Origin of the sequence: Brucella pseudogrignonensis (assembly GCF_002252525.1) — a bacterium.
In the GTDB taxonomy this organism is placed as follows: domain Bacteria; phylum Pseudomonadota; class Alphaproteobacteria; order Rhizobiales; family Rhizobiaceae; genus Brucella; species Brucella pseudogrignonensis.
In genome coordinates, this window is record NZ_NNRM01000016.1 from 1 (window position 1) to 115343 (window position 115343).

Below are 115343 nucleotides of genomic sequence, written 5' to 3' on the forward strand. Positions count from 1 at the left end.
CGGTGAGCGCCATATAGACCCCACTCAACAAATCTGTCAACGGGCTTTTGCGTCTAATTTGAATTTTTTTTGACAGACTTCCACAGCTACCAAGTTTTCCACGGTATACGCTTATATACAGAACTCTGACGCCGCTCCTTATAGATAGGGGCGAGCCACAAACCGGCCTCATTATTGGAATAGCGTCCCGCGAACTGAAAATTGGCCTGCAAACCGCTGTGAATAACGAAAGACGATCCGCTTATCGTTGACTTACGTTGTCGTGGCAGGCAAAACTCAGTTACCCGCTTGAGGGACTTCCATAATAAGGGAAGACACCATACGTCGGACGGCAGCTTTGCTGCTCTCTGAAAAATGATGTTCACGCACCTTTTATAGAGGCAGCCAGATTTGCAGAAGGGCCTACAAGAGCAGCATGAAAGAAATGGGGCCGAATAATCTCGATCCGGGTGACGAGCCCCCGCTCACAGTAGGCGGCAGGCGGCGACCACCGGATAGGCGTGAAGTTTCTGCCCGCTGGCTTGCTGGTACGTTTCTTACCGGCGTTACATCTTGTATGCTTATCGGTGTCGCGCTGTTCGCGGCACTTGATGGTCGCGAACAATTGGCGACCCCACCCGAAATTCTCGCACGCAATGACATGCCTGGTATCGCCAATGATACGAGCGTCACAAAGGGCGCTCGACTTGTAAGCACGATATCAAAGCAGAAGGCCAATGATCGTCGCCGTTTCGATCTCTCGACCATGCAAAAAGTCGGTGAGCGGGAAGTCATTCGCACGCGGCCTTTCGAGCTGGTCAGTATGACGTTGGCCGTAGACCATCCGACAAGCCGAAAATACCCAGCATTTGATGCTATGGCTATCTTCTCGGAAGGCCCGGCAGCGGCGCTACCAGCCGATACCGGGCAGATATATGGAGCGAAGGTTGAAAGCGAAGTCAGCCTACGCGTAGAGGATTTCCCATTAAACAGCGTTGCATTTGATGCATCGAACGACTTGACCGTCGATGAAGTCGAAAAAGTCGTACGCGACACAGGCGTTCTGTTGACTGATGGCGATGTTCAGGTTGCCTCACTGCATTATGTGGATCCGGCCCGCTTTGGTGGCACGGATTCTTCTTTTGCACTGAGCCCTGCTCTTGGCGTGAAGATCACTCAGGAAAATGTGAGCGTCGCACAACGTGCCGACGACGAAGAAACCGGCAGCGGCTTTTCCGAAGAACTGATTCCTTTCCATCAGACGATGGAAATCGACCAGGCATTGGAAAGCGCTGGCTATTCCGGTGAAGACGCCACCAACATGGCGAGCGCACTCACAAAACTGCTCAATTCGCCTCGCCTAAAAGAAGGCAGCGTTCTGCGAATTGGAACAGAAACGCGAGATGATGAAGATCGTATCGTCCGCGCAAGTGTTTATCATCGCACCACGCATCTTGTGACCATCGCATTAAATGATCGACAGCAATATGTGCCGTCGGATCAACCGGAAGAAACCCCGCTTCTTGCATCCGCTTTTGACGGCGATGCACCGCCAGCTGCGATTCGCGGCAATCTGCCGAGTGTTTATGACGGCATAAGCCGTGCAGCGCTCGCTTATGGCATGACCGAAACCATGCGTGAGCAGCTGGTAAAAATGCTGGCAACCGATGTCGATCTGCAAGCGCGTCTTTCACAGAGCGATAAGATCGACGCCTTCTTCTCGTTGCCAGACGATCCAGAGAAGCCAGATGGTGAGTCGCAGCTTCTTTATGTGGCTGCAAACTTCAGCGGGACAACCCGCAAGTTCTATAGGTATCAGGCTCCGGACGGCGCTGTTGATTACTTTAATGAAGACGGTAAGAGCGCAAAGCAGTTCCTGCTTCGCAATCCAGTTCCTAATGGCGTGTTCCGTTCTCCGTTCGGCATGCGGCGCCATCCGATTCTCGGTTATAGCCGTATGCATACGGGCGTCGATTGGGCAGCACCGCGTGGAACCCCCATTATTGCGTCGGGTAATGGCGTTGTTGAGAAGGCCGGATGGACAAACGGCTATGGCAATCAGACTTTGATTCGTCATGCCAATGGCTATGTCAGCAGCTACAGCCACCAGAATGCCATCGCCCGCGGCGTGAGCGCCGGTCAGCGTGTTCGTCAGGGCCAGGTCATCGGTTTTGTCGGATCGACCGGACTTTCGACCGGTCCTCACCTTCACTATGAGCTGATCGTCAACGGAACCAAGGTTGACCCGCTTCGTATCCGCCTGCCCGATAATAAAGCCCTGCAAGGCAAAGAACTTGAAGCTTTCAAGCAGGAACGCGATCGCATTGATACGCTGCTGAATAATGATGATGCAGATACAAAGGTTGCATCGAGCGGATCGACGAAGAGCTAAGGCACTTTCTTCGTCTAAAAATTGAGCTACTTTTCGCAAGTCAACGGAAAAGCGCGACGCAATTTGAAACTGCGCCGCGCTTTTTTGTATCAGCAGTTTTGCCTGTTCGAAGAGTTATTCCGTGAACTCGACCGTTACGCCCGCTTTCACCAGTTTTGCCAGCTCTTCCGCATCCCAATTGGTCAGGCGCACACAGCCATGGCTGGAGGTCTTACCAATCCGCGAAGGCTCAGGCGTTCCGTGAATACCATAGGTTGGCTTTGACAGTGCGATCCAAACCGTACCAACCGGACCGTTTGGACCAGGTGGAATGGTCAGCACTTTGTCATTGCTGCCCTGCTTAAAGTTGATCTTCGGATTGTAGGTATAGTTCGGATTGATCGCGATGCGCTGAACCTGAACAATACCAGATGGTGAAGGCGTATCGGATGAACCGATCGTCGATGGATAGGCAACGACAAGTTTGCCGGTTTCATCATAGCCACGGACCTGCTTGCGGCCCTTATCGGCAATGATACGTGCAACTTTGGAGCGGACTGGCTTGCCAAGATTAGGCACCTTCACAACCGAGCCTGGCTGATTGAAGTTCACACCCGGATTGATTTCTTTGAGATAGGCTTCATCGATGTGAAACTTCTCACCGAGCATTTCGGTCACAGACGTATAGGCCATAGCGGGAAGCTGCGCTTTATGCGCGTAATCGTCTGGAATCGATGCCACATATTGGCGACCGACATCTTCGTTCGTAATCGTATATTCGGTGAAAGCAGCACCGCCGGTTGCTTCAAGCTCGGCATTGATCCCGGCTTCATCGGTTGGATTGAGGAACTTGCCCGTCATCTCACCATAAGCTGCAGCGGCCTTGTCCACATTGCTGCCCGAACGACCATCAATCACACCCGGAGATGCACCTGCCCGATCAAGTAATATCTGATAGGCTGCAATTTTCTGCTTTGCGCCCTGCCCTTTCGGCATTTCGATAGCTGGTGTCATATCGTCCGTATTTGGCACGGCATGAGGCTGCGTCGACGGCTGCTCATAACCGGGATCGCGATTGATGCTGGCAGTCGGTGATTCTGTATCGGGATATTCGGTGCCTGCCGGAGGTAGCTCCGAACGCTGCACCTGTCCGTCACGGTTATTGTCGTAGCCCGGAGCCGAAGGAGCATCCGGATAATAGTTTGGGTCTTCTGGCACATTGCCGAAACCATCATAAGGGGCGCCGCCGCCCACTGGTCCGTCAGACCAGCCGCCATCCTGCTGACCGCCACTCGCATAGCGACCGGAATCGCGAGGGTCTTCAACATGCAGGACCCGTCCACGACGATCGACTGTTATCTGTCGGCCATATTCATCCGTGTAAACGCGCACTCCCCGGTCGCGACCACGCTCATGGCCCCAATCGAATAGCTGTGCCAGTTGCATTGGCTGCGAAATACTGGTCGTCGCATCGCGCGTTTGCGCAAAGGCAGAACCGCCTGCTGCAAGAATGATTGCAGAACCAAACAATCCGAAGCGAAGCATGCGTAAGAGATGCGACATACAAGAAACCCTGAATTACCTTAGGATAAGGGATGCAACTATATGGTTAACAATTGATTACTCAATAACAGCAAATGCCAGATGAACTGGACATGAAGATGGCCATGAAAGTGGCCGCCTCTGCACAAAAAGAAAAAAAGCGCCGCAATCGGATGAGTGCGGCGCTTTTTACAACAGAGTTTAAGGCTTAGGCCTTTTCGTCTTCCTTCACCGGTTCCCCTTCACCCATTACACGGATAGGGCGAAAGTTAAGCCGGTCCGAACCGGGCAAGATCTTGACGATTGAACCGTCAAGAATATCACCAAGCAGGATGCGTTCGGCCAGCGGGTCCTGAACTTCCTTCTGGATGACGCGCTTCAACGGGCGCGCACCATAAGCCGGATCATAACCTTTGTTTGCCAGCCATTCGCGAGCATCGTCTTCAAGTTCCAGCGAGATCTTGCGATCATGCAGCAGAGCCTGCAGACGCTTCATCTGGATATCGACAATCGAACCCATGTCGTCGCGGCGCAGCCTGTGGAACAGGATGATTTCATCAACGCGGTTCAGAAACTCCGGACGGAACGCAGCCCGCACAACACCCATCACCTCATCACGAACGCTTTCGACATCGTCTTTCTCACCAAGATTGACGAGATATTCAGCACCGAGGTTCGAGGTCATGATGATGACCGTATTGCGGAAATCGACAGTGCGCCCCTGACCATCGGTCAGACGACCATCATCGAGAACCTGCAACAGCACGTTGAACACATCTGGGTGTGCCTTTTCGATCTCATCGAACAGGATTACCTGATATGGCCTGCGCCGCACGGATTCCGTCAGAACGCCGCCTTCCTCATAGCCGACATAGCCGGGAGGTGCGCCGATCAGTCGGCTTACAGAGTGTTTCTCCATAAATTCCGACATATCGATGCGAACCATTGCCGTGTCGTCCTGGAACAGGAACGAAGCCAGCGCCTTGGTAAGCTCGGTCTTGCCCACGCCTGTTGGTCCAAGGAAGATGAACGAGCCAATTGGCCTGTTCGGATCCTGAAGACCTGCGCGTGCACGACGAACGGCCTTGGAAACAGCCTGAACCGCTTCACCCTGACCCACGACCCGCTTTGCAAGTTCGTCTTCCATGCGCAGAAGCTTTTCGCGCTCGCCTTCCAGCATCCGTTCAACCGGAATACCGGTCCAGCGGGAAACAATCTGCCCAACATGGTCAGGCGTCACGGTTTCCTCAAGCAACGAGCCTTTGTTCTCATTGCTTTCAGCGTCACCAAGCTGTTTTTCGAGCTGCGGGATCGTGCCATAGGCAAGTTCGCCCGCCTTCTGGAATTCGCCACCGCGCTGTGCAATCGCCAAAGCGTTGCGTGCTTCTTCAAGCTGACGCTTCAAGTCGGCCGCAAGTCCCAGCTTCTGCTTTTCAGCCTGCCATTTCGACGTCAGCTCCGCTGATTCTTCTTCAAGATCAGTCAGTTCCTTTTCAAGACGCTGCAGCCGATCAATGGAAGCAGTGTCGGTTTCGACCTTCAGCGCTTCACGCTCGATTTTAAGCTGCATCACGCGGCGGTCGATTTCGTCAAGCTCTTCAGGCTTCGAATCCACCTGCATACGCAGACGCGATGCGGCCTCATCGACAAGATCAATCGCCTTATCCGGCAAAAAACGATCCGTGATGTAACGGTTAGACAAAGTTGCGGCTGCGACAAGTGCCGAGTCGGAAACCCGGACCTTGTGGTGCTGCTCATACTTTTCCTTCAAACCGCGAAGGATCGAAATCGTGTCTTCCACCGTTGGCTCATCGACAAATACCGGCTGGAAACGACGTGCAAGGGCAGCGTCCTTCTCAACATATTTGCGATACTCCTCAAGTGTGGTCGCACCAACGCAGTGCAGCTCACCGCGCGCCAGCGCAGGCTTGAGCAGGTTCGATGCATCCATTGCACCATCAGACTTACCTGCACCGACAAGCGTATGCATTTCGTCGATGAACAGGATGATCTGACCAGCGGCCGTCTGCACTTCAGAAAGCACAGCTTTCAGACGTTCTTCAAACTCACCGCGATATTTCGCACCGGCAATCAGCGCGCCCATATCGAGTGCCATCAGCTGCTTGTCTTTCAGCGATTCCGGCACATCGCCATTAACAATGCGCAGAGCCAAGCCTTCGGCAATTGCGGTCTTACCAACGCCCGGTTCGCCAATCAGCACCGGATTATTCTTGGTGCGACGCGACAGAACCTGAATCGTGCGACGAATTTCTTCGTCTCGACCGATGACCGGATCAAGCTTGCCAGCACGCGCATCTTCCGTCAGATCGCGCGCATATTTCTTGAGCGCATCGTAATTGCTCTCAGCGGAAGCAGAATCAGCTGTGCGGCCTTTACGCATGTCATTGATGACCTTGTTGAGCGCGGTCGGTGTCACACCGGCAGCAGCAAGAATTTCAGACGTCTTTGCAGATTTCTCGATTGCAAGTGCCGTGAGCAGGCGCTCAACCGTGACAAAGCTGTCGCCAGCCTTGCTCGCAAGCTCTTCTGCAAGGGTGAAAACCTTTGCCAATGGCTGTGCAAGATAAAGCTGATCGTTACCGCCGGTCACTTTCGGCAGTTTTTCCAAAGCTGCCTGCAAACCTATGCGTACATCGGCGATGCGGCCACCGGCACGCTCGATCAGCGACGCGACAAGCCCCTCATCATCATCGACAAGGACTTTGAGAAGGTGTTCAGGCGTAAACTGCTGATTGCTGGAAGAAAGGGCAAATGTCTGGGCCGACTGGATGAATCCCCGAACCCGTTCGGTGTATTTCTCAATATTCATGATGTCTCCTTTTCCCTCCGACCCATTCTGGCATCGGAAGACTTCTGGTGACGGAGCCCCCGTATTCGGCTGGCTCCTTATCCAAGGAAGCATATGGGAACATCGAGCGGTTTCGGCAAGACCGGAAAGTCAGCTAAAACACAAATAAAAATGGCGCGGAAAACCGCGCCATCTTTTTGAAATCAATCATATTGCTGTTTCAGCAATTATGCATCGGAATCCGCTGTTTCAGCAACTTCATCCTTCGGAACGCGGCGCGGACGACCCGGGCGGCGCGTAGCGCGGACTGGCTTCTCTTCAGGTGCAGCTTCAACCGGTGCTTCTGCTGCGGGAGCAGCTTTTTCAACAACGGGTGCTGATTCTTCTGCAACCTTTGCAGGCTTCTCAGCGCGCGCTGGCTTTTCAGCAACTGGCGCTGGAACCGGCTGTTCGTCGGCAACAGCGGCAACTGGTGCTTCTACAACTGGCTGCTCGGAAGATTCATCTGCATTGAAACGTTCGCGCTGTGGCCGGCGACCGCGACCCAGGCGACGATCACGGTTTTCGCGGCCTTCGCGTGGCTGCGAACGGTTATCCTGGCGACTGTCGGAACGATTGTCTGAACGACCCTCATTGCTTTCTTCGCCGTAAACAACTTCAGCAGGCGTGCCTTCGATTACCGGCTGTGGACCAGAACCATTGACAGGCTGATGGACCGGAGCAGCAGGCACGAAGCCGCCTTCATCCTCATCACCACCATCGCTGTCGAAGCTTTCTTCGCGCTGATACGGGATATTCTGCTGCGCCATGGCAGCCATGATGATCCGGTTGTAATGTTCTGCGTGCTGAAGATAATTTTCAGCCATGACACGATCGCCAGACGCCTGCGCGTCGCGAGCCAGTGTCGTATATTTTTCTGCAATATGTTGAGCATTGCCGCGGATCTTTACGTCCGGACCATTGCTTTCATAATTACGCGACAGAGGATTGGGGCCCTTGCGGTTATTGTTGTTATTATTGTTATTCCCCCGTCCGCGCATGCGCCTGTTCTGCTGTGCTGGCCTCATCGTCTTCTCTTTTCAGATTAAAGGGCGTCAAATTCCCGTAGCCTAAAGCCACCGGCGTCGCATTATCGAGCCATGGAGGAAGCACACCCTAAAACTTCCCACACATCGAATGGTTCTGAGTTCCGTACTGTCAGAAAGACAACACGAACCTTTCGGATTGGCATTTGCAAGACCTACCCGAAAAGACAAACTCTTCGGAATTATTTTTGAAAGTCGTGCACTTCCGTACAAACCATCCCATGAGAAAAACCCTCACGGGAGCATGACCTAAATTCGTCATGGAGCATTTCCGCCACCGCCCTCAAGCGGGCAAAACCATTCTGGCTCTATACGGTGGCTGGAAACTAAACGGCTTCGCCGCAAATTCCAAGCGCTTTTTTGAGGTCATCGAGCGTTTTTTAGCACTCAGTCCGTCAAATACCCGCAGCAGCTTTATCTATGAAAACCATGGCCCTTCTATGGCCACCGAGATCACTTGCAACATTGGTCAGATGGAAATCAGCGCTTTCAAAAATGGCGCTCACATCGTCAAATTGGCCTGCGCCAATTTCGACGGCAATCATTCCATCATTATATAGGTATGCGCGAGCCTCACTTGCAAGAGCGCGATAAAAATTAAGTCCGTCGTCGCCGCCATCAAGGGCCGCCATCGGATCATGCTCTCGCACTTCCCGCGAAAGATCTTCGATATCCCTGCTTGGAATATAGGGCGGGTTTGAGACAATGAGATGAAACTTGCCGCTCACATTTGCGAACCAGTCACTTTTGAGCGCCGCAAACCTTTGGCTCACACCATTGGCCAGCGCATTGATCCGCGCCATTGCCAGTGCGCCATCAGCGACATCAAGCCCAATACCGTTGAGTTTCTCAAACTTATGCAACAGCGAAATCGCGATCGCACCTGTTCCGGTGCCCATATCAAGCAGCAGTGCCTGACCGTGCTGCTCAATCAGCTTGTCGAGATAAGGCGAAACCAGTTCGACAAGTGCTTCCGTATCTGGACGCGGTTCAAGAGTTTCTGGTGAAAGCCGGAATGGCAGACCATAAAACTCGCGCATTCCTATAATGCGATGCACCGGCTCACCCGCTATGCGGCGCTCCAGCGCTTCGTTTATCTGAGCAACCTTATCTTCATCGATAAGTTTTTCCGGCCATGAAATCAGATCAAGCCGCGTTGCACCGGTCGCCCATTCAACAAGCAATTGCGCATCAAGATCGGGTGTGTCAACGGCCCCTTCCCGCAGCCGTGTGCGGGCTTGAGCTATCAGCTGATCGAGGCGCTCGCCACTCACGCGTTTTCGCCCAGTTCCATCAGAAGTGCGGTCTGATGATCTGAAATCAGCGCATCGACCAGCTCATCAAGCTCGCCCATCATCACCCGATCAAGCTTATAAAGCGTCAGGTTGATACGGTGGTCAGTCACGCGGCCCTGCGGAAAATTATAGGTGCGGATACGCTCTGAGCGATCACCGGAACCAACCTGGCTGCGGCGTGATTCAGAACGTTCGCTTTCAGCCTTCTGGCGTTCCATATCGTAAAGACGCGCGCGCAGGATCTGCATGGCGCGCGCACGGTTCTGGTGCTGCGATTTTTCCGCCTGCACGACCATGATACCCGTTGGAATATGCGTAATACGCACTGCCGAGTCAGTCGTGTTGACGTGCTGACCACCTGCACCCGAAGCACGCATCGTATCAATGCGGATATCTTCGTTGCGGATTTCAATATCGATGTCTTCGGCTTCGGGAAGCACGGCAACCGTTGCCGCTGACGTATGAATACGACCACCCGCTTCGGTTTCCGGTACACGCTGCACGCGATGCACGCCTGATTCGAACTTCAACTTGGAGAAAACACCCTTGCCCGAAACGGTCGCGATGATTTCCTTGTAGCCGCCGGCATCGCCCTCACTCGAAGAGACCAGCTCGACGCGCCAGCCTTTTTCCGACGCAAACCGCTCGTACATGCGGAAAAGATCGCCTGCAAAGAGAGCCGCTTCTAGCCCGCCCGTACCAGCACGGATTTCAAGGATCGCATTCTTCTCGTCAGCTGCATCTTTGGGCAGAAGCAGAATCTGGACTTCCTGCTCAAGACCTTCAATGCGCTTTTCAACTTCAGGCAATTCTTCGACAGCAAGTGCGCGCATTTCAGCATCGGTTGAAGCATCATCGCGCATCGCAGCCAGATCACGCGCTTCATTACGCGCATCGGTCAGTTCCCGGATTTTTCCGACAACGTCCTGAAGTTCGGAATATTCCGAAGCAAGCTTCACGTAGGTTTCCGAATCCGGATTGTTCGCCATCTGGCTTTCAATCATCGAGAACCGCTTCAAAAGCTGGTCCATTCGGTCCTGTGGCAATGCGATCATTGGTATATCCTGAAAACTTTAATAGCAGCGCGAATAAGCAGTATTGAGCGCCACGCACAAGGCACGGCACCCAAACATTTCATGCAATTTTCTACGCTATAGCGGAATATCGTTGTCTTCGGCAAATTCAAGCAGCAATTCGCGCAGCGAATGTGCGCCATTTGGCTTGTCGAGCTTCTCATTTAACAAGGCATTGAGCTTGCCTGCATCAAGTGCTGCCAGCATCGCCTTGACTGGACCAATGCTCGCAGCTGACATCGAAATTGAGCGGAAGCCGAGGCCGATCAGTGCCATCGCAGTCAATGGACGTCCAGCCATTTCACCGCACAACGTCACCGATTTTCCATGCCGATTGCCAGCATCCACAATGTGACGCAGCGTGCGCAGGAATGCAGGCGACAACTGATCAAAACGGCCAGAAATCAGCGAATTTCCGCGATCAACCGCCATCAGGAACTGGAACAGATCGTTTGAGCCAACTGAGACAAAATCAACAAGCGTCATCAGCTCGTCGAGCTGCCACAAAAGCGCAGGCACTTCGATCATCGCGCCGAGCTTGAGATTGAGCGGCAACGTATGCGCAAAGCGCGAAAGATGACGCACTTCGCGATCAATGATCTCACGTGCAGCTTTGACTTCGCTCACTTCCGTTACCATCGGCAGCATAAGCTTAAGCTCACGGCCACCGGCCGCTTTCAAAAGCGCGCGCAGCTGTGTACGCAGCAAACCAGGCCGATCCAACGTCAGACGGATCGCGCGCCAGCCAAGAGCCGGATTTTCTTCCTGACCCATGGTGCGGAAATAAGGAAGAACCTTGTCGCCACCAATATCGAGTGTGCGGAAGGTTACGGGCTTATTGCCAGCAGCCTCAATCACAGAGCGATAAAGACGTTCCTGCTGTTCTGCACGCGGGAAGGTCGACGCCACCATGAACTGCAATTCAGTGCGGAAGAGACCAATGCCAGCAGCACCTGATGCAGCAAGCTGCGGCAAATCAACCAGAAGCCCTGCATTCATCAGCAAGCCGATTTCAACACTATCCTTGGTCAGTGCAGGCTTATCGCGCAATTCGCGATAATGGGCCTGACGACGCGCCCGGAAACGGACTTTTTCTGCATAAGCGGTTTCCACATCCGACTGTGGACGCAGATGCACTATACCCTCATCACCATCGACGATAGCGGCATCATTGTTTTCCGCCATGGAAACGGCGCCCTTGGCCTGTCCAACCACGGGAATACCCATTGCGCGTGCAACGATAACCACATGGCTGGTGGCTGCACCATCTTCCAGAACCACACCACGCAAGCGCTCACGCGGGTAGTCGAGCAGTTCGGCAGCACCCATGGTACGGGCTACGATAATGGCGTCCTTAGCCAGTGATTCGGCGATGGTCTTGACATCGCGCCCCATCAGCTGGCGGAGCAGACGGTTAGCCAGATCATCGAAGTCAGACAGGCGTTCGCGCATGTAAGGATCGGTCAGATGCACCATGCGCGCACGCGTGTCGCTCTGCACCTTCTCAACCGCAGCTTCCGCCGTCAAACCGTTATGGATGGCTTCTTCCAGACGACGCACCCAACCACGATCATGTGCGAACATGCGATAGGCTTCGAGCACTTCGCGGTGCTCACCTTCCACAGCCACATCACGGCGCGAAAGCATGTCGTCAATGGAAATGCGCAGAGATCCGAGCGCCGTTTCCAGCCGGGTCAGTTCAGCCTGACTGTCTTCATTGAAGAGGTTGGTGACAACGATGCGCGGTTCGTGCAGCACGACATGACCAAGGCCGATGCCGTCATTGAGCGCATTGCCGGTGACACTCATCGGACGGCCGAGATCCAGTTCGATACCTGGACGTGCCAGACGCAGACCATCGCCAGTGGCGATAATCTCGGCAAGAACCATTGCTGTCGTCTCAAGTGCTTCAACCTCGTCTTCGCGATATGCCCGCTTGGTCTGATTCTGGACAACAAGAACGCCCAAAGTGCGGCCAGCGCGAAGAACAGGAACACCGAGGAATGAATTATAGGCTTCTTCACCCGTTTCAGGCAGATAGGCGAAGGCAGGATGGCTTTGCGCATCAGTCAGGTTCAAAGGGCGTGCGCTCGCGGCAATCGTACCGACGAGGCCCTGCCCCAGACGCAGCTGGGCCAGGTGAACAGACTGTGGATTAAGACCCTCGGTCGCGTAAAGTTCAAGCACGCCATCAGCACGAAGAATGTAGAAGGAGCAAACTTCCGCGACCATATTTTGCGCGATTTCACGGACGATCCGGTCAAGGCGTTCCTGCGGCTCCAGTGGTTCCGCCATCAATTCGCGCAACCGCTTCAGCAGCACGCGGGGACCGGTTGTCAGATCACGCATGATCGTCGGAGGCTCCTCATTTGGTACAGGCTCAGCCTTGTCGCAAAGCCGATTCCCTTTACCCGCCTGCGAAGCGTTACGCCAAATCCTTTTTGAGCATTTTTGACACGCGCGTCTAGTCTAATCGTCAGAAAATCTGACAACTTATATAATAAGCAAATGCCGCCCACTATTTCTAGCGGGCGGCATTGTTCCAAAATGGACCGGACAGAGCCGGCTAATAATCTGTGTATCAGCCGATTACTTATCGAGACCGTAAACGCCGTGCAGCGTGCGGACAGCGAGTTCCGCATAAGGCCCGTCAATCAGGATGGAAATCTTGATTTCCGAGGTGGTGATCGCACGAATGTTAATGCCTTTTTCAGCCAATGCCTTGAAGGCGGTGGCGGCAACACCAGCATGGCTGCGCATGCCGATGCCGATCACGGAAATTTTGGCAAGACCCGTTTCAGACTGGATATTGTCCGAGCCGATTTCACCCTTCACTTTATCGAGAACACGCAGTGCCTTGTCGATATCGCCGGTCGGGATCGTGAAGGTCATGTCGGTTTTCGACCCGTCTTCCGACACGTTCTGGACGATCATATCGACATTGATGTGCTCTTCGGCCAGAGGGCCGAAAATTGCTGCCGAGATACCTGGCCGGTCGGCCACGCGTCGGAGCGAAATCTGAGCTTCATCCTTCGCATAAGCGATACCAGTGACGACCTGCTGTTCCACGATTTCATCCTCGTCGCAAATGAGTGTTCCGGGCGGGTTGATCGGATCATCCATGCCCGGTGCATTGGGGTCCGTAAAACTTGAGCGCACGAAGGTGCGAACTTTGTGTACCATGGCAAGCTCGACCGAGCGCACCTGCAGAACCTTGGCACCAAGCGAAGCCATTTCCAGCATTTCTTCAAATGTAATGCGGGAAAGGCGCTTTGCCTTGGGTTCAATACGCGGATCGGTCGTGTAAACGCCATCGACATCGGTATAGATGTCGCAACGGTCAGCCTTAACGCCTGCTGCAATGGCAACAGCTGATGTATCCGAACCACCGCGGCCAAGTGTTGCGATGCGATTATCGGGACCGATACCCTGGAAACCGGCAACAACGGCAACCTGCCCCATTTCCATGCGGCGGATGATTTCTGATCCGTCGATTTCCTGAATGCGCGCTGCGCCATGCGCATTGTCGGTCTTGATCGGTATCTGCCAGCCCTGCCACGAACGCGCGTCAACGCCAATGGACTGCAGCGCGATGGCCAGAAGGCCGCTCGTTACCTGCTCGCCAGAAGCAACAATCGCGTCATATTCGCGTGCATCGTAAAAAGGTGACGTGCCACCGGCAACCTTGGGCATGTTCTGCACCCAGTTGACCAGTTCGTTCGTCTTGCCCGACATTGCGGAGACGACAACGGCAACCTGATTGCCCGCATCGACTTCACGTTTGACGTGGCGCGCCACATTAGAGATGCGTTCCAGATCGGCCACAGAAGTGCCGCCGAATTTCATCACGATGCGCGCCATTTAAGGATACGTCCCGTCTTTTGAAAAATTACACTAACGCCTGCCGAAACATTATTTTCTTGCGACAGACAAACCCGGGGTCACATAGCTAAAATGTCGCGCTTCCGCAAGGGTGTGATTCCCGTGAAACAATAATCAACGCTTCGGATTCTGGAATTTGATTTGATCCTTGACTTTAGAGCGCTACCTTGAGAGCAGGATTGCACGCGCTTCCGCAGGAGAATGATATGACCGAGACTGCCCGCACCACGATCGATGCTTCCGAAATCGAGCATTTTTCGCGCATCGCTGCGCAATGGTGGGACCCGCAGGGCAAGTTCCGTCCGCTCCATAAATTCAATCCGACGCGCCTTGCCTATATCAAGGAAAAGGTCTGCGAAAAACTCAACCGCGACCCGAACAGCCCGCGCCCGTTTGAAGGTCTGCGCTTTCTCGATATCGGTTGCGGTGGCGGCCTGTTGTGCGAGCCGATGTCGCGTCTGGGTGCGACGGTGATCGGCGCAGATGCATCCGAAACCAATATCGAAGTCGCAAAAATTCATGCAGCCCAAAGCGGTGTCGAAGTCGATTATCGCGCGACCACTGCTGAAGCTCTTGCCGAAGCTGGCGAGCAATTCGATGTCGTACTCAACATGGAAGTGGTTGAGCACGTCTCTGACGTCGATCTGTTCATGTCTGCGACCAGCGAAATGGTGAAGCCGGGTGGCCTGATGTTTGTCGCCACCATCAACCGCACACTCAAAGCTTATGGCCTTGCGATCATCGGAGCGGAATATGTGCTGCGTTGGCTGCCGCGCGGCACGCATCAATATGAAAAGCTGGTGCGCCCGGAAGAGCTCGAAACAGCACTTTCCAAAGCCGGTCTCAATCTCATCGACAAATTGGGCGTAACCTACAATCCGCTCGCTGATAGCTGGAGCCGTTCACGCGATACCGATGTGAACTACATGGTTCTCGCAGAACGTCCTCAATAATTAGCTAATCAGCGTTTCTGCGCTTTTGTCGTCAGCGCCACACCGATGGCGATGACGACTGCGCCGATCCATGTGAGCGGCGGATAGTTTTCACCCAAGAATAACGTGCCGGAAATCAGCCCCAGCGCTGCCGCCACATAACCGATTTGGCTAAGGTAGACCGGACCACCAACGGCCTGCAGACGGAAAAACAAGGCAAACATGCCAGCTGACGCAATGGCCTGAGCAACTGCCGTTATCGGCGCAAGCGCCAGTGTCTCAATCGGGAAGTTGCCATTAAATACAACAATCCCGATCAACAGCATCACGGCTGCAGCCAAGTGACTTCCCGCCGCAAGCTCGGTCGGATCAGCATTTTTCGGCCAGTCGAGAGTGCGATAGACATTCCCCATCGCAAGAAAAACCGGAATGAGAAGTGCAAGCCCGATCCATAGAGGATCGGCTGGCTTGCCAACCTCGCCACGCGTCATTGCAACCATAATTGCGCCGATGAAGCCTACGATAATGCCCGCGATACCCAAACCATTCGGTCGACGAAGACCAAACCCCATCGAAATGAGCAGCGTCATGACAGGCGACAGCGTGTACATTATACCAGTGAAACCCGCACCGAGCCGCGGGATCGCAGACAGGATCAGGAGATTGGGCAGCGCATAGGAAATCGCGGCAGTGCAAATATAATAACGCAGCCTGCCACCAGAAAATCCAACCCGCTTTTTGCTCACAAGCAAAACCAGAAGCAGAATAATCCCCGCACTGGCTGAAAACAGGAATGTCCACATTGCAGGCGGAACACCTGCTTCGGCAGCGATCTTCCCCAGTGGCAGAATAAGCCCCAGCAGTATGCCCGTCGCTATTAGCAGGAAAGGCGCGGAATCCATCAGTTTCATGCGCCGTGTCCCCTCACGCAATCGAAAATCGTTTATTGTCAGTTCTTGTCTTCCGGGAAAACAGGAAGCGGCATCACATCAACGCCGTCTTCGATGAGAGAATGAACATCTTCCTTGGACGCTTCACCGTAAATGCCCCGCGCTTCAGTCTCACCAAAGTGGATCTTGCGCGCTTCTTCGGCAAACTGATCGCCAACATAATCCGCGTTTTCGCGGACCTTGCGGCTGAGTTCGCGCATTTGCTCCAACACCTGCTTCTGCGCCTGATCCATGGCAATCGCCACCTGCTCTTTCGAGCGACTGGTGGAGACGGCAGGTGCCATCAGCGACTTCTGGATTTCCGGCGAGTTGCAGACAGGGCAAGAGACGAGTTTCCGCTCCGACTGCCGATCAAAATCGGCATTGTCGCGAAACCAGCCTTCAAATTCATGGCCGTGATCGCAATGAAGCGAAAAGCGGATCATAGATTATGCGTCCTGTTTCTCTTGGGTGACCTTCACCGAAAACTCACGCGCATTCTTGAGGTTCGGCACTTTCGCACGCGCAGCAGTGCTTTCGCTGACGTCAATATCCGCAACGATTACACCCGGCTCATCATGCGCCGCTTCCGCCAGAACCTTGCCCCATGGCGAAACGATCAGCGAATGACCATAAGTCTCGCGACCATCTTCATGCACACCGCCCTGAGCTGCAGAAATCAGGAATGCACCATTTTCAATCGCACGCGCACGCTGCAAAACATGCCAATGCGCTTCACCCGTCTGACGTGTGAAAGCAGCTGGTCCCGTAATCACATTGGCGCCCGCCAGCGCCTGAGCGCGAAACAGTTGCGGGAAACGAATATCGTAGCAGACCGCCATGCCAACCTTGGCAAAAGGCAATTCGGCAATCACCGTTTCCTTGCCCGGCTCATAGGTTGCCGATTCGCGCCAGCTTTCGCCATTGTCGAGATCGACATCAAACATATGAACCTTGTCATAGGTCGCAATCTTCTCACCAGAAGGCGCAAAGATACCGCCACGATTGGCAATCTTACCGTCACCGGCTGCAATAGCCGTTGAACCAATATGCAGGAATATGCCGTGCTTTTTTGCAAGTGCCGATGCGGCTTTGAAGACAAGGTCTTCATTTTCATCGCGCAGACTTGCAAAAAGCGCTGCACGATCGCGCATCAGCGCTCCGGTCATTTCAGGGGTTTGCACATATTGAGCACCCTTTGCCACAGCATCGGAAACAAGTTTTTCCATCGCTTCAACATTGCGGGCCACATCGGTGCCCGAACGCATCTGAACGGCAGCAGCGCGAAAAGTGCTCATAGGTGTCTCCCCCATCATGATGTTAGTTCAGTTCGCCGGTAGCAAGCAGGCCATCGAGCTTGCCAGCATTGTCGAGAGCAAAGAGATCGTCACAACCGCCAACATGTACAGAACCGACAAAAATCTGCGGGAAGGTATTGCGGCCTGAACGCGCCTGCATTTCTGCACGCAGTTCAGGTGTAGCGCCTGCATTGATTTCGTTGAACTCAACGCCCTTGTTCTTCAAAAGGCCAACTGCGCGCGTGCAGTAAGGGCAGCCAGGGCGGGTATAGATGGTGACGTCAGTCATATAAAACTCCATTCGTTGGCCTCTATATAAGTGGCAAAACACCGATCTGGAAGCCCCTCATGTGTTCACTAATCCGGCAGAACCCGGCTGAATGTCAGCACATCCACGCTTTTTGCACCACCGCGCAGCAGCGCTCGTGTGGCAGCCTTCACCGTTGATCCCGTCGTATAAACATCATCGATCAGCAGCACACGCCGCCCGCGCACATGAATGTCATGCTCCTTTGGCACCCGAAAAGCGCCATCGACATTCCGCTTGCGCTCTTTCAAGCCAAGCCCGATCTGCTGATTGGTACGCCGAATACGCTTAACCGCCTGTGGTGCAAAAGGCTTGCTGCTTAATTGTGCCAAAGCACGCGCCAGCTCTGCCGACTGGTTGAAGCGGCGCGACCAAAACCGCCATTTGTGCAAAGGGACAGGCAAAATAACATCGCACTCATCCAGCAACTCGCTTCCGGCGCGTTGCATCCAGCGCGCCATCCACGGCGCAAGATCGGTTCGATCATGAAACTTGAGTGCTACCGCCATGCGCTGTGCAGCGCCCCTATGCAACACAGCTGAGCGCAGGCGGCGAAATGGCGGTGGATCGGCGATTGCTTCAGCGCTCATGAAATTCTCGCCAAAATCATGATTGAACGGAATGCCAAGCACCGGACAATACGGCTTTTCGATAAAGCGCAATTGCGACCAGCAATGCGGACAAAGCGTTCCGGGTTCGGAAACCTGTATGCGACAACCGATACAGCTCGCTGGAAACAACACATCAGATGAATAGCGCACGCCGCCGCGAACGGCGCTCAGCACGCTCGTTTTCAGCTTCAACAACAAGCTTTGATGCGACCTCTCGTCATCAACCATTGCATTCGCCCCCGTTCGAATGCATCTACGCCTGTATCTATATTACCGACGCATATCCGAAAGAGAAGACGGAATCGCAATGGCCGCCCCTTCACCTGCCCAATCGTCTGAAAACGCTATTTTTGATCGCGATCTGCAGCTGGCGTTTCGTCGTCGCGCATTTAAACGCGCGATCCCGGGAGCAGACTTCATTTTGAAAAGGGCCGCAGAAGATCTTGAAGATCGGCTGGATGCAGTGACACGCCAATTTCCAGTTGCTGTTGACCTCGCGGGGCACAATGGTCTGGCGGCGGCAGCCATTGCTCGTTCTGGCAAAGCGGAGATGATTTTGCGCATCGAACGCGATGCTACCTTTCTCAATGGCCCCTTCGCGGCAGTTGTTGCCGATGACGAAGCCTTGCCGCTCAAACCTCAGAGCACCGATCTCATCGTTTCGCTGCTGTCACTGCATTCGACCAATGATACCCCGGGCGCAATGATACAGATTGCCCGTGCGCTGAAGCCTGACGGGCTGTTTCTCGCGGCGCTCAGCGGCAACGGGACTTTGGGCGAGCTGCGCGAAAGTCTTTTACAGGCTGAAATCGAGCTGACGGGTGGTGCTTCGCCGCGCATTTTCCCTTTCGCGGATGTTCGCGATGTCGGCGGTCTTCTGCAACGTGCAGGTTTTGCACTTCCGGTGACGGACGTTGATAACGTTACGGTGCGCTATGATAGCATTTTCAATTTGATGGCCGATCTGCGCGCCATGGGTATGCAGAATGTGTTGCGTGATCGTTCACGCAAGCCGGTTTCAAAGAAGCTTTTCTTACGTGCAGCGGAAATCTATGCCGAACGGTTCAGCGATCCGGATGGCCGCATCCGCGCAACCTTCTCGACAATCTGGCTGTCGGGCTGGGCACCGCATGAATCACAACAAAAGCCATTGAAGCCTGGCTCTGCCAAGGCCTCACTGGCTGACGCACTTAAAAACGTCGAATAGAGTGGTTTCAGCAAAAGTGTGATGCAGTTTTGTGTTCGGAAATACGAAACTCAAAACTTATCAGCAATCGCCCGTATGACTGCCATCTGCATCAATAACACAGATCGGGCGAACCGGCGCTTTGCGTATCACAACGGGGTCACGCTTGATCGAACCTGTCATGGTCCGATCAATGCCCTCTGGCAACACCGATTGGGCCGCAACCTTATTCGCCTGATCGTTTAAGACCGGCACAATAATAAGGGCAAGAGCAACAGCTGCCGAGCCGAAAAGAAGCACAACACGCAAGATGCCGCGACCGGCTTTCGAGAGTGGGCCCGGCGTATATTCATTATGATCTGCACTAAAATAATTATTATCGAAACTCATGGGCTTAACTCCGAGGCACTTAATTCGGAGAATGCCGCAGCGGAGTGAATCATCGATTAACGCGCGCTGTAAATCGTAAGGAATTGTCAGCTATTTTGAGTCTTTCCACAGCTCACAACAAATCAATCAGAAACGGGATCAACGGCTCATCAGCTGGCGGCATCGGATAGTCGCGCATATCCTTTGGGCGCACCCATTTCAGTGCTTGTCCTTCCAGCCCCTGCGCCACGCCTTCAAAGCGGCGACAGACATAGAGCGGCATCAAAAGATGAAAGTCATCATAGGTGTGGCTGGCAAAAGTGAGCGGGGCGAGACAGGCAACCTTTGTCGTCACGCCGATTTCTTCCTGAAGCTCTCGGATCAGCGTTTCTTCAGGCGTTTCACCAACTTCTACCTTGCCGCCGGGAAACTCCCATAGACCTGCAAGTGATTTACCCTCCGGACGCTGTGCAAGAAGCACGCGACCATCAGCATCGATCAGCGCACACGCTGCAACCAGTATTATACGGCGGGATTTAATCTCGCTCATTTCTCATTGCTCTCCCGATAGGCGTAGCGATAGGCTTCCTGAAAGCCGAAGCGTTCGTAAAGCGCCAGTCCCGCAACATTATCCGCCTCTATCTGCAGCCAGGCAGTTTTTGCGCCAAGCGACTTGGCCCATTTCAGCGTCGCACCAATCAATACACGGCCATGTCCCTTACGGCGCGCTTCAGGCAAGGTTCCAACGTCAAACAGGCCTGCCATCGCACCATCCTGCACGCAAAGCACATTGGAGACTGCGCGACCTGCTTCTTCCAGAACAAACATCCCCTTGTTAGGACGAATGCCATCCAGCAATTCCGAGAAACCTGGACGAAGTTCTGTCGGGCGACCATGAATAGCGATAGAAGCATCGACAAAACGACCAATGTCTTTCAAGGGTGTTTCATCGCGCTCAGCTGTAAGATCAAGCTCGCCAAGATTGGCGGTCATGACAATGGTTTCATCCTTGCGCTGCCAGCCGAGACCTTCGAGATAATTTTCAAGCTCGACAGGAGCCAGCGGCGAAAGCCTGAAACAAGGAACCCGGCCATAAACGCGAAACCGCTGCGCTGCCTGTTCGATACGCGCCGGAATATCGCGCGTATCGCCCGGATCAAGCGGATTGACCGAATTGAGCCGCTTCGAAGGATGTGCTGCCGTCATGCGTATCGCCCATGTTCCATCATAGTGAACAGACGTCGCGGGCCAGGCACGGAAGCCGACGGCCTCCAACTGGCGAACGATAGCAAGATTTGACATATTCAAATTCTCTCCTCCGTTTCAGAGTTCCAGTGTGCCGAAAATGTTGATCTTCGAGAACCGGAGCGGAGTGTACTTAAAGCCACATGCGCACCGGAAGCGAAGAAGAACGCAATTTGCAGGCCACTGTAACCCGAAACATTAGCTTCTGTAGTCGCCGTTAATCGCCACATATTCCTTGGTCAGATCGCAGGTCCAGACAGTTGCCTTGCCCTTTCCGATCCCCAGATCAACGCGAATGAGAATGTCCTCGCCCTGCATATAAGCAGAGGTCGCTTCTTCGGAATAAGCCGGGTCACGCTCGCCCTGATGCGCCACGCGAATATCGCCAAACCAGATAGCCAGCAGATCGCGATCAGCCGGTTCACCAGCCTTGCCGACAGCCATGACGACACGGCCCCAGTTGGCATCTTCACCGGCAACAGCGGTTTTTACCAATGGCGAATTGGCAATTGAAAGTGCAATCTTTTTGGCAGAAGCAGCCGACTTCGCGCCGGTCACTTCGACTTCGACCATTTTGCGCGCACCTTCACCATCGCGCACGACCTGAAGTGCCAGCGACTTCAACACGCGAGCCAGAGCCTTTTTGAAATCACCCAAACGCTTGTCGGAAGCGTCCGTAATTTCAGGCGCGCCGCGTTCTGCCGCCGATCCTGTTGCAAACAGCATAAGCGTATCAGAGGTGGATGTATCGCTATCAACCGTTACTGCATTAAACGTCGAACCGACGCCCTTGGAAAGCAGGCTCTGCAGAACGTCAGCCTTGATCGGAGCATCTGTAACAACAAATGAAAGCATCGTCGCCATATCAGGCGCGATCATGCCTGCACCCTTAGAGATGCCATTGATCGTTACCGGAACCTGTCCGAGCAGAACCGTTTCGGTCGCAACTTTCGGATAGGTATCGGTCGTCATGATTGCTTTGGCAGCTTCAGTCCAGAAATTGTCGCTGGCAGATTTTGCCATGTCGTCCAGAAGACCGGAAAACTTGGACGCATCAAGCGGCTCGCCGATAACGCCGGTGGACGCAAGAAACACATCGGTAGTGTTGCATCCAACAGCCTTGGCTGCGGCTCGAGCGGTTGCTTCCGTTGCCTCACGGCCTTTCAGGCCGGTGAAGGCATTGGCATTGCCCGAATTCACTACAACAGCGCGTGCCTTGCCGTGTACGAGGTTCTGACGGCAGAAATCCACAGGTGCGGAAGGGCATAGTGAGCGAGTGAAAACACCTGCTGCTTCGGCAGGCTTGTCAAACACCATCAGCATGACATCCGTGCGGCCCTTATATTTGATACCGGCTGCAGCTGTTGCGATGCGGACGCCGTGAATGACCGGCATTGATGGATAATGTTTTGGAGCAAGCGGTGATACGGACGCAGACATGATTGCCTCAAGAGATGCGATTTGATTCTGCTGCATTGGAAAGGTTTGCAGCACAAAATCAAGCGATAACTAAAGCATTTCCAGCAAAAGTGCGAAGCGGTTTTGCGAAGGACAATGCGACTAAATAAAAAGATCGAGCGGTTTCATAATTCCATCTTGCTGCAAACCGCCCGATATCCAAATAAAAAACGCCCCGGAAATCCGGGGCGTTTTCATGAACTCAAAGCTTACTGCTGCGGCTGGGCTGCATCCGGCGCATCGCCGTCGTCACCCTGTTCCTGTGCCGCTGCGGCTTCCTTCATGGCTTTATCGACAGCAGGATCCTTGTATTCGATCTTCATGCCATCACGCAGCTTCTTGACCATTTCGACATAACGCTCACGCATGATGATCGAACGGATCTGCTCGGAAACCTGATCGAATGCCGGTGGCTGCTTGGTGCGACGATCTTCAAGCTGAATGACGTGGAAGCCAAACTGCGACTGCACCGGTTCCTTGGTGTATTCACCTGGCTTCAATGCAAAGGCAGCCTTTTCAAATTCAGGGACCATCTGGCCTTCGGAGAAGTAGCCAAGATCACCGCCATTGGCAGCGGTGCCATCGGTCGAGCTTTCCTTGGCGAGATCTTCAAACTTCGCGCCGCCTTCAAGCTTCTTGATGATGGCTTCAGCTTCTTCCTTCGTCTTCACGAGAATGTGACGTGCGCGCACTTCATTCTGTGGAGGGATCGCTGCGATTTCCTTGTCATAGCGGGCGCGAACGTCGGCGTCCGAAATCTTGTCGACAACCGCATCCTTGAAATATTCGTTGTGCAGTGCGCGTTCACGCAGGAATTCCATGCGCTTCTTGAAATCGTCGCTCTGATCAAGCTTTTCTTTCGTTGCTTCGCCAGCCATCGCCTTGATGTCGATGAGTGCTGCGAGAGCTGCCAGACGGCGCTGCTCGGCAGGAAGGCGCGCGAACTGCGGATCGAGGTCGCCAGCGGCCTGATCGACTTCACCGACGGTGATATCCTTGCCATTGACGGTGGCAAGAACCTTTGCCGGATCTTCGGACGCTGCGGCAGAAGTTGCTGCTTCAGCGGGTTTAGCTGCATCCTGCGCAAAGACAGCCGAACTGCTGAAACCAGCAAGCGCAACCGAAGTTGCGAGGACAGCAAGAGCCTTGCGATAAGGGGCTTTGAGAATGGCTTTCATATGAGATTCTCTCCTTCGAGACCGTCTACCGGCCCCATGAATGCGGCGGAATTTGGCCCGAAAACACTATTATCCGCGAGAAAAGACAGGTTTTCCGGCCTGTCGAGCAACATTGACATCGCTTCAAGCCCCTCTTATCTGTCCTTCGGCTTGGCGTCCAGTAAGCCACGGGGGAATTGCGTGAAAAATGCGCCGTATTTGGCAGCTTTTACAACGTAGTTTTCTTGCATTTGTTTCAATACGCGTGAATAAAGCATTCGACATTGCCGGAAGCGCTTCCGGCCGAACGGACAGGAAAGGACCAGGAATGGTCAGCTTTGGCGGCCTCGCCCGCAAGATATTCGGTTCATCCAACGACCGCCAAGTGAAATCACTGCGGGTTCGTGCAGAACAGATTACTGCGCTTGAGAAGAATTACGAAGCACTCACCGACGAACAGCTTCAGGCGAAGACTGCGGAATTTCGCGCTGAACTCGCTCAGGGCAAGAAACTGGATGCATTGCTTCCCGACGCTTTTGCGACGGCTCGCGAAGCCGCCAAGCGCGTTCTCGGTATGCGCCCATTCGACGTGCAGTTGATCGGCGGCATGGTGCTGCATGAACGCGGCATCGCCGAAATGCGCACCGGTGAAGGCAAGACGCTGATGGCGACGCTGCCTGTTTACCTCAACGCTCTTGAAGGCAAGGGCGTGCATGTGGTGACGGTCAACGATTACCTCGCTACCCGCGATGCCGAAACCATGGGCAAGCTTTATAACTTCCTCGGTCTGACCGTGGGCGTTATCAAGCATGGTCTCGACGACAATGAGCGTCAGGCTGCTTACGGCTGCGACATCACCTACGGCACCAACAACGAGCTCGGCTTCGATTATCTACGCGATAACATGAAGTACGAACGTGCCCAGATGGTCCAGCGCGGTCACAACTACGCCATCGTCGACGAAGTGGATTCGATCCTCATCGATGAAGCGCGTACGCCGCTGATCATTTCCGGTCCACTCGAAGACCGTTCGGATTTCTACAACCTCATCGACACTTTCATTCCTGCTCTTGAGCCGGAAGATTTTGAAATCGATGAAAAACAGAAAACCGCGATCTTTACAGAAGTCGGCACCGAAAAGGTTGAACAGCTTCTTGAAGCTGCAGGACACCTCAAGGGTGAAAGCCTTTACGACATCGAAAACGTTGCTGTCGTTCACCACCTGAACAACGCGTTGCGCGCTCACAAACTGTTCCAGCGTGACAAGGACTACATCGTCCGCAACGACGAAATCGTCATCATCGACGAATTCACCGGCCGTATGATGCCGGGCCGCCGTTTCTCGGAAGGTCTGCATCAGGCACTGGAAGCCAAGGAACACGTCACAATCCAACCTGAAAATCAGACGCTGGCTTCGATCACGTTCCAGAACTATTTCCGTATGTACACCAAGCTCTCCGGCATGACCGGTACAGCTGCGACGGAAGCGGAAGAATTCGGCAACATCTACGGTCTGGAAGTTCTGGAAATTCCGACCAACCTGCCGGTCAAGCGTCTCGATGAAGACGACGAAGTTTATCGTACGGTTGAAGAAAAATACAAAGCCATTGTGCGTGACATTCAGGCTTCGCACGCAAAGGGCCAGCCGGTTCTCGTCGGCACAACGTCGATTGAAAAGTCGGAACTTCTGGCAGAGCGACTGCGCAAAGAGGGCATCAAGGGCTTCCAGGTTCTGAATGCCCGTTATCACGAGCAGGAAGCCTTTATTATCGCGCAGGCTGGTGTTCCGGGTGCAGTGACCATCGCCACCAACATGGCAGGTCGCGGTACGGATATTCAGCTCGGCGGCAATCTTGAAATGCGCATTCACGAAGAGCTTTCGGATATGCCTGAAGGCGCAGAGCGCACTGCAAAAATTGCCGAGATCAAGGCTGATATTGCGAAGCTGAAAGAAAAGGCTCTCGCTGCTGGCGGTCTTTATGTTCTTGCCACCGAGCGTCACGAAAGCCGTCGCATCGACAACCAGCTGCGCGGTCGTTCGGGTCGTCAGGGCGATCCGGGCCGTTCAAAGTTCTTCCTGTCGCTGCAGGACGATCTGATGCGCATCTTCGGCTCCGACCGTATGGACGGAATGCTGCAGAAGCTCGGCCTCAAGGAAGACGAAGCCATTGTTCACCCGTGGATCAATAAGGCGCTTGAAAAGGCGCAGACCAAGGTTGAGGCCCGTAACTTCGAAATCCGTAAGAACCTGCTCAAATACGACGACGTGATGAACGATCAGCGTAAGGTAATCTTCGAGCAGCGCCTTGAAATCATGGACGAAGAAGACCTGACCGAGACCGTGAACGAAATGCGTCACGAAGTTATTGAGGACATGGTTGCTCTTCGTATCCCCAAGGATGCTTATGCAGAAAAGTGGGATATTGCCGGTCTTAAGGACGATATTCTTACCAAACTTAACCTCGTCCTACCGGTGGAAGACTGGGCCAAGGAAGAGGGTATCGCCGAAGAAGAGTTTGAAACCCGTATCAAGGAAGCAGCTGACAAGGCCGCAGCCGAGAAGGCAGAGCGTTTCGGTGCGCAGATCATGACCTACATCGAGAAATCGGTGATCATGCAGTCGCTTGATAACCTCTGGCGTGAGCATCTGGTAAATCTTGACCACTTGCGTTCGGTCGTTGGTTTCCGTGGTTATGCTCAGCGCGATCCGCTGAACGAGTACAAGACTGAAGGCTTCGAGCTGTTCCAGGCTCTGCTTGCCAATCTGCGCGAAGTGGTCATCACGCAGCTGATGCGCGTTGAAATCGTTCGCGAAGCTCCGCCAGAGCCAGAACTTCCGCCGATGACCGGCCGTCATATCGACAGCACCACCGGCGAGAACGACTTTGATGAAAATGCATGGGCTGAACATCAGCAGGATGAACGCGTCATCCCGGCTGGCGATCGTGATCCGGCAGACCCGACAACATGGGGCAAGGTCAGCCGCAACGAAGCCTGCCCTTGTGGCTCAGGAAAGAAATACAAGCATTGTCACGGCGCGTTTGAATAAGCGCCTCGAAAGCAAGCTATCAAACAAAAAACCCGGCGCGCAATCGCCGGGTTTTTTCTTTTCGCTCCACAATTGGCCACCTAACTTGAATAAAATCCAGCGCAGCTTTCCGGAGCTCTTTCTGTTTATCGACACTATTTCAGTAGTTGCGCGAAAACTGATACGTTCAGAAAGTAATTACCATCTCTTTCAATTTGGCTTCGCTTTGACAGGAGGGGCCGTTTCTTTTTACCTTTTTAAAGAACTGCCATCTAATGTTCAGCTACTGCGGTCCGGCACAGTGCCGAATGCAGATACACGATGGTCCTTCAGAAGATCAGCAGAAATAGCGGATACCTAACAGGGGCCGCGATAAACAGGGTTGGCAAAGAGTGCGCTTTTCGGCAGCAAAAGCAGCGAGCCGGGTTCTACCTGGCAAGATCGCAGCTAGGCTTCGTCCCGTAACGGAGCGGGTCGATGCTATTCTGCTTGGCTCTGGTCCGCAGGCCGATGCGCAGCGCGCTTCACTTCTTGCCTTTTCCGTGCGTGTTGCAAGTGCAGCGATTGCGCTTATTTCTCAGGTTATTCTGGCGCGCTGGATGGGTGAATTCCAATACGGGATTTTCGTTCTGGTGTGGCTTTCAATGATCATCATCGGTGATCTCGCCTGCTTTGGTTTGCACACCACCATCATCCGTTATGTGCCTGAATATGTTCAGCGAAATCTGTTTAATCCACTTCGTGGTATTCTGTATGCTGGCCGTCTTTTTGCTCTTGGCTCAGCGACTGCAATCGCCTTGTTTGGCGCGGTACTGCTATTGCTTCTGAAAGATCGGATCGAGACCTATTATCTTATCCCGTTCATTCTCGGCTTTATCTGCCTGCCAATGATCGCACTTGGCAATATGCTTGATGGCATCGCTCGTTCGCGCACATGGATCATGATGGCGCTCACACCGAGCTATATCATCCGCCCTCTGCTCGTACTAATCTTCATGATCGCAGCTCACGCAGCCAGCTTGCCTTCCACAGCCACCACAGCTCTTGGAGTTTCTATCGCCGCTACATGGGCGACTACGGTTGGGCAATGGCTGATGCTTGATCGCTCCTTGAAGAGAGACATCCCATCAGGACAACGAGAAATATTGTTCGCGCAATGGATGAAGGTCGCCTTACCGATCTTCCTCGTTGAAGGCTTTTTCTTCCTGCTCATCAATATCGACGTGCTGATGGTCGGCCATGCTATGGACCCCCAGCATGTGGCGATCTATTTCGCGGCTACCAAAATCATGGCGCTTGCACACTTCGTCTATTTTGCAGTCAAAGCGAGCGTGGCGCAGCGCTATTCCGATCTTCTTCACAGTGGCGATCATGCTGAATTTGCAAGCTTTGCAGAAGCCTCAACACGCTGGACATTCTGGCCGACACTGTTTCTAGGCCTGTTCATTCTGGCGCTAGGCTATCCGCTGCTCATGCTGTTCGGCAGTGCCTTCACCGAAGGCTATCCGCTACTTTTCATTCTCATCATCGGCGTGATTGCGCGCGCAAGTGTTGGACCTGCCGAAAGCCTGCTGAACATGTCAGGCAAACAGAATATCTGCGCTCTGCTTTATGCGGTTACACTTGCAGTAAACGTTGGCCTCAATCTGGTTCTCATCCCGCGTTTCGGTCTGATGGGCGCGGCTTTCTCGACCGCTTTCTCGATGCTTCTTGAAGCCATTCTGCTCTCAACCGCCGTGCATAAAACGATGCATATCACTATGTTTATTCTCATTCCCCGAAATCGCGCTTCTGACGCCCGCAGCAATAGCTCGGAGGAGATTCTCTAATGGCCGCAAAACCTTTGCTTGAGGAATCCGCAGGCGGACATACGGCTCGCATCATCTCACAACTTTCCGACAGCGTCGCTGCAATGGATGCTACTAAGCGTCTGGAGGAAAGCCTGCACAGCAGTCGCGATATTCCGCGCAAGCTTGCGATCTATGGCGCATCGGCCGGTTTTGAGCTGCGCGACGAACTGGATCACTTAAGCAGCCGGACAATCGAACCCAACATCTTTTTCAATGCGCGCTTCCTCGCACCAGCGATGCCGCGTCTGGAAGATCGTGAAGTGCGATTCATGGTCATGCGCGACGAAAACGAAATCCGTAGCCGGCTGCGTTTCGTCATGCCTTACACGATTGAACGCCCCGGCCTGCCACTCTCATCTCCTGTTATTCGCGCATGGGCAACACCTTTCGGCCCACAGGGCACACCGCTAATCGATCACGACGATCCTGTCGGCGTTGTCGAAGATCTTTTCGATATTCTGGCGCGTGATCATATTAAAATGCCGGACGTGCTTGTTCTTCCTGAAATGCGCGCCGACGGTGCCGTCGCGAAGCTCATTCGATCCGTGGCAGTTGGACGTCAGCTACCAATCGTTTCCATAGAGCAAAAATCGCGTCCATTTCTTCAGAGCGAGCTTGATGGGGAAACCTATGTCAAACAAGCGATTGGTCCGCACCATCGCCGCGAATATAGCCGCCTTTGGCGCCGTCTCGCCGAACAAGGCGAACTCGCACATCGCATCGCGCGCACACCCGACGAAGTGCGTTTTGCATTCGAACATTTTTTGACGCTTGAAGCGAGCGGATGGAAAGGACGCCGCGGTACAGCCATGGCAGTCGACCGTTTCCGTGCAGCCTTTGCACGCGAAGCAGTTAACAATCTTGCAGAGCGCGATTGTGTACGCATCCACACACTTGAACTCGATGGCCGCGTGATCGCGATCCTGATTGTCTTCACGGTTTCTGGCGAAGCATGGACGTGGAAAACCGCCTATGACGAAACCCTGCAAGCCTACTCGCCCGGCATGTTGTTGATGATCGAGGTGGTGAAAAACCATCTGGAAGACACCAATATCACGCGCACAGATTCATGCGCCGTGCCGGATCATCCTGTCATGTCACGCTTGTGTCAGGAGCGAGAAACCATCGAAACTCTGGTGATTGGTTTGACACCGGGAGTAGACAAGCAGGTTCGTCAGGCGGCATCGCAAATCCATCTTTATCAGCGTACACGCAATCTGACCCGTATCATCCGAAATCGCATCCGAAATTTTACGGAACGGAAATAAAGCCGGCTTCAGCAAAAAGAAAAATAGAACAAATACTTGAGAAAACAGCACACTGTGCTATACTTGTTTGTGGGAGAGCGCCTGAAATCAAGCATGGCAGGCGAATAATGAGGGTTTGAGTTGGTCGCTTTGAGGTTTTTACTCCAAAGCCATCAAGTATATGAATTAGCACGACCCTCATTCGCCGCTTCAAAAATTCCAAAGCGCCTCCCTTGGGAAGGAGATGCGCTATGTTGGAATATCTCTCTTATCTGAAGACAATTGACCTCATCGTCTTGGGCTTCATTGCCTTTCTCGTCTGCTGGAATATCGTCGAGTATAATCTTCGCCGCTGAGATTATACCGAAACTCCATGAGTATAACTCATGGAGTTTGGTTAAGCCCGAGTGACGATTGAGCTTTTTCGAGGCGTGATGCGTCAGCATCTTGAGCTGCCCTGGTATTAGAGCGCATTTCGAAGAGTGCGTAGCGGTTTTGCGTCGGATAATGCGTAAAACCAAACCGTTACAGCGGTTCCAACGATTCAGTCTTAACTGAAACCGCTGTAAGAACAGGCAACTGATAGCCGCTTGATGCAAGCTCGGTCGCCTGTCCTGTTTATATTTGCGCTTGGCTGTAAGTATAATCAGTCAAGCGGCTTGAGGGTAATTGACCTCGTTTCGTTTAGCCGGTATATCCCTCCCCGCTGTCCGTTTTTGGACCATATCAGACTGCTTCGGCAGTCATGTGCGGGTGTGGTGGAACTGGTAGACGCGCCGGACTCAAAATCCGGTTCCGAAAGGAGTGTCGGTTCGATTCCGACCACCCGCACCATCATCTCACCAGCCTCTATTCACGCAGCTTCCAGTGCCTGAGTCAGATCAGCAATCAGATCATCGGGATGCTCGATACCAATCGACAGGCGGATAGTTGATTCCAGCACGCCGATGCGTTCACGCACTTCAATCGGAACGCCTGAATGTGTCATCGCTGCCGGGTGGCTTGCAAGCGATTCCGTTCCACCAAGGCTGACTGCCAGTTTCAAAATCTGCAATGCATTGAGAAAGCGGAATGCCGCTGCCTGACCACCTTTGATATCAAATGAAAAGGTTGATCCTGCCCCAGTGCATTGGCGTTTAAACAATTGACCAACATCGGATGCTGCATCTTCAAAAGGCAGATAATGCAGCTTCCCGACCTTGGGATGGTCACGCAGGAATTCGGCTATCGCCAAGGCGTTCTTGTCAGCCCGATCCATGCGAATACCAAGCGTTTCCAGTGAACGGCCAAGCATCCAGCAGGAATGCGGGTCCAGCTGTGTGCCAATGGCACCGCGCAGCGCCTTTACCTGTTTAACGACCGCCTTTGCGCCAAGGACCGCACCGGCAATCAGATCGGAATGGCCTCCCACATATTTCGTCAGCGAGTAAAGCGACAGATCTGCGCCATGATCGAGTGGCTTCTGGAAAACCGGGCCAAGCAGAGTATTATCGCAAACGATAACAGGACGATGCCCGTTCTGCTTTTCTGCAATCTTGTCTGCGACACGCCGGATCGCGGCAATATCAACAAGGCTATTGGTCGGATTGGCCGGTGTTTCAATCAGAACGACTGAGACGCGTCCCTTCTGTAGTGCTTCATCTGCAGCTTTCTCAATGGAAGCCTCATGCACGCCATCGGCAAATGCCACAGCTTCCACATTGAAATTATGAAATGTCTTGGCTAGCAGCGTTTCTGTGCCGCCATAAAGCGGCTGAGAATGCAGGATCACGTCGCCCGGTCGCGCAAATGCAAAGAGCGTCGTAGCAATCGCCGACATTCCGGAGGAAAACAGCGCGCAGCTTTCCGTGCCTTCATAAACGGCCAGACGATCTTCCACGATCTCGCTGTTAGGATGATTGAAACGCGAATAAACGAGACCGGCCCCGACACCCGCTGGCGGCTCCTTGCGTCCAGATACAAAATCAAAGAAATCGCGCCCATCTTCGGCGCTTTTAAAAACAAAGGTCGATGTCAGAAATACAGGCGGCTTGACGGCTCCCTCGGATAGTTCGGGATCGTAACCGTAATTAAGCATCTGCGTTTCGGGATGAAGCAGATGATTACCAATGCTGGTCTTGGATGGACGCGGCGCGGTCATAATAATCTCCTGAAAAACTCCTCCAGCCCTATAAGGGCTAAAGAAGTCTAACAGAGATGCGCGGCAATCTTCTTGCGTTGTTAGACGCTTAAGCGATTGAGAGCGAACACTATCGCGTGTTCTGCATATCGCAGATTACGTGGCTTACTTAACCACGAGCACAGGCACAGAGCTCAATGAAAGCACTTCAGCAGCCTGACTGCCGAGCAGCAGCTTGTTGACGCCGCGACGGCCATGCGATGCGATCACGATCAGATCACTGCCTGTCTGCTTGGCGGCTTCAATAATGCCCTGTGCTGGTGACTGGTTCTCAATGTGTAGAGTTTCAACATCAACGCCAGCAGCTTCCGCCTTGGCTTTTGCTTTGGCGAGCAAATCGGCTGCCGCTTTGGTGATTGCCTCGCGATATTCCTGGAAGGCGGCAGGGCTGGATGCCCATTCCGCAGCAACGACGATGCCATAGGATGGCAGAAGCTCGGTCACAGAAACCAGCTGCACCTTCGAGCCAAACTGCTTGGCCAGAGCCACACCCTGTTCGACGCCCTTGTCGGCAAGTTCAGATCCATCGGTTGCAATCAGAATAGTCTTATACACGGCCCAAGCCTCCAGTTTGCGATCACGATCCAACCATGCGCGCTCCTTTTGACAAGAGCATTGATGCGGATCAATCAGACAGCAAAAGCTTATAGACATGAAAAGCTTATCGGAAGGGTGAGTGATCTGTTTTCGCTCAAGGATCGGGCGATTTTCAAACAAATGATCGTGCGCTTTATCAGTACCTAATTGCTTGGAATTATCTTCTAAGGATATTGGCTTTAAAGAATATAATTCCAAATTTATGCAATCCGAAGCATGGACCCAGCTATGCTTTTGCGCCATTTCCTCATAAACTTCACTTCAAACAGAAGGAGATTATTCCATGAGCAAGCCCCTTGGCGGAAAAGACGGCGAGACCGCAGGACGCGGTCGCATCTATAATTCCATTCTCGATACGATCGGCAATACACCGCTCGTGCGCATCGACAAGTTTGCCAAGGAAAATGGCGTTGAAGCCAACCTTCTGGTCAAGCTCGAATTCTTCAATCCATTGGCGAGCGTCAAGGACCGTATCGGTCTTGCGCTGATCGAAGCGCTTGAAGCACAGGGCAAAGCTGTTCCGGGCAAGACCGTATTTGTGGAACCTACTTCCGGCAATACCGGCATCGCACTGGCTTTTGCGGCAGCCGCCAAGGGTTATCGCCTCGTTCTGACCATGCCTGAAACCATGTCTGTTGAACGCCGCAAGCTGCTCAAGCTGCTCGGTGCAGAACTGGTTCTGACGGAAGGCGCAAAAGGTATGAAAGGCGCCATTGCCAAGGCAGAAGAAATCGCCGAAGGCAACCCGAATGCCATCATTCCACAGCAGTTTGAAAATCCGGCTAACCCTGAAATTCACCGCCTTACCACGGCTGAGGAAATCTGGAACGATACCAATGGCGAAGCAGACATCCTGATTTCCGGCATTGGCACCGGCGGCACCATTACCGGCGTTGGTCAGGTCATCAAGGCACGTAAGCCATCCTTCAAGGTGATTGCTGTCGAGCCCAAGGATTCGCCAATTCTCTCCGGCGGTACACCTGGCCCACATAAGATCCAGGGCATCGGCGCGGGCTTTGCACCAAAGACGCTCGACACCAGCGTTTATGATGAAGTCGTGACCGTTTCCAACGAGGATTCCTTTGCCAATTCCCGCCTGATTGCGCGCATTGAAGGCATCCCTGTCGGCATTTCTTCAGGTGCAGCGCTCACTGCAGCTATCGAAGTCGGCAAGCGCCCTGAAAACAAGGGCAAGAACATTGTCATCATCATTCCATCATTTGCAGAACGCTATCTTTCGACGGCGCTGTTTGAAGGTCTGGAATAAGCGAGAGCTAAGGTTCGGAAAAACAAAAGCCAGAGCGGTCGCCCGCTCTGGCTTTTTTATATCTATTCTTTCGGGATTTGCCCGAAAATCAGCTAGCCGTGCGTGCCGCGCAAGCCGGGCCCGGTCCGCGCATGTAATGGCGCTCGGGCCTGTAGCTTGGTGCGACGAATTCACGAATAACATTAACGCTGTCACGCAGCTGAACTATAATGTTCATCGTCTTCACCTTTCCACCAAATTGCTTTTCGAAGATGATGCCCGTCGCAACTTGTTAGGGTTGGTGAAACAATTAATGTTTCCGAACATCTTAATGAAAACTTTAACAATTAAAGATGAACAACTTCTGAATCGCCTTGGTTAAGGTTAAGTTAACGGTAAGGATAAACAAGTTTTCCACAGCCGTGGAGAATTGGCCACTATGCTGCTTGCGGCCCGTTTAAATGGCTAGCGCCCGTGATCTCCACCAGGCCCTTGCCTAAAACAAAAAAGCCGGTGTTGAACACCGGCTTTGCAAAAATCAAAGGTTCGCTTAACGCGTTGGAACCGGGTTTTCACCACGATAATCATAGAAACCACGGCCAGTCTTACGACCAAGCCAGCCAGCTTCGACATATTTGACCAGCAGCGGGCATGGGCGATACTTCGAGTCCGACAGGCCGTCATGCAGCACCTGCATGATCGAGAGGCACGTATCAAGGCCAATGAAATCCGCGAGCTGCAAAGGTCCCATCGGATGGTTTGCACCAAGCTTCATGGCTGTGTCGATGGCCTCAACGCTGCCCACACCTTCATAGAGCGTGTAGATCGCTTCGTTGATCATAGGCAGCAGAATGCGGTTGACGATGAAAGCCGGGAAATCTTCGGCAACCGTTACAGTCTTTCCAAGTGCGGTGACAAAATCCTTCGACTTGCGGAATGTGTCTTCCTCAGTCGCGATACCGCGCACCAGCTCAACCAGTTTCATGATTGGCACGGGATTCATAAAGTGAATACCGATGAAGCGTTCTGGACGGTCAGTGGTCGAGGCGAGACGCGTGATGGAGATCGACGACGTATTGGTCGCAACAATGGCTTCAGGGTTTAGCACCGGGCAAAGCTGGGCAAAAATCTTGCGCTTGACGGTTTCGTCTTCGGTAGCGGCTTCAATTGCCAGATCAACACCTGCAAGGTCTTCCATCGAAACAGCAGGACGGATCAGCTTCATTGCATCGGCACGCTGCTGTTCTTCCAGCTTACCAGAAGATACCTGTCGCGCCATATTGCCGTTGATTGTGGCAATGCCCTTTTCCAGCCGGTCCGCAGCCGCGTCGTGCAGAAGCACGTCGTAACCTGCCAATGCGCACACATGAGCAATTCCGCTGCCCATCTGACCCGCGCCAACAATACCTACCGTCTTGATTGCCACAGTTCCAACTCCTTCATGCTCTCGCCGATGGCGAGGTCTACCGCCGCTTTCGCGCTTTTCCGAAAGCCTGCCTAACAAGACAGTTACAGCCGAAAAATGCAAGACCACCATATGAATAACCCGCCCGAGCGCCAACTAAAGTCAACGCAGGACGGGTGTGAAAAAGGCGGCAGGTTATCCCTGCCGCCTTTCCAATTTATCAGAGCGCTTTCTGCAGCTCTGGCAGAATAGTGAAGAGATCACCAACGAGGCCATAATCAGCCACCTGGAAGATCGGTGCTTCTTCGTCCTTGTTGATCGCAACAATCACGCGGCTGTCTTTCATGCCAGCCAGATGCTGGATCGCGCCTGAAATACCAACTGCGATGTAAAGTTCCGGTGCAACCACCTTGCCGGTCTGGCCAACCTGCCAGTCGTTTGGAGCGTAGCCCGCATCAACCGCCGCACGGCTGGCACCAACGGCTGCACCAAGCTTGTCGGCAACAGGAAGGATCACTTCCTCAAACTTCTCCGACGAACCAAGTGCACGACCGCCCGAGATGATGATCTTGGCAGAAGTCAGTTCCGGACGATCAGAATCCGAAAGCTTGTTTTCAACAAAGCTCGACAATGCCGGATCAGCAGCCGCATTGATGCTTTCAACCGAAGCCGAACCGCCCTCAGCTGCTGCCGAGAAAGAAGCCGTACGAACCGTGATGACCTTCTTGGAATCGGTCGACTGCACGGTCTGGATCGCATTGCCCGCATAGATCGGACGCTTGAAGGTGTCAGCGGACACAACTTCCATGATTTCCGACAGCTGCATCACATCAAGCAGTGCTGCAACGCGCGGCAGCACGTTCTTGGCCGAAGTGGTGGCTGGTGCAATGATCGTGTCGTAGTTTCCTGCGAGTTCAACGATGGCTGCAGCCAGTGGCTCGGCCAGACGGTTTTCCAGCGCATCGCTTTCAGCCAACAGAACCTTGCGAACACCAGAAAGCTTGGCGGCTGCATCAGCGGCAGCTTTCGCGCCCTTGCCTGCAACCAGAATATCGACATCGCCACCGATCTGGGCAGCAGCAGTCAGAGCCTTTGCAGTCTGATCGGAAAGGCTTGCATTGTCGTGTTCGGCAATAAGAAGAATAGCCATGTGTTTGTCCCTTCCGATCTCTTACAATACGCCGTCGGCTTTAAGCTTCTCGACCAGCTCGGAAACCGAACCAACCTTCACGCCAGCCTTGCGGCCACCCGGTTCTTCAGTTTTCAGAACCTTGAGACGCGGCGCAATGTCAGCACCGAAATCAGCAGGCGACTTCTCATCAAGCGGCTTCTTCTTTGCCTTCATGATGTTTGGCAGCGATGCATAACGCGGCTGGTTCAAACGAAGATCAACCGTGACAATGGCTGGAAGCTTCACATCAATGGTCTGAAGACCACCATCGACTTCACGCGTCACCTTGGCCGAACCGTCAGCAAGCTCCACCTTCGAGGCGAAAGTCGCCTGGCTCCAGTTGAGCAGTGCCGAAAGCATCTGGCCGGTCTGGTTGGCATCGTCGTCAATCGCCTGCTTGCCGAGGAAAACGAGGTCTGGCTGTTCAGCATCAACCACGCCCTTCAGAACCTTCGCAACACCAAGCGGCTCGACGGTTTCGTCAGTCTTCACCAGAATTGCACGGTCAGCACCCATGGCAAGTGCGGTGCGCAGCGTTTCCTGCGCCTGTGCCGGACCGACCGAAACCACGACGATTTCCGTGACCTTGCCTGCTTCCTTCAAACGGATCGCTTCTTCAACCGCGATCTCGTCAAAAGGGTTCATCGACATCTTGACGTTTGCAAGCTCAACGCCCGAACCATCTCCCTTAACACGGATCTTTACGTTGTAATCTACAACCCGCTTTACTGCGACAAGGACTTTCATCCGCGATTACCTCTTCAATGACTTTTGCGACACGACTATGCCGCCGTGAATCTTTGCCCGCATGTCAGAATCCGACATGAAAACGTTGCTGACAGAAACGCCGTTAAAACCGGCACTTCCCCGCAACATCAGGAACCGGCACGAAACCTAAAGACGGTTGACGTGCGCGTCAATCGCGGATGGCCGGCAATATCGATTTAAATGAATATATTCTGACAGATAGTCATTCCAATTTCGCACTAACACGCATCAAGCCCTATCTCATCCACCCAATGCGCTTTGATGCCTTTCCTTCATGCATGGCTCCTCGCATTTTCGTGGCGTTTACAAGCCCGGTCTCATGCGGTAGGAGAGCCGCGTAAACATCCGGTCGCAGCCTACCCGGTCAAAACAAGGACTCAAACTATGAAGACGCTTGTCATCTGCTCCGGCGGATTGGACTCCGTTTCGCTCGCGCATAAAATCGCGGCGGAACAACAGCTCACTGGCCTGATCTCTTTTGATTACGGCCAAAGGCACAAAAAGGAATTGAGCTTCGCGGAAGCCTGTGCAAAGCGGCTCAATGTCCCACATCAGATCATCGATATCCGCCCCATTGGCGCCAGTCTGACCGGCTCAGCTCTGACAGATGATGTCGATGTTCCCGATGGTCACTATGCCGAGGAAACGATGAAAATCACCGTCGTTCCCAACCGTAACGCCATCATGCTGGCCATCGCCTTTGGCGTGGCAACAGCCCAGAAGGCAGATGCCGTGGCGCTTGCCGTTCACGGTGGCGACCACTTCATCTACCCCGATTGTCGTCCCGGCTTTATCGACGCTTTCCAGACCATGCAGAACCATGCGCTGGAAGGATATGCCGATATTCAGGTGCTTGCGCCCTATGTGCACAAGTCAAAAAGCGACATCGTTTCAGATGGTGTAAAATACAAGGCACCGTTTGAAGCAACATGGTCCTGCTACAAGGGTGGCGAACATCATTGCGGGCGATGCGGCACCTGTGTCGAACGTCGCGAGGCTTTCCATCTGGCGGGCGTCACAGATCCTACCCGCTATGAGGATGCAGATTTCTGGCGTGCCGCAATCGAGAAAAGGAGCGCCTGATGTTTCGTATCACCAAGGAATTCCATTTCTCCGCTTCTCATCAGCTGACAGAATTACCCGCCGATCATCAATGTGCGCGGCTGCACGGGCACAATTACATCGTTGAAGTTGAACTGTCTTCAGCCGATCTCAATGAGCATGGCTTCGTGCGTGATTATCACGAGCTGGCGCCACTCAAGCGCTATATCGATGATGAGCTCGATCACCGCCATCTCAATGATGTGCTCGGGCATAATTGCGTGACGGCAGAGTTTCTGGCGCGCCATCTTTATGAGTGGTGCCAGACACGCTGGCAGGAAGTCACAGCGGTAAGGGTCAGCGAAACGCCGAAGACATGGGCGGAGTATCGTCCCGAGAGCCGGTCATGAAAACAAGCTCCGAAATCCGCATCAGCGAGATTTTCGGTCCTACCATTCAAGGCGAAGGTGTGTTGAGCGGTGAGCCGACTGTTTTCGTGCGCACGGGCGGCTGCGACTACCGCTGCGCATGGTGTGACAGTCTGCACGCTGTTGAAAGCCGCTTTCGCCATGACTGGAAACCGATGAGCGTTGATGCCATCTGGCATGAAGTGACGATACTTTCTGGAAAAAAGCCAATAACAGTGTCACTTTCTGGCGGAAATCCAGCAATTCAGCCTTTGGGACCACTGATCGATCATGGTCACACGCAAGGTTATCGCTTTGCACTGGAAACACAGGGGTCGGTGGCAAAGGACTGGTTTTCCAGGCTCGATACGCTTGTTCTGAGTCCAAAACCGCCTTCAAGCGGCATGGATACGGACTGGAACGCGCTTGCTGCATCCATCGATGCTGCGGGACCGGCACCAAAGACAGTGCTGAAATTCGTGGTCTTCGATGATGCGGATTATGCCTTTGCAAGGGCAGCGTCAGCACGTCATCCGCATTTGGCCGTCTACCTCCAGCCCGGCAATCACACACCGCCACCGCCCGAAGATGACGATGCCCGCATCGACATGGACGGCATCATGAGCCGCATGGAATGGCTGATCGACAAGGTGATGGCAGATCGCTGGTTTGAGGCCCACGTTCTGCCCCAGCTTCATGTGCTGATCTGGGGCAATAAGCGTGGTGTCTGAAACCATCCGCGACGCGCATTGTCGTCAGGCCGTGGCGAAAATGGTGATCTGTTGAGCATCGGAGCGGAGCTTACTTGAAGTAAGTGAGCACCGAAGCGCAAACAGAACGCCATTTGCAGACCGGCATCACGGCAATGCCTATCTATTTTGGCCCGGCACCCAAAGAACATCCCTTGCGCCGTTTTCATTGACGGCGCGGGCAGCGACGAACAGGAAATCGGAGAGGCGGTTGATATATTGCAGCGCTTCCTCTGAAACCACTTCGCCTTCAGTCTTTGCAAGCTGTACCATCAACCGTTCCGCACGACGCGATACGGTGCGTGCCAGATGCAGCGCCGCAGAAGCGGCCGAACCACCTGGCAGAATGAACGACCGCAGCGGCGGAATATCCGCGTTCAGATAGTCAATGTCGGATTCAAGCCGTGTAACCTGCGAGGCAACAATACGCAGTGGCTCATAGGAAAGCGGTTCACCGTCATCGGGCGTTGAAAGATCGGCACCAAGATCGAACAGATCATTCTGGATGCGCATGAGCATAACATCAATATGCACATAATCAGCAGCCTCCGTATGCAGTCGAACCAGACCAATACAAGCATTGGTTTCGTCGACCGTACCGTAAGCTTCCACACGCAAATCAGATTTCAGCCTGCGCGGACCCGAGGTCAGGCCAGTGGTTCCATCATCACCGGTACGAGTATAAATCTTGTTGAGCTTGACCATGGTTACTGTCCACTCGTCTGACGTGCGAAATAAATGGCAGCCACGATCAAAACCACAGCGATAAACTGCAGAAAGACACGCAGCTGCATCATCTTGTTGGAGAAGTTGCCATCACCACCGCGCATCATATTGCGCAGGCCGATAATCAGCACAATCGCCACGGCGAACATGGCCACCATGGCCGCAGCTTTGAACAGAAAGTCCATTTAGTTCTCTCCCATAATCCGCCGTACTTTTTTAATTCAAGACTGGTCGGACAGCATTCGGTAAAGCCAGCGTGACGGCATTAGGCGTCGTGCAAGAATACCCAGTTTAGCCGGTCGCGTAACCGCATAATGCGGACGCGGCTTAGGCGCCTCCAATGCATGCACAAGTACCGCGTAAACCGCTTCGGGGCCAAGCTTGTTTTTTGATTTTGTACCACCGCTTTCAAGCTTTGCCATCTGTCGCTGATATAACTCGCGATGAACGGAATGCTCGAGATCGATATTGGCGCGCGCATGCATGGCCGCATTATAGGTGAACTGCGAGGCAATCGGTCCCGGCTCTATCATGGACACCTCAATGCCGGAGCCTTCCAGCTCCATGCGTTGAGCCATCATCAGCCCTTCCAGCGCGAATTTCGAGGCAACATATGCACCGCGCCATTTCATCGGCACAAGCCCGAGGATTGATGAACAATGCACAATCCGACCCTGCCCCTGCGCACGCATTACCGGAATGATGCGGCGTGTCAGATCATGCCAGCCGAAGAAGTTGGCCTCGAACTGCGCACGCAGTGCTTCAACGGGAAGATCCTCAATGGCGCCGGGCTGTGCGTAGGCGCCATTGTTGAACAGCGCGTCCAGCCTGCCATCCGTTGCACGCAAGACTTCGTCGACCAGCGCTTCGATCGACTGCGGTTCGGTATAATCGAGATAAAAAGCCTCAATGCCTTTGGCTTTCAGTGCTGCGATATCCTGATCTTTCCGCGCGGTGGCAAACACACGCCAGCCAGCCTGATGCAAGGCGCTCGCGCAATAGGCCCCGATGCCGGAAGAACACCCCGTTATCAGGATGCTGCGCTTTGCATTTTGTGAGACCATGGCTTGTTTCCTAAGGCAGGATTTTGGCCAGAGTGCTTGATTCGCAAAAGGTTTAAAACAGCCCACCCCTTGCATTTCCGAATTCGATACTAGATTTAAGGCCTTGAATTCAAATAACTGAACTGAGAGGGACAAATCTGCGGATGCGAAAAGTAAGGCGTTTTCTCCGTCAGATCACCTTCGATGTTTATGGGCATTTCAGTAGCGACGATGGCTGGGCATTTGCCTCGCACATTGCTCTGTCCGGGCTGATGGCGCTGTTCCCGTTTCTGATCTTTGCAACGTCACTCGCCAGCTTTCTCGGCACCAAGGAATTCGCCAATAATGCGGTGCATGTCATTTTCGATATGTGGCCGTCGAATATTGCAGGCCCGATCGCCAATGAAGTGATGAACGTTCTGACGGTTCAGCGTAGTGGACTCCTGACCTTGAGTGTGATCGCTGCCGCCTATTTTGCCTCCAATGGTGTGGAAGCACTGCGCATGTCGCTCAACCGCGCCTATCGTGTGACCGACCAGCGTTCGATCATTTTCTGCCGTCTGCAAAGCTTGGGCTTCGTGCTTATTGGCACAATCAGCCTGATGGCAATCAGCTTTCTGCTGGTTCTTGCACCGCTTGCCGTGCGTTTGGCTGAGCAATGGTTTCCAGACATCGCACCATTTACAGGCACAATCGCCATCTGGCGCTATACGATTGCAGTGATCGTTCTGGTGCTTGCGCTTTTCATCGTGCATATCTGGCTGCCTGCAGGAAAACGGCGCTTGAGCGACATTCTCCCCGGCATCGGCATCACGCTGGTTGCTTGGCTGGCCGCTGCAACAGCCTTTGCAAAATATCTCGAAACTTTTGCAAATTACGTCACCACCTATGCAGGCCTTGCTTCGATCATGGTGGCAATCGTATTTCTCTATATGCTTTCGGCAATCTTCATCATCGGAGCGGAAATCAACGCGGCGATCATGAACTTCCGCAAGCGCGAGCAGCAGCCCGAACTCAATATAGAATAGCTATTTGCGGAGGGTTGTGAGTGCGACACCGAGCGTTGTCACCACCATGCCCGCGATCTGAATCGGGCCAAGCGTTTCACCGAAAATCAGATAGGCCATGATCGCAGCTGTCCCGGGCACCAGATAGAAAAGCGATGCAACTTTCGACATCGCTCCTTCGCGGATCATCACCAGCAGTGCCAGAATAGCACCGATGGAAATCGCCAGTGTCAGCCAGACCACCGCAAAGATGAGCTGAGGCGACCAGATCATAACGCGGGTTTCAAAAGTGAAAGCACAGATAGCGGTAAGCGCGGCTGCTGCGATATATTGCACCGCCGTCCCGGTTTTAAGATCCGCTGCTGTACCAAAACGCTTCTGCCACACCGTACCCGTGCTGATCGCAAGAACCGCCACAAGTGCTGCTGCCAGGCTTTGCGGATCGACACCGCTATGGCCTGAAAATTTCGGCCACACCACCATAGCAACACCAAGAAAGCCGATAAGCAGCCCCAGCCATTGCCGGCCGCTGGCCCGCTCGCCTAAAAGAAGCGCTGCAATTAGAGTGGTCAACATTGGCTGAAGACCAGCGACAAGCCCCGACATGCCTGCTGGTAGGCCATGATGCACGGCCCAGAAAAGTGCAGAGAGATAAACACCATGGATCAGGCAGCCTGCGATGGCTGCATGCATCAGCACTTTGCCCCTCGGCCAGACACTATGGCTGGCCAAAGCCCAAATGATCATAATGAGAGCTGCAATGGAGAACCGCACCGCCATAAAGCTGAATGGTTCTGCATAGGGCATAGAAAGCCCAGCCCCGATGAAGCCGGTGGCCCAGAGCAGAACAAACATGAGGGGGAAAAAGCGGGTAGCCATGATCAGAAACTCTTTTCTTTGGCGCCTGCTCTAATCCGGTTCTGAGAATTGCGCTATCGCATAAATCTGATTGCTGCGATCAATTTGCCAAATGCCTCGCTTCTGCCTATGAAACGGCATGGACATTCAGAACGACACAATCCGCATTTTTGTTGATGCCGACGCTTGCCCGGTAAAGGCGGAAGTCTACCGCGTTGCTGAACGTCACGGCTTGGCCGTTGTGCTCGTGGCCAACAGCTATATTGCCATCCCACGCGATGCAGAACGCGTCGAACGTGTCATTGTGTCCGACAAGCTTGATGCGGCTGACGATTGGATCGCTGAAAATTCCCGCCCCGGCATTGTCGTCATCACCGCGGATATCCCGCTGGCAAGCCGCTCGATTGAAATGGGCGCATCGGTCATCGCACCCAATGGCAAAGTTCACACGCCGAGCACGATCGGGAACACACTCGCGACACGCAATCTGATGGATTCGCTGCGTTCGGCAGGCGAAACAACGCGAGGACCAGCGCCATTTTCGCCAAAAGACCGCTCAGCATTTCTGTCCGCCCTTGAACTGGCGATCGTCCAGTTGAAACGCTCCGGCTTTAAATCAGCTTGATCGGATCGAGGCTGTCGCAATACCAGCACCGATCAACATCGTTCCGCCTGCCCGATTGAAGATGCGAAGGGCGCGCTCATTGGCAAAGAAGCGACGGGCGCGCGTGGCAATCAGCGCATAAGCAAAGGCATTGAGAAATGCCAGCACAAGGAACGTGGTTTCAAAGACCAGCATCTGCGTCATGAAATCACGATGCGGGCTCAAGAACTGCGGCAGGAAAGCGACGAAAAACGTAATGCTTTTGGGGTTTAGCGCTGTCACCAGCCAAGCATGAAGCAGCATCCGCACTGGCTTAACCTCATCGTGCCGCGCCTTGGCGTCCATTGTGCCACCGGCACGAAACAACTTGATACCCAACCAGATGAGATAGGCAGCACCAACCCACTTAACCGCAGTGAATACCGTCGCTGACGCGGCGAGAAGCGCACCGACACCCAGCATGGAAAGCGTCATGGCGGTAAAATCACCAAGTGCCACGCCAATTGCCATGGGGAGAGCAGCTTTCCAGCCCTGCCCGAGCGCATAGGATACCACCAGCAAAACCGTTGGTCCCGGAATAATCAGAAGCACAATGGATGCGGCAGAAAATGCCAGCCAGACTTCAATGCTCATGGGCAACTTCCTCTCTCAAGAAGAGGAAGCCACCGAACGGTATAATTGTCTATCTAAAGTTTTTGCGCAGCTTCAATCAGCTTGATCGCATCCGGACTATCCCATGGAGCCGGACCATTCATTGACGCAATCTGGCAGCTATCCCTGTCGACCAGCAATGTTACCGGCAGGCCAAAAGCCAGATTCTTGCGCTTTAATTCATTGAAGCTCGACATGGTGGCATCGCGGTTGAGGCTCAGACTCTTGATGCCGATCTCTTCGAGAAACTTTTTAGGCTTCTCATCCGATCCAGTATCGATATTGATCGCGACGACATCAAAATCGCTTCCGCCCTTCTCAGCCTGAAGATTATCAAGCTCGGGCATCTCTTCGCGGCACGGCGCACACCAGGTCGCCCAGAGGTTCACAAGCAGCGTCTTGCCCTTGTAATCACCAAGCGTCATCTGTTTGCCATCGGGTCCAGTGAAAGCAATATGAGCCACTGAAATCGGCTTCTCGGCGGCACGCATGGCGGCAACGCTTCCGGTTGCAGCTTGATCAAGGCTCTTCAGGCTATCGGCTTTCAGCGCACATTGTGCGGAAGCCTCATCACTTTGAACGTAAACTTCGCTGGGTGTAGCATTGCCAGAAGGCCGTTCCATCACGTATACCGCGCCTATACCGGCAATGACACCGGCCAGAGCGGCAAGATAGACGATCCTGCGATTTCCTGACTTAGCCTTATCGTTGTCTTTTGCCATCTCGCGTCACTTCTTTCCTAGTCTTGCATTCGAGGCATACGAGCATGAGCGAACAAAAATCAAGCAATCAGATGTGGGGCGGCCGTTTTGCCTCAGGACCCGATGCGATCATGGAAGAGATCAATGCATCGATTGGCTTCGACCGCAAACTCTATGCGCAGGATATTCAGGGATCACTCGCCCATGCAGCCATGCTTGCAAAGACTGGCATCATTGCGGCAGATGATCATAAAAAGATCGAAGACGGTCTGAAAACCATCCTGAAAGAAATCGAAGACGGCAAATTCACCTTCTCGCGCAAGCTGGAAGATATTCATATGAATATTGAAGCGCGTCTGGCCGATCTGATTGGCGCATCTGCCGGTCGTCTGCACACGGCCCGCTCGCGCAATGATCAGGTGGCTGTTGATTTCCGCCTCTGGGTTAAACAGGAAATGCAGAAGACTGCGGTCGCTCTTGAAGGCCTCATCAACGCGTTTCTTGAACGTGCCGAAGAACATGTAGCAACCGTCATGCCGGGCTTCACACATTTGCAGACCGCACAGCCTGTCACTTTTGGGCATCATTGCATGGCCTATGTGGAAATGTTTGGCCGCGATCTGTCTCGTGTACGCGATGCGATTGAACGCATGGACGAATCGCCTTTGGGTGCGGCAGCGCTTGCTGGAACCGGCTTCCCGATTGATCGCCACATGACAGCGACAGCGCTCGGTTTCCGTGAACCAACCCGCAACTCGCTCGACAGCGTTTCCGACCGTGACTACGCACTGGAATTCCTATCGCTCGCAGCCATCTGCGCGGGTCATATGTCACGCCTTGCCGAAGAAATCGTCATCTGGTCGACGCCGCAGTTCAATTTCGTGCGCCTGTCCGACGCTTTCTCGACCGGCTCGTCGATCATGCCGCAGAAGAAGAACCCGGACGCTGCCGAACTGGTCCGCGCCAAGACCGGCCGTATCAACGGTTCGCTAGTTGCCCTTCTCACCATCATGAAGGGTCTGCCGCTCGCCTATTCCAAGGATATGCAGGAAGACAAGGAACAGGTTTTCGACGCTGCCGAAAATCTGGAACTCGCAATTGCCGCCATGTCCGGCATGGTGCGTGACCTGACCATCAATGTTGCAAGCATGAAGAAGGCTGCAGGTTCGGGTTATTCGACCGCAACCGATCTTGCCGACTGGCTGGTGCGTGAGCTTGGCCTTCCTTTCCGTGACGCCCACCATGTGACGGGCCGCGCCGTGGCTCTGGCCGAAAGCAAAAAGGTCGACCTCTCCAGGCTTTCGCTGGAAGACCTTCAGTCGATCAATCCGGGTATTACCGATGCGATCTTCGGCTATCTGACGGTTGAGAAGTCGGTCAAGAGCCGTCAGTCCTTTGGCGGAACAGCGCCACAGGAAGTGCGCCGCCAGATCCGTTATTGGAAAAAGCGCATTACAAAGGCGTAAGCTGAGCATGTTAGTGAGATCGCTCTTGAAGGAGTGATTTCACTTTCAGATATTTTGGGTTAGACCTGACCCATAGGACAAATTCCGGGAACCAAAGCTGATGACAGGCCGCTCCGCCATTTCTTCCGTTCTTCTGATCGCCGCTCTTGCAGCCACTCTTGCCGCTTGCGGACGAAAAGGCCCGCTTGAGCCACCGCCAGCACAGCTCATCACCAATGAACAGGGTCGCACGGTCGAGAAACCGAAGGAAGACAAGCCCTTCATCCTCGACAAGATTCTGTAATAGCTTATCAAGCAGGGACTGTTTCCCGTGAATCATTTTGAATATCGCGACGGCGTTCTCCACGCCGAAAATGTAAGCCTGCCCGAAATCGCAAAAGAAGTCGGCACACCTTTTTACGTCTATTCGCGCGCCACGATCGAGCGTCATTTCCGCGTCTTCAGCGAAGCCTTTGCGGATCTGGAAACGCTGGTAACTTACGCGTTGAAGGCGAATTCGAACCTGGCTGTTCTCAAGACTCTCGCCAAGCTCGGCGCAGGCGCTGACACGGTTTCGGAAGGCGAAATCCGCCGTGCCTTAGCTGCCGGTATTCCGGCCAACAAGATCGTGTTTTCCGGCGTTGGCAAAACCCCGCATGAAATGGATTTTGCGCTGGAAGCAGGCATCTACTGCTTTAACGTCGAATCCGAACCGGAGCTGGAAATTCTTTCCGCCCGCGCAGTCAAGGCGGGCAAGGTTGCATCTGTATCCTTGCGCATCAATCCGGATGTCGATGCCAAGACCCATGCCAAGATTTCGACCGGTAAGTCCGAAAACAAGTTCGGCATTCCACGCGTAAAAGCCCGGCAGGCCTATGCGCGCGCTGCAAGCCTGCCCGGTATCGATGTTGTCGGCATTGATATGCATATCGGTAGCCAGATCATTGATCTTGAGCCTTTCGACAATGCGTTTGCACTGATGGCGCAGCTGGTTGAGGAATTGCGGACTGACGGCCACAATATCCGCCACGTCGATGTTGGCGGAGGCTTAGGCATTCCTTATCGTACCGATAACAACCCACCGCCGCTGCCGGTTGCTTATGCGGAAATTGTCGCAAAGCATATCAAGCCGCTTGGCCTCAAAACCGTGTTTGAGCCGGGTCGGCTGATCGTCGGCAATGCCGGTCTTCTAGTAACGGAAGTTATTTTCGTAAAGGAAGGCGACGCCAAGAACTTCATCATCGTTGATGCGGCGATGAACGATCTCATCCGTCCGACCCTTTACGAAGCTTTCCACGACATCAAGCCAGTTTTGGAAACCAAAGATAATGCCCCACGCATTCGCGCCGATTTTGTCGGCCCTGTTTGTGAAACCGGCGACTATCTAGGCCTTGACCGTGAAGTGGCAAAGCCTGCTCCGGGAGATCTGATCGCTGTCTGTACGACGGGCGCCTATGGCGCAGTTCTGTCGAGCACCTACAACAGCCGTCTCTTGATCCCAGAAGTGCTGGTGGATGGTGATCGCTACCACGTCATTCGTCCACGCCGGACCTATGAAGAGCTTCTGGCACTCGATTCTGTACCGGACTGGCTATAAATTAGAGGCCCAGCCTCGCCTTTGCCATGATGCGTGTTATTCTATGAAACAACCATAGGCGTTACACGCATCAGAAAGACCCGATGACACAACAGAGAAAAGACAGCAAAGACTTGCCAAACCGCAAGCGCGATGCGTTTTTCCGCCTGTTTTCCGGCGAAGGTGCAGCCCTGCGCCGCCTTCACCTGCAAAGCTTTCTGACGATTGGTTTTGAGCGACTCTGGCCTCTCGTGCTGCCTCTGATTCTATTGATTGCGCTTTTTGCAAGCTTAAGCTGGCTTGGGCTTTTTGCGCTGATGCCGCGCTGGCTGCATTTAGGTGTGCTTGGTCTTTTTGCTTTGGCGGCACTTGTCGCGCTTTATCTGCCGTTCCGTTTCCGCCTGCCTGATGAAGATGCCATCACCGCACGCATTGAAGATGTAAACGGCCTGATCCATGAACCCTTGGCCGTGCAAACCGGACAAATGGCGACTGGCAGTAATGATCCTTTTGCAGTCGCTCTCTGGCAGGAACACAAGCGCCGCATGGCCGAGCGCCTGAAAAACCTGCAGTCAGGCGTACCGCGTCCACACATTCCTGAACGTGACCCTTTTGCACTGCGTGCAATCGTGGCTCTGCTGTTCGTGACCGCCTCCGCCTATAGCCTTAGCCCGAACAGCGGGCGCATCGCCGATGCTTTTCATATTCGCGCCGGTGGTGCCACCGCTGTTGCCCGCGTCGATGCCTGGGTAACGCCACCACAATATACGGGCCGCGCGCCGGTATTCCTCAGCACCAATGCTGATGAAGGCAATGTCGAAAAGCCTATAACCGTACCGCAGGGCAGCATCGTCAATATTCGCGTAATCGGCGGCGGTTCTGAAAGATTGACAGCAACCGATGCGACCGGACATCGTCGTGAAGTACAGCCTATCGCGCCCAAAGAAGGCGAAGATGCAACGGCTGAACAGCAGACCAATGTCGATGGCAGCCGCAACTTCCGCTACGATCTTCAACAGGACGAAACCCTGAACCTTTCAGGCAATGATCTCAGCTGGACATTTGCTGTCACACCAGACAATGCGCCGACAATCCGCTTCACCAAAGAGCCGGGCCGCGCCCTCAATGGCACTTTGCAGCTTAGCTATGAGATCAGCGACGATTACGGTGCCACCAAGGCCTATGGTGAAGTCGTACCGCTTGATATTGATCATGAGGAAGAGGAAACCGCTCCTCTTTATGATGCGCCTGAATTACCGCTTGCCCTTCCCCGCCGTGGATCGAAAGAGGCAACGACGTCGAAAGATCTGACCCAGCATCCTTGGGCCGGTCAGAAAGTGGCGCTGACACTTGTTGCAACAGACGCAGCAGGTAAGTTCGGACGCAGCGAAACAAAGATCATCACTCTGCCCGAACGCCCGTTCTCCAATCCACTGGCCAAGGCTGTTGCCGAGCAGCGCCGTATTCTGGCGCTTGATGCCACGCAACGCGACCATGTGCGCGACATGCTTTCTGCATTGATGTTGCGGCCAGAGGAAACGATTAAGAACAACGCCCACTATCTGGGCCTTGTGACGATCCGTACGCGGCTCAAACTCGCGACCAGCGACGACTCCTTGCGAGATACTGCCGATTATATGTGGCAGGTGGCGCTCGGTATTGAAGACGGCAATCTGTCTGCAGCAGAACGGCGTTTGCGTCAGGCGCAGGAAGCCCTGCGTAACGCCTTGCAGAATGGTGCTTCTCAGGAAGAAATCGAAAAGCTGACAGCGGAATTGCGCGAAGCGATGCAGCAGTTCCTGCGTGAATTTGCCCAGCGTCAGCAGCAGAACCCGAATGCCCGTAATCAGCCGATGGACCCGAATGCACGCATGCTGACCGACAAGGATTTGCAGCGCATGATGGATCAGATTGAAAATCTGGCCCGTCAGGGTTCGCGTGATCAGGCCGAACAGCTTCTGTCGCAGCTACAAGACCTGATGAACAATCTGCAGATGGGGCAACAGGCGCAGCCCGGCCAGCAGGGACAAGGTCAGGGCCAGGCCAACCAAATGCAGCAGCAGATGAACAAGCTGGGCGATCTGATGCGCCGCCAGCAACAGATGATGAACGAGACCTTCAAACTCGATCAGCAGATGCAGCAACAGCAATATGGCAGCGGCGAAGGCGAATATGGAGACGACCAGCTTCCAGGCGATAACGGCCCTATGGGACAGGGCGAATCGCAACAGGGGCAAGGTCAGGGTGGCCAGTCCGGCGATACGCCTTCAGATCTGGCGGAGGCCATGCGCAAGCTGCAACAGCAGCAGCAGGCGCTTCAAGACGAACTGAAGAAGTTCAATGAAGACCTCAAGGGCATGGGCATTGATCCCAATCAGGATTTCTCCGACGCCGGAAAATCAATGGGCAATGCAGCCGATGCGCTTGGTCGCAATGAAGGCTCGGAAGCAGGCGATCAGCAAGGCAGTGCTTTGGAAGCACTTCGCCGCGGTGGCCGCGATATGATGCAGAAGATGCAGCAGGCAATGGGACAGGATGGTCAGGGGCAGAGTGGACGAAATGGTCAAAATGGCCGTGATCCGCTCGGTCGCCAGCAAGGCAACAACGGTCCGTCTGATGGCGATGGTGTCAAGATACCGGGAGAGATCGATATTCAGCGCGCCCGCGAGATTCTCGATGAAATCCGCCGTAAGCTTGGCGATGCGCTGACCCCGCAGATGGAGAAGGAATATCTCCAGCGGCTGTTGCAGTTCGATTGATACAAACAGCCGCTAAAAACCAGTTTCTACTCTTTTACGTGGCCCACAAAAGGCAACTGCCGGAACGAATGGCCGACATCCATGCCGTAACCGACGACGAAATAGTCAGGGCATTCGAAAGCGACGAAATCGGCATCCAGATCAACCTTGCGACGCACGCTCTTGTCGAGAAGCACAGCAATGCTGACGCTGCGAGCTCCACGCTCAATCATCAGCTCACGCACAAATTTGAGCGTCTTGCCTGATTCGAGAATGTCATCGATCAGAAGAACGTCGCGGTCTTTTACATCGCTGTCGATATCGCGCAGCAGGCGCACTTCGGTACTTGTCGTACCCTTGCCATAGCTGGAAACGGTGATGAATTCGACATCCGGCTCAACACCTGCATCATGCATTGCACGAATAAGATCGGCTGCGAAAATGAACGAGCCTTTGAGGATGGATATCGTCAGCAGATTATGAAAATCGCGTCCGGCAATCTCTTTTGCCAGCGCGAGATTACGCGCAGCGATTTCCTCCGGGCTGAAAAGCACGTCAATGGTTTTGCCGCCGACCTGAGGCATCTGCTGCGTCTCCTGATTTATAAGCGTAACTAAGCTTTGAAAGGCACGCTCTATATCATGCTTTCAGAAAAATGCACCCTTTTGCATTGCGCGACTTCGCGAACAATTGGACGAAGCATAATCATTTGCCATTTCATTGATTTGATATAGCGTGCCTGCCATGCATCCGGACATTATCGAACTGCGTTCCTTTTACGAAACCACCCTTGGCCATCTCGCCGAGCGATCCATTCGCATGGCGCTTTCGGGTCTTTGGGCGCGTGTACCAGGCGAGCGCTTGGTGGGGCTTGGCTATAGCCTCCCCTATCTCGACCGCTTCAGTGCAGATACCGAGCGAAGCTTTGCTTTTATGCCTGCGGGACAGGGTGCTGTTGCATGGCCTTCATCAGGCAAATCAAGCACCGCACTCGTCTTCGACGAAGAACTGCCTTTGCCTGATTCTTCCATCGACCGGGTGCTGATGGTTCATGCGCTGGAATATGCCGAAAACGCTTCGGAAACGCTGAAAGAAATGTGGCGTGTACTCGCCCCCAACGGACGGCTCGTCATCGTGGTGCCGAACCGGCGCGGCGTATGGGCACGTCTCGACCGCACACCATTCGGCAGTGGTCGCCCTTATAGCCGCACACAGTTAACCGCCCTGCTGCGCGAAGCCAATTTCAGCGTCAACACAATCAGCAATGCGCTGCATTTCCCACCCGTGAAACGCCGATGGATGATGCGTCCTTGCATGGCAGTCGAAGGAATTGGCCGCAAGCTCTGGCCGTTATTTTCCGGCGTACTGGTGGTTGAAGCACAAAAGCGGCTCTATCAGGGTCTGCCTGTCGCACAACGCTCCTCGCGCCGTGTCTTTGTGCCTGTTCTGGCCCCACAAGGAACACCGGTCAGCGGTTTGAGAAAAACCGCATCGAAAGAAACCAAAAAATAGCGCTGCAGCCTTTCACAGTAAGGTTTTTCTCGACTTGAACGCGGCAGAGGTTTATGCCCGCTACGCAACCTTAACATCAGTCCTTTTGGCGGAGCCAAAATCATGACCAATACGCAAGACCTTTCCCGTCCCCAGCCTAAGACCGGCCTGCTCGATATCGCAGCCTATGTACCAGGCAAGGAACACGTAGAAGGCGTTGCAAAGGTCTATAAGCTCTCCTCCAATGAGACCCCAATCGGCCCTAGCCCTCATGCGATTGAAGCCTATCGACACCTGGCCGATACGCTCGCGATCTATCCGGATGGCCAGGCGCAGGCATTGCGCGAGGCAATCGCTGAATCGCAGGGGCTTAACATCGGCAATATCATCTGCGGCAATGGCTCGGATGAATTGCTTGGCTTGCTCTGCCAGACCTATCTGGCTCCGGGCGATGAAGCCATCATCACTGAGCATGGTTTTGCGGTTTACAAAATCCAGACGCTTGGCGCAGGTGCAACGCCTGTGACGGTGAAGGAAAAGGATGAACGCATCGATGTCGATGCGATCCTTGCTGGTGTAACGCCACGCACGAAGATCGTCTTCATCGCCAACCCAGCAAATCCGACCGGCACCTATCTGCCTTTTGAGGAAGTCCGTCGTCTTCATGCAGGCCTGCCGAAGAACGTTTTGCTGGTGCTGGATGCAGCCTATGCAGAATATGTTCGTCGCAACGATTACGAGTTCGGTCTTGAACTGGTATCGTCGAACGAAAATGTCGTCATGACCCGTACCTTCTCAAAGATTCACGGTCTGCCGGGCCTGCGTATCGGCTGGATGTATGCCCCATTGCACGTTATCGATGCGGTCAACCGTATTCGCGGCCCCTTCAACATGAACTCGGCAGCAATCGCTGCCGGTGCCGCCGCAATCCGTGACCGCGCTCATGTGGTGAAGTCTGTCGAATACAATGAAAAATGGCTGACATGGCTCACCGACGAATTCACCAAGCTAGGGCTTCGCGTCACTCCATCGGTTACAAACTTCCTGTTGTTCCATTTCCCGGAAGATTCCGCACATTCTGCAGATAAGGCGGATGAGTGGCTTTCAAAGCGCGGCTATATCCTGCGTCGCGTAGGCGGCTACGGCTTCCCGAATGCATTGCGCATGACGGTCGGTACGGAAGAAGCCAATCGTGGCGTTGTGGCAGCTCTGACCGAGTTTCTGAAGTAAGACGATGTCCACGATCCATTTCGAAAAAATCGCGCTTATCGGTATCGGCCTTATCGGATCATCGCTGGCGCGTGTCATTCGCCGCGAAGGCCTTGCCAATCATATCGCCATTGCAACACGCAGTGCCGAAACATTAAAGCGCGCCGAGGAATTAAACCTCGGCGACAGCTACTCGACCGATAGTGCGCAAGCCGTTCAAGATGCTGATCTCGTCATCGTATCGGTGCCTGTCGGTTCGTCCGGCACCGTTGCCAAGCAGATTGCTGCACATCTGAAGCCAGGCGCTATCGTAACCGATGTCGGATCGACCAAGGCGTCCGTTATCGCGCAGATGCAGCCGGAACTGCCGGCCAATGTGCATTTCATTCCCGGCCACCCTCTCGCGGGTACGGAATATTCCGGTCCTGATGCCGGTTTTGCGGAGCTCTTCACCAACCGCTGGTGCATTCTCACGCCTCTGCCGGACACCGATCAGGCGGCCATAGACAAGCTTTCCGCGTTCTGGACGGCTTGCGGTTCGCGTCTCGATCAGATGGACCCACAGCACCATGATCTGGTATTGGCAATCGTCTCGCATCTTCCGCATATCATCGCCTATAACATTGTTGGTACAGCCAGCGATCTGGAGCAGGTGACAAAATCGGAAGTCATCAAATATTCGGCTTCGGGTTTCCGTGATTTTACGCGTCTGGCCGCGTCTGATCCAACCATGTGGCGCGACGTCTGCCTCCATAACAAGGACGCAATCCTTGAGATGCTGGCGCGTTTCTCGGAAGATCTCGCTTCGTTGCAGCGCTCGATCCGCTGGGGCGATGGTGAGGCTCTGTTTGATCTCTTCACCCGCACGCGTGCGGTGCGCCGTAGCATTATCGATGCTGGTCAGGAAGTCGACGCACCGAACTTCGGACGTCAGGCGGCCGCTGAGATCAGCGAAAAGAAATGATAAATTAGGGCAGACGAACACTCTGCCCTATTCCAAACCGCCTTACAAAGTCGGCAAATGTCCTAATGGAATAAAACCAGCGCTGGCTCTTCCCTTACGAACGGCAATCTCGATAACGGGGTTGCCGTTTTCGTCTTTCGGCATGGCGGAAAGAGCAAAAAGAACAGTAGCGATATTGCCGCCCTGTTCCGGAAACACGGTTTGACCGGCTTGCGCAAAGGATTGCGGGTTGACCATCGTGACCTTCAGGTCAGCATCAATCTCACCTTCCAGATCGACTGAAAAGGGACCAGCTACCGAAAGCACCGCACCATTGGGCATGGATAGAAATGCCTGATTGATCACACCACTATGGCCGCGCATCCGTTCGTTAAACGGTGCAGGACTAGGTGCCAGAAACGTTCCCGCATTGGCAATTACGATATCGGCCAGACCATCGATTTCCGGACTCTTGGCACTGCCAATAACGGATGGTTCCAGCTTGAGGGCAGCAAAGCGCCCATTGATCTTGAGCTGATCATCTTCGCTGCTCATGCGGAGATTCATCTGCTCTAGCTTGCTAAGAGGCTGGGTGGTCGTGGTTTCTGTACGCACGCCGACTGTTACATCGCGCGCATCAAGCTCGATCTCGGTAGGGAACGGACGCGAAAGACGCGTGTTGGAGGTAAATTTGCTCCAATTGACCTCAAGTGGCTGAAAGCCGGGAAACTCGACAAAAGCAGGTCCACCAAGTTCATTGCTGAGTGAACGCGGCGCATAAACCGGAGACCCTGACGTGAAACGTCCGGCACGCAAAGCCATACCTTCAGAGGGCTTCTGCCACGAAATACTGGCACAAACCACATTCACACGGAGCGGATATCCGCCCATGTGAAGATTCTCGCATTGCACGCCCACACCTTGCGATGCAAGCTTTGCCATATCGGCCTTGGCACGCGTTTCAATCTTGCCTGCCAGATAAAACCAGCCTGCTGTATAGGCAGCGATCAGCACCAGGACGATGACGGCAATCGTAACAGGGCGCTTCCTGGATTTTTTGGTTTCAATACCAGCATGCGCCATTGAAAAAGCCTCTTTCAATCAGATACTTGGTTGAGGTGACAAAGCGAAGGGCATTTCCAACCCGAACAATCATCATCTGTTCTGCTGTTCCCAACAGGTGGCTATATTATGGCAGGATTGAGTCTCGTGAAGTTCGTCCGATTAAAAAACGCGGGATATCTTGAGATTATCGATAAAAACCAGCCATAATTGTCCATATATAGATTTGATATCATGACAATGCGTACGAGCGACATGCGAAAGAATGATTTCTGGGTATTTGGTTACGGTTCGCTGATGTGGCGGCCTGGCTTCGCACATGTCGAAACAATGCGTGCGCGCCTGCATGGCTATCGCCGCAGCCTCTGCATCTATTCACACGTTCATCGCGGAACACCGGATCATCCCGGCCTTGTTTTGGGGCTTGATGCTGGCGGATCATGCCTCGGCATCGCCTTCCGTGTACCCGGCGATATGACAGACGAAGTCATGGTCTATTTGCGCGAACGCGAAATGTCCAATCAGGTCTATCACGAAAAATGGCTCCGCCTTCGGCTAGCGGACGGGCGCGATGTGCAGGCTGTAACCTATGTCGCCGACCGACGGCATATCCAATATGCCGGTTCGCTCAAAGCCGAAGACGCCGCAGCAATCGTTATCTCAGCACAGGGAGATTCCGGTGCCAATCTTGACTATGTTGCCAACACGCTTGAGCATCTGCGCAATATGCGTGTGCGGGATCATGCGCTTGAACATGTCAACGATCTGATATGCACCAAAGTGAATCGGCAAAAGCACGACACAGCCTGATCAACTCTGTCCGTAACGACGAAAATGATCGGCCAGCGCCTCTTTGCCGTTCACGATCATTATTCCCGTTATCACAAATACCGTGCCCACCACGAAACTGGTTTCAATCGGCTCGCCCAAAATGATCGCACCAAAAATCACCCCGAAAATTGGCGTCATGAAAGAGAGTGAACCCAATTGGGATGCCCGATAAATCCGCAAAAGCTGAAACCAGATCAGAAATACCGCAAAAGATACAATGACAGACTGAAACGCGAAGCTGCCCACCAGCATAGTGGTCCAGTTGATCTCCACTTGCCCCATCAGGGATGCGGCAACCGACAAGGTCACGAAGGCGGTTAGAAGCTGGTAGAGCAAGGTCTGCTTCGCTGGCAGTGCCGCAAGACGTGAACCACGGACCACAACGGTCGTTGCTCCCCATGCCACCCCCGCGAGCAGGCAAAGCCCATCGCCAATAACCATGGCCTGGAAATCACCATGGACAGCCTCACCGCGAACAAGGAAAGCTATCGCTATGCCCATAAAGGCAATGCCGATGCCGCCCCATTGTATGGTGGTCAGGCGCTCTGATGGCACCAGAAGATGCAAACCAAGTGCCGCAAAGAGTGGTGCTGTATAAAGCAAAACCACAGCATGAGCGGCTGAGGTTAGTCGCAACCCTTCCCCAAGAAACAGATATTCAAGCGCAAACAGCAAACCGACCAGCAGGCCAGGTTTCCAGATTCCATTGGCAATAGTCAGCGTTTCACGCCGCGCGATCATAATAGCAGCGATTAATGCAGCCCCCACGCCCGACCACAGCGCAATTTGGAACAATGGCGAAATATCCGAAGCCGTCAATTTCAACAGCACCTGCTGCAAGCCGAGGCTGATGCAAACAAGAAGCATCATTCCAAATGCATGCGTGTTGACGGGCTTACGCTCCATTGTCCGAATCCTCGTGATTAATTCGAACAACGGGTGTACGCTTGTCGGGTATAGGGCATATAGCTTAAAACTGACAAACCTTATCGCAGGATTGCCATAATGGCGGGAATAGCTCTCGAACCTACGCATCAACCTCCCTTTACAGAAGCCTTGCCGGAGCCGCTATTCTTTCGAACAGCCTGCATGCCACCGGCTGCGCGCTATCCCATGCATCGCCACGATTGGGGAGAGTTTGTCTATTCCTTCACTGGTGTAATGGAGGTGCGTATCGGCGACAGCCATCTGCTGGCCCCGCCGCAATATGGGATATGGCTTCCTCCGCATATCGAGCATCAAGGCCTCAATCGTCAGGAAGTGTGCTACTGCTCGCTCTATGTGACCGAAGAGCTTTGTACTGATCTTCCAGCCAAGGCCTGCGCGCTCAACCTCAATCCACTGATCCGCACTTTGCTTGAACATCTGCGTATGAAGAAGCCATCGCAACCACAGCAACCGCAAGAAACACGGCTGCTGCATACGCTGCTTGATCAGCTGGCTATTGCTCCATGTGCGGGTTCCTATCTGCCTTCCAGCACGGACCCTGCCCTCCAAAAGATATTGTCGATCCTTGAAGATGATCCAAGTGACAATCGCACCCTTCACGCTCTTGCGAAGATCGCCAATACGTCCGAAAGAACACTGATGCGTCGTTGCAAACAGGAGCTGGGCATGAGCTTCCCTGAATGGAAACAGCGGCTAAGGACGTTGAAAGCCATGCCGCTGCTCGAAAAGGGAGCAAAAGTCGAACATGTGGCGCTTGACCTTGGCTATGCCAGCGCATCAGCTTTCATCGCCATGTTCCGCAAATTGATGGGTATCACCCCCGACGAATATCGCAGACAAATCGGTGCCTGAACGGACATAGCGACAAGCTCTAGCGGCAATTGCAGCAAACTGCCCCTGATTTCTCCTGCAAGCATACAGGAGATATTAAAGTTGCATTGCTTGTACGGCTTGCCCTTGTTCTTGCCCAAAGCAACCGCTACATCTCGGCTCAAGCATCGCTCCGTAGCCTGACTGGATTGGGACAGTACGATGCAAAGTTCAAAGGGTTGGAGCGGTCTTCCTGGGTCAGTTTATGATCTGTGCCGCTCCGATTGCCAAGGAGACCTTTATGATCGCACTGTTCCGCACCATTGATCTGGCGCTCGATATCTATACTTGGATCATTATCGCTAGCGCCGTTTTCTCATGGCTCTATGCGTTCAACGTCGTCAATTCTTCCAATCGCTTTGTCGCATCGATCGGTGAGTTTCTTTACAAAGTAACTGAACCGGTCCTGCGTCCACTCCGCAATATCCTGCCCAATCTCGGCGGCATCGATATTTCGCCTATCGTCGTCCTGCTGATTATCTTCTTCATCCGTCAGTTCATGTGGACGACGCTGCTTCCCGCACTTCTGTAAGAAGCCCATACTTAACCAGACAAACAAAAACGCCCGGACTTTCATCCGGGCGTTTTTGATTAAACATATAAGGCAGATTACTTGCCCTTGGCGCGTTCAATCGCTTCAACGATGAACTTGCGAGCGTAATCTTCATCGCCCCAATCACCGATCTTGACCCACTTGCCTGGTTCCAGATCCTTGTAGTGCTCGAAGAAGTGCGCGATCTGCTTGAGCGTGATTTCCGGAAGATCGGAATAATCATGCACCTTTGCATAACGCTGCGTCAGGTTTGGCGAAGGAACTGCAATGATCTTCTCGTCCTTGCCGGAATTGTCTTCCATCACCAGAACGCCGATTGGGCGAACATTGATCACGCAGCCAGGAACCAGCGGACGGGTGTTGCAGACCAGAACGTCGATTGGGTCGCCATCTTCCGAAAGCGTGTGCGGCACGAAGCCGTAATTGCCCGGATAGGTCATTGGCGTGTAGAGGAAGCGGTCCACAATCAGGGCGCCAGCCTTCTTGTCCATCTCGTACTTGATCGGCTGTCCGCCGACCGGCACTTCGATGATCACGTTGACGTCTTCTGGCGGATTGTTGCCGATGGAGATAGCATCAATATTCATGATGGGTCCTTTCGTGTCGCGCTCTGATAACGGGTTTCATGTTTCCGTGCAAGAAAAACGAAAGTTCAACAAAACGCGGCGAATTGTCATTGTTGCAATGCAACTGAGCGTGATTGGCTATTAAGAGTTAGGAGGAAGTTGTTTCGCCCAATTCCTTCAGCCTTTCGATAGCTGTTGGCGGCATGGGCGGAGCATTGGTGTCGCGACTTGCTGCAACCAGCAGTTCGTCACAAGCCGTCTCCGTCGTTTCTATCAAACGACGGAGGAATTCTTCTTTCTCAAGGCCCGCCGGAATGGGCGGCAGCACACGGCAGCGAATGGTGCCCGGAAAGCGCAGGAACTTTCGGCGTGGCCAGTAAAGCCCCGCATTGTGAGCAATCGGCAATACAGGCAGGTTCAGCGCTTCGTAAAGATGCACAATGCCGTATTTATACTGCGGCGGCGCTCCCGGTGAACGGCGCGTGCCTTCCGGATAGATGAGAATCTGGCGACCTTCTGCAATCGCCTTCTCCGCTCCCTTGGTGATGGAATGAAGCGCTTTGACGCGCGATCCACGATCAACCGGGATCATTTCCATCTTGGCAACATACCAGCCAAAGAGCGGTATTCGCATCAATTCACGCTTGAGGATCAGAACAGGATCGTCAAGCTGCGGCAGGAACGCGTAAGTGTCCCATGCAGACTGATGCTTGGGCGCAACGATATAAGCGCCTTCGGGAATATTCTCGAGGCCTTCGATGACGTAATCCGTACCGGCGATATATTTCTGCAGCCACAGGTTAACCCGCGCCCATGTCTTGGGAACGATCCATGCCTTCTTGCGGGGAAGCAGAAAATAGAACGGCGTATAAAGGATCATCTGCACCAGAGTGCCGATGTAAAAAGCCAAATTGAACAGGATTGAGCGCAGATAGAGAAGCATCGTATCGGCGAAGACCTTAAGTGGACCTGATGCAACCGCATCAGATGACAGAATTTCGGTGCTTTCTCATGAAAGCTGCGGCACCCGATATATCAGGAAGCTGAGCTTTTTCCATAAGGAAATCTCTGCACGCGATCATCAAATCGTGGGATGCACTTATTGGGGCTTAAGCCGTATCACCGAAAATTCTAGCTCCGCCTACGCGAATGGCAGCACCCAGATATTTGACATATTCGATAAACAGCACTCTGAGCGTATCGCTCTCTGCCACCCAGCTATGCGAACGCTTTTCGCCATTGACCACAGGATAAGGCACAAATTCAACGTCCTGCATCCGATAGGACATTTCCAGAATGCTACGCGGGATGTGGTAATTATTGGTGACGACAATCACACGATGATAGTTGTTGGCGCGTATCCAGCGTTCGCTTTCAGTCGCATTACCCACAGTGTTAAGCGCAGATCGGTCAAGATCGACACAGCAATCAAACAGACTTTGCTCTGAATGGGTCGCACGCTGCAGCGATTTTTCCGTGGTTGACGGATGAACGCCGCTAATCAACAAACGTTTTCCCTGCTTGCCCTTTAAAAGATCGAGAGCGGCCTGAATGCGGGACTGTCCACCAGTCAGAACAACAATAGCGTCAGCCGGTTCATCCAGAACAGGCGACTGCATGCTGGTGACTTTTTCACTGAAGGCAACAAAGCCAATCAGGAAAGCGACAATGGCCAGAAAGAGAACGATGGAAATAGGCTGAAGTCGTCGAAATACACGCATTAGGACAGACCATAAGAATTTACCGACTGTAGACGCAAGCGTGGACGTCGCACCAATTGTACGACTGCGGCGCCATACCACAGCACCCGTATCCGCCCCCATCTCTCTATCTGCTGCTGCATCAACGCTTCCCGAATGCCCAACCGATACCGTTTGCTGAACCTTGCGTTCACCTTTCTTGCTATCATAGCCATCATTGCGGCGATAACTCGGAAAGTTGCCGGAAATTCGTGACTTCCGGCCGGTATTGGTAAAAAAAGCGGTCATTCGGCCCGTACTCCCGGACCATCCATCGTCGCAAGCTGTCGAACGACCGTCAGGCGGCTCGTCAACATCGTCAGCACACTCACTAGAATGATGATTGCCGCAGCGCCAATGTAACCATCGCGACCAATGGCAAAATTACCGAACATTGCGGCAGCCTGATCACCGGCAGGCGTCGCCATATGCCGAGATGCCCACCACGAAAAGACGAAGAAAACCAGCATAGCGGCCCCTCCGCCAAACAGCGCACCTTTAAGGGCTGTGCGGAAAAAGTGCCATTCGAACTCGCGCGCAACGAATTTTGATTCTGCACCGATGAAGTGCAGAACTTCAATGATATGGCCATTGCCGGACATGGCCCCGCGCGTTGCGAAGATAACCGTCAGAACAGTCGCGGCAATGACGAGCGACAAGACACCCGTTCCGATCAGCACGGTTGTATTGGCCATTGAAACAAGCCGGTCGACCCATGTGCGGTGATCGTCGAAACTAGCGCTCGGGATAGAGCGGGTAATTTCCGCCCGCATTGTTTCAAAATCCGGCGGCGAATTCTCATCAATCGTCACAACAACCAGACGTGGAACGGGCAATTCATCGATATTGAGGCCTGTACCAAGCCAGGGCTCAAGCAAACGCGCGGTGGCATCCTTGTCGATGATACTGGTATCTTTCACGCCCGCAAAGCCGCGCGCGATCCCGCTCGCGTCCTGAAGCGCCTTTTCCATGTCCAGCCCATCGGCAGGTCGGATCTGAATGGTTGCTTCGCGTGCAATCTGACTTTGCCATTGAGCAGCAGAAGCGCGCACCAGCGTAACGCCACCCAGGGTAAGGCAGGCGAGAAATGTCATGATCGCAATCACGATCACAAGCGCTGTGCCCGTCACACTGCCGTCCGGCACAATCGGGCTTGGCCCCTGACGTTTCCTGCGCTTGCCGATGCGAACCATCAGCATATCTTTGAGGTCTTCAAAGCGGATGCGCAGATCGTCTAGGACCTTCCGAAAAGCTCTCTGCCAGTCTTTGTCAGCTTCAATCATAGATATCGAGCCGCCCATGTTCGAGGATCATGCGACGCGCATTCACCTGATCCATCAGCGATAGATCGTGCGTCGCGATGATGACTGCAGTGCCGGAACGATTAAGCTCGGTAAACAGCCGCAACAGGCGCTTGGCGAGCGGTGGATCGACGTTACCGGTCGGCTCATCCGCCAGCAGCAATTCTGGCTGATCGATCAGCGCACGCGCAATTGCAGCACGTTGCTTTTCACCACCGGAAAGCACGGGCGGCAGCACGTTCATGCGGTCACCGAGGCCGACCCAATGCAGAAGTTCTTCTACTTCATGACGGTATGTCGCCTCTTCCTTGCCGCGTACGCGCAGCGGAAGAGCAACATTTTCATAGGTTGTCATGTGATCGAGCAGACGGAAATCCTGAAATACAATCCCGATGCGCCGACGCAGAAGCGGCACTTCCTTATGATCGAGCCGCGCGACATCCTTGCCAAAAATATTGATCAGTCCGCGCGTTGGTTTCAGCGCCATAAACAACAGGCGCAACAAAGAGGTTTTCCCGGCACCGGACGGTCCGGTCAGAAATTGAAATGAACGTGGCGGAATATGGAAGCTGACATCCTTCAGGATCTCTGGCCCCATTCCATATCGCAGGCCTACATTCTCGAAACGTATCACCGGTGTGCTTCTCTAAATTGCCCGCAGTCCCACATGGAGCGCGGATGAAATCGATATCAAAATGACCTTTAACCTCCATGGTTAATGTGAGGTTAATACAGTCAGAATCAGCTATAAAAATTGCGCGAGCATTGTGTTTTTATAACGCAGAACATTCAGGCAATTATTGGAACAGACGCAATAACGGTCTTGCTGACCTGACATTCGCCGGATCAGTCACAAAAAAACATCAAAAACGGATAAGAAAGAAAAGGCTACTCCCAGCAACCCAGATTGCGGCCCTTAAGATTATGCGCATCGATATCGGTTACGAGGCGCGCATCTTCACGCAGAAGAACCATTGTTGTGCGCTGCTTGAGATCAATTCTCTGCCAACCAGCACATTCTGTCGGCATCGGCGGCTTGCTATCGATACGTACCGTCTCGCTCCATGCAGTCGCGGTACAGCCGGAAAGAAGAGCGATCATGGTCATAGCCGATACAGCGCGCAAGACCGATCCGCCAGTTCGTGCCTCCAATTGAATATTCAAGGCTGGCAACTCCCTATAATGCCCCACGCGATACCCGTTTGCCGAGATAGTTTCCATCATAACCATCTGCATGAACAAGCTTCTTATAGCGCGGGCACAACCACTCCCGCAATATACAAGACAAAAACAAGAATGATTTAAATTAAGGCGGAAAAGCGGCTAATTCATGGGTTTTCCTGGTCTTTTTGAGCTTTTAGAACTATTTAAAAGAACATTCTAATACAAATAGGGATCGATTAAAAATTTACTGATATTCATTCAATAGCATCCAGAAATTATAAAAATATCCTCCAATTAAACATGATTGATGTAAGAAAAAGTCGGCTATATATTTGGTCATCTGATTCGCAATGGCACTTATCACTACACCAACACTGGGGACTTCCATGTTGAACAAACTGTCTGCGGAATTTTTCGGAACATTCTGGCTTGTTTTCGGCGGTTGCGGCAGCGCGATCTTCGCAGCCGCTTATCCTGAATTGGGCATCGGCTTTGCGGGCGTTGCACTCGCCTTCGGTCTGACCGTCCTTACAATGGCCTATGCTGTTGGCGGCATTTCCGGCGGTCATTTCAATCCAGCCGTATCGCTCGGTCTTCTGGTTGCGGGACGCTTCCCGGCTAAAGACCTCATCCCTTACTGGATTGCACAGGTATTGGGCGGCATTGCTGCAGCAGCAATTCTGTACCTCATCGCAACCGGTAAAAGCGGCTTTACAGCAGCTGGTTTCGCATCCAACGGCTATGGTGAACTCTCACCAGGTGGATATAGCCTGACATCGGCACTGCTCGTTGAAATCGTGCTGACGGCCTTCTTCTTGATCGTCATTTTGGGTTCGACATCATCCTCGGCACCAGCTGGCCTTGCACCAATCGCAATTGGTCTGGCACTGACGCTGATCCACCTGATCTCGATCCCGGTAACAAATACCTCGGTCAATCCTGCACGTTCGGCAGCGGCAGCCTTGTTTGCAGAAACCAGCGCGCTCGGCCAGCTCTGGCTGTTCTGGGTCGCTCCGCTGGTGGGCGCCGCAATTGGCGCAATCATCTGGAAAGGCCTTCTTGGCAAGGATTGATCAACAGTCCTGAAAAATATTTAACGGAAGGCCGGTTTCGACCGGCCTTTTTGCTATCCGCCGACTGTCTCCTACTTTGACTTTACAGAGACACGCTCCCGCTTTGTTGCATAACCGTTAGATTCTCCAAGAAATGTGATACTTGCCGACTAAAAATTGCTGTAAGAAGGAACTCCCTTTTACAGATGTCTTGAGCAATGTCCCCCAGCACCGATGCTTCCCATGCGGATCGTTACGCCGCATTCCGCCATGCTTCCTTTAAAAAATATTGGGCCGCGCGTTTTCTGAGCGCTTTTGCCGTTCAGATCGTCAGCGTAGCGGTTGGCTGGCAGATTTATGACCAGACCCGTGACGCATTCAATCTTGGCATGGTTGGCCTTGTCCAGTTTCTCCCGGCACTTGTGCTGGTTCTGTTTACGGGTGCCGCTGCTGACCGTTTTGGCCGACGGCTTGTCATGGGGTTGTCACTGGTATTGGAAGCAGGCGTCACAGCCTTCCTTTTGCTCCTCACCTTGTTTGGCGACTTCGAGCCTATTGTCGTCTTTGGGGCATTGTTGGTCTTCGGCATCGCGCGCGCTTTCCTCGGACCGTCTTCCGCTTCTCTGGTGGTCAACCTCGTTCCGACGGAAGACTTCGCCAATGCCGTTTCGTGGAACTCATCGGCCTGGCAGGTAGCAACCATCGTCGGCCCTGTTGCTGGCGGCCTGCTCTACGGCATCTCGCATATCGCTGCTTATGGCGTAGCAACTGTGTTTCTGGTTGCAGGTTCTGTCCTGATTTTCTCAATTCCAAAGCCAAAGCAGCACACAATGACTGAAGAGCGCTCGCTCTCAACCATGCTTGCAGGCTTCCGCTATATCTGGAAGGAAAAGATCGTTCTGGGTGCAATCTCGCTCGATCTTTTTGCCGTTCTGCTGGGCGGTACGGTTGCGCTTCTGCCCATCTATGCACGCGATATTCTCGATCTTGGTCCATGGGGTCTGGGCCTTCTGCGCTCGGCACCAGGTATCGGCGCTGTTCTCACAGCAATCTGGCTCGCGGGCCATCCAATCCGCGATCATGCAGGCCGCGTAATGTTCGTGTGTGTGGCACTGTTCGGCTTCTTCAACATCATCTTTGGTGTTTCAACGCTGACGTGGCTATCGATTATCGCTCTCGCTCTGGCCGGCGCTGCCGACATGATCAGCGTCTATATTCGCGAAACATTGATGCAGCTCTGGACGCCCGACCATGTTCGTGGCCGTGTGAACGCTGTCAACATGGTCTTCGTCGGCGCTTCAAACGAGCTTGGAGAGTTCCGCGCAGGCCTTATGGCGGCAGCTATCGGTGCTGTGCCTGCGGTGGTCATTGGCGGGATAGGTTCAATTGCGGTTGCAGCAGCCTGGGCTGCCATGTTCCCGCAATTGCGCAAGGCACGCAATTTGCAGGGACGCACTTAAAACTTTTACCGCCGCGTCAGGCTTCTGGCGCGGTGGTATTTCCGGCATGGACACGCGCTTCAATCTGATCGCGGTCTTCAGCCTTGATGCCTATAAGCTCGGCCACACGCCACATCACATCGACCTCAACTTCGCTGGCGATGCCATCGGCATAAACGATGTCCCACATCAAGGCGATGAAATCGAGACGTGCGTGATAATCCAGATGGCGCTTGAGAACAGTGGTGAAATCCGACAGGCTGATTGATTCCTGATCGGCTTCTTCAGCAGCGCGGATAAGCTGTTTTAGCGCATCACCCTTCAGGGCATATTTCTGCGAAAGCATGGTGGAAAGCTTGGCACGTTCTACTTCGCGCGCGTCCCCATCTGCATCCATAATGTGAAACATCAGGGCAGCAGCAGCCAGTCTTGGATCATCGTCGGCAAATTTTTCGCCCCGTTCGCGTAAACCGTTACCCGGCAACTCTTTCAGAAAATCCAGCAAACGCTCGAACATTCACCCTCGCCACAGAAACACTTTCGGCAAATGCCGTTCTTTAGAAGAATTGAAAGTAACGAGATGACCGCACGGCACAAGACGACAAACCGCCTTGGCCGCGTTTCAACAGCTCAAGACGGTTCCTGCGTGGTCTTTAGGCAACAATTATGGGGTCAGAAAAGGTGCAAACCGCTGTTTTGGCTCTTCTGCGAGGCCTTGCGTTCATCAACACCGGGATCGTCAACGATCATATGACCAGGACGTTTCTCGTTGTCACCTTCGACGTCTGCTTCTGCCACATCCAGAACAGCAGGCTTCTCTACCTGTTTGATTTCAGGCTTAACCGGCTCTGGCTTTACCTTGACAGGCTCCGCCTCTGGCACAACAACCTCCGCCTCAACAACATCGTGAAACTTCGGCTTAAGTTCATGTTTCTCGACCGGAACGATTGCCTTGTTTTCTGGAATGCGATCAGGAACGGCTTCAGCCACTTCCGGCTTTTCAACCTCAATCACAGGCGAAAGCTGCTCAACCGGCACTTTCCACTCAAAGCTGTTGAGACGACCTGTGACCGGAGATACCGGCGACCATTGCTCGGACACATAACCATCTGCTGTCCATGCCGGATCGCGCGGAGCTTTGACGGCCTGTGCAAGCCATTGCCTGACCTTGCCCTGATCACCGGTTTCAGCCTCTTCGATATCCGCAAGTAATAGATAAGCGCTTTCACGCGGCGAGCCTCGCAACACCTGCTCAGCATTATCACGCGCCAGACGATAATCACCCGCTTCATAAGCAGCACGCGCTACGGCCAGGCTGCCTTCCGCATTGTTGGACCTGAGCGTGACCAGATGCTTTGCCCGTTTCAGGCGGTCCTGCACAGTATCGCCAGCCCGACCATATACATAGGTCGAAGCAATATCCGGGTGCGGCGAACGCTTCCATGCAGCTTCAAGGATTTTGGAGCCTTTGCGGACTTCACCATCAGCAAACAATGCACGGGCCGCAACAACAGCTGCAGGCACCAGATCAGGCGCGAGCTTGTTGGCTTCAAGCGCAATCGCCTTTGCATGTGCATGATCGACATCGACTGTCGCCATGGCTTTGGCAGTCAGAAGCGCTGCGCGCTCCTTCTTCACCACATCCTTGCTGTGCGCGAGCGCCTGTTTGCGCGCTTCAACGAGCTTCAGGGCGCCATCCCAGTCGCCTTCCGAGCAGAGCTGACCCATGACGGCAGACGACGCCCATTCAAGCTGCGGCGCTTCCTTGGCTGCTTCCACGGCATAATGGCGGGCAGCTTCACGTGCACCAACGCGTTGTGCTTCTATATAAAGACCGCGCAAGCCAAGAAGCTTGGTTTCCGGATCTTCGATCATCGCCTCAAAGCCCTTGCGGGCGTCGTCTGAGCGACCTTCAAGCATTGCTGTCTGCGCTTCAAGAAGCTTGATGAGCGGCTCCTGATCGGAGTTAAGCAGCTTGCCTGCCTGCTTCGTCATACGGCGAGCAGCTTCTGCATCACCAGCGCCAGCCGCAATCAAGCCTGTCGACAGTGACTGATAACCCCGGTCGCGTTTGCGTGCACGGAAATGACGGCGAAGTGTGTAGGGCGACTGGATAATGCTCTTGATCAGCCACCAGATAATCAGGATCGCCGCAACAATTGCCACAACACCAGCAGCAGCCGTAATCAGCGGCACGTTGTAGTGATTACCGCCAAAGGTAACATCAAGCTCGCCCGGACGATCAGCGAGCCACGAGAAGCCAAATCCCAGAGCAACGACGATAGCGAAGTAAAAAATTACACGCAGCATGGACGCCTCCTTAATTTGGCGCCGTAGCGTCTGTTGCAGTCTTAGGCTTGAGGCTTTCGGTCACGAGACGCTGGATGAGCGCATCGGCATCGCGCCGCGCCTTCATCTGTCCTGAAAACTCTTCCGAAACAGCCTTGGCATCGGCTGGTAACTGTTCCCATTCGGAAACCGCGCGTTCAAGATCGCCAGCATGAAGGGCTGCTTCCATGCGCGCCGTGGTCGGGCCAACACCTGTTCCACTGACATTGCCAGCAACAGGACGCACGCTGACAAGCCCCTTGGCACTCGCGACGAGCTGATCCCAAACGCCTGCATCTGCTGGAAGCTTATTTTCCGTGGCAATGATCTTGTTCGCCACAGGCCCAAACCATGCATTGAGATCGGCAATGGTCGGTACGCCCTTGTCGGCAAAGGTCTTCAGCCCTTCAATTGACGTATCCTGTGGTGCAACCGATGCATAAGTGTCGAGTTCAGCCTTGAACGAACCACCGCGATCAATCGCTGTCTTCAACGCATTGGCGGCGATCAGTGCGGATGCATCAGGCTGGCGCGCGCTTTCGCTCACCTTGTCCTGAAGCGAAACCAGCTTCTGTTCAAGGTTCGAAATCGTGCCGCTATTGCCGGAAACTCCGGCTGCGGCCTGATCAGCCTGATTCTTTGCATCACTCAACTGCTGCTCAAGCGATGCTAAACGCTCGGTCAAAGCCGACAAATCCGCAGGAGCAGCATCGCCCTCGCCTGGCTTTGGGAGTGCTGCAATCTGCTGCTGAACTTCGGTCAGCGTGCCAGCGACGGCCTCCGCCTTGATTTCAGCCGCTTCGACATTTTTCTGCAAATCGGCAAACTGCGCCTTGCTCGCATCATCAAGTGGCGCAGGGGCGGGATTGCTGCGCAGGTCGGCAATCTGCTGTTCGATATGTGCAAGCTGTTCTGCAGTCACACGCGATCCCGGTGACGGCACCACATTGCCCCATTGCAAAGCAAGCAGACCTCCCAGCGCGATTACACCACCTGCAACACCCGCCAGAAGAATAGCGCCGGTTGAACCAGATTTCTTTTCAATTACCGGCGGCACAGATGCGGTGGAACGAGGCATTTCCCTTGTTGTTTCGGGCTTAACACCCGCAGTAAAGGGCGGCTTTTCCACTTTTGGCTCAGTTTTTGGAGCTTCTGGTTTTGGAGCGGCTTTCTGAGCGAAATCCCCGGCAGGTTCGGCCTTCGGTGTCGATTGAGGTGCAGCACCTTCATCTACACGTTTTACATCAGACGGATCGAGATTGATCGTCACGGGCGCGCGGGCCGGTTTGGAATGTCGCGGAGTGCCGGATTTCGCCATGGGTCCTCTCGTATTCGCTTATCAGGTGGTTCGAAGCTTACCAGATAAAATCATCAGATGAAGGAAGGTTGCCAGGAAAAGAGTCAAAGTTTGGAAAACAAACGAAAAATGCCACTCTCATCCGGATGATCAGCTACAAGCGCTCTCGCCCACCATTCCTCTGGCAACTCACGACAAACACGCTCGGAAATGCAGAAAAACCGGGTTCCGGCATCAAATTGCGCGCGAAACTTCTGTATCGCCTCAACAAAAGCCTGCGCTGCGACTGCGGAATAGAGCAGCACCGCGACAAAAGGCCCTTGGTCGAGAATGGCTTTGATTTCATTGGCTGAATAGTTGATCGCCTCGACGTCGTAGACGTCATGGACTTCCATGTTAAGCCCGGCCTCTGACACCTTGTCCTCAAATATCGACTGGCGCACGCGACCGGCTAGATAAAGGAGCCTCGCGTTTTCCGGCAGATGTTTGGCAATTGTTGCAGCCAGACGCACTGCATCACCGCCGCCTTCAATCACAGTCTGAAAGCCTGCTTCTTGTGCAGCCCTTGCTGTGCCTTCGCCAACAGCAAAAAGCGGCAATGCCTTCAACGATTCAAGATTTTCGCTGGGTACATGTCGAAATGCATTGGCGCTGGTGACAGCCAAAGCGTCAAATGCTTGATCGCCGATTTGGAATGGAACCGTGACAGTGCGGCTTACAGGCAAGGAAATGGGCGAAAAGCCGAGAGCAACAAGCTTTGCCGCCGTCATTGATGCTGACGGTTCCGGCCTTGTAATCAGGACAGGGCCACCGATTGGTGCATTCCGCTCCTCCGCCAATGCTACTCCCAGCCCTCAAAGAAATCAGCACCCGCCTCTGCCCGCACGCGCTTGGCCGCATCAGCACCAAGTTCGGCTGCATCGAGAGCCGAGCCTTCCGCGGTTACTTCATGCGCATCACGGCCATCCGGCGTCAGGATCATGCCACGGAACGAAACCTTGTCACCTGCAACAATTGCGAGCCCGGCAATCGGTGTGCGGCATGAGCCATCAAGCGTTGCCAGAAATGCGCGTTCACAGGCAAGAGCTACATGCGTTTCGCGATGAGCCAATGGCTTGAGCAGTGCATCGATTTTTTCATCGCCAATGCGGCTTTCAATGCCGATTGCACCCTGTCCCGGCGCTGGCAAAAAGACCGCCGGATCAAGCAGATCAGTGATCACGTCAGCGAGATCAAGACGCTTCAAACCGGCACAGGCGAGGAATGTGCCATCCACTTCGCCTTCTTCGAGTTTACGCAGACGTGTCTGGACATTGCCACGGAACATCACCACCTGAAGGTCTGGACGCAGACGCTTGATCATTGCCTGACGGCGCAACGAGGATGAACCGACGACCGCACCCTGCGGCAGATCGAGAAAACGCTTCGAGGTCCGGCCAACAAATGCATCGCGCGGATCTTCGCGCTCAAGAAACGTAGAAAGATGAAGACCTTCCGGCAGAACAGTCGGCATATCCTTGGTGGAATGCACAGCCAGATCGATGCGGCCATCTTTGAGAGCTGCTTCAATATCTTCGGTAAAAAGCCCCTTGCCGCCGACCTGCGACAGCGGGCGATCCTGAATACGGTCACCGGCAGTGGACATCGGCACGATTTCGATGGCGTCTTCGGTGAAACCATGTGCTTCAATCAGACGGGAGCGCGTTTCATAGGCTTGCGCGAGAGCAAGCTTGCTGCCTCGAGTACCGATCTTCAAGCTGCCAATCTTCAAGGATGCTGTTTGCATATCGCGCCGTCCATGATACCGGGTTTCCGGAAAATATTGCATAAAGTTAAGAGACAGGCAGGGTCTAACCGCAAATGCGCATTCTTGGAATAGAGACCAGTTGCGACGAAACAGCCGCCGCCATCGTTGAACGCGACGATAGCGGCAAAGGGCATATTTTGTCCAATGTGGTGCTCAGCCAGATCGCCGAACACGAACCTTATGGTGGTGTAGTGCCTGAAATCGCCGCACGCGCCCATGTTGAAGCGCTTGACCGGCTGGTGGAACGCGCCCTCAAAGACGCCAATGTGAAGCTCGAAGATGTGGACGCGATTGCTGCGACCGCCGGTCCCGGCCTTATCGGCGGATTGATTGTCGGCCTGATGACCGCCAAGGCGATAGCCATGGCTGCAAACAAGCCGTTTTATGCGGTCAATCATCTGGAAGGCCATGCGCTAACCGCACGACTGACTGACAACCTAGCATTTCCCTATCTGCTGCTGCTGGTATCCGGCGGTCACACGCAGATGGTTCTTGTACGCGGCCTTGGCGATTATGAACGCCTTGGCACGACAATCGACGACGCGCTTGGCGAAGCTTTCGACAAGACTGCAAAGCTGCTCGGTTTGCCATATCCGGGGGGGCCAGCTGTTGAACGCACGGCATTGCAGGGCGATCCGAAGCGTTTCCCGCTGCCACGGCCACTCAAGGGCGAAGCCCGGCTCGACTTCTCATTCTCCGGTCTCAAGACCGCTGTGCGGCAGACCGCAACAGAGCTTGCGCCACTTTCCGATCAGGACGTTGCGGACATTTGCGCATCTTTTCAGGATGCGGTTGCCGACACTTTGTCGGATCGCGTGAAACGGTCGCTTGAGCGTTTTAAAGATGAGTTCCCAAACTGCGCAACGCCGTCGCTGATCGTTGCCGGCGGTGTTGCTGCCAACAAGACATTGCGCGCATCGCTTGAAGCACTGTGTGCAAAGCATGGTTTCAGCTTCATCGCACCACCGCTCAATCTCTGCACCGACAATGCGGCAATGATCGCCTGGGCGGGTGCTGAGCGGGCTGCAACCAAGGGCCCTGATTCGCTCAATCTTGCTCCGCGCTCACGCTGGCCGCTTGATGAGAAATCAGCACCCATGTTCGGCACCGGACGTCGCGGAGCAAAGGCATGAGTGAGCGGACTAAAATTGCCGTGCTTGGCGGCGGCGCATGGGGAACGGCTCTGGCAGCCATGAGCGCCATCGGCCAGCACGAAACATGGCTTTATGCTCGCGATGCTGAAACTGTTGCCCATGTGAACGACCAGCGTCGCAACCCTGCTTACCTTGGCGAAATTGAACTTCCTGAAGGCATTCGTGCCAGCACGGATGCCAAGGCTGTACTCGAAAATGCTGATGCAGTTCTCGTTGTTGTTCCCGCGCAGGCAATGCGCAAAGGTCTTCTGAAACTAAGCGCACTTATTCCGCAGTCTGCGCCCGTCATTCTCTGTGCCAAGGGCATTGAGCGCGAAACAGGAAGGCTGATGTCAGAAGTGGTGGCCGAGGTTCTGCCCCACCATACGATCGGCGCATTGTCCGGCCCAAGCTTCGCAACCGACGTGGCACGCGGCCTGCCAACAGCGGTGACGATTGCCTGCGAAGATGCAGCCATTGCCGATCAGCTTGCAGCAACGCTCTCCGGCCCCGCATTCCGCTGCTATTCGACCACCGATCTCAAAGGGGTTGAAATCGGCGGCGCATTGAAAAACGTGCTGGCTCTTGCAGCAGGTGCTGCCATCGGACGCGGCTATGGTGCCAGCGCACAAGCAGCCCTTGTCACACGCGGCTTTGCCGAACTGCGCCGCGTAGCGCAGGCCATGGGCGCAAAGCCGGAAACCATCATGGGCCTGTCCGGTCTTGGCGATCTGATGCTGACCTGCTCATCATCGCAATCACGTAACTATTCCTATGGGCTGGCAATCGGTCGTGGCGAAGACCTCACCAACCGCCCGCTGGCCGAAGGTGTGGCAACCGCCCCCATCGCAGCTGAACTTTGCAGACACCATGAAGTGCCTGCACCGATTATCACGGCCGTTGCAGCGCTTCTTGCAGGACATATCACGATTGATGAAGCCGTAACGGCGCTTCTTAACCGACCACTTAAGACCGAGGATTAGAGCATGATCCCGAAAAGTGGGAACCGGTTTTCGGATAAGATCATGGGTAAACAAAAAGGTTAGAAAACATGCTTTTTGCTCTTCTGTGCAACGACAAGCCCGATCATCTGCAAGTGCGCCTTGATACGCGCCCAGCTCATCTCGACTACCTTAAGGGTCTTGGTGATGTGCTGAAATTTGCAGGCCCTTTCCTTGGTGAAGATGGCAAGCCAAATGGTAGCCTCGTCGTGCTTGAAGCAGCCGACAAGGCAGAGGCCGAAAAGATCGGTGCCAATGACCCCTACGCACTGGCTGGTCTTTTTGCTGATGTGACTGTGCGCCCATGGAACTGGGCCATCAACAATCCAGCAAACGCATAAGGACTGGTCATGGCTTACTGGCTGTTCAAGTCCGAACCCTTCAAATGGTCATGGGAAATGCAGAAAGCCCGTGGCGAAAAAGGCGAGCAATGGGACGGCGTGCGCAACTATCTGGCACGCAACAACATGCGCGCCATGAAGCTCGGCGACAAAGGCTTTTTCTACCATTCCAACGAAGGTCTGGAAGTGGTGGGCATTGTTGAGATTTGCGCCCTTTCGCATCCTGACAGCACGACAGACGATCCGCGCTGGGATTGCGTCGACATCAAGGCTGTGCGCGATGTGCCAAAGCCGGTTACGCTAAAAGATGTGAAGGCCAATCCGAAGCTTGAAAAGATGGCGCTCGTCACGTCTATGCGTCTTTCGGTACAGCCGGTAACGGAAGATGAATGGATCGAAGTCTGCCGCATGGGCGGGTTAGACGCCAAGGATATTTGATGCTTGATCCGGCACAAAAGGGCACGCGTGATTTCATATTCGCCAATACTGGCCTGCAAACGCCGCCGCATGTGCCGGAAATCAGCCTTCATCTGGCCGATGAAGCCCACGACCTCTGGCATAAAACCGAGGAAGAACTGGCAACCATCGGCCTGCCGCCGCCGTTCTGGGCCTTTGCCTGGGCGGGTGGCCAGGGCGTTGCTCGTTATATTCTCGATCATCCAAAGGCAGTCTCAGGCAAAACTGTACTCGACTTCGCATCAGGTTCGGGTCTTGTCGCCATTGCAGCAATGAAGTCGGGAGCAGCAGGCGTTCTGGCGTCAGACATCGACCCCTTTGCGCTGCCTGCGATCGAAATCAACGCGGCTGCAAACAACGTTGCCATCACCCCGACACTCACCGATCTGATCGATCAGGATCATGGATGGGAAGTCGTGCTTGCGGGCGACGTGTTCTATGAAAAGCCGCTCGCAGATCGTCTGATACCGTGGTTTGCAAAGCTTGCCGCTCGCGGTGCCCGCATCATCGTTGGTGATCCGGGCCGTTCCTATCTGCCCAAAGACCGGCTTGAGCAGCTTGCCGTTTACACAGTTCCCGTCACGCGTGCGCTTGAGGATGCAGAAGTCAAGCGCACGACTGTCTGGACGTTTTTATAACGCTTGTCGTTATTCCAAAACCGGTCCCCAATTTTGGGCGACAAGCTTGTTTAAGCAAACCTTTTCGCACCAGCCACGCACAGCACTACTACGCCAGCGGTCAGCACCATGCCCATGCTCACCGGTTCACCAGCAATGGATGCAGCCAGTATCAGGCCGAAGAATGGCTGCAACAATTGCAGCTGCCCGACAGCCGCTGCACCGCCCTGTGCCAGTCCGCGATACCAGAAGAAAAAGCCGATCAGCATCGAAAACAGCGTGACATAAGCAAGCCCTCCCCAGGCCATGACGCCGATATTGCCCCAGGTTTCAGGCCGCGTCATGAAGCTGAGCGGCAACATGACCGGCAGCGAAAAGACCAGCGCCCAGCAGATCACCTGCCAGCCGCCCAGCCTGCGCGACAGGCTGGCACCTTCAGCATATCCAAGACCGCAGACAATGATAGCGCCCAGCATCAGCACATCGCCAAGCAACGTTGACTGACTGCCCTGTCCATAGGCGTAGGACGCCACAATCAAACCGCCGACAACTGAGAAAAGCCAGAACAGTGGGCGCGGGTTTTCGCCACCACGCAACACGGCAAACAAAGCCGTCGACAGTGGCAGCAGACCGATAAAGACAATCGCATGTGCTGACGTCATATGCTGCAGCGCAATGCCGGTCAGTAATGGAAAGCCAACCACCACGCCGAGCGCCACGACAATCAGTGAAATAACGTCATTGCGACGCGGAAATGGTTCACGGAAGGCGAGCAGCAGCGTAAGGCCCAGCAGCCCCGCAATCGACGCTCGCGCCATAGTCAGGAAGGTCGGGTCGATGTCGATCACCGCCAGACGTGTTGCGGGTAACGACCCGCTAAAAATCAGAACCCCCAGAAATCCGTTAATCCAACCCGCAGTCTTGTTCATTCTCTGTTTTTGGCCTTTTTCCAATTTGCATGTGTTTCGGCATTCCCATCAGCAACGTGAAGCGGATTTGGCATGGAATGCGAGAAACAAAGGGATAGAGCGGCTCGGGTGATTCCAATCTGCCTGAAACCGCTTTAGTACAGTGCCGCGAATTCCGCCAAATAATCAGAGACAGTTCACGGACAATTCTGCTAAACTGTACTGATACAAAGGATGGTACAGATGATATCGACGGGCCTTTTGCGCAGTCTTGAAGCCGTGGAAGCTGCCTATCTTGGCAGTCGCAGCGAGGACAAGGCAGCGCCCGATAAGATGCCGCTCGTCGAAAAGGTCATGACCATCATTCGCGACCGTATCGCCGCCATGAGCCTTGCGCCCGGCGCTCGCCTGCCTTCAATCCGGCGTTTGGCCGAGACGATGAATGTTTCGAAATCAACGGTCGTCGAAGCCTATGACCGTCTGGTGGCAGAGGGGATTATCCAGTCGCGCCGCGGTGCCGGTTTCTACGTTTCAGAGCGGGCACGTCAGCCTTTTACGCTTGCCGCAGTGACACCGCATAAGGACCGGCAGATCGATCCTTTCTGGGTAATGCGCCAGTCGCTCGAAGCTGACAATAAGACCTATAAGCCCGGCTGTGGCTGGCTGCCCGATGAATGGTTGCCGCTTGAGGGTATCCGCCGCGCCATGCGCACAATCGCACGCGATGAAGACAGCAATCTCGTCGCATATGGAGAGCCGCTCGGCTTTCGTCCTCTGCGCAATCATCTGGCGCGCAAACTCACCGAACAGGGCATCAACCTTTCAGGCGGCGATATTCTGCTGACCGATTCAGGCACACATGCTATCGATCTCATCTGCCGCTTTCTGCTGCAGCCCGGCGATACAGTGCTGGTAGACGACCCGTGCTATTTCAACTTTCAGGCCTCGCTTCTTTCGCACCGCGTCAAACTCATCGGCATCCCCTACACGCATACTGGCCCCGATCTCGAAGCCTTCGCCAAGGCCGCTGAAGAACAAGCGCCAAAGCTGTATATTTCCAATGCTGGGCTGCACAATCCGACGGGCGGCATCATGACACCCGCCACAGCACACCGGTTGCTCAAGCTTGCCGAAATCCACGACATAAAGCTTGTAGAAGACAATATCTTTGGCGATTTTCACCCTTCGCCAGCACCGCTTCTTGCCGAGCTCGATGGCTTTGACCGGGTGCTCCATATTGGCAGTTTCTCGAAGACACTCTCGGCCGCAGCGCGTGTCGGCTATATCGCAGGTCGTCGTGACTGGATCGACGGGATTACAGATCTGAAACTTGCGACCTCATTCAGCAGCAACGTTTTGTCCGCCCAGATTGTACACGCCCTGCTCACCGATGGCACCTATCGCCGCCATATCGACAGCCTGCGCGCTAAACTCGCTGACGCCATGACCATGACGGCAAACCGGCTCAAAGCAATCGGGCTGGAACTCTGGACAGAACCGCAGGGCGGCATCTTTCTCTGGGCGCGCTTGCCTGAAGGCATGGATTCAGGCCAGATTGCCCGCTATGCGCTTGAAAAGGGTGTTGTGCTTGCGCCGGGCGATGTTTTCAGCCCATCGCATAGCGCAGCCCGTTATCTGCGTTTCAACGTTGCGCAATCGACAGAACCCTATATTTTTACTGTTCTCAGCGATGCGATGCGCGAAGGATTGGCATAAGCGCATCCCAAAAAGTCTGAAACGATTTTCGCGATGCGTGCGGAACAAATGTTTAGAGCGTGGGTCGGTTTCAATCGGATCGATGCGCTAAATCCATTAACCCGCTCGCATCGAAAACAACTTCAAGCAAAAGCAATGCAGTCAGTCTGCGCATGACGGATATACTCGCCCCCTGTCTTTGAGGAGAGACATCGGGAGGGATAAACGTGAATACACACCCAACCGGGATCGTGGCTAGTCCACGTCCCGAAGACGAAAAACTATCCATTACAGCCAATCTGGCTTATGGATTTCAGCATGTTCTGACCATGTATGGCGGCATTGTAGCCGTCCCACTTATCATCGGTCAGGCGGCAGGCCTCAGCCCGAGCGAAATCGGCCTGCTGATTACCGCCTCGCTTTTTGCAGGCGGCGTAGCAACTGTACTGCAAACAATCGGTATTCCTTTTTTCGGCTGCCAGCTTCCACTGGTGCAGGGCGTATCATTCGCCGGTGTGGCCACGATGGTTGCCATTGTAACATCAGCAGAAACCGGCGAGGCGGGCATTCAGGTCGTACTCGGAGCGGTGATGGCAGCAGCCCTTATAGGCTTTCTCATCACACCGATCTTTTCGCGCGTGACGCGTTTTTTTCCGCCCCTTGTGACCGGTATCGTAATTACCATCATCGGTCTCACTTTGATGCCTGTTGCAGCACGCTGGGCCATGGGTGGTAACAGCAATGCACCTGATTTTGGCAGCATGTCCAATATCGGTTTGGCCGGGCTGACGCTGGCGATCGTTCTGCTGTTGAGCAAGATTGGCAATGCCACCATCTCGCGTCTGTCCATCCTGCTTGCAATGGTGATCGGAACGGGGATCGCATGGCTTCTCGGCATGACGGACTTCTCGCGTGTTGCAGAAGGTCCGGTTATGGCACTGCCCGAAGTCTTCCATTTCGGCTGGCCGATTTTCAGTATTGCAGCAACACTTTCGATGTTCATCGTGATTGTCGTCACGCTGGTGGAAACCTCCGCCGATATTCTGGCGGTTGGTGAAATTCTGGAAACCAAGGTCAATTCCCGCCGTCTGGGCGATGGCTTACGTGCCGATATGGCATCGAGCATTCTCGCACCCGTCGTCGGCTCATTCACACAGAGCGCCTTTGCACAGAATGTGGGCCTTGTAGCGGTGACGGGTGTGAAAAGCCGTTATGTGGTTGCGACTGGCGGGCTTATTCTCATCACGCTCGGCCTGCTGCCGGTGATGGGGCGCGTGATTGCCTGCGTTCCGCCAGCCGTACTTGGCGGCGCTGGCATCGTTTTGTTTGGAACGGTTGCCGCAAGCGGTATCCGCACGCTGTCAAAGGTCGACTATCAGAACAATATCAATCTGATCATCGTGGCGACTTCCATCGGTTTCGGCATGATTCCGATTGCCGCACCAGAATTCTACCATCACTTCCCGGCATGGTTTGAGACCATCTTTCATTCAGGCATCAGCTCTGCTGCTTTGATGGCAATCGTGCTCAACCTCATGTTCAACGAGTTCAAAGCTGGTAACTCAAACCAGATGTCGGTGTTTGCTGAGGGTACGGAACGCATCATTCGCCACCATCAGATCGCAGAACTGCATGATGGCGATTATGTCCAGAACGGCAAACTCTACGATGCGGAGGGCAATGAAGTGAAAATCGTCCCGGCAGGTGCTCATTAAAAGCACCTCCAGCAAAAGTGTGAAGCGGTTTTGCGTAGGCAGTGCGTATCAAAAAAATTAGAGCGCATAGCGCTCTAATTACCGCAATACGCGGATCACGGTCCTATTCGTCAAATGAGGCAGGAGGCGCGCCATATCGGCGCGCTTCAATGCTATACAGCCCTCGGTCGGCGTATAAGCCGGACGGGCAAGATGGAAGAAGATCGCACTGCCGCAACCTCGTTTGCGCGGGCTGATATTCCAGTCCATGACGATACAGGCATCATAAACATCGTCATTGCGCCACATCTTCTCGTGACTTGGCTTAAACGGCAGATTGACCGGACGATTGTAATTGGCGTCTTTTGGCGCATCGCACCAGCCATCTAGCTTGCGCACCCGGCGGAGCGGCAAGGGCGATACCGGCCATTGTCCGCCATCGCCACGACGATAGCCATAGAGCAGCCGCATGGAAGAAAGCGGCGTGGCACCGTCGCCTTCGCGCTTGAAAGCGCTGATTCCCCCCTTGCCAAGCGCACATTCCAATACCAAATTGCCAGCAGCAAGCAGGCCGCGCGTTTTATGGCCGGGCTTTGCCCGTACATCGATAATGCCAATGCCGCGGCTTTTTTGATTTCTGGTCAAGCCCTGCCTCCGTTTTCCGCCTGCTGATAAAGTTTGGGTGATCGCCTGAAAATTTGCTCTCTTTTTTCACGGCTTCAACTTATCGCCATTAAATGTCATAAAACACGAACCACTATTTGAATCAAAGAGTAACGAGGACAGGCATGACAGGTCGTACAATACTGATTGTGGACGATGACGAAGATCTCCGCTCCATCCTCGTCGAACAGCTGGAGCTGTGCGAAGAATTCCAGATTCTTCAGGAAGACAACGCTACCAAGGGCATCCAGACGGCCCGAAATGGCATTGTCGATCTGCTGATTATGGATGTTGGCCTGCCGGACATGGACGGTCGCGAAGCGGTAAAGCTTCTGCGCAAGGGCGGCTTCAAGGCTCCGATCATCATGCTTACCGGTCACGACACCGAATCGGACACGATTCTCGGTCTCGAATCGGGTGCGAATGATTACGTCACCAAGCCGTTCAAGTTCGCGGTTCTGCTTGCCCGCATCCGCGCGCAGTTGCGCCAGCATGAGCAGAGCGAAGACGCGACATTCATCGTTGGTCCTTACACCTTCAAGCCAGGCCAGAAGCTGCTTCTCGATGAGAAGGGCAGCAAGATTCGCCTGACCGAAAAGGAAGCAGCCATCATCAAGTATCTCTATCGCGCCGGCGACAAGGTCATTGGCCGCGATGTGCTGCTTGAGGAAGTCTGGGGCTATAATTCCGGCGTCACGACACACACGCTGGAAACCCATGTCTACCGTCTGCGCCAGAAAATTGAGAAGGATCCGTCCAACGCATCGCTTCTGGTTACAGAAAGCGGGGGATACAAACTTGTCCCATGATGGACAGCGCCTGATGCGGGTGTAATGACAAGCTATGGCGCTCGATGACGATATTCGCATTCTCGGCTCAGTAGGCCTGTTCGAGTCTTTCACACCCGAACAGTTGCGTCTGCTCGCCTTTGGCGCAGAACGCCTTGTTCTGCGTGCCGGTCGTGAACTGTTCCGCGAGGGCCAGAGTGCCGATTGCGGCTATATCGTCGTATCTGGCAACATCACCTTGTTTCATGATGCAGACGAAGGGCGGATTGCGATCCGCCCCGTCGGCCCCGGCGCGATGCTGGGCGAAATGGCGCTGATTGCGCAGACCACCCGCCTGACAGGTGCCCTGGCCGAAGAAGAGACCGAAGTCATCCGCATCAGCCGTGCAATCTTCCGGCGCATTCTGGAAGAATATCCGGAAGCCGCAGCATCGCTGCATGCCCATATCAGCAAAAACCTGCTGCAGCTGATTGCCGACATCGAAAAAGTCGCGCCACAGCTTAATGGCAACGACTAAAACCTATAATTCAATGACCCGCTCGATACCGATGGCATCCAGAAACGCCTGATCGTGGCTGACCAGCAGCAGACCACCTTCATAGTCACTCAGGGCTGTTTCCAAAGCTTCGATTGAATCGATGTCGAGATGGTTGGTCGGCTCATCAAGGATCAGCAATTCAGGCTTCAGCGTTCCGCCAAGAATGCAGGCCAGTGCAGCGCGCAGCAGTTCGCCACCACTCAAGCTCCCTGCAAGACGCGAGGCGCCCTCGCCGCGAAATGAAAAACGCGCAAGTGCTGCATGGGCATCGTTATCGCTCGCCCCTTTATTCAGTCTGCGGAAGTTCTCGTAAAGCGTTGTACAGCGGTCCATCAAGCTCATCTGCTGATCGAACATGGCAACCGGCACAAATCGTCTGATCTCGCCTGAAGCCGGCTGCAAATCGCCAGCAATCAACCGTAGCAGCGAGGTTTTTCCAGCTCCGTTTGCGCCGCGAATGACGATACGCTCTGGCCCGACGATTCTGAGTGAGAAGTCGCGGATGACTGGGTTTTCTGGCACCGGCCCACCAAAAACATCGAACATTTCAAGCACCACACGTCCAGAAGGCGAAAGCGATGCATCAACGTGGAAACGCATTTTCTTGATACGTTCGACTTTTGCTTCTGCTTCCCGCAACTGGCTTTGTGCGCGTTCAGCATTGCGCTCAGCAAGTAGCTCTCCGCGACCACCGGTCTTCTGCGCCTTGTCGGCACGCGCATCGAGCAACAACTTGCTCATACCCGCATCTGCACGGGATTTGCGCCCGCGCGCATCACTTTTTGCTTGCCGTTCGGCAGCTTCCTGCGCCTTGAGCCTAACCTGCTTCACATCGCGCTGAGCCAGTTCGAGATCGCGCGCTGCCCCTTCCCGCTCCAGTTCTTTCCGCTCGTGGTAGAAATCCCAATTGCCGCCATAGAGCGCCAACGCGCCTTGCGAGAGCTCGGCTATCGCATCCATTGACCGCAACAATTCGCGATCATGGCTGACGACAACAGCAGCCCCCTGCCAATTCGCAAGCATATCGGCAACAGCCTGACGGCCATCGCGATCAAGATTATTGGTCGGTTCATCCAGCAAAATAAGATCGGGCTTCTGAAACAGCAGTGCTGCAAGCGCTGCTCGCGTCTGCTGCCCGCCACTCAACTCGGATAGCCGGGTTTGTGGCGAAAGCGAAAGCCCGAACGACAGCAAAGCTTCATCGAAACGCTGAGGCAACAGCCAATCCGCCTGTTCGAAATCAACGTCAGTGCCCGCACCCGCTTCGATCCGCTCAAGCATTTCAAAGGCATCACGCGCGTCGAACAAATCGGCGAGTGTCTGCTGAGCGTCACCACCGACATTCTGCGCAAGCATACCAATCCGGCTGCTGCGCGTGACGGTTCCACTGGATGGTAACAAATCACCGCTCATGATTTTCAAAAGCGTGGATTTGCCAATACCATTACGCCCGACAAGGCCGATGCGACCTTCGGTTACGCTGAAATTGATGCCTGAAAAGAGAGTACGGCCATCAGCCGTGACGCAGGAAATATCCTGAAGAGTGAGAAGAGAAGACATGAAGAGCCCCGGAAACGTTGAAAACACTGGTCATCTGAAACAGTGCTGTACGATCCATTGCTCTTTTCTCCTCTTCTGAACTTCGCTCTATATAGGCTTGAGTGTTCGATTAATCCAGATCGAATGTCGCAATCACTGGTACGTGATCGGATGGGCGATCCCAACCGCGTGCTTCACGCAGGATCTGTAGTCCCTGCATATGCGCTTCCAGATCAGCCGAACCCCAGATGTGATCGAGGCGGCGACCACGATCCGCTGCATCCCAATCCTTGGCGCGATAGCTCCACCATGTATAGATTTTCTGGACAGCCGGAATGACCTGACGCATCAGATCGCTCCACCCACCTTTCACGCGCAAGTCTTCAAGCGTGGTGGTTTCAATCGGCGTGTGGCTGACGATTTTCAACAATTGCTTATGCGACCAGACATCGTTCTCAAGCGGCGCGATGTTGAGATCGCCAACGAGGATGGATGAATTACCATCCTGCCTGTCAGCCACAATAGCCCGCATTTCCTCAAGGAAACCAAGCTTATGGGCGAATTTTGGATTAATTTCCGGGTCTGGCTCATCACCACCGGCAGGCACATAGAAATTATGGATACGGAGCTTTTTGCCACCCGCTGCGACGACTGCACTTAAGTGACGGCAATCCCCCATCTCGCAAAAGCCGATCTTCTCCACATCGCTCAGTGGACGTTTCGAGATGGTCGCAACGCCGTGATAGCCCTTTTGACCACTGATCGCGATATGCTCATAGCCAAGTGCGCGAAAGCCCTTGGAAGGGAACTGATCGTCGGGACATTTGGTTTCCTGAAGACAGAGAACATCCGGCTGATAGTCGCTTAAAAACTGCTCGACCAGCGGCATGCGCAGACGAACAGAATTGATGTTCCAGGTAGCAACAGAAAAGGTCATGGGAATAAGACTCGCGGTCACCAAAAGATGGCCGCGAACCTAACCATTTATCCGACAAATGCAAATGTAGGGCAGCAATAAAACAGAGAATTACTGGCCTTTGCGCTTCATCGCGATGCGCTGATAGTCGATCTTGAACATATCGTCGGTAAAGCGCACACCGGTGCGCAAATTGAAGATCATCACCGTTGTATCAAGGCCTTGCGCATCGGTGATCGTCCACTGCTTCAGTTCATAGGTCTTTGGCTCGAACATCAGCGTAATCTTGGAGCTGCCGAACACTTTTTTGTCACCAATGACCAATGTGGTCATATCCGGGTCCTGTTTGACGCTCTGAAGACGGCCACCGCCAAGGTCAATCTTATCGGAAAGAAGCAGCTTCAGCGGCGTAGTGCCCAGCGCATACATATCCCAGGTATCGAGCTTACGATTGTTGATGACAACCTGATTGCCATCCGAAATCACGCGTACCGGCGAGTTGTTGTAATTGAAACGGATTTTGCCCGGACGTTCGATATAGAAAGTGCCGCCTGTCTGGTCGCCCTTCGGGCCAAACTGAACGAACTCACCGGTCATGGTGCGAACAGAAGAGAAATGATCTGCAATCTGCTGAGCGGCCGCGGCATTTCCCGCGCCCTGCGCCTGAGCCACAACGGGAGTGAACACCGGCGCAACAGAACCAAGAATCAATGCTCCCAATCCGAGGAAGGCCGCGAAACGGCTGGCTTTCGCAAATGCGGAAATGCGGGAGAACATCATCGGCAAACTCTCTCTTTTCATCATTCTCTCAAGGTAGATCGGCAGTTGGGCGCCAGTGTGGCAACTCAAAGTGTGGCAACTCAAGCTCACGAATTCTCGGCTAGAAATCGTCGTCGCCTGTCGGCACCAGTATTTCGCGCTTGCCGGCATGATTGGCAGGTCCAACGATACCTTCGTCTTCCATGCGTTCGATGATCGAAGCAGCACGGTTATAGCCAATGCCCAAACGACGCTGGATATAGGAAGTCGAAGCCTTCTTGTCGCGCAGCACCACAGCCACAGCCTGATCATAAGGATCGTCGGAATTTTCAAGGTTAGACGTTCCAGCCGGACCGCCGCCTTCATCCTCTTCCTCGTCTTCGGTGATCGCGTCGAGATATTCCGGCACGCCCTGAAGCTTCAGGTGCTGAACAATACGCTCTACTTCGTCATCGCCCACGAATGGACCATGCACGCGCTGAATGCGACCGCCACCGGCCATAAACAGCATATCACCCTGACCAAGCAGCTGCTCGGCGCCCTGCTCGCCAAGGATAGTGCGGCTGTCAATCTTGGACGTAACCTGGAAGGAAATGCGGGTCGGGAAGTTGGCCTTGATCGTACCCGTGATAACATCGACAGATGGGCGCTGTGTTGCCATGATGACGTGGATGCCTGCGGCACGCGCCATCTGCGCCAGACGCTGCACCGTGCCTTCAATATCTTTACCAGCCACCATCATCAAATCGGCCATTTCGTCGATGATCACGACGATATATGGCATTGGTTCGAGATCAAGCTGCTCGGTTTCGTAGATCGCTTCACCGGTATTACGATCGAAGCCGGTCTGAACGGTACGGGCGATCTGCTCACCCTTTTTCTGGGCCTGACCGACGCGCTGGTTGAAGCCGTCAATATTGCGGACGCCAACCTTGGACATCTTGCGATAGCGGTCTTCCATCTCACGCACGGTCCATTTGAGCGCGACGACAGCCTTTTTCGGGTCTGTCACAACCGGCGTCAGAAGATGCGGAATACCGTCATAGATGGAGAGTTCCAGCATCTTTGGATCGATCATAATCAGACGGCATTCCTGCGGCGTCATACGATAGACCAGCGACAGGATCATGGTGTTGATCGCCACCGACTTACCCGAGCCGGTTGTACCAGCCACCAACACATGCGGCATCTTCGCAATATCGGCAATCACCGGTTCACCGTTGATTGTCTTACCCAGCGCCAGCGCAAGCTTTGCCTTTGACTGTTCAAAGTCACGGCTTGCCAGCATCTCGCGCAGATAAACCATTTCGCGCTTCTGGTTCGGCAATTCGATACCGATGACATTGCGACCCGGAACAACGGCAACACGGGCTGCTATCGCGCTCATCGAGCGGGCGATATCATCCGCCAGACCAATTACGCGAGATGATTTGATACCCGGAGCCGGTTCAAGTTCGTACAGAGTGACAACCGGACCCGGCTTCACATTGATGATCTCGCCGCGCACACCGAAATCTTCCAGCACGCCTTCAAGCAGACGCGCATTCTGTTCAAGCGCATCCTTGGACAGCGACGCATCGCGCTGTACGAGCTTGGGCTCAGCCAGATAATGCAGCGACGGCATTTCAAATGCGCCGCCTTCCTTGAGGAACGACGCCTGTGCTTCGCGCTGGATGCGTGCGCCACTCTTAGGTGAAGGCGCACGTTCGCCAACGCGTGCCTTGGCGCGCTGTGGCGGTGCATCGTGCCATTCCTGACCTGCCAGCGGCGCACCATCGCCGTCATTATCGAAACCGTCATCCATTTCAAACGGCGGCTCTTGCGACGGAGCAGAACCAAATCCCGGATCATGGCGAGGACCGTTGCGCGTTTCAGCAGTACGACGCACGCTGCGCATATCACCGAACTCGTCTTCACGCGGCTTACGACGCTTGATGCCTGTAAGGCGCCTGAAAGTGGCGGTTGCACTGAGCATTGTATGCGTCATAGCACCGACGAATTGCGAAATGCCGCCCGATGCCGTTTCGTCGTCATTATCGTCGTCTTCGAAGTCGTCTTCCGCAGCACCGCGCGCAGCAGGCGTGTCGGCCAACACTTCGCGGCGACCAATAATGCCACTTGCAAAAAGGCAGAGCCAAAGGGCTGGAAAGGCAAGCACCAGCGCAATGCCGGATGCTATCGCACCTTGTGGGAATGCGCCGATGAAAATACCTGGGATGCGCAGCATCATGTCACCGAAGACACCGCCAAGGCCAATTGGCATTGGCCAGCTTTCCGGCACCGCAAAGCAGCTTGCAATGGCTGCGAACAGCAGCGCTGCGCCAAGCCAGGCAAAACTGCGCTTGGCAATGCGACTGATACCGCCACGCGTCATCAGCAGCAGTGACCAGATGACCAGCGGAAGCAGAACTGGAACGCTTGCAAGGCCAAAGAACTGCATGGCGATGTCGGAGAATACCGCGCCCGGATAGCCAAGCGCATTGGTAACAGGGTTGTCTGTTGCATGGCTGAGGCTTGGGTCTGCAACATTCCATGTCGCCAGAGCCCCCACCGCAGCACCCGTAAGCGCAAGCAATCCCAGACCAAACAGGATATAAAATTGCCTGCGGAAGATATTGGCCAATCTCAGCCTGTCTTCCGAAATCCGCTCGTCACGCAGCGGGTATGAGGGCGAATATCCTTGCCGCATAAAGCCTGTCCCGAACCATGTTTTGGTGCCCTGCGGCTTGTGAAGCCTCGGGCGCAATGAATCGGGGTGATCCTAGCCTTGCGATGGTTAATTCCTCATTAACCATGCGACTTCTTATGTGGAGAAATGAAAAAAGGCGCGGTTTCCCGCGCCTTTCCCCTTGTTGAGACAACCCTGTTCTACTGAACAGACTCGCCGTGCAAAGCGATATCGAGGCCTTCCATTTCGGCCTGCTTGCTTGGACGCAGACCCATGATGGCCTTGATTACGTAGAGAATAATCGCGGTCGCGACTGCTGTGTAGACAATGGTAACGGCTGCACCGAAGAACTGCTTGCCCATGGTTGCACCTTCGCCCGCAGCGTTGATCGCAACATCGGCAAAAAAGCCCGTCAGGATCGCGCCAACAAAGCCGCCAACGCCGTGTACGCCGAACGCATCGAGCGAGTCGTCATAACCAAGTGCGTGCTTGAGCTTAACCGCTGCCACATAGCAGATAAGGCCTGCGACGATACCGATGATCAGCGCGCCCGTCGGATTGACGAAGCCTGCCGCAGGGGTAACAGCAACCAGACCAGCTACCGCGCCCGAAATAATGCCGAGAACGCTTGGCTTACCCGCGATTGCCCACTCAGCAAACATCCAGGCAAGAGCCGCACCAGCGGTCGCAACCTGCGTGTTGAGCATGGCGACAGCGGCGAGCGAATTTGCACCGGCAGCAGAACCTGCGTTGAAGCCGAACCAACCCACCCACAGAAGGGCTGCGCCGATAACCGAGAGAACAAGGTTGTGCGGCGCCATGTTGGTCTGGCCATAACCGTCACGCTTACCGATGATCAGTGCTGCAACAAGACCTGCGACACCGGCATTGATGTGAACGACCGTACCGCCAGCGAAGTCGAGAACGCCGTCAGAGCCGAGGAAGCCGCCGCCCCATACCCAATGCGCAACCGGCACATAGACGATGAAGAGCCACAGAACCATGAAGACCAGCATGGAGGAGAACTTCATGCGCTCTGCAAACGAACCCGCAATCAGCGCAGGCGTGATAACCGCAAAGGTCATCTGGAACACGATGAAGAGGTATTCAGGGATGGTGCCGGTGAGCGAATCCATCGTTACGCCAGCAAGGAATGCCTTATCGAAACCACCGATAAAGGCGTTCATCGAACCGCCATCGGTAAAAGCAAGCGAATAGCCGAAGAACATCCACAATACCGACATCAGGCAGGTAATTGCGAAGCTCTGCATGACGGTGGAAAGCACGTTCTTCTTGCGCACCATGCCACCATAGAACAGCGCAAGCCCCGGAATGGTCATCATCAACACAAGTGCGGTTGAAGTCAGCATCCAGGCGGTATCGCCAGTATCAAGGGTCGGGGTTGGTGCAGCTGCATCCTGTGCAAAAGCTGTTCCAGCCAGAGCGAGCAGTGCAGGCAGAGTGGCGAGAGCCGTTTGCTTGAATCTTCCAGTTATGAGCATCGAGTATCTCCGTCGAATGGCGGCTTCAAACGCGTCTGCGCTGAAAAGACCGGTTCAAAGCTACAGAAACAAAAATCGTGCCAGTTGGGCGCGATGGAACGAAGAGGATCCAATTTTTCTGATATTTGGCATTCATGCGTAAAGTGAAATCAAAGGATAGAAACGGCATTTCCGCCCAAAATCCGGGCTTTTTAACAAACGGAATGTGCAGTCCAGCCCGAGAAAAATCTTGCCGTAAAAATAATAAACGGCTTTTCCCGGAGAGGGAAAAACCGCTTTAAGTGATTCATCGGATTCAGCTTTTGCGATTGAAGCCCATTTTACGCAATCGACATATGCATAAAATTTAATCGCGTACTTTTATGATGATTAAAATATCATCACTTGTCTTTTTCATGCACACGGATAAGCCCTTCCTGCGCAACCGAGGCAATCAGAAGCCCTTCACGCGTATAGAGCGCACCGCGGTTAAACCCGCGCGCACTGGACGCGCTTGGCGTATCCTGGGTGTAAAGGAGCCAGTCATCGAGCCCGCACGGGCGATGGAACCACATCGCATGATCAAGACTTGCCACCTGCAGATCTCGGTCAAAAATCGTGCGCCCATGCGGATGCAGAGATGTATCGAGCAAGGTCATATCCGACAGATAGGCGAGAATGGCCGCCTGAAGTGCGCGATCATCCGGCACGATACCGCGCGCCCGCACCCAGACATGCTGACTTGGAGCCAGTTTCTCGCGCGAGAAATAATGTTTGAGAGATACTGGCTTGATCTCGATGGGGCGCTCCTGCTCCCAGTATTTGCGCACGCCCGCCGGTGCCAGATGCAGATATTCTTCCTTGAGATCATGATCGCCGACAAGCTGCTCGGGCATCGGCAGGCCTTCAGGCATATCGATCTGATGATCAAGCCCCGTTTCATCAATCTGGAACGACGCTGACAGCGTGAAGATCGCCTTGCCGTGCTGCTTTGCCAAAACGCGGCGCGTGTTGAAGCTCGAACCATCACGAATACGATCAACTTCATAGATGATCGGAATGGCCGGATCACCCGGACGTACAAAATAGCCATGCAGCGAATGAACATGCCGATCCGCATCAACCGTGCGCTGGGCCGCAATCAGCGCCTGCCCGATCACCTGCCCGCCAAAAACGCGCTGCCAGCCCACCTGCGGACTATTGCCGCGGAAAAGATCCATTTCGAGCGTTTCAAGATCAAGTGTCGTCAGAAGCTGCTGCATGGCAGCGGTCTGCTTACCTTCAAATGCACTGGTCTTTTTATCATCGGACATGGACAGCCTGTCTCCTGCAATCCTATATAGGAACTATATTCTCGGTGAACTGTTTGTGCCTGCACGACAGAAACTGTCAAGTCGAAGCCTCATATGCTTCACCGAAGGGTGATCTGAATATCCGAAAGGAAGAAGCGATGTCTGCCGCAAGCAAGCAGGGAACCACGGGCAAGAACGATCTGGTAATCGCAGGCGGCGGCTATGTCGGCCTCGTTACCGCCGTTGCGGTCAAATCGGCAGCTCCGCATCTTTCGGTTACCGTCATCGACGGCGCACCGGCAGGCGCATGGAAGAACGACCCGCGTGCATCCTCCATTGCAGCAGCTGCTTCGCGTATGCTCGACAAGCTCGGCTGTTGGCAGGAAATCGTTACCGACGCTCAGCCCATCACAGAAATGGTCGTTACCGATTCCCGCACCTCCGATCCGGTACGACCTGTCTTCCTAACATTCTCTGGCGACGTGAATCCGGGCGAGCCTTTTGCCCATATGGTTGAAAACCGTGTGCTCAACACCGCCCTTCACAGACAAGCAGATGCACTCGGCATCACCTTCATCGAAGGCATGAGCGTCGAGAATTTTGAAACCAATCCTGAATCGGTTGCCGTGAAGCTGGCCAATGGTGAAACACTCATCACCCGCCTGCTGATTGCCGCAGACGGCGCAAAATCACGCCTGCGCGACATCGCTGGCATCAAGACGGTCAACTGGGATTACGACCAGTCGGGCATCGTCTGCAACGTCGCCCATGAGCGCCCACATGGTGGTCGTGCCGATGAGCATTTCCTGCCCGCAGGTCCATTTGCCATCCTTCCACTGAAGGGCAATCGCAGCTCGCTCGTCTGGACGGAACGCACAGCCGATGCCGAGCGCCTGATCCGCGAAGACGATTTCATCTTTGAGACCGAACTTGAGCAGCGTTTCGGTCATCGCCTTGGCGCGCTGACGGTCGAGGGTCCGCGCCGCGCCTTTCCGCTTGGCCTCACACTGGCCCGCGAATTCGTAAAGCCACGCTTTGCACTTGTGGGTGATGCAGCCCACCGCATCCACCCGATTGCCGGTCAGGGCCTCAATCTCGGTTTCCGTGATGCGGCAGCCATTGCCGAAGTTATCGTCGAAACTGATCGCCTTGGCCTCGACATCGGCTCTTTCGCAGCACTGGAACGCTATCAGGCATGGCGCCGGTTCGACACGGTGCAGATGGGTGTCACAACCGACGTACTGACAAAACTGTTCTCCAACGACAATCCGGCAGTCCGCACCATTCGCGACATTGGACTGGGTCTTGTTGACCGCGTTCCAAGCCTCAAGTCCTTCTTCATCAAGCAGGCAGCGGGTCTTTCGGGGGATACACCACGTCTTTTACAGGGCGAAGCGATTTAAGCTTCACACGCGCACTGGAAAAAGCTTCCACGTCTGCTAAAAAAGCAAGACTGAGCATAGGCGTGGGGGCCTCGGGGCATGCATACCAATGAGCGATTGATCGACAGGCTCCTGCAGTTGCAGGCAGGTTTTTGGTCAACTGAAGACGTTCACAAACTATCCAAAATTGCAGGCGCCCTAGCCATTATCGCTGCTATGGCAGCTGCCATCATCTACTCAGTCGTAAAACCCGACCATAACTGGGACATGATCCCTTATATCGCAACAGCGCTCGAAAACCGCTATCCCGATGCGACCCAACTGCATACGGAAACATGGCGGCAAATCGCAGAAGTAACATCAGAAGGCGAGTTGCAAGCGCTGAAATATGGTGGAGACTATCGAAGCGCCCAGTGGGCAAGCCCCGATAATTTCAAATCGCAGCTCGTCATGTACCGCGTCAAAGCGGGCTATATTCAGCTTCTGCGCTGGCTGGAACCCTATACAGGGCTGGTCCGTGGCGGCCACCTCATCAGCATCTCAGCAGCGTTCGCTACCGGACTGCTGATACTTTGGCTGCTCGGCAGCTATAATGCGCTTCAGGCCGGGCTCCTGGTTGGACCCGCGCTTTTACTGGCCGGTTATGGCCCAATAACATCAGCGGTCTTTCCGGACATCGCCATGGCAGCGCTTTCCTTCGCCGCCATTTTCGCCATTCTGCGCGAGCGCGATTGGCTGGGTGCCTTGCTGCTCGTGCTATCTTTCACAATCCGTCCAGACAACATCATCATGATCTTTGCTCTGCTGATCACAGCAGTTCTGTTCGGCTGGCGTAAACTTCCACTGCTGATCGCCTTTGCGGCCTGCATCGCGGCAGGCCTGATGATGGAAAAAGCCGCCGGACATCCCGGCTGGTGGGCGCATCTTTATTTCACCTGCATCGAGATGCAGAGTTCCATGACTGGATTTAAACCAGATTTTTCGATCGTTCTGCTCGTCAAAGCCTATATTCGTGGGATCATTCTGGCGCTTTATCTCGAAAGCTGGCCTTCCATGCTGTTGCTGGCACTGGTCGCTTGGGCAGCGATGGCGAAAGCCGGCATTAAAGCCGATATTCCTCGATTGAATGGTATCGTCTTTGCCATGGTCATCGGAATTCTCGGCAAGTTTGTTTACTTTCCGATGCCCTATGATCGCTTTTTCTTCAACATGATCATCGTCATCATTCTGATGCTGTCACTGGCATGGGCAGTCGATACAAACCGTAAGTTTGCCCAAAACTGACACTGGAAGCCATGGGAAGCCGCCCTATCTGGTTGGAAGAAACCAATCGAGAGGAGCTTCCCCATGGACAGAAAAGCAACCGCAGTCTGGAAAGGTACACTCAAAGACGGCAAAGGCACGCTCAATACCCAGAGCGGTGCGCTTAAAGACCTGCCCTATGATTTCAAGGCGCGCTTTGAAGATGAAAGTGGACGCGCAGGTACCAACCCTGAAGAGCTTCTCGGCGCCGCCCACGCAGGTTGCTTCGCCATGCAGCTGTCAGCCCTGCTTACCGAACACGGCACGCCACCAGAAAAACTCGACGCGACAGCAGCCGTCACAGTTGGCCCCGCATCAGGTGGCGGCTTTGCTATCTCCCGCAGTGCATTGACGCTCAATGCAAGCATTCCCGGCATATCTGAGGAAGATTTTGCAAGCCTTGCCAAGAAAGCAAAAGAATCCTGCCCGCTTTCGAAAGCACTGGGTGCAATCGAAGTAACACTGGACGCCAAGCTGGTTTGATCAACAAAAGCGGGCCTAGCCCGCTTTTTTATTCCGGAAGATGGCAGACGGCTTCGATATTATGGCCGTCAGGATCGGTTACAAACGCTGCATAATAATCGGGATGATAATGTTCCCGCAAACCGGGCTTGCCGTTGTCACTCCCCCCTGCAGCGAGTGCCGCTTCATAAAAGCGATCTACCTCAGAGCGGGTTCCTGCCGAGAAAGCGACATGAAGAACGCCTTCCAGCTTTGAACCTTTCTGCTTGCCGATCCAGAATTCCGGCTTTCCGTTGCGGCCATAGCCGACCCAATCTCCGAATTCCATCGCTCGCGTGATACCCAGCGGCGCTAAAGCCGCATCATAGAAAGCACGGGATTTTGGCATACTGGAAATGTTGAAACCGATATGATCAAGCATGAAAGACCTTTAAAGCCGAAACACTGCATTGATTAGATCAGATATCGGCGAAACAGCAAAGATCAAGGATCGGTTGCGCTACATATAAAAGAAAAGGGAGGCATGAGCCTCCCTTTCCGTCGATTATAAAAACACGTTTTACACGCGGCGCTCGACCATCATCTTCTTGATTTCGGCAATCGCCTTGGCAGGGTTGAGACCCTTCGGGCAGGTTTGCGCGCAGTTCATGATCGTATGGCAGCGATACAGGCGGAACGGATCTTCGAGATTATCGAGACGTTCGCCCTTGGCTTCGTCGCGGCTGTCGATCAACCAGCGATAGGCCTGAAGCAGAACAGCTGGTCCAAGGTAGCGGTCGCCATTCCACCAGTAGCTTGGGCACGAGGTCGAACAGCAGGCGCAGAGAATGCACTCGTAAAGACCATCGAGTTTCTGACGATCTTCGTGGCTCTGCAGCCATTCCTTCTGCGGCTCTGGCGAAACCGTCTTGAGCCAAGGCTCAATCGAACGGTGCTGAGCATAGAAGTTGCTGAGATCAGGCACCAGATCCTTCACCACCGGCATATGCGGCAGCGGGTAGACCTTGATGGAACCCTTGATCTCGTCCATGCCCTTGGTGCAGGCGAGCGTGTTGGCGCCATCGATGTTCATTGCGCAGGAGCCGCAAATGCCCTCACGGCACGAACGGCGCAGCGTCAACGTCGGATCGATCTTGTTCTTGATGTAGAGAAGACCGTCGAGCACCATCGGGCCGCAATCATCGCGATCGATATAATAGGTATCGATGCTTGGATTTGCGTCGTCATCCGGTGACCAGCGATAAATACGGAACTCCGTTACATTCTTGGCACCATCTGGACGCGGCCAGGTTTTGCCTTCCTGCATACGGGAGTTCTTGGGAAGTGCGAGTTCAACCATTGCTCATTCCCTCGATCAGTAAACGCGCTTCTTAGGCGCGATCTTGGCCAGGCTGATGCCGCCTTCTTCCTCGGTCGTCAGCGGATCGAGATGAACAGGGCGGTAATCAAGCTTCACGTCGCCATTTGGCGACAGCCAGGAAAGGGTGTGTTTACGCCATTCGGCGTCGTTACGGTCCGGGAAATCCTCATGCGCATGTGCGCCGCGGCTTTCGTGACGGGCTTCAGCCGAAACGACTGTCACCATCGCGTTAGCCATCAGGTTTTCCAGTTCCAGCGTCTCAACCAGATCAGAATTCCAGATCATCGAACGGTCGGAGACCTTGATGTCCGGCAGTTCTTTCCAGATCTCCGCCATACGTGCGACGCCCTGTTTGAGCGACTCGTCCGTACGGAACACGGCAGCGTCTTCCTGCATGGTGCGCTGCATCTTTTCGCGCAGTTCTGCGGTTGGTGTCGAACCGTTGGCATAACGAAGACGATGGAAGCGATCCATGATCGTTTCGACCGCTGCTTCGTTGATGTCTGGAATCTTTGCAGCGCGGTCGATAACTTCGCCAGCGCGGATTGCAGCTGCACGGCCAAACACCACCAGATCGATCAGCGAGTTGGAGCCGAGACGGTTTGCACCGTGTACGGAAGCGCAACCTGCTTCACCCACAGCCATCAGGCCCGGCTGAACGCGGTCAGGATCTTCTTGCGTCGGGTTAAGCACTTCGCCCCAATAGTTGGTTGGAATGCCGCCCATATTGTAGTGAACGGTTGGCAGAACCGGGATCGGTTCCTTGGTCACATCGACGCCTGCGAAAATCTTGGCCGACTCGGAAATGCCCGGCAGACGTTCATGCAGAACAGCCGGATCAAGATGGTCGAGATGCAGGTAGATGTGGTCTTTGTTCTTGCCAACGCCGCGACCAGCGCGGATTTCCATGGTCATGCAGCGCGAGACAACGTCACGCGAAGCAAGATCCTTGGCGGAAGGCGCGTAACGCTCCATGAAGCGTTCGCCTTCGGAATTGACCAGATAGCCACCTTCACCGCGTGCGCCTTCAGTAATCAGGCAGCCCGCACCATAAATGCCAGTTGGATGGAACTGAACGAATTCCATGTCCTGAAGCGGAAGGCCAGCGCGTGCTGCCATGCCACCGCCGTCGCCGGTGCAGGTATGGGCCGAGGTTGCCGAGAAATAGGAACGGCCATAACCGCCCGTCGCCAAAACCACCATCTTGGCGGCAAAGCGATGGATTGTACCGTCATCGAGGTTCCAGGCGACAACGCCGGTGCAAACGCCATCAGTCATGATGAGATCAAGCGCGAAATATTCGATGAAGAACTGCGCATTGTTTCTCAGCGACTGGCCGTAAAGCGTGTGCAGGATCGCGTGGCCGGTACGGTCAGCAGCAGCACAGGTGCGCTGAACCGGAGGGCCGTCGCCGAAATTCTGCATGTGGCCACCGAACGGGCGCTGATAGATCTTGCCTTCTTCGGTACGCGAGAAAGGCACACCGTAATGCTCCAGTTCATAAACCGCAGCAGGCGCTTCACGCGCCAGATATTCCATCGCGTCGGTATCGCCCAGCCAGTCCGATCCCTTGACGGTATCGTACATATGCCACTGCCAGCTATCCGGGCCCATGTTCTTGAGCGAAGCGGCGATGCCGCCCTGTGCTGCAACCGTATGCGAACGGGTTGGGAAAACCTTGGTGATGCAAGCGGTTTTGAAACCCTGCTCAGCCATGCCGAGCGTTGCACGCAGACCTGCGCCACCGGCACCAACGACAACAACGTCGAACTTGTGATCTACAAACTTGTAGTTCTTTTCGCCCGCAGCACTGGCCGCGTTTTTTTCTGCACTAGCCATCGGGCTATCAACCTCCGAAGCTCAGCTTGAGGATCGCATAGACGCAAGCCACGCCAACAACAACCGTGAAGAAGGTGTTGAGCATGACCAGCAGGACCTTCAGGCCTTCGCCGTGAATGTAATCTTCAATAATAACCTGCATGCCAAGACGCATGTGGTAAACGCCGGTCAGCACGAACAGCGCCATCACCAGAGCGGTGAACGGATGCGCCAGAACGGATTTCACTTCCGCATAGCTTGCGCCATGGAGCGAAATAACCAGACCGATGAAAAACAGAACCAGCGGGACGAGTGCCACAGCACTCATACGCTGAAACCAGAAATGGGCGGTGCCTTCTTTGGCCGAGCCCAGACCGCGAACCTTGCCGAGAGGTGTACGCATATCGTTCATGTCAGAACTCCTTTCAGCGCACTGCGAAAGCAACAACCCAGACAAGGACCGTTGCAGGCAGCGAGAAGGCCAGCGTCAGCCAGGCAATTTTGCTGGCCGTGTGCTTTTCAAGTCCGGCACCCATGTCCCAGATGAAATGGCGTACGCCGCCGGCCAGATGGTGCAGAAGCGCCCAGGTATAGCCGAACAGAACCAGATAGCCGATCCATGAACTATAGACCCAGCTCACCATGTTGAACGCATCTTCGCCGATTGCGGCGGCAATCAGCCATGCGGCGAGAAGAAGGGTTCCGAAATAAAGTGCGCCGCCGGTGATACGATGGATGATGGACATCGTCATCGTGATCTTTGGTCGATAGATCGACAAATGCGGCGACAAAGGACGCTGACGCGTAGCGGTCGGTTGTGTCATGGCTCTCGTGGGCTTCCCTGACGTTTCTACCCATTTCATCTTGCCCAGCTCTTGCTGGCACAATGAAATGAATGGCCGGTTCATTTGGAGCACCGTGCTTCCGAATGGACGCACAAAGGACGCTCCAACTTCTTGAATCTACGCATCGTGCTTTCCAAAAATCAGAAACGATTTTTAGGCCGATGCTGTAAAACCGAGTTCGATGTCGCTCACAACGCAGGAAACGGAATTTTCGATCCTGCGTCGGCACGACCCAGAAAATGTGGCTGGATCGTGCTACACGACCCTATGTGGCGCTTTCTACTGCGCTTTTACCACCACGTCAAAGAAGCTTTTTCACGAAAAGACTAACAATTGGTCGCACCTCGACGACACTTTCGCGTGATTTCGGATTTTAAACGATTGAAGTCCGAAATGTCGAAAAACATGTGTAATTTCATCCACTTTTGCGGATAAGCCTAGTTTCCGAAGCGAATCACGTAACTGGACCAGTCGGCAGCAGCTGCAATCTGTTCGTAGAGCTTGCGACCATCCTCCGGTACACGGGGCGCATTAAGGACAAGCTTGGACCAGCTGCGTTCTTCTGCCTTGTCAGCAAGCAGATCAATCAACGCCTTTGCGATGCCTTTGCCGCGATGATCGTGGTGTACATAAATATGGTCAACCTGACCGGCGCGCAGACCTGAGACCGGCTCCGGAAGATCGTAGAAGATCACGAAGCCGACCAGATTGCCATCAACCCGCGCACCCAGAATCTCGGTAGCGCGATCCTGCAGGAGATGCTCGGCATAGAATTCATCCGGACGACGCGGCGCGCCACGCTTCAATGCCTGCGCGTAGCTTGCGAGCAGTGCCGAGAACTCATGGGCATCTCGCAGGTGAAGAAGCGCAATATCGACGGCATGATCTGTGGTCATGAGCAATCTTTCCCTCAAACATATTTCCAGAAATCGGAAACATCTCAATTGTAGACGAGAGCTGGGTGTAGACAAGAGCCCGCCCAAAGGTAAAGCGCATCGCTTGCGAAATCAGATCAGCTTGCGACCATTGCCGGTTCCCCGGAACTCCACGACATTGTCGTCCAGCATCATCGGCAAAGCCGTGCGAACGCAATTTCGACCATTCTTCTTGGCCTCGTAAAGCGCTCCGTCTGCCCGCTTGTAGACATCGGAAAAGAAGTCGTCGAACTCCATTTCCGTGACCCCGAAGCTGACCGCAAATGCCACATCCCCTGAAGCGCCGGGCAGCGTGATATCGGCACAGGCCAATCGCGCCCGCTCTGCAAAGCGCCATGCCGACTGGATCGTGTGTCCGGGAAGCAGCACGGCAAACTCCTCACCACCCATTCGCGCAGCAATACCGCCCTTGGACGCCGCCGACCTGCGAAGTTCATCAGCAAAAGCTGCAATCACGCGATCACCGAAAGCATGACCGTGCGTGTCGTTGATCAATTTGAAATAATCAATATCGCAGACGATCAGCGAAAGAGCCTGCCGCATCCGCTTGGATTTTTCGATTGCAGCCTCGGCTCTGAATTCAAAACCACGGCGATTGAGGAGGCCGGAAAGCTGATCCGTTTCCGAGCGAAGCGTCACATCGGAAATCAGCTCACCCATCAGGCAGAGCAGCAAGAGAAGTCCAGCCGCTACCGAAAGACCGGCACCAATCGACTGAACCAGCAACGCATAATCTGTTCTGACATAGTCGTCAGGATCAACACCCACACCGCCAACCAGCGAAGCCAGTACGGGCTTGATAAGAAAATGAATGGCACTGATCGTAAACAAACCTGCCATCAGCCCATCAAGCGTACCCCACGACCGACCGAATGGACGGCTTTTAGCGCGAGCGCTCAATCGTCCTCGCATGATGACCCAGACAGCCAGCATCAATGTGAGGAAGTAAGGCGACTGATAAAGAATGCGACCCAGCATTTCGCTGCGCGCAATGTCGTAAATGCCATAGACCAGCGACAGCGAACCGACGAGCAGCAACCCCAATGGAAACCATGGAACGGGTGACGAATACATCCGCGCAAGGCCGATTACCAGACAGGCAAGCGTCATGAAATAGGTGGCAAAACCCAGCATGTAACCAAGCTTGGCATTTGGTATCGAGGGGATTAGCAGTTCTGTCAAAAAGTAGAGCATCGCGAAAACGAAGCCCAATGCGAAAATCGGCGCCGCTGTGTTATCGCGTGCAAAAGCCGCGATACCCAGAAAGGTAAACGCAAACAGACCGGAAACGGTCATATTGATCAGCAGTATAAATTCTGCTCCGTCCATCCGCGCTTTCCGGCCCCTGCCTGCGAAGCCAATGCGGCCCGCATTCCCCAATTCTAAGCCCCGCAAATTCCGCCGTTTTCAGCGAAACAGGAGAATGATTTTCACCTTATAGCCCTTATACATCCAAAGCATGAAAAAGCAGCTAATTTAGTAAACAAACCAGTCTGCGATGAGCCTCTCGCACATATGAAAAAAACCGCCGGATCACTCCGGCGGCTTTTTAAAACTTGCTCACGAAAGAGCTTAGTTCCAGTCGCGAATATCGACGAAGTGACCGGCGATGGCTGCAGCCGCTGCCATGGCAGGCGATACCAGATGCGTGCGGCCCTTGAAGCCCTGACGGCCTTCAAAATTGCGGTTCGAGGTCGAAGCGCAACGTTCACCCGGCTTCAGGCGGTCGTCGTTCATGGCAAGGCACATCGAGCAGCCCGGCTCGCGCCAGTCAAAACCTGCTTCGATGAAAATCTTGTCGAGGCCTTCAGCTTCCGCCTGTTCCTTCACAAGGCCGGAACCCGGAACGATCATCGCGTTAACGCCATTAGCAACCTTCTTGCCAGCGGCCATACGGGCAGCGTCACGAAGATCTTCGATACGACCGTTGGTGCATGAGCCGATGAACACGCGATCAATCTTGATGTCGGTCATCTTGGTGCCTGGCTTCAGGCCCATATAATCGAGCGCACGCCACTTGGATGCACGCTTGGTTTCGTCCTTGATCTCGTCCGGGTTAGGAACGATGTCGGTGACGAAGACGACGTCTTCAGGCGACGAGCCCCAGGATACAACCGGCGAAATCTTGGCAGCGTCCAGCTCAACGATCTTGTCGAAATGCGCGCCTTCATCAGAATGCAGCGTCTTCCAGTAGCCGATAGCCTGTTCCAGCGCTTCGCCCTTCGGTGCGCGCGGCTTACCCTGCACATAAGCGAAGGTTGTTTCGTCCGGTGCGATCAGACCAGCGCGTGCGCCGCCTTCAATCGACATATTGCAGACGGTCATGCGACCTTCCATCGACAGCGAGCGAATGGCGCTGCCTGCATATTCGATTACATAGCCGGTACCACCTGCGGTGCCGATTTCGCCGATGATGGCGAGCGTGATGTCCTTGGCAGTGACGCCCGAGGCTAGTTCACCTTCAACACGCACCAGCATGTTCTTGGCTTTCTTCTGGATCAGCGTCTGAGTCGCAAGTACATGCTCGACTTCCGACGTACCGATACCATGTGCCAGCGAGCCAAAAGCACCGTGAGTCGACGTGTGGCTGTCGCCGCAAACAATCGTCATGCCCGGCAGCGTGAAGCCCTGTTCCGGACCAACAATGTGCACAACGCCCTGACGGCGGTCACGCTCGGAGTAATATTCAACGTTGAAGTCAGCAGCGTTTTTGGCCAGAGCCTCAACCTGAATGCGGCTTTCTTCGTTCTTGATGCCGTTCACGCGGTCTTTCGACGTTGGAACGTTGTGATCGACAACAGCCAGCGTCTTTTCAGGATGACGCACCTGACGACCTGCCATACGCAGACCTTCAAAAGCCTGCGGGCTTGTCACTTCGTGCACAAGATGGCGATCAATATAAAGGAGGCAGGTACCATCGTCCTGCTGATCCACTACATGGTCGTCCCAGATCTTGTCATAAAGTGTACGCGGCGCGCTCATTGCGAGGTTCCTTTGAACGGTTCTTAATTAGGCTGTCATATGCACCCGCCGCTGCATTTCGTCAAGAAACACAAACCGCAACAGGGTGTCGCAGTAACAATCTTGCGCAATGTTGGCGAAATTATGCAATATGTTACGCAGCCTTTTGGCTTTTGCAAATAAAAAAGGCGGTCTAAAGACCGCCTTTTTCAGATTCTTGCAGAGAGGTGCTTATTCAGCAGCAGTCTTTGCAGCTTCTGCCTTAGCAGCAGCGGCCTTATCGGCTTCGCGTTCTGCCTTGGTGCGGTTGTCTTTCTTCTCAGCAATACGTGCAGCCTTACCGGTGAGGCCACGAAGGTAGTAAAGCTTCGCGCGACGGACCTTACCGCGGCGAACAACTTCAACGCCTTCTACGATTGGCGAGTAAACTGGGAATACGCGCTCTACGCCTTCGCCGTAAGAAATCTTGCGAACGGTGAAGTTTTCGTTGATGCCAGCGCCGGAGCGGGCGATGCAGACGCCTTCATAGGCCTGCACGCGGGTACGCGTACCTTCGGTAACGCGAACCTGAACGCGAACGGTGTCACCTGGCTGGAAATCTGGAAGCTTGCGCTTTTCTTCGATCTTTGCTGCCTGTTCGGCTTCAATCTGACGAATGATGTCGGTCATCATCTGACTCCTTTACGAATTCTTCTCAAACAGTCAGAGCGCTCTGCACTTGCCACCAAGCACTTAAGGCCTTGTGGGTATGCCCGAAAAATCAGGCAGGAGCGGTACACCGTCTATTGGTTTAAAGATGTCGGGCTTTCCCGAACTGGCGCGGCAATACACCATTGCTGCAAATGAATCAATATCAGCGCTGCGAAATCGCTATTTCCCGCCAATGCGCCCAAGATGCGTATCCTGAAAACCGGTTCCATACTTCAAGCCAAAGCCAAGCGCGCGATCAACGCCGATATGAACCGCCCAGATGAGCGCAACCGCAAAGCAAAGCGGCCAGCTCATGGCCCAGCCGAGCACCGCCACAAGCACAACACCAATCCAGCTATGCGCGATGTTATAGACAACAGCGCCGGTACGCGGACCTTTGAGATAGGCAAAGAACGACAGGTCAGGCGCAAGGATGAGAATCGCAAAAAGCCACCAGCTTGCACCGCTCACCCAATATGCACCCAGCGCCAGCAGCGCGAGGGAAAGACTTTCGAGCCGCTGGATCAGGTTCATTTGCGTTTGCCCTCACGATACGCTTCCCAAAGATCAGGGCGCCGTTGCTTTGTGATGCGTTCCGCCTCAGCATGACGCCATTTATCAATCGCACCATGATTGCCGGAGGTGAGAATTTCAGGGATCGAACGGTCTTCCCATACCTGCGGGCGGGTATAATGCGGATGTTCCAGAAGCCCGGTTTCGAAGCTTTCTGTTTCGCCGGATTCCCGATTACCCATCACGCCCGGCAGAAGCCGCACAATCGCATCCAGCAGAACGATAGCCGCAGTCTCGCCACCCGATAAGATATAATCGCCGATGGAAATCTCTTCGAGCGCGCGTCCTTCGATCACCCGCTCATCGACGCCTTCAAAACGGCCACACAGAATAATCGCACCCGGACCGTCAGCAAGCTCGCGCACACGCTTTTGGGTGAGCGGCGCGCCGCGTGGGCTCATCAGTAGCATCGGACGATCATCAGCCACCGAATCGAGCGCCCGTGCCACCACATCCGGCTTCATCACCATGCCTGCGCCGCCGCCCGATGGCGTGTCATCCACCATGCGATGCTTGCCTTCGGCAAAGTCACGAATCTGCACTGTATCGAGCGACCATGTGTTTTCTGCGAGTGCCTTGCCCGCAAGCGAGACGCCCAAAGGACCAGGAAACATCTCGGGATAAAGCGTCAGCACCGAGGCATGAAAACCCGGCATAACCTTATCCGTATCCGACTGTTCACTCATGGCTTTTTTGGTCGCTTCTGTTCATTCTTCTTATCGTTCTGTGGCTTGCCGCTCTCATTTAACGGATTGTCGTCATCATCCGCGATAAGTCCGGCCGCATAAGGCTCAACCCGAATTGTGCCGGCCTCGAAATCGATCTCAGGAACTGCAGCTTCGGTGAACGGGATCAGCATCGGACGCTTGCCCTTGAGACTCAGCTCGATCAGGTCGCCACCGCCGAAATCGAAAACAGCACTCACAACCCCGTAAGATTTGCCGTCAGCATCAAGCGCTTCAAGGCCAATCAGATCGGTTTGAAAGAATTCGTCTTCATCAAGCTCGTCATCAGGCAGCTGCGAACGGTCGATGAAAAGCTCGGTACCATTCAGCGCTTCGGCAGCGTTGCGATCATTGATGCCCTTGAAGCGTACAACAATCACATTCTTCGCAGAGCGGGCTTCCAGCACTTCGTAAGCCTTACCCTGCGCATCATAGAGCTGGCCGTAATCAGCAACTGCTAGCGGATCGTCGGTAAATGTCTTGACCCTGACTTCGCCACGTATGCCATGGGCGGCTCCGATAACGGCAAGCTGGATTGGGTTTTCTGGACGCGGCATGAATAATTCCGTGATTAGATACAATTTCTAATCGCTTACCCAATTTCCTGTAAAAACGCCAAGAAAAACGAAAAGCGGCTTCTTTACTGCCCGGCAACCTATCACTGTCAGACTGTAACAACCGCAACTCAAACAGCGAATCCCGACCATGACGAGCAAAGCCGAATTCCTTATCCCTGCCCGCGCCGATCTTGCGGCAGCGCGCGAGGAATGGCTGAAATCGCTCAAAGACATGCGCCGTCTGTCGGAAAACACTGTTGAAGCCTATGAGCGCGATACCCGCCAGTTTCTGCAATTTTTGACCGGTCATCTCGGCGAACCGCCTTCGATCAAGGACATCGGCAACCTGCGCGTCGCTGATTTGCGTTCGTATCTGGCCAACCGCCGGAATGACGGTGCCGGTGCTCGCACACTCGGACGCGGACTTGCTGGCATTCGCTCACTGCTGCGGCATCTGGAAAAGCTTGGACTGGTCAATGCCGCAGGCGCGAGTGCCATGCGTGCGCCGCGCCAGCCAAAATCGCTGCCAAAGCCGTTAACGGCAGAAGATGCCCGTCGCGTCGTCGCTGCCGATGGCCAGATGGCGGAGGAGCCATGGATCGCAGCGCGCAATGCTGCCGTTCTCACACTGCTTTATGGTTGCGGCCTTCGCATTTCAGAAGCACTCGGCCTTGCAGGCGATGCGTTAAACGACGCATCTGTGCTTTCGATCACAATCACCGGTAAGGGCGGCAAATCCCGTATGGTCCCGCTGCTGCCAGCTGTGCATCGCGCTGTCGCCCAGTATCGCGCGTTGTGCCCATTTGATCTCTCTGCCGACAAACCTTTGTTCAGAGGCGCCAAGGGCGGAGAACTTCACGCTGCCATCATCCAGCGCGAAATGCAGAAATTACGCGCCGGTCTCGGCCTTCCCGACACTGCCACCCCGCACGCACTTCGCCATTCCTTTGCCACGCATCTGCTTGGCCGCGGCGGTGATCTGCGCACAATTCAGGAACTGCTTGGCCACGCGAGCCTCTCGACCACGCAGGTCTATACCGGCGTCGATACGGCTCGGCTTCTTGATGTTTACGACAAAGCGCATCCTCGCGCTTAATCAGGGGTGTCATCCAACCCTAACCATCCTATATTCACTTCATGAAAAAGCTGTTCTTCCTTTTTGCCTGTGCCCTCATCGTCAGTTCAGCCAATGCGCGTGCGCAAAGCACTGACGCCGCCTGCTCCCCGCATGGGGTCAATCTGATTGATGGTCTGGACAAAAAGGAACCTAAGCTCTGGTCCGAGCTTCAGGCCGAAGCGGAAGAAATGCCTAATCATAAGGGTATCTTCTGGAAAATCGAGAAAGACGGCCTCGAACCGTCCTATCTGTTCGGAACCATCCACCTGAGTGATCCGCGCGTAATGGCCCTGCCCGGCGCTGTGACCAAAGCCTATGACGACGCCGACAAGATCGTGGTCGAAGCAACCGACATTGTCGATCAGAAAGCCTTTCTGCGGGTTAAAGTTGAACAGCCTGATCTGATCCAGTTCACTGATGGCTCAACGTTGCAATCGCATCTGCCACAGGATCGGCTGGAGGAGATTGACAAGAAGTTGGAAGCGCGCGGCATCATTCTGGGTGCCGTCGGCAAGATGAAGCCGTGGATCATCACCAGCCTGTTGGCCCTGCCCAAATGCGAACGGCAAAGAAAGCTAGAAGGGGCAGACTTCCTCGACGGCTATCTGATTACGGAAGCGCAGGATCAAGGCCGAACCGTCATCGGTCTTGAAAGTGCAGTTGAACAGCTTGAGGCGATGAACCGGCTTCCGCTTGATTTCCATATTCGCAACCTGATTTCCGCCGCCCAATATGGCGACAGCATCGAAGACGCCATGGAAACCACGATTGCGCTCTATCTTCAGGGTGAAATCGGCATGATCATGCCCGCATTGCGGAAAATCGTGCCCGACAGTCTGTCCAAGGAAGACTACGACCTTTTCCAGAAAGTCTTGCTCACAGACCGCAACCACATCATGGCGCAACGCGTGGCCCCCGTCCTTGCCACTGGTGACGCCTTTATCGCCGTCGGCGCCCTGCATCTGCCCGGCAAGGAAGGACTGGTAGAACTGCTGCGTGCGCAGGGCTATAGGCTCACAGCAATGTAAGCGCATGCCCAGAAGTGGAACCATCCCGGCCTGCTCGCGTTAGACTTTCCAATGGTTGCAACCAACTGGAGGAGAGCAAATGGTTGACCCACTCGATCCACGCAACGATCCACTAAACAATCCGCGTCACGCTGATCCAATGGCCGACCCGGTTGCCAGACCGCCACAACCCAGAGGCAGCAGCGGTATTTTGCTTGCGGTCATCCTGATCGCTGCAATTCTGATCCTCGGCTATTTCTTCTATCGAGGCGGCGGCTCCACAGATACGGCTGCACCGCCACCACCGCCAGCAGCACAGGGCGAAACAACAACGCCACCCGCAGCACCGCCTGCAACACCACCGGCACAGAACTAACCCTATGAAAAAGGCCCGCTTTCGCGGGCCTTTCTGCATCCGGATAAACCCGGAAATTACGTGTGACCACGATTACATGTGAATTGGCTTGGCAAAGGTTGCCAAGGCAGATTCGCGAACCGCTTCCGACATGGTTGGATGCGCGTGGCAGGTGCGTGCGAGATCTTCGGACGAACCACCAAACTCCATCAGCACGGCCAGTTCATGGATCATTTCACCGGCATTGTAGCCGAGGATATGAGCGCCCAGAACGCGATCCGTTGCCTTGTCGGCGAGGATCTTCACAAAGCCGTCCGTGTGCTGCATGGCGCGTGCGCGACCGTTTGCAGTGAACGGGAACTTGCCGATCTTGTATTCAACGCCAGCGGCTTTCAGCTCTTCTTCGGTCTTGCCGACGGAGGCTACTTCCGGCTGCGTGTAAACAACGCTTGGAATGACGTCGAAGTTTACGTGTCCTGCCTGACCAGCGATGATTTCAGCAACGGCAATGCCTTCATCTTCGGCCTTGTGTGCGAGCATCGGGCCCTGAACCACGTCACCGATGGCATAGATGCCTTCGACATTGGTGCGCCAGTGACCATCGATTGCAACGCGACCGCGGTCATCGACATTCACGCCAGCTTCCTGCAGACCAAGACCATCCGTGTATGGACGACGACCCGTCGAAATCAAAACCGCATCGGCATCAATGGTTTCAGCATCGCCACCCTTGACCGGCTCAAAAGTCACTTTCGCGCCCTTTCCAGCCTTTTCAACACCAGTAACCTTTGCGCTCAGCTTGAAGGCAATGCCCTGCTTTTCGAGAAGACGCTGGAACTGCTTGGATACTTCGCCGTCCATCGCACCCAGAACCTTGTCGAGATATTCAACAACGGTCACTTTTGCGCCAAGACGTGCCCAGACGGAACCAAGCTCCAGACCAATCACACCACCGCCAACAACAACCAGATGACCCGGCACCTTGTCGAAAGCAATCGCACCGGTTGACGACACGATGACCTTCTCGTCGATGTCGACCTTGACGCCCGGAATGCCGGCAACATCAGAACCAGTTGCGATGATGATGTTCTTACCTTCGATTTCCTGAACGCTACCGTCTTCGGCAGTCACGGAAACCTTGCCCTTGGCGACGATCTTGCCGGTGCCGATGTAAGGCGTGATCTTGTTCTTCTTGAACAGGAACTCAACGCCAGACGTGTTCGACTTAACGGTCGCGTCCTTGTGAGCCAGCATCTTTTCGAGATTGAGCTTTGGCTTGCTGATTTCAACGCCCAGCGTATCGAACGAGTGACCGGCTTCGGCAAACACTTCAGACGCATGAAGCAGCGCCTTGGAAGGAATGCAGCCAACATTGAGACAGGTGCCGCCAAAGGTCTTGCGCTTTTCGACTACGGCCACCGAAAGGCCAAGCTGTGCGGCCTTGATTGCGGCTACATAACCGCCGGGGCCGGTACCAATGACAACCACATCATAAGACATTGAACTATCCTTCTTCAGTCTGATCCAGAATGACCAGCAATGGCCATTAAACTTTTATAAGATCGGCGATCCGATCATTCTTCTTCAGGCGAGCACGACTTGAAACGGAAGCTTTCAAATTGAAGCGCCTTTTCTGGTTTCGCTGCGCCAAAATCATATCCGTCAAGCGCTGTTGCCAGATCGGGAAACAGAATTGCCTGCGCGGCCGGCTCATCGGCCTTTGGCAGCACATCCGCTTCCGCGCCTTCCTTCAGCGCATAGACAACGCTCTGCCAGAGGCTGCAATCATCGAGGTCTTCCGGTTCGGTGCCCCCATTCTTGCAGTTATAGGTAATGAGCGCATAGGGGCGTGCAACCCCTTCTTCCGGCCAAATGACGAGACCTGAGAGTTTGAACTCCGGCTTGTCATCAGCGGTAATCGTGAATTCATTGGCCGGTGCCGGTGTCATCTTGAGCGCATTGGACTGCACGGCATGGAAAGTCAGCGTGTATGCATCGCCCTGATCGCGATAGACTGCACGGTTCTGCGTACAGGCGGCCTGAACGGCGCTTGAGAAAACCGTCACGGCAAGAGCTGATGCCGCCACCACTTTGAAGAGCTTCTTAACGTCATGCATCTGTCGGTTCTCCTCGTATTCCCGGCAGTGATTACTGCGCTTTCGCTCTGTTACTGTGCTTTTGCAATGGCAAGTTTCAGACCAAGTGCAATGAAAACCACACCACTTGTTCTGTCGATCCATTTGGAGGCGCGCGAGAAAACCGCGCGCATCTTTGGCGTCGTCATAAAAAGGCTGACACCGATAAACCATGAAATCAATGCCGTGGCCATTACCACGCCATAGCCAAGCTTCACTTCAGTCGGAGTATGAAGGCTCACAACCGTCGAGAAAATCGAAAGGAAGAAGAATACGGCCTTGGGGTTGAGCGCATTGGCGGCAAAGCCCAGACTGAAAGCCTTTAGCGCGCTCTGCTTGCGCTGCTGGTCCTGTGCGCTCATATCGATATCGATCTTCGTCGTACCAGCACGCAGTGCCTTGATGCCGATATAGACCAGATAGGCCACACCGCACCATTTCACGATATTGAAGAGATAGATCGACTGGGAAATGATCAGCCCGAGACCAAGCACCGTATAGGTGACATGCATCATGAAGGCTGCACCAATACCAAAGCTGGTAATGATTGCCTCGCGACGCCCCTGCATCAACGACTGGCGGATAACCATGGCGAGATCAGCGCCCGGCGAAACGATGGCAAAGACGAAGATCGCCATCAGGGATGCAAGTTCAAACAGATAGGGATGCATCACTTTTCCTCGCCCCGCATCTCAGGGATGCAGGCAACCGTCAAAAAACCAGATTGAAAAACATGAGTGCAAGCCCGGCCAGCGAACCGATCCAGACGAGCGAGCGGATATAAGGAATACCCGCCAGATAAAGCGGCACATAGATGATGCGGCAGGCAAACCAGACCCAAGCACCATAAAGTCCGAAACCTGCTGCATCGCCCTTGAACACAAGTGCAAGCGCAAGTGCTATAAATGCAGGGTAGGTCTCGCGGAAATTGGCGGAAGCACGTTCCGCGCGACCAGCCAGATGGCCGGAGGGCTTACGCCCTTCATCACGCGGACCCGCATTCCATTGGGAGCCGAGTTCTTTCGTCGCCGTCCAGCCCTGCAGGAGGATGTGAACCACCAGCAGAACCACACTCCAGCCGATCAGCGGGAGAAAAGGCGACGCGGAAAAGATACCCGGCTCCATAGCTCTATTCCTTACAGGTCAAGAACCAGACGCTCTGGATCTTCCAGGCTTTCCTTGACGCGAACGAGGAAGGTCACTGCTTCCTTGCCGTCAACAATGCGGTGATCGTAGCTGAGAGCCAGATACATCATCGGACGGATGACGATCTGACCGCCGACGACAACCGGACGATCCTGGATCTTGTGCATGCCGAGAATACCCGACTGCGGCGAGTTGAGGATCGGCGAAGACATCAGCGAACCGTACACACCACCATTGGTGATGGTGAAGGTGCCGCCCTGCATGTCAGCCATCGAGAGCGAACCGTCGCGTGCAGCTTTTGCAAGACGACCCAGTTCCTTTTCAACGCCAGCGATCGAACGCTGATCGGCATCGCGGATGACAGGAACAACAAGGCCCTTGTCGGTGCCGACAGCCATGCCGACGTGAGCAAAGTTCTTGTAGATGATGTCAGTGCCGTCGATCTCGGCGTTAACAGCCGGGATTTCCTTCAGCGCATGGGTCACGGCCTTCGTGAAGAAGCCCATGAAGCCGAGCTTGACGCCATGCTTCTTCTCGAAGATGTCCTTGTAACGCGAACGCAGTTCCATCACCGCAGACATGTCGACTTCGTTGTAAGTCGTCAGCATCGCAGCGGTATTCTGAGCGTCCTTGAGGCGCTTGGCAATGGTCTGGCGCAGACGGGTCATCTTCACGCGTTCTTCGCGTGGTGCATCGTCAGCCGACGAAGCAGGACGTGCAGCGGCAGCAGGAGCCTGAGCGGCTGGAGCAGCCGAAACACCCTTAGCAATTGCGTCGAGAACGTCACCCTTGAGAACCTGACCGCGCTTGCCCGAACCTTCAACCTGATCAGCGGAAAGGCCGTTTTCAGAAAGAAGCTTGGAGGCAGCAGGCGCAGGCTGCATTGCCGGACCCGACGATGTCGACGCAACAGGAGCTGCCGCAGCCGGAGCAGCAGCTGCTGCTGGCTTGGCTTCTTCCTTCCTGGGAGCAGGTGCAGCACCTGCGCCAGAAATCTGACCGAGCAGTGCGTTCACTTCAACCGTGTCGCCTTCCTGTGCCACGATTTCGGCCAGTACGCCCGCAGCCGCAGCTGGAACTTCCACTGTTACCTTGTCGGTTTCCAGTTCCACCAGAGGTTCATCGACAGCGATAGCATCGCCGACCTTCTTGAACCACTTTCCGATGGTTGCCTCAGTAACGGACTCCCCAAGCGTGGGAACGCGAATTTCGGTAGCCATGGTTTCTTCTTCCGTTGATCTTCGATCTTTAGATTTGATTTCAATTCAAGCCGGAAGCAGCTTTTCCAAACCGCTCCCCGCCGAAAATTAAATTAGTTTCCCAGCGCATCCTCGAGGAAAGCCTCGAGCTGTGCAAGGTGCTTCGACATCAGGCCGGTTGCAGGCGATGCCGCAGCCGGACGACCGGTGTAGCGAACGCGCTGATGCTTGGCGTCGATATGAGCGAGAACCCATTCGAGATACGGATCGATGAACGACCACGCACCCATGTTCTTCGGCTCTTCCTGACACCAGACGATTTCCGCATGACGGAAGCGCGAGAGCTCGTTGATGAGCGCCTTGGCAGGGAACGGATAAAGCTGTTCCACGCGCAGCAGGTAGACATCGTCGATGCCACGCTTTTCGCGCTCTTCGTAAAGATCGTAATAGACCTTACCCGAGCACAGAACGACGCGGCGGATCTTGGCATCCTTCTGAAGCTTGATACCATCGCCCTTGTTGTACTGTGCGTCATCCCAAAGCAGACGGTGGAACGATGAATCGCCCGACAGTTCGTTGAGGCTCGAAACAGCACGCTTATGGCGCAGCAGCGACTTCGGCGTCATCATGATGAGCGGCTTACGGAAGTCACGCTTCATCTGACGGCGCAGAATGTGGAAGTAGTTAGCCGGCGTCGTAACGTTTGCGACCTGCATGTTGTCTTCCGCACACATCTGCAACCAGCGTTCCAGACGAGCCGAGGAATGTTCAGGACCCTGACCTTCAAAGCCATGCGGCAGAAGGCAGACAAGACCCGACATACGCAGCCACTTGCGTTCACCCGACGAGATGAACTGATCGAAGACGACCTGAGCACCGTTGGCGAAGTCACCGAACTGGGCTTCCCAGAGAACCAGAGCGCGTGGATCGGACAGCGAATAACCGTACTCGTATCCAAGTACCGCTTCTTCCGAAAGCATCGAGTTGATGGCTTCGTAGATCGCCTGACCCTTCTGAATGTTGTTCAGAGGGATATAACGGTTCTGGGTTTCCTGATCATAGAGAACCGTGTGACGCTGCGAGAAGGTGCCGCGCTCCACGTCCTGACCGGACAGACGGATCGGGCTGCCTTCGGAAACCAGCGAACCGAATGCCAGCGATTCAGCCGTTGCCCAATCGAGGCCTTCACCGGTTTCAATCATCTTGGCGCGGTTGTCGAGGAAGCGCTGAATGGTGCGATGAACATTGAAGTCCTTTGGCACTTCAACGAGCTTCTTGCCGATTTCTTTCAGCGTCTTGATCGGAACACCGGTTTTGCCACGGCGCTGTTCGTCGGCATTGTCTGCCGTGCGCAGGCCAGCCCAGGCACCGTCCAGCCAGTCAGCCTTGTTCGGCTTGTAGCTCTGACCGGCTTCAAATTCCTGTTCAAGCTTTTCGCGCCATTCAGCCTTCATCTTGTCGATGTCAGCCTGAGCGAGAAGACCTTCAGCAATCAGCTTGTCGCTGTAAAGCTGAACAGTTGTCTTGTGCGCGCGGATTTCCTTATACATCAATGGCTGGGTGAATGAAGGCTCATCACCTTCATTGTGGCCGAAGCGGCGGTAGCAGAACATGTCGATGACCACCGGCTTATGGAAGGTCATGCGGAATTCCATCGCAACCTTGGCTGCGAAGACAACAGCTTCCGGATCGTCACCATTGACGTGGAAAACAGGCGCTTCAACCATCTTTGCCACATCCGATGGATAAGGCGAAGAACGCGAGAAGGCCGGATTGGTGGTGAAGCCGATCTGGTTGTTGATGATGAAGTGCAGAGTACCACCAACGCGGTGGCCTTTCAGACCCGAAAGACCGAGACACTCGGCAACAACACCCTGACCTGCGAAAGCGGCATCGCCGTGCAGAAGCAGCGGCAGAACCTTGGCGCGTTCCGTCAGCGGAACCATGTCATCGCGGGTACGGCCAACAAGCAGATCCTGCTTGGCGCGTGCCTTGCCCATGACAACCGGGTTGACGATTTCAAGGTGTGACGGGTTTGCAGTCAGCGAAAGGTGAACCTTGTTGCCGTCGAACTCGCGGTCCGACGATGCACCAAGATGGTACTTCACGTCGCCCGAACCTTCCACATCGTCAGGCGCATAGGAACCGCCCTTGAACTCGTGGAAGATTGCGCGATGCGGCTTGCCCATAACCTGGGAAAGCACGTTCAGACGACCACGGTGCGCCATGCCAAGCACGACTTCCTTGAGGCCCATCTGACCGCCACGCTTGACGATCTGCTCCAGCGCCGGGATCAGCGATTCACCGCCATCAAGACCGAAACGCTTGGTGCCCTTATACTTCACGTCGATGAACTGTTCGAAACCTTCAGCTTCGATCAGCTTCGACAGAATGGCCTTCTTGCCTTCAGCAGTGAAAGCATAGCCTTTGTCTGGACCTTCGATGCGTTCCTGAATCCAGGCCTTTTCGACTGGATCAGAGATGTGCATGAATTCTACGCCGATGTTGCCGCAATAGGTGCGCTTGAGAATTTCAAGCATCTGCGGAACAGTCGCATATTCAAGACCGAGAACGTTATCGATGAAGATCTTGCGATCGTAATCGGCAGGCGTGAAGCCATAGGTTGCCGGATCAAGTTCGCTAAAATCGTTTGGCTTTTCAGCAAGACCAAGCGGATCGAGATTGGCATGAAGATGGCCACGCATACGGAATGCGCGGATCATCATGATGGCGCGAACGCTGTCGCGTGCAGCCTGTGCAATCTCTTCCGAAGTCAGTGCGGCAGCAGAAGCGGACTTGGCATCACCTTTTGCAGACTTGCCCTTGAGCTTGTCGGTCACATGCTTTTCGACTTCGGCCCAATTGCCGTCGAGTGCCGAGATCAACTCGCCATTGGCCTGAATTGGCCAGTTCTTGCGAGTCCAGCTTGCGCCCTGTGCGTTCTTACGCACATCGTCGGCATTGTCTTTCAGCTGTGCGAAGAAATCGCGCCATTCCTGATCAACCGAAGTGGGATCATCCTCGTACTTGGCATACAGCTCCTCGATATAGTCGGCATTGCCGCCATAGAGGAAAGAGGTAAGGGCGAAAACGTCGTTGGCTTGTTCTTGCCTTGCCATAACCTAATCCGGAGCCTCCGCTCCGTCTCCTTGTAGTAGCTCATCATGCGCGGGCCGGAAGCTTTTGACCTTCATCCCTCACGCCGCCGGGGAGGAACCACAACAGACCCCGGCATAACTCGATCGCAAATTCAATTCTTGCGGAAGAATGATGGCCAAAGCCTGACATTCCCTTAAACCGGCCGCCCCGGTATTTTTGCGCGCATCTTGTCCGAAAACCGCTTCACACTTTTCGGGATACGCTTGCCCCGGCAGCAGCTTTCGCCACTGCCGGTTCATTTCAATCAGCTACGTAGTCTCAGCCCTTGAGGACTTCAACCAGCGTCTTGCCGAGCTGTGCTGGCGAAGGAGACACGCGAATGCCAGCCGATTCCATGGCTGCAATCTTGTCTTCTGCGCCGCCCTTGCCGCCCGAAATCACGGCGCCGGCATGGCCCATGGTGCGTCCGGCAGGAGCCGTACGGCCAGCAATAAAGCCAACCATTGGCTTCTTGCGACCGCGCTTGGCTTCGTCCTTCAGGAACTGAGCCGCATCTTCTTCAGCCGAACCGCCGATTTCACCGATCATGACGATCGACTTGGTTTCGTCGTCGGCCAGGAACATTTCCAGCACGTCGATGAACTCGGTGCCCTTGACCGGATCGCCGCCGATACCGACAGCAGTGGTCTGGCCGAGGCCTTCGTTCGAAGTCTGGAACACTGCTTCATAGGTAAGTGTGCCAGAGCGGGAAACAACACCCACCGAACCCTTCTTGAAGATATTGCCCGGCATGATGCCGATCTTGCATTCTTCAGGGGTCAGGATGCCTGGGCAGTTTGGTCCGAGCAGGCGCGACTTCGAGCGTTCCAGACGCTCCTTGACGCGAACCATGTCCATGACTGGAATGCCTTCGGTGATGCAGACGATGAAGCCGACTTCAGCTTCGATCGCTTCGATGATTGCATCTGCTGCACCTGCTGGCGGAACGTAGATCACCGATGCGTCTGCACCTGTGCGTTCCTTGGCTTCTGCAACAGTTGCGAAGATCGGAAGCTTTTCGCCCCTCGAGCCTTCCCAGGTTTCGCCACCCTTTTTCGGGTGAATACCGCCGACCATCTGCGTGCCGTAATAAGCAAGCGCCTGTTCGGTGTGGAAAGTACCGGTCTTGCCGGTCAGGCCCTGTACGAGAACCTTGGTGTCCTTGTTAACGAGAATGGACATGCCTTAGTTTCCCTTCACTGCAGCGACGATTTTCTGTGCCGCATCGTCGAGATCGTCAGCCGAAATAACATTCAGGCCGCTCTCGTTGATGATCTTCTTGCCAAGCTCGACATTGGTGCCTTCAAGACGGACAACCAGAGGAACCTTGAGGCCGACTTCCTTGACCGCAGCGATAACGCCTTCAGCGATAACGTCGCACTTCATGATGCCGCCAAAGATGTTGACCAGAATACCCTGAACAGCCGGATCAGCGGTGATGATCTTGAACGCGGACGTGACTTTCTCCTTGGTAGCACCGCCACCAACGTCGAGGAAGTTAGCTGGCTCAGCGCCGTAGAGCTTGATGATGTCCATGGTTGCCATAGCAAGGCCTGCGCCGTTGACCATGCAGCCGATGTTGCCATCAAGAGCGACGTAAGCGAGATCGTGCTTGGAAGCTTCGATTTCCTTTTCGTCTTCTTCCGACAGATCGCGCAGTTCCTGAATGTCAGGATGACGGAACAGTGCATTGCCGTCGAACGATACCTTGGCATCGAGAACGCGCACGCGGCCATCGGTCATGACGATCAGCGGGTTGATTTCCAGAAGGCTCATGTCCTTTTCGGAGAATGCCTTGTAGAGGATCGGGAACAGCTTGAGGCCGTCTTCACGCGCTGCATCCTTAAGCTCTAACGCATCGGCGAGCTTGTTGGCGTCTTCATCGGTCACGCCCTTGGCAGGATCGATTGCAACGGTGATGATCTTTTCTGGCGTTTCTTCAGCAACAGCTTCAATGTCCATGCCGCCTTCGGTCGAAACGA

At 54.2% G+C, this 115343-nt stretch carries 110 protein-coding genes and 1 tRNA gene (1 of these 111 running past the window's edge); 40 read left to right on the forward strand and 71 right to left on the reverse strand.

Going from position 1 to position 115343, the window contains the following annotated elements; all coding sequences use genetic code 11:
• Positions 1-415 precede the first annotated feature (415 nt).
• Complete coding sequence (locus tag CEV34_RS05785; protein ID WP_007871964.1) at positions 416-2371, forward strand: M23 family metallopeptidase; 1956 nt, start codon at positions 416-418, stop codon at positions 2369-2371.
• 114 nt (positions 2372-2485) lie between these two features.
• On the opposite strand, the gene CEV34_RS05790 is transcribed toward CEV34_RS05785, so the two are convergent.
• The 7 genes from CEV34_RS05790 to CEV34_RS05820 form a co-directional block, all read right to left on the reverse strand.
• Entirely contained in the window at positions 2486-3895 is a 1410-nt protein-coding gene (locus CEV34_RS05790) for a L,D-transpeptidase (RefSeq protein WP_374891501.1), read from the reverse strand.
• A gap of 205 nt (positions 3896-4100) precedes the next feature.
• Positions 4101-6722 carry an ATP-dependent chaperone ClpB gene (gene clpB, locus CEV34_RS05795; protein ID WP_007871967.1) on the reverse strand — a complete coding sequence of 874 codons (2622 nt, stop codon included), beginning with the start codon at positions 6720-6722 and terminating at the stop codon, positions 4101-4103.
• Positions 6723-6928: 206 nt separating this feature from the next.
• On the reverse strand, positions 6929-7768 hold the full coding sequence (locus CEV34_RS05800; RefSeq protein WP_039859322.1) for a DUF4167 domain-containing protein: 840 nt from the start codon (positions 7766-7768) through the stop codon (positions 6929-6931).
• Positions 7769-8181: 413 nt separating this feature from the next.
• Complete coding sequence (prmC, locus tag CEV34_RS05805; protein ID WP_007871972.1) at positions 8182-9060, reverse strand: peptide chain release factor N(5)-glutamine methyltransferase; 879 nt, start codon at positions 9058-9060, stop codon at positions 8182-8184.
• Entirely contained in the window at positions 9057-10136 is a 1080-nt protein-coding gene (prfA, locus tag CEV34_RS05810) for a peptide chain release factor 1 (protein WP_007871974.1), read from the reverse strand. The genes prmC and prfA overlap by 4 nt, the downstream gene beginning before the upstream one ends.
• Before the next feature lie 96 nt (positions 10137-10232).
• Positions 10233-12503 (reverse strand): phosphoenolpyruvate--protein phosphotransferase, encoded by a 2271-nt coding sequence (ptsP, locus tag CEV34_RS05815; protein WP_007871976.1) that lies wholly within the window; start codon positions 12501-12503, stop codon positions 10233-10235.
• A gap of 240 nt (positions 12504-12743) precedes the next feature.
• Positions 12744-14015: an aspartate kinase gene (locus CEV34_RS05820; RefSeq protein WP_007871981.1), complete on the reverse strand. Its 1272-nt coding sequence runs from the start codon at positions 14013-14015 to the stop codon at positions 12744-12746.
• A 227-nt stretch (positions 14016-14242) separates the two neighbouring features.
• Here CEV34_RS05820 and ubiG point away from each other — a divergent pair, with 227 nt between their 5' ends.
• The gene (ubiG, locus tag CEV34_RS05825) at positions 14243-14989 is read left to right on the forward strand and encodes a bifunctional 2-polyprenyl-6-hydroxyphenol methylase/3-demethylubiquinol 3-O-methyltransferase UbiG (protein WP_007871984.1); all 747 of its coding nucleotides are present in this window, start codon (positions 14243-14245) and stop codon (positions 14987-14989) included.
• Between the two features lie 8 nt (positions 14990-14997).
• Here ubiG and CEV34_RS05830 read toward each other — a convergent pair whose 3' ends face one another.
• The 5 genes from CEV34_RS05830 to CEV34_RS05850 all read right to left on the reverse strand — a co-directional run bounded on the left by CEV34_RS05830 (position 14998) and on the right by CEV34_RS05850 (position 18341).
• A complete protein-coding gene (locus CEV34_RS05830) occupies positions 14998-15879 on the reverse strand; it encodes a DMT family transporter (protein WP_007871986.1) in 882 nt (293 codons plus the stop codon).
• A 38-nt stretch (positions 15880-15917) separates the two neighbouring features.
• Positions 15918-16343 (reverse strand): DUF1178 family protein, encoded by a 426-nt coding sequence (locus tag CEV34_RS05835; protein ID WP_007871989.1) that lies wholly within the window; start codon positions 16341-16343, stop codon positions 15918-15920.
• Positions 16344-16346: 3 nt separating this feature from the next.
• On the reverse strand, positions 16347-17195 hold the full coding sequence (locus CEV34_RS05840; protein ID WP_007871993.1) for a carbon-nitrogen hydrolase family protein: 849 nt from the start codon (positions 17193-17195) through the stop codon (positions 16347-16349).
• Between the two features lie 22 nt (positions 17196-17217).
• Positions 17218-17484 (reverse strand): glutaredoxin 3, encoded by a 267-nt coding sequence (gene grxC / locus CEV34_RS05845; protein ID WP_007871996.1) that lies wholly within the window; start codon positions 17482-17484, stop codon positions 17218-17220.
• Between the two features lie 68 nt (positions 17485-17552).
• Positions 17553-18341: a ComF family protein gene (locus tag CEV34_RS05850; protein WP_007871999.1), complete on the reverse strand. Its 789-nt coding sequence runs from the start codon at positions 18339-18341 to the stop codon at positions 17553-17555.
• A gap of 79 nt (positions 18342-18420) precedes the next feature.
• Here CEV34_RS05850 and CEV34_RS05855 point away from each other — a divergent pair, with 79 nt between their 5' ends.
• Complete coding sequence (locus CEV34_RS05855; protein WP_007872001.1) at positions 18421-19320, forward strand: methyltransferase domain-containing protein; 900 nt, start codon at positions 18421-18423, stop codon at positions 19318-19320.
• A 60-nt stretch (positions 19321-19380) separates the two neighbouring features.
• Here the strand turns inward: CEV34_RS05855 and CEV34_RS05860 are convergent, their stop codons facing one another.
• The 5 genes from CEV34_RS05860 to CEV34_RS05880 form a co-directional block, all read right to left on the reverse strand.
• Positions 19381-19689 carry a hypothetical protein gene (locus CEV34_RS05860; RefSeq protein ID WP_007872004.1) on the reverse strand — a complete coding sequence of 103 codons (309 nt, stop codon included), beginning with the start codon at positions 19687-19689 and terminating at the stop codon, positions 19381-19383.
• Between the two features lie 112 nt (positions 19690-19801).
• On the reverse strand, positions 19802-20218 hold the full coding sequence (gene mutT, locus CEV34_RS05865; RefSeq protein ID WP_007872006.1) for an 8-oxo-dGTP diphosphatase MutT: 417 nt from the start codon (positions 20216-20218) through the stop codon (positions 19802-19804).
• Positions 20215-20970 carry a GNAT family N-acetyltransferase gene (locus tag CEV34_RS05870; RefSeq protein WP_007872009.1) on the reverse strand — a complete coding sequence of 252 codons (756 nt, stop codon included), beginning with the start codon at positions 20968-20970 and terminating at the stop codon, positions 20215-20217. Before CEV34_RS05870 ends, mutT begins: the two co-directional genes overlap by 4 nt.
• A 141-nt stretch (positions 20971-21111) precedes the next feature.
• A complete protein-coding gene (gene argJ / locus CEV34_RS05875) occupies positions 21112-22353 on the reverse strand; it encodes a bifunctional glutamate N-acetyltransferase/amino-acid acetyltransferase ArgJ (protein WP_007872012.1) in 1242 nt (413 codons plus the stop codon).
• 227 nt (positions 22354-22580) lie between these two features.
• The gene (locus CEV34_RS05880) at positions 22581-23549 is read right to left on the reverse strand and encodes a peptidylprolyl isomerase (RefSeq protein WP_007872015.1); all 969 of its coding nucleotides are present in this window, start codon (positions 23547-23549) and stop codon (positions 22581-22583) included.
• A gap of 307 nt (positions 23550-23856) precedes the next feature.
• Here CEV34_RS05880 and secA point away from each other — a divergent pair, with 307 nt between their 5' ends.
• The 4 genes from secA to CEV34_RS05905 all read left to right on the forward strand — a co-directional run bounded on the left by secA (position 23857) and on the right by CEV34_RS05905 (position 30487).
• Positions 23857-26577 (forward strand): preprotein translocase subunit SecA, encoded by a 2721-nt coding sequence (gene secA, locus CEV34_RS05890; protein ID WP_007872016.1) that lies wholly within the window; start codon positions 23857-23859, stop codon positions 26575-26577.
• A 371-nt stretch (positions 26578-26948) separates the two neighbouring features.
• A complete protein-coding gene (locus CEV34_RS05895) occupies positions 26949-28385 on the forward strand; it encodes a lipopolysaccharide biosynthesis protein (RefSeq protein ID WP_007872017.1) in 1437 nt (478 codons plus the stop codon).
• Complete coding sequence (gene bspF, locus CEV34_RS05900; RefSeq protein WP_007872018.1) at positions 28385-29674, forward strand: type IV secretion system effector crotonyl transferase BspF; 1290 nt, start codon at positions 28385-28387, stop codon at positions 29672-29674. Before CEV34_RS05895 ends, bspF begins: the two co-directional genes overlap by 1 nt.
• 728 nt (positions 29675-30402) lie before the next feature.
• A tRNA-Leu gene (locus tag CEV34_RS05905) sits at positions 30403-30487 on the forward strand.
• 19 nt (positions 30488-30506) lie between these two features.
• On the opposite strand, the gene CEV34_RS05910 is transcribed toward CEV34_RS05905, so the two are convergent.
• Complete coding sequence (locus tag CEV34_RS05910) at positions 30507-31793, reverse strand: cystathionine gamma-synthase family protein (protein WP_007872021.1); 1287 nt, start codon at positions 31791-31793, stop codon at positions 30507-30509.
• A 144-nt stretch (positions 31794-31937) separates the two neighbouring features.
• The gene (locus CEV34_RS05915; RefSeq protein WP_007872025.1) at positions 31938-32387 is read right to left on the reverse strand and encodes a universal stress protein; all 450 of its coding nucleotides are present in this window, start codon (positions 32385-32387) and stop codon (positions 31938-31940) included.
• A 325-nt stretch (positions 32388-32712) separates the two neighbouring features.
• On the opposite strand from CEV34_RS05915, the gene cysK reads away from it, so the two are divergent.
• Complete coding sequence (gene cysK, locus CEV34_RS05920; protein WP_007872027.1) at positions 32713-33696, forward strand: cysteine synthase A; 984 nt, start codon at positions 32713-32715, stop codon at positions 33694-33696.
• A gap of 88 nt (positions 33697-33784) precedes the next feature.
• On the opposite strand, the gene CEV34_RS27530 is transcribed toward cysK, so the two are convergent.
• The 4 genes from CEV34_RS27530 to CEV34_RS05935 form a co-directional block, all read right to left on the reverse strand.
• The gene (locus CEV34_RS27530) at positions 33785-33913 is read right to left on the reverse strand and encodes a hypothetical protein (protein ID WP_256443819.1); all 129 of its coding nucleotides are present in this window, start codon (positions 33911-33913) and stop codon (positions 33785-33787) included.
• A gap of 312 nt (positions 33914-34225) precedes the next feature.
• Positions 34226-35101, reverse strand: coding sequence for a 3-hydroxybutyryl-CoA dehydrogenase (locus CEV34_RS05925; RefSeq protein ID WP_007872032.1), 876 nt, complete (start codon positions 35099-35101; stop codon positions 34226-34228).
• 199 nt (positions 35102-35300) lie between these two features.
• Positions 35301-36230, reverse strand: coding sequence for an electron transfer flavoprotein subunit alpha/FixB family protein (locus CEV34_RS05930; RefSeq protein ID WP_007872035.1), 930 nt, complete (start codon positions 36228-36230; stop codon positions 35301-35303).
• 21 nt (positions 36231-36251) lie between these two features.
• On the reverse strand, positions 36252-36998 hold the full coding sequence (locus CEV34_RS05935) for an electron transfer flavoprotein subunit beta/FixA family protein (protein ID WP_007872038.1): 747 nt from the start codon (positions 36996-36998) through the stop codon (positions 36252-36254).
• Positions 36999-37403: 405 nt separating this feature from the next.
• On the opposite strand from CEV34_RS05935, the gene queC reads away from it, so the two are divergent.
• From queC to queE, 3 genes are read left to right on the forward strand one after another with little or no spacing between them, the layout of a single operon-like run.
• A complete protein-coding gene (queC, locus tag CEV34_RS05940; RefSeq protein WP_007872041.1) occupies positions 37404-38102 on the forward strand; it encodes a 7-cyano-7-deazaguanine synthase QueC in 699 nt (232 codons plus the stop codon).
• Positions 38102-38470 carry a 6-carboxytetrahydropterin synthase QueD gene (gene queD / locus CEV34_RS05945; RefSeq protein ID WP_007872042.1) on the forward strand — a complete coding sequence of 123 codons (369 nt, stop codon included), beginning with the start codon at positions 38102-38104 and terminating at the stop codon, positions 38468-38470. The genes queC and queD overlap by 1 nt, the downstream gene beginning before the upstream one ends.
• On the forward strand, positions 38437-39198 hold the full coding sequence (gene queE, locus CEV34_RS05950; protein ID WP_039859333.1) for a 7-carboxy-7-deazaguanine synthase QueE: 762 nt from the start codon (positions 38437-38439) through the stop codon (positions 39196-39198). Before queD ends, queE begins: the two co-directional genes overlap by 34 nt.
• Positions 39199-39336: 138 nt before the next feature.
• Here queE and CEV34_RS05955 read toward each other — a convergent pair whose 3' ends face one another.
• Genes CEV34_RS05955 through CEV34_RS05965 form a run of 3 tightly spaced genes read right to left on the reverse strand, consistent with a single transcriptional unit; the run spans position 39337 to position 41006 of the window.
• A complete protein-coding gene (locus CEV34_RS05955; RefSeq protein WP_007872045.1) occupies positions 39337-39921 on the reverse strand; it encodes a cob(I)yrinic acid a,c-diamide adenosyltransferase in 585 nt (194 codons plus the stop codon).
• A gap of 2 nt (positions 39922-39923) precedes the next feature.
• Positions 39924-40127 (reverse strand): twin transmembrane helix small protein, encoded by a 204-nt coding sequence (locus tag CEV34_RS05960; protein ID WP_007872047.1) that lies wholly within the window; start codon positions 40125-40127, stop codon positions 39924-39926.
• Between the two features lie 36 nt (positions 40128-40163).
• On the reverse strand, positions 40164-41006 hold the full coding sequence (locus tag CEV34_RS05965) for an SDR family oxidoreductase (protein ID WP_007872048.1): 843 nt from the start codon (positions 41004-41006) through the stop codon (positions 40164-40166).
• A gap of 143 nt (positions 41007-41149) precedes the next feature.
• Between CEV34_RS05965 and CEV34_RS05970 the strand changes: the two genes are divergently transcribed.
• Entirely contained in the window at positions 41150-42013 is an 864-nt protein-coding gene (locus CEV34_RS05970) for a YihY/virulence factor BrkB family protein (RefSeq protein ID WP_007872050.1), read from the forward strand.
• On the opposite strand, the gene CEV34_RS05975 is transcribed toward CEV34_RS05970, so the two are convergent.
• Entirely contained in the window at positions 42014-42871 is an 858-nt protein-coding gene (locus CEV34_RS05975) for a DMT family transporter (RefSeq protein WP_007872053.1), read from the reverse strand.
• Between the two features lie 118 nt (positions 42872-42989).
• On the opposite strand from CEV34_RS05975, the gene CEV34_RS05980 reads away from it, so the two are divergent.
• Positions 42990-43475, forward strand: a complete 486-nt coding sequence (locus CEV34_RS05980; protein WP_007872054.1) for a YaiI/YqxD family protein — start codon at positions 42990-42992, stop codon at positions 43473-43475.
• On the opposite strand, the gene CEV34_RS05985 is transcribed toward CEV34_RS05980, so the two are convergent.
• Both CEV34_RS05985 and tlpA read right to left on the reverse strand, forming a co-directional pair.
• Entirely contained in the window at positions 43467-44087 is a 621-nt protein-coding gene (locus tag CEV34_RS05985; RefSeq protein ID WP_007872056.1) for a LysE family translocator, read from the reverse strand. The two genes, CEV34_RS05980 and CEV34_RS05985, sit on opposite strands and share 9 nt — an antisense overlap.
• 53 nt (positions 44088-44140) lie before the next feature.
• Positions 44141-44827, reverse strand: a complete 687-nt coding sequence (tlpA, locus tag CEV34_RS05990; protein WP_007872059.1) for a thiol:disulfide interchange protein TlpA — start codon at positions 44825-44827, stop codon at positions 44141-44143.
• 44 nt (positions 44828-44871) lie between these two features.
• Here tlpA and argH point away from each other — a divergent pair, with 44 nt between their 5' ends.
• From argH to CEV34_RS06010, 4 genes are all read left to right on the forward strand, one after another.
• Complete coding sequence (argH, locus tag CEV34_RS05995; protein WP_007872061.1) at positions 44872-46272, forward strand: argininosuccinate lyase; 1401 nt, start codon at positions 44872-44874, stop codon at positions 46270-46272.
• A gap of 100 nt (positions 46273-46372) precedes the next feature.
• On the forward strand, positions 46373-46555 hold the full coding sequence (gene lptM, locus CEV34_RS06000) for an LPS translocon maturation chaperone LptM (protein ID WP_007872064.1): 183 nt from the start codon (positions 46373-46375) through the stop codon (positions 46553-46555).
• A gap of 27 nt (positions 46556-46582) precedes the next feature.
• Positions 46583-47848 carry a diaminopimelate decarboxylase gene (lysA, locus tag CEV34_RS06005; protein WP_094543463.1) on the forward strand — a complete coding sequence of 422 codons (1266 nt, stop codon included), beginning with the start codon at positions 46583-46585 and terminating at the stop codon, positions 47846-47848.
• Between the two features lie 83 nt (positions 47849-47931).
• A complete protein-coding gene (locus tag CEV34_RS06010) occupies positions 47932-50586 on the forward strand; it encodes a TIGR02302 family protein (protein WP_007872069.1) in 2655 nt (884 codons plus the stop codon).
• Positions 50587-50612: 26 nt separating this feature from the next.
• On the opposite strand, the gene hpt is transcribed toward CEV34_RS06010, so the two are convergent.
• The gene (hpt, locus tag CEV34_RS06015; RefSeq protein ID WP_007872070.1) at positions 50613-51149 is read right to left on the reverse strand and encodes a hypoxanthine phosphoribosyltransferase; all 537 of its coding nucleotides are present in this window, start codon (positions 51147-51149) and stop codon (positions 50613-50615) included.
• A gap of 160 nt (positions 51150-51309) precedes the next feature.
• On the opposite strand from hpt, the gene CEV34_RS06020 reads away from it, so the two are divergent.
• The 3 genes from CEV34_RS06020 (at position 51310) to CEV34_RS06030 (ending at position 54229) form a co-directional block, all read left to right on the forward strand.
• A complete protein-coding gene (locus CEV34_RS06020; protein ID WP_007872072.1) occupies positions 51310-52077 on the forward strand; it encodes a class I SAM-dependent methyltransferase in 768 nt (255 codons plus the stop codon).
• 102 nt (positions 52078-52179) lie between these two features.
• Entirely contained in the window at positions 52180-53286 is a 1107-nt protein-coding gene (hisC, locus tag CEV34_RS06025; RefSeq protein WP_094543464.1) for a histidinol-phosphate transaminase, read from the forward strand.
• Positions 53287-53290: 4 nt separating this feature from the next.
• Positions 53291-54229, forward strand: coding sequence for a prephenate/arogenate dehydrogenase family protein (locus CEV34_RS06030; RefSeq protein WP_007872079.1), 939 nt, complete (start codon positions 53291-53293; stop codon positions 54227-54229).
• Positions 54230-54271: 42 nt separating this feature from the next.
• Here the strand turns inward: CEV34_RS06030 and CEV34_RS06035 are convergent, their stop codons facing one another.
• The gene (locus CEV34_RS06035) at positions 54272-55291 is read right to left on the reverse strand and encodes a DUF2125 domain-containing protein (protein WP_094543466.1); all 1020 of its coding nucleotides are present in this window, start codon (positions 55289-55291) and stop codon (positions 54272-54274) included.
• A 219-nt stretch (positions 55292-55510) separates the two neighbouring features.
• On the opposite strand from CEV34_RS06035, the gene CEV34_RS06040 reads away from it, so the two are divergent.
• Positions 55511-56080 (forward strand): gamma-glutamylcyclotransferase, encoded by a 570-nt coding sequence (locus CEV34_RS06040; protein WP_007872084.1) that lies wholly within the window; start codon positions 55511-55513, stop codon positions 56078-56080.
• Here the strand turns inward: CEV34_RS06040 and CEV34_RS06045 are convergent, their stop codons facing one another.
• A complete protein-coding gene (locus CEV34_RS06045) occupies positions 56081-57007 on the reverse strand; it encodes a DMT family transporter (protein WP_094543468.1) in 927 nt (308 codons plus the stop codon).
• Between the two features lie 183 nt (positions 57008-57190).
• On the opposite strand from CEV34_RS06045, the gene CEV34_RS06050 reads away from it, so the two are divergent.
• Positions 57191-57901 (forward strand): AraC family transcriptional regulator, encoded by a 711-nt coding sequence (locus tag CEV34_RS06050; protein ID WP_007872089.1) that lies wholly within the window; start codon positions 57191-57193, stop codon positions 57899-57901.
• 259 nt (positions 57902-58160) lie between these two features.
• Positions 58161-58451 carry a YggT family protein gene (locus tag CEV34_RS06055; protein ID WP_007872091.1) on the forward strand — a complete coding sequence of 97 codons (291 nt, stop codon included), beginning with the start codon at positions 58161-58163 and terminating at the stop codon, positions 58449-58451.
• Between the two features lie 77 nt (positions 58452-58528).
• On the opposite strand, the gene ppa is transcribed toward CEV34_RS06055, so the two are convergent.
• The 6 genes from ppa to CEV34_RS06085 form a co-directional block, all read right to left on the reverse strand.
• Positions 58529-59059, reverse strand: coding sequence for an inorganic diphosphatase (gene ppa / locus CEV34_RS06060; RefSeq protein WP_007872105.1), 531 nt, complete (start codon positions 59057-59059; stop codon positions 58529-58531).
• Positions 59060-59186: 127 nt separating this feature from the next.
• Positions 59187-59981: a lysophospholipid acyltransferase family protein gene (locus CEV34_RS06065; protein WP_007872111.1), complete on the reverse strand. Its 795-nt coding sequence runs from the start codon at positions 59979-59981 to the stop codon at positions 59187-59189.
• A 166-nt stretch (positions 59982-60147) separates the two neighbouring features.
• Positions 60148-61026: a YdcF family protein gene (locus CEV34_RS06070; protein WP_007872114.1), complete on the reverse strand. Its 879-nt coding sequence runs from the start codon at positions 61024-61026 to the stop codon at positions 60148-60150.
• The gene (locus tag CEV34_RS06075; RefSeq protein ID WP_007872117.1) at positions 61023-62060 is read right to left on the reverse strand and encodes a cell division protein FtsX; all 1038 of its coding nucleotides are present in this window, start codon (positions 62058-62060) and stop codon (positions 61023-61025) included. The genes CEV34_RS06070 and CEV34_RS06075 overlap by 4 nt, the downstream gene beginning before the upstream one ends.
• The gene (gene ftsE, locus CEV34_RS06080; protein WP_153223108.1) at positions 62053-62676 is read right to left on the reverse strand and encodes a cell division ATP-binding protein FtsE; all 624 of its coding nucleotides are present in this window, start codon (positions 62674-62676) and stop codon (positions 62053-62055) included. Before ftsE ends, CEV34_RS06075 begins: the two co-directional genes overlap by 8 nt.
• Before the next feature lie 290 nt (positions 62677-62966).
• Positions 62967-63242, reverse strand: coding sequence for a hypothetical protein (locus CEV34_RS06085; RefSeq protein ID WP_007872122.1), 276 nt, complete (start codon positions 63240-63242; stop codon positions 62967-62969).
• 386 nt (positions 63243-63628) lie between these two features.
• Here CEV34_RS06085 and aqpZ point away from each other — a divergent pair, with 386 nt between their 5' ends.
• The gene (gene aqpZ, locus CEV34_RS06090; RefSeq protein ID WP_094543469.1) at positions 63629-64315 is read left to right on the forward strand and encodes an aquaporin Z; all 687 of its coding nucleotides are present in this window, start codon (positions 63629-63631) and stop codon (positions 64313-64315) included.
• A 197-nt stretch (positions 64316-64512) separates the two neighbouring features.
• A complete protein-coding gene (locus tag CEV34_RS06095) occupies positions 64513-65754 on the forward strand; it encodes an MFS transporter (RefSeq protein ID WP_007872125.1) in 1242 nt (413 codons plus the stop codon).
• Between the two features lie 16 nt (positions 65755-65770).
• Here CEV34_RS06095 and CEV34_RS06100 read toward each other — a convergent pair whose 3' ends face one another.
• The 5 genes from CEV34_RS06100 to hemC all read right to left on the reverse strand — a co-directional run bounded on the left by CEV34_RS06100 (position 65771) and on the right by hemC (position 71144).
• Positions 65771-66250 carry a tellurite resistance TerB family protein gene (locus CEV34_RS06100; RefSeq protein WP_007872127.1) on the reverse strand — a complete coding sequence of 160 codons (480 nt, stop codon included), beginning with the start codon at positions 66248-66250 and terminating at the stop codon, positions 65771-65773.
• Positions 66251-66405: 155 nt separating this feature from the next.
• The gene (locus CEV34_RS06105) at positions 66406-68043 is read right to left on the reverse strand and encodes a heme biosynthesis protein HemY (RefSeq protein WP_094543471.1); all 1638 of its coding nucleotides are present in this window, start codon (positions 68041-68043) and stop codon (positions 66406-66408) included.
• Positions 68044-68053: 10 nt separating this feature from the next.
• Positions 68054-69379: a COG4223 family protein gene (locus CEV34_RS06110; protein ID WP_007872129.1), complete on the reverse strand. Its 1326-nt coding sequence runs from the start codon at positions 69377-69379 to the stop codon at positions 68054-68056.
• Between the two features lie 83 nt (positions 69380-69462).
• Positions 69463-70197, reverse strand: a complete 735-nt coding sequence (locus CEV34_RS06115) for a uroporphyrinogen-III synthase (protein WP_007872130.1) — start codon at positions 70195-70197, stop codon at positions 69463-69465.
• A gap of 2 nt (positions 70198-70199) precedes the next feature.
• Positions 70200-71144, reverse strand: a complete 945-nt coding sequence (gene hemC, locus CEV34_RS06120) for a hydroxymethylbilane synthase (protein ID WP_007872131.1) — start codon at positions 71142-71144, stop codon at positions 70200-70202.
• Between the two features lie 74 nt (positions 71145-71218).
• Here hemC and tsaD point away from each other — a divergent pair, with 74 nt between their 5' ends.
• The 5 genes from tsaD (at position 71219) to CEV34_RS06145 (ending at position 74734) form a co-directional block, all read left to right on the forward strand.
• Positions 71219-72298 carry a tRNA (adenosine(37)-N6)-threonylcarbamoyltransferase complex transferase subunit TsaD gene (gene tsaD, locus CEV34_RS06125; RefSeq protein ID WP_007872133.1) on the forward strand — a complete coding sequence of 360 codons (1080 nt, stop codon included), beginning with the start codon at positions 71219-71221 and terminating at the stop codon, positions 72296-72298.
• Positions 72295-73281 (forward strand): NAD(P)H-dependent glycerol-3-phosphate dehydrogenase, encoded by a 987-nt coding sequence (locus tag CEV34_RS06130; protein WP_007872135.1) that lies wholly within the window; start codon positions 72295-72297, stop codon positions 73279-73281. The genes tsaD and CEV34_RS06130 overlap by 4 nt, the downstream gene beginning before the upstream one ends.
• Positions 73282-73349: 68 nt before the next feature.
• Positions 73350-73640: a YciI-like protein gene (locus CEV34_RS06135; RefSeq protein ID WP_007872137.1), complete on the forward strand. Its 291-nt coding sequence runs from the start codon at positions 73350-73352 to the stop codon at positions 73638-73640.
• A gap of 9 nt (positions 73641-73649) precedes the next feature.
• Positions 73650-74078, forward strand: a complete 429-nt coding sequence (locus tag CEV34_RS06140) for an EVE domain-containing protein (RefSeq protein WP_007872139.1) — start codon at positions 73650-73652, stop codon at positions 74076-74078.
• Positions 74078-74734 (forward strand): class I SAM-dependent methyltransferase, encoded by a 657-nt coding sequence (locus CEV34_RS06145; RefSeq protein ID WP_007872141.1) that lies wholly within the window; start codon positions 74078-74080, stop codon positions 74732-74734. Before CEV34_RS06140 ends, CEV34_RS06145 begins: the two co-directional genes overlap by 1 nt.
• Before the next feature lie 50 nt (positions 74735-74784).
• Here the strand turns inward: CEV34_RS06145 and CEV34_RS06150 are convergent, their stop codons facing one another.
• On the reverse strand, positions 74785-75642 hold the full coding sequence (locus CEV34_RS06150; RefSeq protein ID WP_007872148.1) for a DMT family transporter: 858 nt from the start codon (positions 75640-75642) through the stop codon (positions 74785-74787).
• Between the two features lie 222 nt (positions 75643-75864).
• Here CEV34_RS06150 and CEV34_RS06155 point away from each other — a divergent pair, with 222 nt between their 5' ends.
• Together CEV34_RS06155 and CEV34_RS06160 are read left to right on the forward strand one after the other, a co-directional pair.
• On the forward strand, positions 75865-77337 hold the full coding sequence (locus CEV34_RS06155) for an aminotransferase-like domain-containing protein (protein WP_007872150.1): 1473 nt from the start codon (positions 75865-75867) through the stop codon (positions 77335-77337).
• 206 nt (positions 77338-77543) lie between these two features.
• A complete protein-coding gene (locus tag CEV34_RS06160; RefSeq protein ID WP_007872151.1) occupies positions 77544-79031 on the forward strand; it encodes a nucleobase:cation symporter-2 family protein in 1488 nt (495 codons plus the stop codon).
• A 78-nt stretch (positions 79032-79109) separates the two neighbouring features.
• Here the strand turns inward: CEV34_RS06160 and CEV34_RS06165 are convergent, their stop codons facing one another.
• Positions 79110-79655, reverse strand: a complete 546-nt coding sequence (locus tag CEV34_RS06165; RefSeq protein ID WP_007872153.1) for a L,D-transpeptidase family protein — start codon at positions 79653-79655, stop codon at positions 79110-79112.
• A 143-nt stretch (positions 79656-79798) separates the two neighbouring features.
• On the opposite strand from CEV34_RS06165, the gene CEV34_RS06170 reads away from it, so the two are divergent.
• Complete coding sequence (locus tag CEV34_RS06170; RefSeq protein WP_007872155.1) at positions 79799-80482, forward strand: response regulator transcription factor; 684 nt, start codon at positions 79799-79801, stop codon at positions 80480-80482.
• Between the two features lie 34 nt (positions 80483-80516).
• Entirely contained in the window at positions 80517-80978 is a 462-nt protein-coding gene (locus tag CEV34_RS06175; protein WP_007872156.1) for a cyclic nucleotide-binding domain-containing protein, read from the forward strand.
• 3 nt (positions 80979-80981) lie between these two features.
• Here the strand turns inward: CEV34_RS06175 and CEV34_RS06180 are convergent, their stop codons facing one another.
• From CEV34_RS06180 to tesB, 6 genes are all read right to left on the reverse strand, one after another.
• Positions 80982-82559, reverse strand: coding sequence for an ABC-F family ATP-binding cassette domain-containing protein (locus CEV34_RS06180; RefSeq protein WP_007872158.1), 1578 nt, complete (start codon positions 82557-82559; stop codon positions 80982-80984).
• Between the two features lie 109 nt (positions 82560-82668).
• Positions 82669-83475 (reverse strand): exodeoxyribonuclease III, encoded by an 807-nt coding sequence (locus tag CEV34_RS06185; RefSeq protein WP_007872160.1) that lies wholly within the window; start codon positions 83473-83475, stop codon positions 82669-82671.
• 90 nt (positions 83476-83565) lie between these two features.
• Positions 83566-84234, reverse strand: coding sequence for an outer membrane lipoprotein carrier protein LolA (locus CEV34_RS06190; RefSeq protein ID WP_171380015.1), 669 nt, complete (start codon positions 84232-84234; stop codon positions 83566-83568).
• Positions 84235-84334: 100 nt separating this feature from the next.
• The gene (locus CEV34_RS06195; RefSeq protein ID WP_007872165.1) at positions 84335-86902 is read right to left on the reverse strand and encodes a DNA translocase FtsK; all 2568 of its coding nucleotides are present in this window, start codon (positions 86900-86902) and stop codon (positions 84335-84337) included.
• A 179-nt stretch (positions 86903-87081) separates the two neighbouring features.
• Positions 87082-88383: an ammonium transporter gene (locus tag CEV34_RS06200; protein WP_007872167.1), complete on the reverse strand. Its 1302-nt coding sequence runs from the start codon at positions 88381-88383 to the stop codon at positions 87082-87084.
• A gap of 380 nt (positions 88384-88763) precedes the next feature.
• Entirely contained in the window at positions 88764-89675 is a 912-nt protein-coding gene (gene tesB, locus CEV34_RS06205; protein ID WP_007872169.1) for an acyl-CoA thioesterase II, read from the reverse strand.
• A 137-nt stretch (positions 89676-89812) separates the two neighbouring features.
• Here tesB and CEV34_RS06210 point away from each other — a divergent pair, with 137 nt between their 5' ends.
• The 3 genes from CEV34_RS06210 (at position 89813) to CEV34_RS06220 (ending at position 92821) form a co-directional block, all read left to right on the forward strand.
• Complete coding sequence (locus tag CEV34_RS06210; protein WP_007872170.1) at positions 89813-91057, forward strand: ubiquinone biosynthesis hydroxylase; 1245 nt, start codon at positions 89813-89815, stop codon at positions 91055-91057.
• A gap of 78 nt (positions 91058-91135) precedes the next feature.
• Positions 91136-92320 carry a hypothetical protein gene (locus CEV34_RS06215; RefSeq protein WP_007872171.1) on the forward strand — a complete coding sequence of 395 codons (1185 nt, stop codon included), beginning with the start codon at positions 91136-91138 and terminating at the stop codon, positions 92318-92320.
• A gap of 63 nt (positions 92321-92383) precedes the next feature.
• Positions 92384-92821, forward strand: coding sequence for an OsmC family protein (locus tag CEV34_RS06220; protein ID WP_007872172.1), 438 nt, complete (start codon positions 92384-92386; stop codon positions 92819-92821).
• Positions 92822-92849: 28 nt separating this feature from the next.
• Here CEV34_RS06220 and CEV34_RS06225 read toward each other — a convergent pair whose 3' ends face one another.
• From CEV34_RS06225 to rimM, 12 genes are all read right to left on the reverse strand, one after another.
• Positions 92850-93221, reverse strand: coding sequence for a VOC family protein (locus CEV34_RS06225; RefSeq protein ID WP_007872173.1), 372 nt, complete (start codon positions 93219-93221; stop codon positions 92850-92852).
• A 138-nt stretch (positions 93222-93359) separates the two neighbouring features.
• Entirely contained in the window at positions 93360-94139 is a 780-nt protein-coding gene (locus CEV34_RS06230; RefSeq protein WP_007872174.1) for a succinate dehydrogenase iron-sulfur subunit, read from the reverse strand.
• A gap of 15 nt (positions 94140-94154) precedes the next feature.
• Positions 94155-95999, reverse strand: coding sequence for a succinate dehydrogenase flavoprotein subunit (sdhA, locus tag CEV34_RS06235; protein WP_007872176.1), 1845 nt, complete (start codon positions 95997-95999; stop codon positions 94155-94157).
• Between the two features lie 7 nt (positions 96000-96006).
• A complete protein-coding gene (gene sdhD / locus CEV34_RS06240) occupies positions 96007-96390 on the reverse strand; it encodes a succinate dehydrogenase, hydrophobic membrane anchor protein (RefSeq protein WP_007872177.1) in 384 nt (127 codons plus the stop codon).
• A 13-nt stretch (positions 96391-96403) separates the two neighbouring features.
• On the reverse strand, positions 96404-96802 hold the full coding sequence (gene sdhC / locus CEV34_RS06245; protein WP_007872179.1) for a succinate dehydrogenase, cytochrome b556 subunit: 399 nt from the start codon (positions 96800-96802) through the stop codon (positions 96404-96406).
• A 458-nt stretch (positions 96803-97260) separates the two neighbouring features.
• Complete coding sequence (locus CEV34_RS06255) at positions 97261-97719, reverse strand: GNAT family N-acetyltransferase (RefSeq protein ID WP_007872181.1); 459 nt, start codon at positions 97717-97719, stop codon at positions 97261-97263.
• A 111-nt stretch (positions 97720-97830) separates the two neighbouring features.
• Positions 97831-99087, reverse strand: coding sequence for a GGDEF domain-containing protein (locus CEV34_RS06260; RefSeq protein ID WP_007872183.1), 1257 nt, complete (start codon positions 99085-99087; stop codon positions 97831-97833).
• A 243-nt stretch (positions 99088-99330) separates the two neighbouring features.
• Complete coding sequence (gene leuC, locus CEV34_RS06265) at positions 99331-100740, reverse strand: 3-isopropylmalate dehydratase large subunit (protein ID WP_007872185.1); 1410 nt, start codon at positions 100738-100740, stop codon at positions 99331-99333.
• Positions 100741-100950: 210 nt separating this feature from the next.
• Positions 100951-101388 (reverse strand): 50S ribosomal protein L19, encoded by a 438-nt coding sequence (gene rplS, locus CEV34_RS06275; RefSeq protein ID WP_039859357.1) that lies wholly within the window; start codon positions 101386-101388, stop codon positions 100951-100953.
• Between the two features lie 201 nt (positions 101389-101589).
• Complete coding sequence (locus CEV34_RS06280; RefSeq protein ID WP_007872192.1) at positions 101590-101943, reverse strand: DUF4260 domain-containing protein; 354 nt, start codon at positions 101941-101943, stop codon at positions 101590-101592.
• Positions 101940-102668 carry a tRNA (guanosine(37)-N1)-methyltransferase TrmD gene (gene trmD, locus CEV34_RS06285; protein WP_007872194.1) on the reverse strand — a complete coding sequence of 243 codons (729 nt, stop codon included), beginning with the start codon at positions 102666-102668 and terminating at the stop codon, positions 101940-101942. Before trmD ends, CEV34_RS06280 begins: the two co-directional genes overlap by 4 nt.
• Positions 102665-103264, reverse strand: coding sequence for a ribosome maturation factor RimM (rimM, locus tag CEV34_RS06290; RefSeq protein ID WP_007872197.1), 600 nt, complete (start codon positions 103262-103264; stop codon positions 102665-102667). The genes trmD and rimM overlap by 4 nt, the downstream gene beginning before the upstream one ends.
• Positions 103265-103412: 148 nt before the next feature.
• On the opposite strand from rimM, the gene CEV34_RS06295 reads away from it, so the two are divergent.
• The 3 genes from CEV34_RS06295 to CEV34_RS06305 all read left to right on the forward strand — a co-directional run bounded on the left by CEV34_RS06295 (position 103413) and on the right by CEV34_RS06305 (position 105764).
• A complete protein-coding gene (locus CEV34_RS06295) occupies positions 103413-104360 on the forward strand; it encodes a tyrosine recombinase XerC (protein WP_007872200.1) in 948 nt (315 codons plus the stop codon).
• Positions 104361-104401: 41 nt separating this feature from the next.
• Entirely contained in the window at positions 104402-105409 is a 1008-nt protein-coding gene (locus CEV34_RS06300) for a TraB/GumN family protein (RefSeq protein WP_007872202.1), read from the forward strand.
• Between the two features lie 79 nt (positions 105410-105488).
• A complete protein-coding gene (locus CEV34_RS06305) occupies positions 105489-105764 on the forward strand; it encodes a hypothetical protein (protein WP_007872205.1) in 276 nt (91 codons plus the stop codon).
• A 72-nt stretch (positions 105765-105836) separates the two neighbouring features.
• Here the strand turns inward: CEV34_RS06305 and lpdA are convergent, their stop codons facing one another.
• The 8 genes from lpdA to sucC form a co-directional block, all read right to left on the reverse strand.
• Entirely contained in the window at positions 105837-107243 is a 1407-nt protein-coding gene (gene lpdA, locus CEV34_RS06310) for a dihydrolipoyl dehydrogenase (protein WP_007872208.1), read from the reverse strand.
• A gap of 74 nt (positions 107244-107317) precedes the next feature.
• On the reverse strand, positions 107318-107860 hold the full coding sequence (locus CEV34_RS06315; RefSeq protein WP_094543472.1) for a hypothetical protein: 543 nt from the start codon (positions 107858-107860) through the stop codon (positions 107318-107320).
• Positions 107861-107910: 50 nt separating this feature from the next.
• A complete protein-coding gene (locus CEV34_RS06320; RefSeq protein ID WP_007872212.1) occupies positions 107911-108549 on the reverse strand; it encodes a LysE family translocator in 639 nt (212 codons plus the stop codon).
• Between the two features lie 40 nt (positions 108550-108589).
• Positions 108590-109003, reverse strand: coding sequence for an MAPEG family protein (locus CEV34_RS06325; protein ID WP_007872214.1), 414 nt, complete (start codon positions 109001-109003; stop codon positions 108590-108592).
• Positions 109004-109014: 11 nt separating this feature from the next.
• Positions 109015-110244, reverse strand: a complete 1230-nt coding sequence (gene odhB, locus CEV34_RS06330; RefSeq protein ID WP_007872216.1) for a 2-oxoglutarate dehydrogenase complex dihydrolipoyllysine-residue succinyltransferase — start codon at positions 110242-110244, stop codon at positions 109015-109017.
• 92 nt (positions 110245-110336) lie between these two features.
• Positions 110337-113342: a 2-oxoglutarate dehydrogenase E1 component gene (locus tag CEV34_RS06335; protein ID WP_007872218.1), complete on the reverse strand. Its 3006-nt coding sequence runs from the start codon at positions 113340-113342 to the stop codon at positions 110337-110339.
• A gap of 298 nt (positions 113343-113640) precedes the next feature.
• Entirely contained in the window at positions 113641-114543 is a 903-nt protein-coding gene (sucD, locus tag CEV34_RS06340) for a succinate--CoA ligase subunit alpha (RefSeq protein WP_007872220.1), read from the reverse strand.
• A 3-nt stretch (positions 114544-114546) separates the two neighbouring features.
• Positions 114547-115343, reverse strand: the 3' portion of a protein-coding gene (gene sucC / locus CEV34_RS06345) for an ADP-forming succinate--CoA ligase subunit beta (RefSeq protein WP_007872231.1). Its footprint extends 400 nt past the window's final position; only the last 797 of its 1197 coding nucleotides appear in the window; its start codon lies off the right edge, out of view — the gene reads right to left on this strand; its stop codon occupies positions 114547-114549.

Bases quoted from the DNA above. Each gene is read 5' to 3' on its own strand.
- CEV34_RS05785 (WP_007871964.1), top strand. From the start codon at position 416: ATGAAAGAAATGGGGCCGAATAATCTCGATCCGGGTGACGAGCCCCCG.
- CEV34_RS05790 (WP_374891501.1), bottom strand. From the start codon at position 3,895: ATGCTTCGCTTCGGATTGTTTGGTTCTGCAATCATTCTTGCAGCAGGC.
- clpB (WP_007871967.1), bottom strand. From the start codon at position 6,722: ATGAATATTGAGAAATACACCGAACGGGTTCGGGGATTCATCCAGTCG.
- CEV34_RS05800 (WP_039859322.1), bottom strand. From the start codon at position 7,768: ATGAGGCCAGCACAGCAGAACAGGCGCATGCGCGGACGGGGGAATAAC.
- prfA (WP_007871974.1), bottom strand. From the start codon at position 10,136: ATGATCGCATTGCCACAGGACCGAATGGACCAGCTTTTGAAGCGGTTC.
- ptsP (WP_007871976.1), bottom strand. From the start codon at position 12,503: ATGCGTGATCTGACAACCGGTCCCCGCGTGCTGCTGAAGCGGTTGCGC.
- CEV34_RS05820 (WP_007871981.1), bottom strand. From the start codon at position 14,015: ATGGCGCGCATCGTGATGAAATTCGGCGGCACTTCTGTGGCCGATCTG.
- ubiG (WP_007871984.1), top strand. From the start codon at position 14,243: ATGACCGAGACTGCCCGCACCACGATCGATGCTTCCGAAATCGAGCAT.
- CEV34_RS05830 (WP_007871986.1), bottom strand. From the start codon at position 15,879: ATGAAACTGATGGATTCCGCGCCTTTCCTGCTAATAGCGACGGGCATA.
- CEV34_RS05835 (WP_007871989.1), bottom strand. From the start codon at position 16,343: ATGATCCGCTTTTCGCTTCATTGCGATCACGGCCATGAATTTGAAGGC.
- CEV34_RS05840 (WP_007871993.1), bottom strand. From the start codon at position 17,195: ATGAGCACTTTTCGCGCTGCTGCCGTTCAGATGCGTTCGGGCACCGAT.
- grxC (WP_007871996.1), bottom strand. From the start codon at position 17,484: ATGACTGACGTCACCATCTATACCCGCCCTGGCTGCCCTTACTGCACG.
- CEV34_RS05850 (WP_007871999.1), bottom strand. From the start codon at position 18,341: ATGGTTGATGACGAGAGGTCGCATCAAAGCTTGTTGTTGAAGCTGAAA.
- CEV34_RS05855 (WP_007872001.1), top strand. From the start codon at position 18,421: ATGGCCGCCCCTTCACCTGCCCAATCGTCTGAAAACGCTATTTTTGAT.
- CEV34_RS05860 (WP_007872004.1), bottom strand. From the start codon at position 19,689: ATGAGTTTCGATAATAATTATTTTAGTGCAGATCATAATGAATATACG.
- mutT (WP_007872006.1), bottom strand. From the start codon at position 20,218: ATGAGCGAGATTAAATCCCGCCGTATAATACTGGTTGCAGCGTGTGCG.
- CEV34_RS05870 (WP_007872009.1), bottom strand. From the start codon at position 20,970: ATGTCAAATCTTGCTATCGTTCGCCAGTTGGAGGCCGTCGGCTTCCGT.
- argJ (WP_007872012.1), bottom strand. From the start codon at position 22,353: ATGTCTGCGTCCGTATCACCGCTTGCTCCAAAACATTATCCATCAATG.
- CEV34_RS05880 (WP_007872015.1), bottom strand. From the start codon at position 23,549: ATGAAAGCCATTCTCAAAGCCCCTTATCGCAAGGCTCTTGCTGTCCTC.
- secA (WP_007872016.1), top strand. From the start codon at position 23,857: ATGGTCAGCTTTGGCGGCCTCGCCCGCAAGATATTCGGTTCATCCAAC.
- bspF (WP_007872018.1), top strand. From the start codon at position 28,385: ATGGCCGCAAAACCTTTGCTTGAGGAATCCGCAGGCGGACATACGGCT.
- CEV34_RS05910 (WP_007872021.1), bottom strand. From the start codon at position 31,793: ATGACCGCGCCGCGTCCATCCAAGACCAGCATTGGTAATCATCTGCTT.
- cysK (WP_007872027.1), top strand. From the start codon at position 32,713: ATGAGCAAGCCCCTTGGCGGAAAAGACGGCGAGACCGCAGGACGCGGT.
- CEV34_RS27530 (WP_256443819.1), bottom strand. From the start codon at position 33,913: ATGAACATTATAGTTCAGCTGCGTGACAGCGTTAATGTTATTCGTGAA.
- CEV34_RS05930 (WP_007872035.1), bottom strand. From the start codon at position 36,230: ATGGCTATTCTTCTTATTGCCGAACACGACAATGCAAGCCTTTCCGAT.
- CEV34_RS05935 (WP_007872038.1), bottom strand. From the start codon at position 36,998: ATGAAAGTCCTTGTCGCAGTAAAGCGGGTTGTAGATTACAACGTAAAG.
- queC (WP_007872041.1), top strand. From the start codon at position 37,404: ATGAAGACGCTTGTCATCTGCTCCGGCGGATTGGACTCCGTTTCGCTC.
- queD (WP_007872042.1), top strand. From the start codon at position 38,102: ATGTTTCGTATCACCAAGGAATTCCATTTCTCCGCTTCTCATCAGCTG.
- queE (WP_039859333.1), top strand. From the start codon at position 38,437: ATGGGCGGAGTATCGTCCCGAGAGCCGGTCATGAAAACAAGCTCCGAA.
- CEV34_RS05955 (WP_007872045.1), bottom strand. From the start codon at position 39,921: ATGGTCAAGCTCAACAAGATTTATACTCGTACCGGTGATGATGGAACC.
- CEV34_RS05960 (WP_007872047.1), bottom strand. From the start codon at position 40,127: ATGGACTTTCTGTTCAAAGCTGCGGCCATGGTGGCCATGTTCGCCGTG.
- CEV34_RS05965 (WP_007872048.1), bottom strand. From the start codon at position 41,006: ATGGTCTCACAAAATGCAAAGCGCAGCATCCTGATAACGGGGTGTTCT.
- CEV34_RS05970 (WP_007872050.1), top strand. From the start codon at position 41,150: ATGCGAAAAGTAAGGCGTTTTCTCCGTCAGATCACCTTCGATGTTTAT.
- CEV34_RS05975 (WP_007872053.1), bottom strand. From the start codon at position 42,871: ATGGCTACCCGCTTTTTCCCCCTCATGTTTGTTCTGCTCTGGGCCACC.
- CEV34_RS05980 (WP_007872054.1), top strand. From the start codon at position 42,990: ATGGACATTCAGAACGACACAATCCGCATTTTTGTTGATGCCGACGCT.
- CEV34_RS05985 (WP_007872056.1), bottom strand. From the start codon at position 44,087: ATGAGCATTGAAGTCTGGCTGGCATTTTCTGCCGCATCCATTGTGCTT.
- tlpA (WP_007872059.1), bottom strand. From the start codon at position 44,827: ATGGCAAAAGACAACGATAAGGCTAAGTCAGGAAATCGCAGGATCGTC.
- argH (WP_007872061.1), top strand. From the start codon at position 44,872: ATGAGCGAACAAAAATCAAGCAATCAGATGTGGGGCGGCCGTTTTGCC.
- lptM (WP_007872064.1), top strand. From the start codon at position 46,373: ATGACAGGCCGCTCCGCCATTTCTTCCGTTCTTCTGATCGCCGCTCTT.
- CEV34_RS06010 (WP_007872069.1), top strand. From the start codon at position 47,932: ATGACACAACAGAGAAAAGACAGCAAAGACTTGCCAAACCGCAAGCGC.
- hpt (WP_007872070.1), bottom strand. From the start codon at position 51,149: ATGCCTCAGGTCGGCGGCAAAACCATTGACGTGCTTTTCAGCCCGGAG.
- CEV34_RS06020 (WP_007872072.1), top strand. From the start codon at position 51,310: ATGCATCCGGACATTATCGAACTGCGTTCCTTTTACGAAACCACCCTT.
- hisC (WP_094543464.1), top strand. From the start codon at position 52,180: ATGACCAATACGCAAGACCTTTCCCGTCCCCAGCCTAAGACCGGCCTG.
- CEV34_RS06030 (WP_007872079.1), top strand. From the start codon at position 53,291: ATGTCCACGATCCATTTCGAAAAAATCGCGCTTATCGGTATCGGCCTT.
- CEV34_RS06035 (WP_094543466.1), bottom strand. From the start codon at position 55,291: ATGGCGCATGCTGGTATTGAAACCAAAAAATCCAGGAAGCGCCCTGTT.
- CEV34_RS06040 (WP_007872084.1), top strand. From the start codon at position 55,511: ATGCGTACGAGCGACATGCGAAAGAATGATTTCTGGGTATTTGGTTAC.
- CEV34_RS06045 (WP_094543468.1), bottom strand. From the start codon at position 57,007: ATGGAGCGTAAGCCCGTCAACACGCATGCATTTGGAATGATGCTTCTT.
- CEV34_RS06050 (WP_007872089.1), top strand. From the start codon at position 57,191: ATGCCACCGGCTGCGCGCTATCCCATGCATCGCCACGATTGGGGAGAG.
- CEV34_RS06055 (WP_007872091.1), top strand. From the start codon at position 58,161: ATGATCGCACTGTTCCGCACCATTGATCTGGCGCTCGATATCTATACT.
- ppa (WP_007872105.1), bottom strand. From the start codon at position 59,059: ATGAATATTGATGCTATCTCCATCGGCAACAATCCGCCAGAAGACGTC.
- CEV34_RS06065 (WP_007872111.1), bottom strand. From the start codon at position 59,981: ATGCTTCTCTATCTGCGCTCAATCCTGTTCAATTTGGCTTTTTACATC.
- CEV34_RS06070 (WP_007872114.1), bottom strand. From the start codon at position 61,026: ATGACCGCTTTTTTTACCAATACCGGCCGGAAGTCACGAATTTCCGGC.
- CEV34_RS06075 (WP_007872117.1), bottom strand. From the start codon at position 62,060: ATGATTGAAGCTGACAAAGACTGGCAGAGAGCTTTTCGGAAGGTCCTA.
- ftsE (WP_153223108.1), bottom strand. From the start codon at position 62,676: ATGGGGCCAGAGATCCTGAAGGATGTCAGCTTCCATATTCCGCCACGT.
- aqpZ (WP_094543469.1), top strand. From the start codon at position 63,629: ATGTTGAACAAACTGTCTGCGGAATTTTTCGGAACATTCTGGCTTGTT.
- CEV34_RS06095 (WP_007872125.1), top strand. From the start codon at position 64,513: ATGTCCCCCAGCACCGATGCTTCCCATGCGGATCGTTACGCCGCATTC.
- CEV34_RS06100 (WP_007872127.1), bottom strand. From the start codon at position 66,250: ATGTTCGAGCGTTTGCTGGATTTTCTGAAAGAGTTGCCGGGTAACGGT.
- CEV34_RS06105 (WP_094543471.1), bottom strand. From the start codon at position 68,043: ATGCTGCGTGTAATTTTTTACTTCGCTATCGTCGTTGCTCTGGGATTT.
- CEV34_RS06110 (WP_007872129.1), bottom strand. From the start codon at position 69,379: ATGGCGAAATCCGGCACTCCGCGACATTCCAAACCGGCCCGCGCGCCC.
- hemC (WP_007872131.1), bottom strand. From the start codon at position 71,144: ATGCAAACAGCATCCTTGAAGATTGGCAGCTTGAAGATCGGTACTCGA.
- tsaD (WP_007872133.1), top strand. From the start codon at position 71,219: ATGCGCATTCTTGGAATAGAGACCAGTTGCGACGAAACAGCCGCCGCC.
- CEV34_RS06130 (WP_007872135.1), top strand. From the start codon at position 72,295: ATGAGTGAGCGGACTAAAATTGCCGTGCTTGGCGGCGGCGCATGGGGA.
- CEV34_RS06135 (WP_007872137.1), top strand. From the start codon at position 73,350: ATGCTTTTTGCTCTTCTGTGCAACGACAAGCCCGATCATCTGCAAGTG.
- CEV34_RS06140 (WP_007872139.1), top strand. From the start codon at position 73,650: ATGGCTTACTGGCTGTTCAAGTCCGAACCCTTCAAATGGTCATGGGAA.
- CEV34_RS06145 (WP_007872141.1), top strand. From the start codon at position 74,078: ATGCTTGATCCGGCACAAAAGGGCACGCGTGATTTCATATTCGCCAAT.
- CEV34_RS06150 (WP_007872148.1), bottom strand. From the start codon at position 75,642: ATGAACAAGACTGCGGGTTGGATTAACGGATTTCTGGGGGTTCTGATT.
- CEV34_RS06155 (WP_007872150.1), top strand. From the start codon at position 75,865: ATGATATCGACGGGCCTTTTGCGCAGTCTTGAAGCCGTGGAAGCTGCC.
- CEV34_RS06170 (WP_007872155.1), top strand. From the start codon at position 79,799: ATGACAGGTCGTACAATACTGATTGTGGACGATGACGAAGATCTCCGC.
- CEV34_RS06175 (WP_007872156.1), top strand. From the start codon at position 80,517: ATGGCGCTCGATGACGATATTCGCATTCTCGGCTCAGTAGGCCTGTTC.
- CEV34_RS06180 (WP_007872158.1), bottom strand. From the start codon at position 82,559: ATGTCTTCTCTTCTCACTCTTCAGGATATTTCCTGCGTCACGGCTGAT.
- CEV34_RS06185 (WP_007872160.1), bottom strand. From the start codon at position 83,475: ATGACCTTTTCTGTTGCTACCTGGAACATCAATTCTGTTCGTCTGCGC.
- CEV34_RS06190 (WP_171380015.1), bottom strand. From the start codon at position 84,234: ATGATGTTCTCCCGCATTTCCGCATTTGCGAAAGCCAGCCGTTTCGCG.
- CEV34_RS06195 (WP_007872165.1), bottom strand. From the start codon at position 86,902: ATGCGGCAAGGATATTCGCCCTCATACCCGCTGCGTGACGAGCGGATT.
- CEV34_RS06200 (WP_007872167.1), bottom strand. From the start codon at position 88,383: ATGCTCATAACTGGAAGATTCAAGCAAACGGCTCTCGCCACTCTGCCT.
- tesB (WP_007872169.1), bottom strand. From the start codon at position 89,675: ATGTCCGATGATAAAAAGACCAGTGCATTTGAAGGTAAGCAGACCGCT.
- CEV34_RS06210 (WP_007872170.1), top strand. From the start codon at position 89,813: ATGTCTGCCGCAAGCAAGCAGGGAACCACGGGCAAGAACGATCTGGTA.
- CEV34_RS06215 (WP_007872171.1), top strand. From the start codon at position 91,136: ATGCATACCAATGAGCGATTGATCGACAGGCTCCTGCAGTTGCAGGCA.
- CEV34_RS06220 (WP_007872172.1), top strand. From the start codon at position 92,384: ATGGACAGAAAAGCAACCGCAGTCTGGAAAGGTACACTCAAAGACGGC.
- CEV34_RS06225 (WP_007872173.1), bottom strand. From the start codon at position 93,221: ATGCTTGATCATATCGGTTTCAACATTTCCAGTATGCCAAAATCCCGT.
- CEV34_RS06230 (WP_007872174.1), bottom strand. From the start codon at position 94,139: ATGGTTGAACTCGCACTTCCCAAGAACTCCCGTATGCAGGAAGGCAAA.
- sdhA (WP_007872176.1), bottom strand. From the start codon at position 95,999: ATGGCTAGTGCAGAAAAAAACGCGGCCAGTGCTGCGGGCGAAAAGAAC.
- sdhD (WP_007872177.1), bottom strand. From the start codon at position 96,390: ATGAACGATATGCGTACACCTCTCGGCAAGGTTCGCGGTCTGGGCTCG.
- sdhC (WP_007872179.1), bottom strand. From the start codon at position 96,802: ATGACACAACCGACCGCTACGCGTCAGCGTCCTTTGTCGCCGCATTTG.
- CEV34_RS06255 (WP_007872181.1), bottom strand. From the start codon at position 97,719: ATGACCACAGATCATGCCGTCGATATTGCGCTTCTTCACCTGCGAGAT.
- CEV34_RS06260 (WP_007872183.1), bottom strand. From the start codon at position 99,087: ATGGACGGAGCAGAATTTATACTGCTGATCAATATGACCGTTTCCGGT.
- leuC (WP_007872185.1), bottom strand. From the start codon at position 100,740: ATGAGCGCGCCGCGTACACTTTATGACAAGATCTGGGACGACCATGTA.
- rplS (WP_039859357.1), bottom strand. From the start codon at position 101,388: ATGACCGACATCATTCGTCAGATTGAAGCCGAACAGGCAGCAAAGATC.
- CEV34_RS06280 (WP_007872192.1), bottom strand. From the start codon at position 101,943: ATGAACCTGATCCAGCGGCTCGAAAGTCTTTCCCTCGCGCTGCTGGCG.
- trmD (WP_007872194.1), bottom strand. From the start codon at position 102,668: ATGAGTGAACAGTCGGATACGGATAAGGTTATGCCGGGTTTTCATGCC.
- rimM (WP_007872197.1), bottom strand. From the start codon at position 103,264: ATGCCGCGTCCAGAAAACCCAATCCAGCTTGCCGTTATCGGAGCCGCC.
- CEV34_RS06295 (WP_007872200.1), top strand. From the start codon at position 103,413: ATGACGAGCAAAGCCGAATTCCTTATCCCTGCCCGCGCCGATCTTGCG.
- CEV34_RS06300 (WP_007872202.1), top strand. From the start codon at position 104,402: ATGAAAAAGCTGTTCTTCCTTTTTGCCTGTGCCCTCATCGTCAGTTCA.
- CEV34_RS06305 (WP_007872205.1), top strand. From the start codon at position 105,489: ATGGTTGACCCACTCGATCCACGCAACGATCCACTAAACAATCCGCGT.
- lpdA (WP_007872208.1), bottom strand. From the start codon at position 107,243: ATGTCTTATGATGTGGTTGTCATTGGTACCGGCCCCGGCGGTTATGTA.
- CEV34_RS06315 (WP_094543472.1), bottom strand. From the start codon at position 107,860: ATGCATGACGTTAAGAAGCTCTTCAAAGTGGTGGCGGCATCAGCTCTT.
- CEV34_RS06320 (WP_007872212.1), bottom strand. From the start codon at position 108,549: ATGCATCCCTATCTGTTTGAACTTGCATCCCTGATGGCGATCTTCGTC.
- CEV34_RS06325 (WP_007872214.1), bottom strand. From the start codon at position 109,003: ATGGAGCCGGGTATCTTTTCCGCGTCGCCTTTTCTCCCGCTGATCGGC.
- odhB (WP_007872216.1), bottom strand. From the start codon at position 110,244: ATGGCTACCGAAATTCGCGTTCCCACGCTTGGGGAGTCCGTTACTGAG.
- CEV34_RS06335 (WP_007872218.1), bottom strand. From the start codon at position 113,342: ATGGCAAGGCAAGAACAAGCCAACGACGTTTTCGCCCTTACCTCTTTC.
- sucD (WP_007872220.1), bottom strand. From the start codon at position 114,543: ATGTCCATTCTCGTTAACAAGGACACCAAGGTTCTCGTACAGGGCCTG.